109 protein-coding genes, 1 tRNA gene, 2 pseudogenes and 1 other annotated feature (1 of these 113 only partly in view) are annotated in these 113,625 nt (G+C 57.5%); of the genes and pseudogenes, 48 read left to right on the top strand and 64 right to left on the bottom strand.

Annotation, left to right across the window (positions count from 1 at the left end; all coding sequences use genetic code 11):
* The 3 genes from coaBC to slmA all read left to right on the top strand — a co-directional run.
* Positions 1–737: the 3' portion of a bifunctional phosphopantothenoylcysteine decarboxylase/phosphopantothenate--cysteine ligase CoaBC gene (coaBC, locus tag ENTCL_RS00550; RefSeq protein WP_157865571.1), read on the top strand. The gene continues 475 nt to the left of window position 1, outside the view; 737 of the gene's 1,212 nt are visible here — the last part of the coding sequence; the start codon falls outside the window, past its left edge; its stop codon occupies positions 735–737.
* Positions 715–1,173, top strand: coding sequence for a dUTP diphosphatase (gene dut / locus ENTCL_RS00545; RefSeq protein ID WP_013364167.1), 459 nt, complete (start codon positions 715–717; stop codon positions 1,171–1,173). The genes coaBC and dut overlap by 23 nt, the downstream gene beginning before the upstream one ends.
* A gap of 112 nt (positions 1,174–1,285) precedes the next feature.
* The gene (gene slmA, locus ENTCL_RS00540; protein WP_013364166.1) at positions 1,286–1,882 is read left to right on the top strand and encodes a nucleoid occlusion factor SlmA; all 597 of its coding nucleotides are present in this window, start codon (positions 1,286–1,288) and stop codon (positions 1,880–1,882) included.
* Between the two features lie 83 nt (positions 1,883–1,965).
* Here slmA and pyrE read toward each other — a convergent pair whose 3' ends face one another.
* Both pyrE and rph read right to left on the bottom strand, forming a co-directional pair.
* The gene (gene pyrE / locus ENTCL_RS00535; RefSeq protein ID WP_013364165.1) at positions 1,966–2,607 is read right to left on the bottom strand and encodes an orotate phosphoribosyltransferase; all 642 of its coding nucleotides are present in this window, start codon (positions 2,605–2,607) and stop codon (positions 1,966–1,968) included.
* 65 nt (positions 2,608–2,672) lie between these two features.
* Positions 2,673–3,389: a ribonuclease PH gene (rph, locus tag ENTCL_RS00530; protein WP_013364164.1), complete on the bottom strand. Its 717-nt coding sequence runs from the start codon at positions 3,387–3,389 to the stop codon at positions 2,673–2,675.
* Between the two features lie 125 nt (positions 3,390–3,514).
* On the opposite strand from rph, the gene ENTCL_RS00525 reads away from it, so the two are divergent.
* Together ENTCL_RS00525 and ENTCL_RS00520 are read left to right on the top strand one after the other, a co-directional pair.
* The gene (locus ENTCL_RS00525) at positions 3,515–4,378 is read left to right on the top strand and encodes a YicC/YloC family endoribonuclease (protein WP_013364163.1); all 864 of its coding nucleotides are present in this window, start codon (positions 3,515–3,517) and stop codon (positions 4,376–4,378) included.
* Positions 4,379–4,659: 281 nt separating this feature from the next.
* Positions 4,660–5,277 (top strand): trimeric intracellular cation channel family protein, encoded by a 618-nt coding sequence (locus ENTCL_RS00520; RefSeq protein ID WP_013364162.1) that lies wholly within the window; start codon positions 4,660–4,662, stop codon positions 5,275–5,277.
* Positions 5,278–5,279: 2 nt separating this feature from the next.
* Here ENTCL_RS00520 and ligB read toward each other — a convergent pair whose 3' ends face one another.
* Positions 5,280–6,950: an NAD-dependent DNA ligase LigB gene (gene ligB / locus ENTCL_RS00515; protein WP_013364161.1), complete on the bottom strand. Its 1,671-nt coding sequence runs from the start codon at positions 6,948–6,950 to the stop codon at positions 5,280–5,282.
* A gap of 252 nt (positions 6,951–7,202) precedes the next feature.
* Here ligB and gmk point away from each other — a divergent pair, with 252 nt between their 5' ends.
* The 7 genes from gmk (at position 7,203) to fpr (ending at position 14,971) form a co-directional block, all read left to right on the top strand.
* A complete protein-coding gene (gmk, locus tag ENTCL_RS00510) occupies positions 7,203–7,826 on the top strand; it encodes a guanylate kinase (protein WP_013364160.1) in 624 nt (207 codons plus the stop codon).
* A 54-nt stretch (positions 7,827–7,880) separates the two neighbouring features.
* Positions 7,881–8,156, top strand: coding sequence for a DNA-directed RNA polymerase subunit omega (rpoZ, locus tag ENTCL_RS00505; RefSeq protein ID WP_000135058.1), 276 nt, complete (start codon positions 7,881–7,883; stop codon positions 8,154–8,156).
* 19 nt (positions 8,157–8,175) lie between these two features.
* A complete protein-coding gene (gene spoT / locus ENTCL_RS00500; RefSeq protein ID WP_013364159.1) occupies positions 8,176–10,287 on the top strand; it encodes a bifunctional GTP diphosphokinase/guanosine-3',5'-bis pyrophosphate 3'-pyrophosphohydrolase in 2,112 nt (703 codons plus the stop codon).
* A 4-nt stretch (positions 10,288–10,291) separates the two neighbouring features.
* On the top strand, positions 10,292–10,981 hold the full coding sequence (trmH, locus tag ENTCL_RS23870) for a tRNA (guanosine(18)-2'-O)-methyltransferase TrmH (protein WP_013364158.1): 690 nt from the start codon (positions 10,292–10,294) through the stop codon (positions 10,979–10,981).
* A 3-nt stretch (positions 10,982–10,984) separates the two neighbouring features.
* The gene (recG, locus tag ENTCL_RS00490) at positions 10,985–13,066 is read left to right on the top strand and encodes an ATP-dependent DNA helicase RecG (RefSeq protein ID WP_013364157.1); all 2,082 of its coding nucleotides are present in this window, start codon (positions 10,985–10,987) and stop codon (positions 13,064–13,066) included.
* A 44-nt stretch (positions 13,067–13,110) separates the two neighbouring features.
* A complete protein-coding gene (gene glpX / locus ENTCL_RS00485) occupies positions 13,111–14,121 on the top strand; it encodes a class II fructose-bisphosphatase (protein WP_013364156.1) in 1,011 nt (336 codons plus the stop codon).
* A 103-nt stretch (positions 14,122–14,224) separates the two neighbouring features.
* On the top strand, positions 14,225–14,971 hold the full coding sequence (fpr, locus tag ENTCL_RS00480) for a ferredoxin--NADP(+) reductase (RefSeq protein ID WP_013364155.1): 747 nt from the start codon (positions 14,225–14,227) through the stop codon (positions 14,969–14,971).
* Here fpr and ENTCL_RS00475 read toward each other — a convergent pair whose 3' ends face one another.
* On the bottom strand, positions 14,972–15,391 hold the full coding sequence (locus ENTCL_RS00475) for a DUF805 domain-containing protein (RefSeq protein ID WP_013364154.1): 420 nt from the start codon (positions 15,389–15,391) through the stop codon (positions 14,972–14,974).
* A 114-nt stretch (positions 15,392–15,505) separates the two neighbouring features.
* On the opposite strand from ENTCL_RS00475, the gene ENTCL_RS00470 reads away from it, so the two are divergent.
* Together ENTCL_RS00470 and tpiA are read left to right on the top strand one after the other, a co-directional pair.
* Complete coding sequence (locus ENTCL_RS00470; protein WP_013364153.1) at positions 15,506–16,105, top strand: DUF1454 family protein; 600 nt, start codon at positions 15,506–15,508, stop codon at positions 16,103–16,105.
* Between the two features lie 110 nt (positions 16,106–16,215).
* Positions 16,216–16,983: a triose-phosphate isomerase gene (gene tpiA / locus ENTCL_RS00465; protein ID WP_013364152.1), complete on the top strand. Its 768-nt coding sequence runs from the start codon at positions 16,216–16,218 to the stop codon at positions 16,981–16,983.
* Positions 16,984–17,041: 58 nt separating this feature from the next.
* Here the strand turns inward: tpiA and ENTCL_RS00460 are convergent, their stop codons facing one another.
* From ENTCL_RS00460 to zapB, 5 genes are all read right to left on the bottom strand, one after another.
* Positions 17,042–18,346 carry an SLC13 family permease gene (locus ENTCL_RS00460; RefSeq protein ID WP_013364151.1) on the bottom strand — a complete coding sequence of 435 codons (1,305 nt, stop codon included), beginning with the start codon at positions 18,344–18,346 and terminating at the stop codon, positions 17,042–17,044.
* Positions 18,347–18,419: 73 nt separating this feature from the next.
* Positions 18,420–19,175, bottom strand: a complete 756-nt coding sequence (locus ENTCL_RS00455; protein WP_013364150.1) for a CDP-diacylglycerol diphosphatase — start codon at positions 19,173–19,175, stop codon at positions 18,420–18,422.
* 68 nt (positions 19,176–19,243) lie between these two features.
* The gene (locus ENTCL_RS00450; RefSeq protein WP_013364149.1) at positions 19,244–20,716 is read right to left on the bottom strand and encodes a DASS family sodium-coupled anion symporter; all 1,473 of its coding nucleotides are present in this window, start codon (positions 20,714–20,716) and stop codon (positions 19,244–19,246) included.
* Between the two features lie 153 nt (positions 20,717–20,869).
* The gene (locus ENTCL_RS00445) at positions 20,870–21,859 is read right to left on the bottom strand and encodes a sulfate ABC transporter substrate-binding protein (protein WP_013364148.1); all 990 of its coding nucleotides are present in this window, start codon (positions 21,857–21,859) and stop codon (positions 20,870–20,872) included.
* 147 nt (positions 21,860–22,006) lie between these two features.
* Complete coding sequence (gene zapB / locus ENTCL_RS00440) at positions 22,007–22,252, bottom strand: septal ring assembly protein ZapB (protein WP_125452050.1); 246 nt, start codon at positions 22,250–22,252, stop codon at positions 22,007–22,009.
* 461 nt (positions 22,253–22,713) lie between these two features.
* Between zapB and ENTCL_RS00435 the strand changes: the two genes are divergently transcribed.
* Entirely contained in the window at positions 22,714–23,559 is an 846-nt protein-coding gene (locus tag ENTCL_RS00435; protein WP_013364146.1) for an MIP/aquaporin family protein, read from the top strand.
* Positions 23,560–23,581: 22 nt separating this feature from the next.
* Complete coding sequence (gene glpK, locus ENTCL_RS00430) at positions 23,582–25,090, top strand: glycerol kinase GlpK (RefSeq protein WP_013364145.1); 1,509 nt, start codon at positions 23,582–23,584, stop codon at positions 25,088–25,090.
* A gap of 78 nt (positions 25,091–25,168) precedes the next feature.
* On the opposite strand, the gene gltS is transcribed toward glpK, so the two are convergent.
* Entirely contained in the window at positions 25,169–26,371 is a 1,203-nt protein-coding gene (gltS, locus tag ENTCL_RS00425; protein ID WP_013364144.1) for a sodium/glutamate symporter, read from the bottom strand.
* A gap of 278 nt (positions 26,372–26,649) precedes the next feature.
* On the opposite strand from gltS, the gene xanP reads away from it, so the two are divergent.
* Both xanP and ENTCL_RS00415 read left to right on the top strand, forming a co-directional pair.
* Positions 26,650–28,041 (top strand): xanthine/proton symporter XanP, encoded by a 1,392-nt coding sequence (gene xanP / locus ENTCL_RS00420; protein WP_013364143.1) that lies wholly within the window; start codon positions 26,650–26,652, stop codon positions 28,039–28,041.
* Between the two features lie 119 nt (positions 28,042–28,160).
* A complete protein-coding gene (locus ENTCL_RS00415; protein WP_013364142.1) occupies positions 28,161–29,885 on the top strand; it encodes an AsmA family protein in 1,725 nt (574 codons plus the stop codon).
* A 14-nt stretch (positions 29,886–29,899) separates the two neighbouring features.
* On the opposite strand, the gene yicI is transcribed toward ENTCL_RS00415, so the two are convergent.
* Entirely contained in the window at positions 29,900–32,218 is a 2,319-nt protein-coding gene (gene yicI / locus ENTCL_RS00410) for an alpha-xylosidase (RefSeq protein ID WP_013364141.1), read from the bottom strand.
* A gap of 12 nt (positions 32,219–32,230) precedes the next feature.
* A complete protein-coding gene (locus ENTCL_RS00405; RefSeq protein ID WP_013364140.1) occupies positions 32,231–33,625 on the bottom strand; it encodes a glycoside-pentoside-hexuronide family transporter in 1,395 nt (464 codons plus the stop codon).
* Positions 33,626–33,910: 285 nt separating this feature from the next.
* On the opposite strand from ENTCL_RS00405, the gene ENTCL_RS00400 reads away from it, so the two are divergent.
* Positions 33,911–34,005: transfer RNA gene (locus ENTCL_RS00400), tRNA-Sec, on the top strand.
* A 209-nt stretch (positions 34,006–34,214) separates the two neighbouring features.
* Here ENTCL_RS00400 and ENTCL_RS00395 read toward each other — a convergent pair.
* The 8 genes from ENTCL_RS00395 to ENTCL_RS00360 form a co-directional block, all read right to left on the bottom strand.
* Positions 34,215–35,504, bottom strand: a complete 1,290-nt coding sequence (locus ENTCL_RS00395) for a cytosine permease (protein ID WP_013364139.1) — start codon at positions 35,502–35,504, stop codon at positions 34,215–34,217.
* Between the two features lie 246 nt (positions 35,505–35,750).
* Entirely contained in the window at positions 35,751–36,206 is a 456-nt protein-coding gene (locus ENTCL_RS00390; protein ID WP_013364138.1) for a nucleoside deaminase, read from the bottom strand.
* A 45-nt stretch (positions 36,207–36,251) separates the two neighbouring features.
* Positions 36,252–37,817: a xanthine permease gene (locus ENTCL_RS00385; RefSeq protein ID WP_157865570.1), complete on the bottom strand. Its 1,566-nt coding sequence runs from the start codon at positions 37,815–37,817 to the stop codon at positions 36,252–36,254.
* A gap of 69 nt (positions 37,818–37,886) precedes the next feature.
* Positions 37,887–38,837, bottom strand: coding sequence for a carbamate kinase family protein (locus ENTCL_RS00380; RefSeq protein ID WP_013364136.1), 951 nt, complete (start codon positions 38,835–38,837; stop codon positions 37,887–37,889).
* Between the two features lie 71 nt (positions 38,838–38,908).
* Complete coding sequence (locus ENTCL_RS00375; RefSeq protein ID WP_013364135.1) at positions 38,909–40,321, bottom strand: YlbE family protein; 1,413 nt, start codon at positions 40,319–40,321, stop codon at positions 38,909–38,911.
* On the bottom strand, positions 40,318–41,868 hold the full coding sequence (gene fdrA, locus ENTCL_RS00370) for an acyl-CoA synthetase FdrA (RefSeq protein ID WP_013364134.1): 1,551 nt from the start codon (positions 41,866–41,868) through the stop codon (positions 40,318–40,320). Before fdrA ends, ENTCL_RS00375 begins: the two co-directional genes overlap by 4 nt.
* Positions 41,846–42,685 (bottom strand): oxamate carbamoyltransferase subunit AllH family protein, encoded by an 840-nt coding sequence (locus tag ENTCL_RS00365; protein WP_013364133.1) that lies wholly within the window; start codon positions 42,683–42,685, stop codon positions 41,846–41,848. The genes fdrA and ENTCL_RS00365 overlap by 23 nt, the downstream gene beginning before the upstream one ends.
* A gap of 99 nt (positions 42,686–42,784) precedes the next feature.
* Entirely contained in the window at positions 42,785–43,390 is a 606-nt protein-coding gene (locus ENTCL_RS00360; RefSeq protein WP_013364132.1) for an ankyrin repeat domain-containing protein, read from the bottom strand.
* 426 nt (positions 43,391–43,816) lie between these two features.
* On the opposite strand from ENTCL_RS00360, the gene ENTCL_RS00355 reads away from it, so the two are divergent.
* The 8 genes from ENTCL_RS00355 to ENTCL_RS00320 all read left to right on the top strand — a co-directional run bounded on the left by ENTCL_RS00355 (position 43,817) and on the right by ENTCL_RS00320 (position 49,246).
* Positions 43,817–44,746 (top strand): LysR family transcriptional regulator, encoded by a 930-nt coding sequence (locus ENTCL_RS00355; protein WP_013364131.1) that lies wholly within the window; start codon positions 43,817–43,819, stop codon positions 44,744–44,746.
* 137 nt (positions 44,747–44,883) lie between these two features.
* A complete protein-coding gene (locus tag ENTCL_RS00350) occupies positions 44,884–45,834 on the top strand; it encodes an MBL fold metallo-hydrolase (RefSeq protein ID WP_013364130.1) in 951 nt (316 codons plus the stop codon).
* Positions 45,835–45,837: 3 nt separating this feature from the next.
* Entirely contained in the window at positions 45,838–46,158 is a 321-nt protein-coding gene (locus ENTCL_RS00345) for a hypothetical protein (RefSeq protein ID WP_013364129.1), read from the top strand.
* A complete protein-coding gene (locus ENTCL_RS00340; RefSeq protein WP_013364128.1) occupies positions 46,131–46,961 on the top strand; it encodes an MbnB/TglH/ChrH family RiPP precursor modification enzyme in 831 nt (276 codons plus the stop codon). The genes ENTCL_RS00345 and ENTCL_RS00340 overlap by 28 nt, the downstream gene beginning before the upstream one ends.
* A gap of 12 nt (positions 46,962–46,973) precedes the next feature.
* Positions 46,974–47,711 (top strand): HvfC/BufC family peptide modification chaperone, encoded by a 738-nt coding sequence (locus ENTCL_RS22360; RefSeq protein WP_013364127.1) that lies wholly within the window; start codon positions 46,974–46,976, stop codon positions 47,709–47,711.
* Between the two features lie 4 nt (positions 47,712–47,715).
* Positions 47,716–48,312, top strand: coding sequence for an HvfX family Cu-binding RiPP maturation protein (locus tag ENTCL_RS00330; RefSeq protein ID WP_013364126.1), 597 nt, complete (start codon positions 47,716–47,718; stop codon positions 48,310–48,312).
* Positions 48,313–48,651: 339 nt separating this feature from the next.
* Complete coding sequence (locus tag ENTCL_RS00325; protein WP_013364125.1) at positions 48,652–48,879, top strand: hypothetical protein; 228 nt, start codon at positions 48,652–48,654, stop codon at positions 48,877–48,879.
* Between the two features lie 139 nt (positions 48,880–49,018).
* Complete coding sequence (locus ENTCL_RS00320) at positions 49,019–49,246, top strand: hypothetical protein (RefSeq protein WP_013364124.1); 228 nt, start codon at positions 49,019–49,021, stop codon at positions 49,244–49,246.
* Positions 49,247–49,302: 56 nt separating this feature from the next.
* On the opposite strand, the gene ENTCL_RS00315 is transcribed toward ENTCL_RS00320, so the two are convergent.
* The gene (locus tag ENTCL_RS00315; protein ID WP_013364123.1) at positions 49,303–50,226 is read right to left on the bottom strand and encodes a cation diffusion facilitator family transporter; all 924 of its coding nucleotides are present in this window, start codon (positions 50,224–50,226) and stop codon (positions 49,303–49,305) included.
* 243 nt (positions 50,227–50,469) lie between these two features.
* Between ENTCL_RS00315 and ENTCL_RS00310 the strand changes: the two genes are divergently transcribed.
* From ENTCL_RS00310 to ENTCL_RS00295, 4 genes are all read left to right on the top strand, one after another.
* Positions 50,470–51,012 (top strand): cytochrome b, encoded by a 543-nt coding sequence (locus ENTCL_RS00310; protein WP_013364122.1) that lies wholly within the window; start codon positions 50,470–50,472, stop codon positions 51,010–51,012.
* 205 nt (positions 51,013–51,217) lie between these two features.
* The gene (locus ENTCL_RS00305; protein ID WP_013364121.1) at positions 51,218–52,003 is read left to right on the top strand and encodes a COG4705 family protein; all 786 of its coding nucleotides are present in this window, start codon (positions 51,218–51,220) and stop codon (positions 52,001–52,003) included.
* A gap of 54 nt (positions 52,004–52,057) precedes the next feature.
* Positions 52,058–52,726, top strand: coding sequence for a response regulator transcription factor (locus ENTCL_RS00300; protein WP_013364120.1), 669 nt, complete (start codon positions 52,058–52,060; stop codon positions 52,724–52,726).
* On the top strand, positions 52,702–54,072 hold the full coding sequence (locus ENTCL_RS00295; protein WP_013364119.1) for a sensor histidine kinase: 1,371 nt from the start codon (positions 52,702–52,704) through the stop codon (positions 54,070–54,072). The genes ENTCL_RS00300 and ENTCL_RS00295 overlap by 25 nt, the downstream gene beginning before the upstream one ends.
* An 8-nt stretch (positions 54,073–54,080) precedes the next feature.
* Here the strand turns inward: ENTCL_RS00295 and nlpA are convergent, their stop codons facing one another.
* Together nlpA and ENTCL_RS00285 are read right to left on the bottom strand one after the other, a co-directional pair.
* On the bottom strand, positions 54,081–54,899 hold the full coding sequence (nlpA, locus tag ENTCL_RS00290) for a lipoprotein NlpA (RefSeq protein ID WP_013364118.1): 819 nt from the start codon (positions 54,897–54,899) through the stop codon (positions 54,081–54,083).
* 117 nt (positions 54,900–55,016) lie between these two features.
* Positions 55,017–55,919 carry an AraC family transcriptional regulator gene (locus ENTCL_RS00285; protein ID WP_013364117.1) on the bottom strand — a complete coding sequence of 301 codons (903 nt, stop codon included), beginning with the start codon at positions 55,917–55,919 and terminating at the stop codon, positions 55,017–55,019.
* Between the two features lie 116 nt (positions 55,920–56,035).
* Here ENTCL_RS00285 and ENTCL_RS00280 point away from each other — a divergent pair, with 116 nt between their 5' ends.
* Positions 56,036–56,572 (top strand): carboxymuconolactone decarboxylase family protein, encoded by a 537-nt coding sequence (locus ENTCL_RS00280; protein WP_013364116.1) that lies wholly within the window; start codon positions 56,036–56,038, stop codon positions 56,570–56,572.
* Positions 56,573–56,588: 16 nt separating this feature from the next.
* On the opposite strand, the gene ENTCL_RS00275 is transcribed toward ENTCL_RS00280, so the two are convergent.
* Positions 56,589–58,091: an MDR family MFS transporter gene (locus tag ENTCL_RS00275; protein ID WP_013364115.1), complete on the bottom strand. Its 1,503-nt coding sequence runs from the start codon at positions 58,089–58,091 to the stop codon at positions 56,589–56,591.
* Positions 58,092–58,170: 79 nt separating this feature from the next.
* Here ENTCL_RS00275 and ENTCL_RS00270 point away from each other — a divergent pair, with 79 nt between their 5' ends.
* A complete protein-coding gene (locus tag ENTCL_RS00270; RefSeq protein ID WP_013364114.1) occupies positions 58,171–58,821 on the top strand; it encodes a TetR/AcrR family transcriptional regulator in 651 nt (216 codons plus the stop codon).
* On the opposite strand, the gene ENTCL_RS00265 is transcribed toward ENTCL_RS00270, so the two are convergent.
* Entirely contained in the window at positions 58,818–59,234 is a 417-nt protein-coding gene (locus ENTCL_RS00265) for a GNAT family N-acetyltransferase (RefSeq protein ID WP_013364113.1), read from the bottom strand. The genes ENTCL_RS00270 and ENTCL_RS00265 overlap by 4 nt on opposite strands.
* A gap of 197 nt (positions 59,235–59,431) precedes the next feature.
* On the opposite strand from ENTCL_RS00265, the gene murQ reads away from it, so the two are divergent.
* The 4 genes from murQ to ENTCL_RS00245 all read left to right on the top strand — a co-directional run bounded on the left by murQ (position 59,432) and on the right by ENTCL_RS00245 (position 63,141).
* Positions 59,432–60,334, top strand: a complete 903-nt coding sequence (gene murQ / locus ENTCL_RS00260) for an N-acetylmuramic acid 6-phosphate etherase (protein ID WP_013364112.1) — start codon at positions 59,432–59,434, stop codon at positions 60,332–60,334.
* Between the two features lie 25 nt (positions 60,335–60,359).
* Positions 60,360–61,805: a PTS N-acetylmuramic acid transporter subunit IIBC gene (gene murP, locus ENTCL_RS00255; RefSeq protein ID WP_013364111.1), complete on the top strand. Its 1,446-nt coding sequence runs from the start codon at positions 60,360–60,362 to the stop codon at positions 61,803–61,805.
* 107 nt (positions 61,806–61,912) lie between these two features.
* Positions 61,913–62,818, top strand: a complete 906-nt coding sequence (locus ENTCL_RS00250) for a DMT family transporter (protein ID WP_013364110.1) — start codon at positions 61,913–61,915, stop codon at positions 62,816–62,818.
* Positions 62,819–62,850: 32 nt separating this feature from the next.
* Positions 62,851–63,141: a YicS family protein gene (locus ENTCL_RS00245; RefSeq protein WP_013364109.1), complete on the top strand. Its 291-nt coding sequence runs from the start codon at positions 62,851–62,853 to the stop codon at positions 63,139–63,141.
* Positions 63,142–63,158: 17 nt separating this feature from the next.
* Here ENTCL_RS00245 and phnV read toward each other — a convergent pair whose 3' ends face one another.
* The 5 genes from phnV to phnR form a co-directional block, all read right to left on the bottom strand.
* A complete protein-coding gene (gene phnV, locus ENTCL_RS00240) occupies positions 63,159–63,956 on the bottom strand; it encodes a 2-aminoethylphosphonate ABC transport system, membrane component PhnV (protein WP_013364108.1) in 798 nt (265 codons plus the stop codon).
* Positions 63,956–64,819 carry a 2-aminoethylphosphonate ABC transporter permease subunit gene (gene phnU, locus ENTCL_RS00235; protein WP_013364107.1) on the bottom strand — a complete coding sequence of 288 codons (864 nt, stop codon included), beginning with the start codon at positions 64,817–64,819 and terminating at the stop codon, positions 63,956–63,958. The genes phnV and phnU overlap by 1 nt, the downstream gene beginning before the upstream one ends.
* A gap of 1 nt (position 64,820) precedes the next feature.
* Entirely contained in the window at positions 64,821–65,930 is a 1,110-nt protein-coding gene (phnT, locus tag ENTCL_RS00230) for a 2-aminoethylphosphonate ABC transport system ATP-binding subunit PhnT (protein WP_013364106.1), read from the bottom strand.
* Between the two features lie 5 nt (positions 65,931–65,935).
* Positions 65,936–66,949 carry a 2-aminoethylphosphonate ABC transporter substrate-binding protein gene (phnS, locus tag ENTCL_RS00225; RefSeq protein WP_013364105.1) on the bottom strand — a complete coding sequence of 338 codons (1,014 nt, stop codon included), beginning with the start codon at positions 66,947–66,949 and terminating at the stop codon, positions 65,936–65,938.
* A 164-nt stretch (positions 66,950–67,113) separates the two neighbouring features.
* The gene (phnR, locus tag ENTCL_RS00220) at positions 67,114–67,833 is read right to left on the bottom strand and encodes a phosphonate utilization transcriptional regulator PhnR (protein WP_013364104.1); all 720 of its coding nucleotides are present in this window, start codon (positions 67,831–67,833) and stop codon (positions 67,114–67,116) included.
* A 142-nt stretch (positions 67,834–67,975) separates the two neighbouring features.
* On the opposite strand from phnR, the gene phnW reads away from it, so the two are divergent.
* Entirely contained in the window at positions 67,976–69,079 is a 1,104-nt protein-coding gene (phnW, locus tag ENTCL_RS00215; RefSeq protein WP_013364103.1) for a 2-aminoethylphosphonate--pyruvate transaminase, read from the top strand.
* 9 nt (positions 69,080–69,088) lie between these two features.
* A complete protein-coding gene (phnX, locus tag ENTCL_RS00210) occupies positions 69,089–69,898 on the top strand; it encodes a phosphonoacetaldehyde hydrolase (protein WP_013364102.1) in 810 nt (269 codons plus the stop codon).
* A gap of 33 nt (positions 69,899–69,931) precedes the next feature.
* Here the strand turns inward: phnX and nepI are convergent, their stop codons facing one another.
* Positions 69,932–71,113, bottom strand: coding sequence for a purine ribonucleoside efflux pump NepI (gene nepI / locus ENTCL_RS00205; RefSeq protein WP_013364101.1), 1,182 nt, complete (start codon positions 71,111–71,113; stop codon positions 69,932–69,934).
* A gap of 209 nt (positions 71,114–71,322) precedes the next feature.
* Here nepI and ENTCL_RS00200 point away from each other — a divergent pair.
* Positions 71,323–71,681: pseudogene (locus ENTCL_RS00200) on the top strand (type II toxin-antitoxin system RelE/ParE family toxin).
* Positions 71,665–71,988 carry a helix-turn-helix domain-containing protein gene (locus ENTCL_RS00195; protein ID WP_013364100.1) on the top strand — a complete coding sequence of 108 codons (324 nt, stop codon included), beginning with the start codon at positions 71,665–71,667 and terminating at the stop codon, positions 71,986–71,988. Before ENTCL_RS00200 ends, ENTCL_RS00195 begins: the two are co-directional and overlap by 17 nt.
* A gap of 13 nt (positions 71,989–72,001) precedes the next feature.
* Here the strand turns inward: ENTCL_RS00195 and ENTCL_RS00190 are convergent, their stop codons facing one another.
* The 8 genes from ENTCL_RS00190 to rbsK all read right to left on the bottom strand — a co-directional run bounded on the left by ENTCL_RS00190 (position 72,002) and on the right by rbsK (position 80,865).
* Positions 72,002–72,454 carry a DUF1198 domain-containing protein gene (locus ENTCL_RS00190; RefSeq protein WP_013364099.1) on the bottom strand — a complete coding sequence of 151 codons (453 nt, stop codon included), beginning with the start codon at positions 72,452–72,454 and terminating at the stop codon, positions 72,002–72,004.
* Positions 72,455–72,561: 107 nt separating this feature from the next.
* Positions 72,562–73,953, bottom strand: coding sequence for a hexose-6-phosphate:phosphate antiporter (gene uhpT, locus ENTCL_RS00185; RefSeq protein WP_013364098.1), 1,392 nt, complete (start codon positions 73,951–73,953; stop codon positions 72,562–72,564).
* A gap of 142 nt (positions 73,954–74,095) precedes the next feature.
* Positions 74,096–75,415 (bottom strand): MFS transporter, encoded by a 1,320-nt coding sequence (gene uhpC / locus ENTCL_RS00180; protein WP_013364097.1) that lies wholly within the window; start codon positions 75,413–75,415, stop codon positions 74,096–74,098.
* Positions 75,408–76,913, bottom strand: a complete 1,506-nt coding sequence (uhpB, locus tag ENTCL_RS00175; protein WP_013364096.1) for a signal transduction histidine-protein kinase/phosphatase UhpB — start codon at positions 76,911–76,913, stop codon at positions 75,408–75,410. Before uhpB ends, uhpC begins: the two co-directional genes overlap by 8 nt.
* On the bottom strand, positions 76,910–77,503 hold the full coding sequence (gene uhpA, locus ENTCL_RS00170; protein WP_013364095.1) for a response regulator transcription factor UhpA: 594 nt from the start codon (positions 77,501–77,503) through the stop codon (positions 76,910–76,912). Before uhpA ends, uhpB begins: the two co-directional genes overlap by 4 nt.
* 72 nt (positions 77,504–77,575) lie before the next feature.
* The gene (locus ENTCL_RS00165; protein WP_013364094.1) at positions 77,576–78,589 is read right to left on the bottom strand and encodes an aldose 1-epimerase family protein; all 1,014 of its coding nucleotides are present in this window, start codon (positions 78,587–78,589) and stop codon (positions 77,576–77,578) included.
* Positions 78,590–78,600: 11 nt separating this feature from the next.
* Positions 78,601–79,917, bottom strand: coding sequence for an L-fucose:H+ symporter permease (gene fucP, locus ENTCL_RS00160; protein WP_013364093.1), 1,317 nt, complete (start codon positions 79,915–79,917; stop codon positions 78,601–78,603).
* Positions 79,918–79,944: 27 nt separating this feature from the next.
* Positions 79,945–80,865 carry a ribokinase gene (rbsK, locus tag ENTCL_RS00155; protein ID WP_013364092.1) on the bottom strand — a complete coding sequence of 307 codons (921 nt, stop codon included), beginning with the start codon at positions 80,863–80,865 and terminating at the stop codon, positions 79,945–79,947.
* Between the two features lie 326 nt (positions 80,866–81,191).
* Here rbsK and ENTCL_RS00150 point away from each other — a divergent pair, with 326 nt between their 5' ends.
* Positions 81,192–81,977, top strand: coding sequence for a DeoR family transcriptional regulator (locus ENTCL_RS00150; RefSeq protein ID WP_013364091.1), 786 nt, complete (start codon positions 81,192–81,194; stop codon positions 81,975–81,977).
* A 1-nt stretch (position 81,978) separates the two neighbouring features.
* On the opposite strand, the gene ilvN is transcribed toward ENTCL_RS00150, so the two are convergent.
* The 5 genes from ilvN to ENTCL_RS00130 form a co-directional block, all read right to left on the bottom strand.
* On the bottom strand, positions 81,979–82,266 hold the full coding sequence (ilvN, locus tag ENTCL_RS00145; protein WP_013364090.1) for an acetolactate synthase small subunit: 288 nt from the start codon (positions 82,264–82,266) through the stop codon (positions 81,979–81,981).
* A gap of 3 nt (positions 82,267–82,269) precedes the next feature.
* Positions 82,270–83,958: an acetolactate synthase large subunit gene (gene ilvB, locus ENTCL_RS00140; protein ID WP_013364089.1), complete on the bottom strand. Its 1,689-nt coding sequence runs from the start codon at positions 83,956–83,958 to the stop codon at positions 82,270–82,272.
* A 104-nt stretch (positions 83,959–84,062) separates the two neighbouring features.
* Positions 84,063–84,164 carry an ilvB operon leader peptide IvbL gene (ivbL, locus tag ENTCL_RS23545; protein ID WP_125452054.1) on the bottom strand — a complete coding sequence of 34 codons (102 nt, stop codon included), beginning with the start codon at positions 84,162–84,164 and terminating at the stop codon, positions 84,063–84,065.
* Between the two features lie 147 nt (positions 84,165–84,311).
* Positions 84,312–84,731 carry a helix-turn-helix domain-containing protein gene (locus ENTCL_RS00135; protein WP_013364088.1) on the bottom strand — a complete coding sequence of 140 codons (420 nt, stop codon included), beginning with the start codon at positions 84,729–84,731 and terminating at the stop codon, positions 84,312–84,314.
* Positions 84,728–85,042: a type II toxin-antitoxin system HigB family toxin gene (locus ENTCL_RS00130; RefSeq protein WP_013364087.1), complete on the bottom strand. Its 315-nt coding sequence runs from the start codon at positions 85,040–85,042 to the stop codon at positions 84,728–84,730. Before ENTCL_RS00130 ends, ENTCL_RS00135 begins: the two co-directional genes overlap by 4 nt.
* Before the next feature lie 299 nt (positions 85,043–85,341).
* Between ENTCL_RS00130 and emrD the strand changes: the two genes are divergently transcribed.
* On the top strand, positions 85,342–86,526 hold the full coding sequence (gene emrD, locus ENTCL_RS00125; protein ID WP_013364086.1) for a multidrug efflux MFS transporter EmrD: 1,185 nt from the start codon (positions 85,342–85,344) through the stop codon (positions 86,524–86,526).
* On the opposite strand, the gene dsdC is transcribed toward emrD, so the two are convergent.
* The gene (gene dsdC, locus ENTCL_RS00120) at positions 86,501–87,454 is read right to left on the bottom strand and encodes a DNA-binding transcriptional regulator DsdC (protein WP_013364085.1); all 954 of its coding nucleotides are present in this window, start codon (positions 87,452–87,454) and stop codon (positions 86,501–86,503) included. The genes emrD and dsdC overlap by 26 nt on opposite strands.
* 227 nt (positions 87,455–87,681) lie before the next feature.
* On the opposite strand from dsdC, the gene dsdX reads away from it, so the two are divergent.
* Together dsdX and dsdA are read left to right on the top strand one after the other, a co-directional pair.
* Positions 87,682–89,019, top strand: coding sequence for a D-serine transporter DsdX (gene dsdX / locus ENTCL_RS00115; RefSeq protein ID WP_013364084.1), 1,338 nt, complete (start codon positions 87,682–87,684; stop codon positions 89,017–89,019).
* Positions 89,020–89,036: 17 nt separating this feature from the next.
* Complete coding sequence (dsdA, locus tag ENTCL_RS00110) at positions 89,037–90,341, top strand: D-serine ammonia-lyase (RefSeq protein ID WP_013364083.1); 1,305 nt, start codon at positions 89,037–89,039, stop codon at positions 90,339–90,341.
* On the opposite strand, the gene ENTCL_RS00105 is transcribed toward dsdA, so the two are convergent.
* From ENTCL_RS00105 to ENTCL_RS00085, 5 genes are read right to left on the bottom strand one after another with little or no spacing between them, the layout of a single operon-like run.
* Positions 90,338–91,444, bottom strand: coding sequence for an anaerobic sulfatase maturase (locus tag ENTCL_RS00105; protein ID WP_044611857.1), 1,107 nt, complete (start codon positions 91,442–91,444; stop codon positions 90,338–90,340). The genes dsdA and ENTCL_RS00105 overlap by 4 nt on opposite strands.
* A 14-nt stretch (positions 91,445–91,458) precedes the next feature.
* The gene (locus tag ENTCL_RS00100) at positions 91,459–91,821 is read right to left on the bottom strand and encodes a DUF202 domain-containing protein (protein ID WP_013364081.1); all 363 of its coding nucleotides are present in this window, start codon (positions 91,819–91,821) and stop codon (positions 91,459–91,461) included.
* Entirely contained in the window at positions 91,811–92,158 is a 348-nt protein-coding gene (locus tag ENTCL_RS00095) for a YidH family protein (RefSeq protein ID WP_013364080.1), read from the bottom strand. The genes ENTCL_RS00100 and ENTCL_RS00095 overlap by 11 nt, the downstream gene beginning before the upstream one ends.
* Positions 92,159–92,178: 20 nt before the next feature.
* Positions 92,179–93,672, bottom strand: coding sequence for a sulfatase-like hydrolase/transferase (locus tag ENTCL_RS00090; RefSeq protein WP_013364079.1), 1,494 nt, complete (start codon positions 93,670–93,672; stop codon positions 92,179–92,181).
* The gene (locus ENTCL_RS00085; protein WP_013364078.1) at positions 93,669–95,384 is read right to left on the bottom strand and encodes a solute:sodium symporter family transporter; all 1,716 of its coding nucleotides are present in this window, start codon (positions 95,382–95,384) and stop codon (positions 93,669–93,671) included. Before ENTCL_RS00085 ends, ENTCL_RS00090 begins: the two co-directional genes overlap by 4 nt.
* Positions 95,385–95,453: 69 nt before the next feature.
* Here ENTCL_RS00085 and ENTCL_RS00080 point away from each other — a divergent pair, with 69 nt between their 5' ends.
* Complete coding sequence (locus ENTCL_RS00080; RefSeq protein WP_013364077.1) at positions 95,454–96,332, top strand: AraC family transcriptional regulator; 879 nt, start codon at positions 95,454–95,456, stop codon at positions 96,330–96,332.
* Here the strand turns inward: ENTCL_RS00080 and ENTCL_RS00075 are convergent.
* From ENTCL_RS00075 to ibpA, 3 genes are all read right to left on the bottom strand, one after another.
* Entirely contained in the window at positions 96,329–97,990 is a 1,662-nt protein-coding gene (locus ENTCL_RS00075) for a putative transporter (protein ID WP_013364076.1), read from the bottom strand. The genes ENTCL_RS00080 and ENTCL_RS00075 overlap by 4 nt on opposite strands.
* 120 nt (positions 97,991–98,110) lie before the next feature.
* Positions 98,111–98,539, bottom strand: coding sequence for a small heat shock chaperone IbpB (ibpB, locus tag ENTCL_RS00070; RefSeq protein ID WP_013364075.1), 429 nt, complete (start codon positions 98,537–98,539; stop codon positions 98,111–98,113).
* 112 nt (positions 98,540–98,651) lie between these two features.
* Positions 98,652–99,065 (bottom strand): small heat shock chaperone IbpA, encoded by a 414-nt coding sequence (gene ibpA, locus ENTCL_RS00065; protein ID WP_013364074.1) that lies wholly within the window; start codon positions 99,063–99,065, stop codon positions 98,652–98,654.
* Positions 99,059–99,133: a sequence feature (ROSE (Repression Of Heat Shock gene Expression) occurs in the 5'-region of heat shock genes and acts as an RNA thermometer to modulate expression.), on the bottom strand. Its footprint overlaps the gene before it by 7 nt.
* Positions 99,134–99,373: 240 nt before the next feature.
* Between ibpA and ENTCL_RS00060 the strand changes: the two genes are divergently transcribed.
* Positions 99,374–99,703, top strand: a complete 330-nt coding sequence (locus ENTCL_RS00060) for a YceK/YidQ family lipoprotein (protein ID WP_013364073.1) — start codon at positions 99,374–99,376, stop codon at positions 99,701–99,703.
* Position 99,704: 1 nt separating this feature from the next.
* Here ENTCL_RS00060 and ENTCL_RS00055 read toward each other — a convergent pair whose 3' ends face one another.
* From ENTCL_RS00055 to dnaA, 11 genes and pseudogenes are all read right to left on the bottom strand, one after another.
* The gene (locus ENTCL_RS00055; protein ID WP_013364072.1) at positions 99,705–100,928 is read right to left on the bottom strand and encodes a YidR family protein; all 1,224 of its coding nucleotides are present in this window, start codon (positions 100,926–100,928) and stop codon (positions 99,705–99,707) included.
* A 51-nt stretch (positions 100,929–100,979) separates the two neighbouring features.
* Positions 100,980–102,316, bottom strand: a pseudogene (locus ENTCL_RS00050) (MFS transporter).
* Between the two features lie 72 nt (positions 102,317–102,388).
* Positions 102,389–103,537, bottom strand: coding sequence for a galactonate dehydratase (gene dgoD / locus ENTCL_RS00045; protein ID WP_013364070.1), 1,149 nt, complete (start codon positions 103,535–103,537; stop codon positions 102,389–102,391).
* Positions 103,534–104,151: a 2-dehydro-3-deoxy-6-phosphogalactonate aldolase gene (locus ENTCL_RS00040; RefSeq protein ID WP_013364069.1), complete on the bottom strand. Its 618-nt coding sequence runs from the start codon at positions 104,149–104,151 to the stop codon at positions 103,534–103,536. Before ENTCL_RS00040 ends, dgoD begins: the two co-directional genes overlap by 4 nt.
* A complete protein-coding gene (locus ENTCL_RS00035; protein ID WP_013364068.1) occupies positions 104,135–105,013 on the bottom strand; it encodes a 2-dehydro-3-deoxygalactonokinase in 879 nt (292 codons plus the stop codon). Before ENTCL_RS00035 ends, ENTCL_RS00040 begins: the two co-directional genes overlap by 17 nt.
* A complete protein-coding gene (gene dgoR / locus ENTCL_RS00030; protein ID WP_013364067.1) occupies positions 105,010–105,699 on the bottom strand; it encodes a D-galactonate utilization transcriptional regulator DgoR in 690 nt (229 codons plus the stop codon). Before dgoR ends, ENTCL_RS00035 begins: the two co-directional genes overlap by 4 nt.
* 245 nt (positions 105,700–105,944) lie before the next feature.
* Entirely contained in the window at positions 105,945–106,757 is an 813-nt protein-coding gene (gene yidA / locus ENTCL_RS00025) for a sugar-phosphatase (protein WP_013364066.1), read from the bottom strand.
* Between the two features lie 218 nt (positions 106,758–106,975).
* Entirely contained in the window at positions 106,976–109,390 is a 2,415-nt protein-coding gene (gyrB, locus tag ENTCL_RS00020; RefSeq protein ID WP_013364065.1) for a DNA topoisomerase (ATP-hydrolyzing) subunit B, read from the bottom strand.
* A 28-nt stretch (positions 109,391–109,418) separates the two neighbouring features.
* Positions 109,419–110,492, bottom strand: coding sequence for a DNA replication/repair protein RecF (gene recF / locus ENTCL_RS00015; RefSeq protein WP_013364064.1), 1,074 nt, complete (start codon positions 110,490–110,492; stop codon positions 109,419–109,421).
* Entirely contained in the window at positions 110,492–111,592 is a 1,101-nt protein-coding gene (gene dnaN, locus ENTCL_RS00010; protein WP_013364063.1) for a DNA polymerase III subunit beta, read from the bottom strand. Before dnaN ends, recF begins: the two co-directional genes overlap by 1 nt.
* Before the next feature lie 4 nt (positions 111,593–111,596).
* Positions 111,597–112,994, bottom strand: a complete 1,398-nt coding sequence (gene dnaA / locus ENTCL_RS00005) for a chromosomal replication initiator protein DnaA (protein WP_013364062.1) — start codon at positions 112,992–112,994, stop codon at positions 111,597–111,599.
* 345 nt (positions 112,995–113,339) lie between these two features.
* Here dnaA and ENTCL_RS24085 point away from each other — a divergent pair, with 345 nt between their 5' ends.
* Positions 113,340–113,420 carry a hypothetical protein gene (locus ENTCL_RS24085; protein WP_420805096.1) on the top strand — a complete coding sequence of 27 codons (81 nt, stop codon included), beginning with the start codon at positions 113,340–113,342 and terminating at the stop codon, positions 113,418–113,420.
* Positions 113,421–113,625 lie beyond the last annotated feature (205 nt).

Below are 113,625 nucleotides of genomic sequence, written 5' to 3'. Positions count from 1 at the left end.
GCGATATTGGTCCGGGGCGCATGCTGGATCCCCTGACTATCGTCGACATGGCCGCGACGCACTTTTCGCCTGTCAACGATCTGCAACATCTCAATATCATGATTACCGCGGGTCCGACCCGCGAGCCGCTGGACCCGGTGCGCTACATCACCAACCACAGCTCCGGCAAAATGGGCTTTGCGATTGCCGCCGCCGCCGCGCGTCGCGGCGCGAATGTGATGCTGGTCAGCGGCCCGGTGTCGCTGCCGACGCCGGCGTTCGTCCAGCGCGTGGACGTCACCACCGCCCTGGAAATGGAGGCGGCCGTGCAGGCGCATGCCCGGCAGCAGCATATTTTCATCGGCTGCGCCGCGGTGGCGGACTACCGCGCCGCCAGCATCGCGGATGAAAAAATCAAAAAGCAAGGCGATGAATTAACACTAAAAATGGTGAAAAATCCGGATATCGTCGCCGGCGTTGCGGCGCTGAAAACCCATCGTCCGTTTGTCGTAGGGTTTGCCGCAGAAACGAATAATGTGGAAGAATATGCGCGGCAAAAACGTGCCCGCAAGAACCTTGACCTGATCTGTGCAAACGACGTATCTCAGGATAATCAAGGCTTTAACAGCGATAACAATGCACTGCATCTTTTCTGGCAGGATGGAGATAAAGTCTTACCGCTTGCGCGAAAGGAACTCCTGGGCCAACTACTTTTGGACGAGATCGTTACCCGCTATGATGAAAAAAATCGACGTTAAGATTCTGGACCCGCGCGTCGGCGAGCAATTCCCGCTGCCGACTTACGCCACCTCCGGCTCCGCCGGACTTGACCTGCGAGCCTGTCTTGATGACGCCGTAGAGCTGGCGCCGGGCGCAACCACCCTGCTGCCTACCGGCCTGGCGATTCACATCGCCGATCCGTCGCTGGCGGCGGTGATTCTTCCGCGCTCCGGCCTTGGCCATAAGCACGGCGTGGTGCTGGGCAACCTGGTCGGCCTTATCGACTCCGATTACCAGGGACAGCTGATGGTCTCCGTCTGGAACCGCGGTCAGCAAAGCTTCACCATCGAACCGGGCGAACGCATTGCGCAAATGGTGTTCGTTCCCGTCGTTCAGGCAGAATTTAATCTGGTGGCGGATTTCGACGTTACCGACCGTGGCGAAGGCGGCTTCGGCCACTCCGGGCGTCAGTAACACCACGCATCCCACTACGCACAAATGCAATAACATCACCGCAAACCCCGGTTTGCGGTCGTAATGTGGATGCTCGCCTGACGAGCGTTTATTTTCAGGGGTATTTTAGAACATGGCAGAAAAACAAACGGCGAGAAGGAACCGTCGCGAAGAAATACTTCAGTCTCTGGCGCTGATGCTTGAATCCAGCGATGGCAGTCAACGCATCACCACCGCGAAGCTGGCGGCCTCTGTCGGCGTCTCTGAAGCGGCGCTGTACCGCCATTTTCCGAGCAAAACCCGGATGTTCGATAGCCTCATTGAGTTTATCGAGGACAGCCTGATTACCCGCATTAACCTGATTCTGAAAGATGAGAAAGACACCAGCGCGCGCCTGCGCCTGATTGTGCTGCTGATCCTCGGTTTCGGCGAACGCAACCCTGGCCTCACGCGTATCCTCACCGGTCATGCGCTGATGTTCGAACAGGACCGGCTGCAGGGACGTATCAACCAGCTTTTTGAGCGCATTGAAGCGCAGCTGCGCCAGGTGCTGCGCGAAAAGAAGATGCGTGAAGGCGAAGGCTACAGCGTTGATGAAACGCTGCTGGCAAGCCAGCTTCTGGCGTTTTGCGAAGGGATGCTGTCGCGCTTTGTGCGCAGCGAATTCAAATACCGCCCGACGGACGATTTCGACGCCCGCTGGCCGCTGGTATACGCCCAGCTACAGTAATGCTCCTGCCGGATGGCGGCTTCGCGTTATCCGGCCTGCAGAGTACGCAGGCCCGGTAAGCGCAGCGCCACCGGGCAAATCGCTTAAACGCCGAACGCTTCCCGATAGGCACGCACCGCGGCCAGATGTTCCGCCATCTCCGGCTTCTCTTCCAGATATGCAATCAGCTCTTTCAGCGTCACAATCGAGATAACCTTACAGCCGTAGTCGCGCTCCACTTCCTGAATCGCGGAGATTTCGCCGCGGCCGCGCTCCTGCCTGTCGAGCGAAATCAACACCCCGGCAAGCGTTGCGCCGTTGGCCTGAATGATTTCCATCGATTCGCGAATCGCGGTACCCGCCGTGATAACGTCATCCACCAGCATCACGCGGCCTTCCAGCGCGCTACCGACCAGGTTGCCGCCTTCGCCGTGGGTTTTCGCTTCTTTGCGGTTAAAGCAGTACGGCACATCGCGATCGTGATGCTCCGCCAGCGCCACCGCGGTGGTGGTGGCAATCGGAATCCCTTTATACGCCGGGCCAAACAGCAGATCGAAATCAATGCCGGAATCCACCAGCGCTTCGGCGTAGAAACGGCCTAACAGTGCCAGATCGCGCCCGGTATTAAACAGCCCGGCGTTGAAGAAATAGGGGCTCTTGCGCCCGGATTTCAGCGTAAACTCGCCAAACTTAAGTACCTGCTTGTTAAGCGCAAACTCAATAAACTGGCGCTGATACGGTTTCATGGATTCGCTCCTCATCTTACTTTTCTACGGACAAAAAAAAGGCGACTAACGAGTCGCCTTTAAAATCAATTTTCTAACGCCGCTTTCTGCGTCGCTACAATGGATTCGATTCCCCCTCGGGCTAGCGCCAGCAAGGTGAGAAGCTCTTCGTGGGTGAACGGCTCGCCCTCCGCCGTCCCCTGTACTTCAATGATGCGGCCGTCTTCGGTCATCACCACGTTCATGTCGGTTTCCGCGGCAGAGTCTTCAACGTACTCCAGGTCGCACAGCGCTTCGCCGTCGACAATACCGACGGAGACCGCCGCGACCATACCCTTCATCGGGTTGGTTTTGAGCTTGCCGGCCGCCACCAGGTTATTCAGCGCATCGGCCAGCGCAACGCAGGCGCCGGTAATGGATGCGGTGCGGGTGCCGCCATCGGCCTGAATGACGTCGCAGTCCAGGGTAATGGTGAACTCGCCGAGGGTTTTCAGATCCACGGCAGCGCGCAGCGCGCGGGCGATCAGACGCTGGATTTCCATAGTGCGCCCGCCCTGCTTGCCCTTCGCCGCTTCGCGAGCGTTACGGGTATGGGTCGCGCGCGGTAGCATGCCGTACTCTGCGGTGATCCAGCCCTGCCCCTGGCCTTTAAGGAAGCGCGGTACGCCCTCTTCGATAGAGGCGGTGCACAGCACTTTGGTGTCGCCAAATTCAACAAGCACGGAGCCTTCAGCGTGTTTTGTGTAGTTACGGGTCAGGGTTACGGGACGCACCTGATGAGCGCTACGGCCTGCTGGACGCATGATAATTTCTCCGGCTTGAAACGAATGTGGCTGCGCATTATACGGATAAAGGCCGCTTATTCCTATCCTGAGAAGCCCTTGAAAGCTATAATCCCCCCATCTCTCTTTTAAAAACAGGAACGTCTATGATCCGCAGTATGACCGCCTACGCCCGGCGTGAAATCAAGGGTGAATGGGGCAGTGCCGCGTGGGAGCTGCGCTCGGTAAACCAGCGATATCTCGAAACCTATTTTCGCATGCCGGAGCAGTTCCGTAGTCTGGAGCCTGTCGTACGCGAGCGCCTGCGCACGCGCCTTACCCGCGGAAAAGTGGAATGCACCCTGCGCTTTGAGCAGGACCCGGGTTCGCAGGGCGAGCTCATCCTCAATGAAAAGCTGGCCAAACAGCTGGTGAATGCCGCCAACTGGGTCAAAATGCAGAGCGACGAAGGGGAAATCGACCCGGTCGATATCCTGCGCTGGCCGGGCGTGATGGCGGCGCAAGAGCAGGATCTTGATGCGATTACCGCCGAAATCCTGACCGCGCTGGACGGCGCGCTGGATGATTTCATCGTCGCGCGCGAAACCGAAGGCCAGGCGCTGAAGGCGCTTATCGAGCAGCGCCTCGACGGCGTCAGCGAAGAGGTGCGTAAAGTCCGCGCGCACATGCCGGAAATTCTGCAATGGCAGCGCGACCGCCTGGTGGCGAAGCTCGAAGAAGCGCAGGTTCAGCTGGAAAATAACCGTCTTGAGCAGGAGCTGGTGATGATGGCTCAGCGCATTGACGTCGCTGAAGAGCTGGACCGTCTGGAAGCGCACGTGAAGGAAACCTGGAATATCCTGAAGAAGAAAGAGGCCGTCGGCCGCCGTCTCGACTTTATGATGCAGGAATTCAACCGCGAGTCGAACACCCTGGCGTCCAAATCCATCAATACCGAAGTGACCAATTCCGCCATCGAGCTGAAGGTGTTGATTGAGCAGATGCGCGAGCAGATTCAGAATATCGAGTAACGTCCCCGGAGCCCGCCACGGCGGGCTTTATTCATGATGCACCCCCCACCTTAATAAGATTACCCCCGCAACGCCGTTCAGCATGAAAATTACTAAGTTAAAATTGCAAAACTCGCGAATAGCATTACGCGCGACATCCGCTGACAATGGCTGATAAAACGAATAAAAAGTCACACATAACACATTAGAATTAATTATCTGAAAAGGCTCACGTGAGAAAATCTCAATCGTGATCTATCGCACAAATCGCTAATCTGCCGCCATCATTCCTGGGGGCAATTATGCTGCTACATATTCTCTATCTGATTGGTATCACCGCCGAGGCGATGACGGGCGCACTGGCCGCCGGACGTCGCCGGATGGATACCTTTGGCGTCATTATTATCGCTACCGCCACGGCGCTTGGCGGCGGCTCCGTGCGCGATATCCTGCTCGGGCACTATCCGCTGGGCTGGGTCAAAAACCCCGAATACGTCATCATCGTAGCGACCGCCGCCGTGCTGACGACCATCGTCGCCCCCGTCATGCCGCACCTGCGTCGTCTGTTTCTGGCTCTCGACGCGCTGGGGCTGATCGTTTTCTCTATCATCGGCGCGCAAATTGCGCTGGATATGGGCGAAGGCCCGGTCATTGCGACCATTGCCGCCGTAGTCACCGGCGTCTTCGGCGGCGTCCTGCGCGATATGTTCTGCAAACGTATTCCGCTGGTGTTCCAGAAAGAGCTCTACGCCGGGATTTCCTTCGCTGCGGCGGTGCTCTATATCGCGCTCCAGCACTATGTATCCAGCCACGACGTAGTGGTTATCTCCACGCTGCTGTTTGGCTTTACTGCGCGCATGCTGGCGCTGCGCCTGAAGCTTGGCCTGCCGGTATTTCACTACAAACACAGCGCGCACTGATCTTAAAACCCGGGGATGCGCAGCCCGGCTAACCACCCGGCCAGCGCCTCCACCTGCGGATGGTGGAGCCAACTTACGATTTGCCGCGCCTTCTCCTCCCCCATCCCTGGCAGCGTCCGCCAGTCAGCCTCGCTGCGCTGGCGCATCGCCTGCCATGAGCGATCCCCGGCGGCCTTTAATGCCGCCTGCGCCAGCGGCGCGCCCATCGCCACTATCCAGCGTATGAACGGCTGCTCCCGCGCCAGGTTGAAACGGTGCCATAAGGTTAACCCGCGCGCGGGAGACAGCCCCGGCGTCGCCTGTAACTGCGCCGGCGTTAGCTGCAGCCATGAAAAAAGGTGTTCGAAATGGTGCGCCTGATACAAAATCTGCCAGCCCGCATTGCCTACACCTTCGATATCCAGCGCCTGCCTTGAGCTTAGCCAGACAAGACGGGCGATGAATTGCGCCATGCATTCAGGAGAGGCGTACAGGCAGGTCAGCGCGTTGTAACGGGGAACCGGCGGCGACGGTTTCTGTCTGTCCACCCCGCGCCACACCACGCCGTCGACCCTCGGGATGCCCTGTCCCGCAAGGCTTACCAGAATTTGATCGCCCGGCGCGATATCCAGCGCCCGCCAGCGCGCAACGCTCCCGAGGCTCACGCGCTGTACCCGCTTATCGTCGAGCACGACGGGTTCAAGCGCCGCGATAACCGCCACCTTCCCCGTACGCCCAACGGCGAAGCGGATGGTTTTCACTTGCGCCACCTGGCTTGCCGGGGCGTATTTCCACGCCACTACCCAGCCGCCCTCGCCGGGCAGCCACCGCTCGCCCGCCGGTTCCTGCGCCGCGCGAATGATAATACCGTCCGTCGCAAACGGCAGCGGCGCGCTAAACCACGCGGCCCGACGTTGCTCGACATCGCCGATTGTGTTCACCGGCAGCGTCCAGTCGGCCGTTAAGCGAAAACCTGCCGCCGCTAGCGCGGCAAGGCGTTCCGGCATCGTCTGCGGCCCGTCCGGCCATTCCCAGATAAAGAGGCCGAGATGCGCCAGCGCGTCGCCATCGCTCTGACGCATCATCGCCCCCGCCGCCTTAGCGCGGGCATTCATGCCGCCCATACGCTGCTGGATATGGTTGTCCTGCCGCCAGAAAATCTCACCCTGCAGCACGCTGTTCGCCAGCGGCCCCTGCGTCTGCTGCGGTATCGCGGCAATGACCCGCGCTTTTGCCGTCCAGTCTTCGCCCTTCAGCCCATCGCCGCGGCTGATGGCCCGCACCAGGCGGCCCTGCCGATAGACGAGCGTGACCGCCACGCCGTCCACTTTAGGCTGAACCCACAGCCCCTGACGCGTACGCATCCATTGCTCAAGCGCCGCTTTGCTCGCCATCTTACGTACGCCGGTATGGGCAACCGGGTGTTTCACGGCGCCGCCGATGGCGGGCGCCTCCTCCGCAGTCCGCTCCTGGCTAAAGCAGCGCTGCCACTGCTTCAGGCGCGCGCTGAGCTGGTCATACACCTCGTCGCTCACCGCGCTGGCCCCCTCGCGCCAGTACGCCTCGCTCCAGCGCGTCAGCTGCGCGTTCAGCGCCGCCATCTCCTGCTCCGCTTTCGCGGGTGCCCAGACGGGGCACACCGCCAGCGCGTAACCGCACCACATCATCATTAACCCACAAGTCCATCGCCACATCGCCGCCCCTCCCTGTTTTACCGCAGGTATACCCTGGCGCGCGCCAGCGGCGCGAACGGTAATCTCACGGTTCACGAGGCAGCTTCAGAACATTGTTTTTGTTGCAGCAACTCGCCGGTAAATCGGGAAAACAGTACGCAAAACCCAACAATCCGGCGGAAAAAGTGTGACAAAGGCTACGTCACAGTGCGGCGACGTGTATAATAGGCTCGTATGTAGACTTTCCTTCGAACTCACATACACAAGACTCTCATGGCTCAAGGCACGCTTTATATTGTTTCTGCCCCAAGTGGCGCGGGTAAATCCAGCCTTATTCAGGCACTGTTGAAAACCCAACCGTTGTACGATACGCAGGTTTCTGTTTCACACACCACGCGGGCGCCGCGTCCTGGTGAAGTGCACGGTGAACACTATTTCTTTGTTAATCATGACGAATTCAGAACGATGATTGGCAGAGACGCTTTCCTTGAGCATGCGGAAGTTTTTGGCAATTTCTACGGCACTTCTCGTGAAACTATCGAGCAGGTGCTGAAAACCGGCGTCGACGTGTTTCTCGACATCGACTGGCAGGGCGCACAGCAAATCCGGGAAAAAATGCCGGACGCGCGCAGCATCTTTATTCTGCCGCCGTCGAAAGACGAACTGGATCGCCGCCTGCGCGGCCGCGGCCAGGACAGCGAAGACGTTATCGCCAAACGCATGGCGCAGGCGGTTGCAGAAATGAGCCACTACGCCGAATATGATTACCTGATTGTGAATGATGATTTTGATACCGCCCTGGGCGATTTGAAAACCATCATCCGCGCTGAACGTCTGCGCATGAGCCGCCAAAAGCAGCGACATGACGCTTTAATCAGCAAACTATTGGCAGACTGAACCCACATTCAGTATCATGCCCAGTCATTTCTTCACCTGTGGAGCTTTTTAATTATGGCACGCGTAACTGTTCAGGACGCTGTAGAGAAAATTGGTAACCGTTTTGACCTGGTACTGGTCGCCGCGCGTCGCGCTCGTCAGATGCAGGTAGGCGGCAAGGATCCGCTGGTACCGGAAGAAAACGATAAAACCACCGTTATCGCGCTGCGCGAAATCGAAGAAGGTCTGATCAACAACCAGATCCTCGACGTACGCGAGCGCCAGGAGCAGCAAGAGCAGGAAGCCGCAGAACTGCAGGCCGTAACCGCCATTGCTGAAGGTCGTCGTTAATTAACCCTGCGGGTCGCCCTTGTATCTGTTTGAAAGCCTGAATCAGCTGATTCAAACCTACCTGCCGCCAGACCAGATCAAGCGTCTGCAGCAGGCGTATCTCGTTGCACGTGACGCTCACGAGGGGCAAACACGTTCAAGCGGTGAACCCTATATCACGCATCCGGTAGCGGTGGCCTGTATTCTGGCCGAGATGAAGCTCGACTATGAAACGCTGATGGCCGCGCTGCTGCATGACGTGATTGAAGATACCCCCGCCACCTACCAGGACATGGAACAGCTGTTTGGCAAAAGCGTTGCCGAACTGGTGGAAGGGGTATCCAAACTTGATAAGCTCAAGTTCCGCGATAAGAAAGAGGCGCAGGCCGAAAACTTTCGCAAGATGATTATGGCGATGGTGCAGGATATCCGCGTCATTCTCATCAAACTCGCCGACCGCACCCACAATATGCGCACGCTGGGCTCATTACGCCCGGATAAGCGCCGCCGCATCGCCCGCGAAACGCTGGAAATTTACAGCCCGCTGGCGCACCGCTTAGGTATTCACCACATTAAAACCGAGCTCGAAGAGCTGGGCTTTGAAGCGCTGTATCCTAACCGCTACCGCGTCATCAAAGAGGTGGTTAAAGCGGCCCGCGGCAACCGTAAAGAGATGATTCAAAAGATCCTCTCCGAAATCGAGGGGCGTTTGCAGGAAGCGGGAATTCCGTGCCGCGTCAGCGGTCGCGAAAAGCATCTGTACTCGATCTACTGCAAAATGGTGCTTAAAGAGCAGCGTTTTCACTCGATCATGGATATTTACGCCTTTCGCGTGATCGTCCACGACGTCGATACCTGCTATCGCGTGCTCGGCCAGATGCACAGCCTGTACAAGCCGCGTCCCGGCCGCGTCAAAGACTACATCGCCATTCCGAAAGCGAACGGCTACCAGTCGCTGCACACCTCAATGATTGGTCCGCACGGCGTGCCGGTAGAAGTCCAGATCCGGACCGAAGACATGGACATGATGGCGGAGATGGGCGTTGCCGCCCACTGGGCCTACAAGCAGAACGGCGAAAGCAGCACTACCGCGCAAATCCGCGCGCAGCGCTGGATGCAAAGCCTGCTGGAGCTGCAGCAGAGCGCCGGCAGCTCGTTCGAATTTATCGAGAGCGTTAAATCCGATCTTTTCCCGGATGAGATTTACGTTTTCACCCCAGAAGGCCGCATCGTCGAACTGCCTGCTGGCGCCACGCCGGTGGATTTCGCCTATGCGGTACATACCGATATCGGCCATGCCTGCGTCGGCGCCCGCGTCGACCGCCAGCCGTATCCGCTGTCGCAGTCGCTTTCCAGCGGCCAGACGGTAGAAATTATTACCGCGCCGGGCGCCCGCCCGAACGCCGCCTGGCTGAACTTTGTCGTGAGCTCCAAAGCGCGCGCCCGAATTCGCCAGATGCTGAAAAACCTCAAGCGTGACGATTCGGTCAGCCTTGGCCGTCGCCTGCTGAACCACGCGCTCGGCGGCAGCCGTAAGCTTGCCGAGATCCCGCCGGAAAACATCCAGCGTGAGCTTGAGCGGATGAAGCTCGCCGCCCTTGACGACCTGCTGGCCGAAATCGGGCTTGGCAACGCCATGAGCGTGGTGGTCGCGAAAAACCTGCAGCAGGGCGAGACTACCGCGCCGTCAACCAACGCGACGAGCCATGGGCATTTGCCTATCAAGGGCGCCGACGGCGTGCTCATCACCTTCGCGAAGTGCTGCCGCCCGATTCCTGGCGATCCGATCATCGCTCACGTCAGCCCCGGCAAAGGGCTGGTTATCCACCACGAGTCCTGTCGCAACATTCGCGGCTACCAGAAAGAGCCGGAAAAATTCATGGCCGTGGAGTGGGATAAAGAGACGGAGCAGGAATTTATCACCGAGATCAAGGTGGATATGTTCAACCACCAGGGGGCGCTGGCGAACCTTACCGCTGCGATCAATACCGCCTCTTCCAACATTCAGAGTCTGAATACGGAAGAGAAAGATGGCCGCGTGTACAGCGCCTTTATTCGTCTGACCGCCCGCGACCGTGTGCATCTGGCGAACATCATGCGCAAAATTCGCGTCATGCCGGATGTGATTAAAGTCACCCGTAACCGAAATTAGTTTTATGAATTCACAGCGTTATGCGCGTATCCGTGAGATGCTCGCCAGGCGTCAGCCTGACCTGACGGTCTGCATGGAGCAGGTCCATAAACCCCATAACGTCTCGGCGATCGTACGTACCGCCGATGCCGTCGGCGTCCACGAAGTGCACGCCGTGTGGCCGGGCAACCGCATGCGCACGATGGCCTCTACCGCCGCGGGCAGCAACAGCTGGGTGTCGGTGAAAACCCACCGCACCATCGGCGACGCCGTAGCACAGCTGAAAGGCCGCGGCATGCAGATCCTCGCCACGCATCTTTCTGACAGCGCCGTCGATTTTCGCGAGATAGACTACACCCGCCCGACCTGCATCCTGATGGGGCAGGAGAAAACCGGTATCACCGAAGAAGCGCTGGCGCTGGCTGACCAGGACATCATCATCCCGATGATCGGCATGGTGCAGTCGCTGAACGTCTCCGTCGCCTCCGCGCTTATCCTCTACGAGGCGCAGCGCCAGCGGCAAAATGCCGGCATGTACCTGCGCGAAAACAGCACGCTGCCGCAGGAAGAGCAGCAGCGTTTGCTGTTTGAAGGCGGCTATCCGGTGCTGGCGAAAGTGGCGAAACGCAAAGGCCTTCCCTACCCGCACGTCAACGACAGCGGCGAAATCGACGCTGATGCCGCGTGGTGGGCGACCATGCAGGCGGCAGGTTAAGCCATGCAGGGGCGCTTACTGGATGCCGTGCCATTAAGTGCATTAACCGGCGTTGGCGCGGCGCAAACCAATAAACTCGCAAAAATCGGTCTGCACAACGTGCAGGATCTGCTGCTGCACCTGCCGTTACGCTACGAAGACCGCACCCATCTCTATACCATCAATGACCTGCTGCCGGGCGTTTACGCCACGGTAGAAGGCGAAGTGCTCAACTGCAATATCACCTTTGGCGGCCGCCGGATGATGACCTGCCAGATTAGCGACGGCACCGGCATCCTCACCATGCGCTTTTTCAACTTCAACGCGGCGATGAAAAACAGCCTCGCCGCGGGAAAACGCGTGCTTGCTTACGGCGAAGCCAGACGCGGCAAATACGGCGCGGAGATGATCCACCCGGAATACCGCGTGCAGGGCGACCTCAGCACGCCGGCGCTACAGGAAACGTTGACCCCGGTCTACCCCACGACCGAGGGCGTACGGCAGGCCACCCTGCGCAAGCTCACCGACCAGGCGCTGGACCTGCTGGAAACCTGCGCCATCGCCGAACTACTGCCGCCCGAACTGGCGCAGGGAATGATGAGCCTGCCCGAAGCGCTGCGCACGCTACACCGCCCGCCACCGTCGCTACAGCTGAGCGACCTCGAAAGCGGGCAGCACCCTGCGCAGCGTCGTCTGATTATGGAAGAGCTGCTGGCGCATAACCTGAGCATGCTGGCGCTGCGCGCCGGGGCTCAGCGCTATCATGCCCAGCCGCTGTCGCCGCGGGATAACCTCAAGCAGGCGCTGCTCGATGCGCTGCCGTTCAGGCCAACGGGCGCGCAGGCGCGGGTGGTGGGCGAAATTGAGCATGATATGGCGCAGGATGTTCCGATGATGCGCCTGGTGCAGGGCGACGTCGGCTCAGGAAAAACGCTGGTCGCCGCGCTGGCCGCGCTGCGGGCGATTGCCCACGGCAACCAGGTGGCGCTGATGGCGCCCACCGAACTGCTTGCCGAGCAACATGCAAACAACTTTCGCGCCTGGTTCGCGCCGCTCGGCGTCGAAGTGGGCTGGCTGGCGGGTAAGCAAAAGGGCAAGGCGCGTCTCGCTCAGCAGGAGGCTATCGCCAGCGGTCAGGTGCAGATGATTGTCGGTACCCACGCCATCTTCCAGGAGCAGGTGCAGTTCAACGGCCTGGCGCTGGTGATTATCGACGAACAGCACCGCTTTGGCGTGCATCAGCGGCTGGCGCTGTGGGAAAAAGGCCAGCAGCAGGGCTTTCACCCGCACCAGCTGATCATGACCGCCACCCCCATTCCGCGCACTCTGGCGATGACCGCCTACGCCGATCTCGACACCTCCGTTATCGACGAACTACCGCCGGGCCGCACGCCGGTCACCACCGTCGCCATTGCCGACACCCGCCGCAGCGATATTATCGACCGGGTACGCCACGCCTGCACCGCCGAGGGCCGTCAGGCCTACTGGGTGTGTACGCTGATTGAAGAGTCAGAGCTGCTGGAAGCCCAGGCGGCGGAGGCTACCTGGGAGGAGCTAAAATTAGCCCTGCCGGAACTGAATATCGGGTTGGTTCACGGGCGCATGAAGCCTGCCGAGAAGCAGGCGGTGATGCAGGGATTCAAGCAGGGCGAGCTGCATCTGCTGATCGCCACCACCGTGATTGAGGTCGGGGTGGATGTGCCGAACGCCAGCCTGATGATCATCGAAAACCCGGAGCGCCTGGGACTGGCCCAGCTGCACCAGCTCAGAGGCCGCGTCGGGCGCGGCGCGGTCGCCTCACACTGCGTGCTGCTCTATAAATCGCCGCTGTCGAAAACCGCGCAGATGCGTCTGCAGGTGCTGCGCGACAGCAACGACGGTTTCGTGATTGCGCAAAAAGATCTGGAGATCCGCGGCCCTGGCGAACTGCTCGGCACCCGCCAGACCGGCAACGCCGAATTTAAAGTCGCCGACCTGCTGCGCGATCAGGCCATTATTCCTGACGTTCAGCGCATTGCGCGCCATATTCACGAAAAATACCCGCAGCAGGCGCTGGCGCTTATTGAGCGCTGGATGCCGGAAACCGAACGATATTCCAACGCGTAGAGCGCCGCTCTGCGTGAAATTTTAGCCTCCACAATGAGTTTGCTATGAGACGAGAACTTGCCATCGAATTTTCACGCGTTACCGAAGCGGCGGCGCTTGCGGGCTACAAATGGCTAGGGCGCGGCGATAAAAACGCGGCCGACGGCGCGGCGGTACACGCCATGCGCATCATGCTTAACCAGGTCAATATCGATGGCACCATCGTTATCGGCGAAGGGGAGATCGACGAGGCGCCGATGCTCTATATCGGCGAACAGGTCGGGACCGGCAACGGCGACGCGGTGGATATCGCCGTCGACCCTATCGAAGGCACGCGCATGACGGCGATGGGCCAGGCCAACGCGCTGGCGGTACTGGCGGTCGGCGATAAGGGCTGTTTCCTGAACGCGCCGGACATGTACATGGAAAAACTGATTGTCGGCCCGGGCGCCAAAGGGGTTATCGACCTCAGTCTGCCGCTGGCGGACAACCTGCGCAACATCGCAGCGGCGCTTGGCAAACCGCTCGACGAGCTGACCGTCACTATTCTGGCGAAACCGCGTCATGACGCGGTTATCGATGAACTCCAGCAGCTCGGCGTGCGCGTATTCGCCATTCCGGACGGCGACGTTGCCGCCTCTATCCTCACCTGCATGCCAGACAGCGAAGTCGACGTCCTGTACGGTATCGGCGGCGCGCCGGAAGGCGTTGTCTCCGCGGCGGTGATCCGCGCGCTGGACGGCGACATGCAGGGCCGTCTGCTGGCCCGCCACGAGGTGAAAGGCGACAGCGACGAAAATCGCCGTATCGGCGAGAGCGAACTTGCCCGCTGCGCGGCGATGGGCATTGAGGCCGGCAAGGTGCTGCGTCTGGACGATATGGCGCGCAGCGATAACGTGATTTTCTCCGCCACCGGCATCACCAAAGGCGATCTGCTGGAGGGCATCAGCCGTAAAGGCAACATGGCCACCACTGAAACGCTGCTGATCCGCGGCAAATCCCGCACCATCCGCCGTATTCAGTCCATCCACTATCTCGACCGCAAAGACCCGGACGTACAGCGCCATATCCTTTGATTTCCGACGATATTTGATCAATTGAGCTTTCCGGCCCCGTTGGGCTGGAAATCTCCTCCTCAAGTGACGAAGATAGAAATATTCACGCACAGAGGAGAGCGTCATGGCGGACTGGGTCACAGGAAAAGTCACCAACATTGAGTTCTGGACAGACACCTTGTTCAGCCTCACCGTACATGCCCCCGTACATCCCTTCACGGCCGGACAGTTCACCAAGCTTGGGCTGGAGATCGACGGCGAGCGCGTACAGCGCGCCTATTCCTACGTCAACGCGCCGGGAAACCCCGAGCTGGAGTTTTATCTGGTCACGGTGCCGGACGGTAAGCTGAGTCCGCGCCTGGCGGCGCTGAAGCCCGGCGATGAGGTTCAGGTGGTGAGCGAGGCGGCGGGCTTCTTTGTACTGGAGGAGGTTCCGGCCTGCGATAACCTGTGGATGCTGGCGACCGGCACGGCGCTGGGCCCTTACCTCTCAATCCTGCAGGAAGGCCGCGATCTCGACCGCTTCAATAACCTGGTGCTGGTGCATGCGGTGCGCTATGCCGCGGATTTAAGCTATCTGCCGCTGATGCGCGAGCTGGAGCAGCGCTATGGCGGCAAACTGCTTATTCAAACCGTGGTGAGCCGGGAAAGCGTCGCCGGTTCGCTGACCGGGCGCGTCCCGGCGCTTATCGACAGCGGCGCGCTGGAATCGGCCGTCGGCCTGACGATGACCGCTGAAAACAGCCATGTGATGCTGTGCGGCAACCCACAGATGGTGCGCGACACCCAGCAGCTGCTGAAAGAGACCCGACAGATGACCAAACACCTGCGCCGTCGGCCGGGCCACATGACCGCCGAGCACTACTGGTAATCAGCGATACTTCACGTCCTGAGTATCCTTGCCGTACTTGTTCTCGCCCTGGGTGCCGACAAACGCGCCAAGGTCAATCAGCATCATGACGATGATAAGCGTTGGGATAAACCGCCCGACGCCCCACTGCCAGACGCCCGGCAGCATCGCCCAGTTCCCTGCCAGCAGCATCCAGGCCAGAATCATCAGCAGCGCCCAGATACCGGATTTCCCGCGGTCGTGCAGCCGTTTGACGGTCACCGCCGCCGTCGGCCACAGCAGGCACACCAGCGCGAACGCCGCGGTCTGCAGGCTCAGCCAGCCGCTGCCGGCAAGCGTGAAGAGCACAATCATGGCCAGCACCCAAATGCCGATCCACACCCAGAAGTCACGGCGTCCAATACGGCCGTTGATTGAAAATAACCACTGCTGCAGGGTCATCAGGCGTTCCTTATTCTCAGAGTGGCGCGTAGTTTACCCTGGAGTTGTGACTTTTTGACAAGCGGGGCGTTTTCCCGTTTTAATCATCGGCATGAAATTTCTTAGGTAACGTGCATGAATAAGTGGCTGACTCTGTGTTTCATCGGGCTTGTGGGGCTGACGGCGGGCCAACGCGCCCTGTCTGCGGACGAGTCCGGGACAACGGCGGCCCCGTATCTGCTCTCCGGCGCGCCGACGTTCGATCTCTCCATCAGCCAGTTTCGGGAGAAATTCAACGCCGACAACCCTTCCCTGCAACTCAATGAGTTTCGCGCCATCGCCACCAGCCGCGACCCGCAGAACCTGACCCGCGCGGCGAGCAAAATCAATGAGAACCTGTACGCCTCGACCGCCCTTGAGCCCGGGACGATGAAGATTAAGTCGATGCAAATCACCTGGCTGCCGATTCAGGGGCCAGAGCAGAAAGCCGCCAAAGCGAAAGCGCTGGAGTATATGGCCGCGGTGCTGCGCCTCTTCACCCCGGCGATGACCAGGCCGCAAAGCCTGCAAAAACTGCAAAAGCTGCTGACCTCCGGGAAGAACAAACACTATTACGCCAGCATCGAAGGCGCGATTCGCTATGTGGTGGCAGATAACGGCGAAAAGGGGCTGACCTTCGCTGTTGAACCGATTAAGCTGGCGCTATCTGAAACGCTGCAAGGCGAGAATAAATGACAAAAAGCAAAGCCTTTCCAGTGCGGGATCTCTATACTGTTTCTCAGACCATGCTGCCCTGACGGGGCGGCCATCTTCCTTAATTCGCTTATTTAGCGTGGAGACTTACAATGCGACATCCTTTAGTGATGGGTAACTGGAAACTGAACGGCAGCCGCCACATGGTAAACGAGCTGGTTGCTAACCTGCGTAAAGAGCTGGCTGGCGTGACCGGCTGTGCGGTCGCTATCGCGCCGCCGGACATGTACCTGGATCTGGCTAAACATGCCGCAGACGGCAGCCACATCGTACTGGGTGCGCAGAACGTTGACGTTAACCTGTCCGGCGCGTTCACCGGTGAAACCTCCGCTGAAATGCTGAAAGATATCGGTGCGAAATACATCATCATCGGTCACTCTGAGCGTCGTACTTACCACAAAGAATCCGACGAATTCATCGCTAAAAAATTCGCCGTGCTGAAAGAGCAGGGTCTGATTCCGGTTCTGTGCATCGGTGAAACCGAAGCAGAAAACGAAGCGGGCAAAACCGAAGAAGTGTGCGCACGCCAGATTGACGCGGTCCTGAAAACTCAGGGCGCGGCGGCGTTCGTTGGCGCGGTTATCGCTTACGAGCCAGTATGGGCTATCGGCACCGGCAAATCAGCAACGCCTGCGCAGGCACAGGCGGTTCACAAATTCATCCGTGACCACATTGCCAAAGCTGACGCCAGCGTCGCTGAGCAGGTCATCATCCAGTACGGCGGTTCCGTAAACGCGGCTAACGCTGCTGAGCTGTTCACCCAGCCGGACATCGACGGCGCGCTGGTTGGCGGCGCATCCCTGAAAGCGGACGCTTTCGCCGTTATCGTTAAAGCAGCAGAAGCGGCTAAACAGGCGTAATTCACCTTCGCCGATGAAAACCCAGGCCCGGTGAGCGCTAGCGCCACCGGGCTTTTTTTTACAGCCGGCCCAGCACGCTAAACCACAGATAATCCAGCGGTAGCAGCAGCAGATACGTCGCCAGCGCCAGCGCCAGGCACAGCTTCATTCCGGCCTTTGCCGGCACCTTGCCCAGCCCCATCGCCACCACGATAGGCGACGCCTGATACGGCAGCAGCGGCGTGGAATAGCCTAATACCTGCACCATAATCACGCTCAGCAGTGGGAAGCCCGTCGCATCGGCGAAGCTCTGGGCAAAGGTGGTGTACAGCGCCGGTACGCCGTTGGCGGTCATGATAAAGTTGAGCACGGTGGTTATCCCGCTCAGCGCGAGGAAGCTGGTAAACGGGCGCTCAGGGTCCAGCGGCATCACGCGCAGCAGCGCCTGCCCGACGGCGTCGCCGATGCCGGTTTGCGTCACGGTAATCGCCAGCCCCAGAATACCGGCGACGTACAGGCAGGTACGGAAATTGACCCCGCTGGCGAACTCTTCGCCGCTGATAAAACCGACCCGCGGCAGCAGGGTCACGCAGGCGGCGGCAAGCCCCGTCCACGCCGGACCAATTCCGTGCCAGCTCTCGGTCACCCACAGCGTCAACACCACGGCCAGCAGCCATGCCAGCCGCTTTTCGTCGGCGCTCATGGGCGCCAAGGGCGCAAGCGCCTTCGGCGGCGTCGGCTTTCCGGGAAACAGCCAGCAGATAAGCCCCACCAGCAGCGCCCCCTTCAGCCAGCCCAGCACCGGCGTATGCAGCAGCAGATAGGGCAAATAGTTCAGATGAATGCCGTACGAGCCTTCCGCGGCGCCGCTCATCACAAGGTTGGGCACGTTGGCCGGTAAAATGGTGGCGGAGAGCTGAAACGTACCGAACCCCACCGCCAGCGCCAGGCCATACCAGGCGCGGGTGCCCTCGTGGATCCCGGCGCGCGCCGCCATCGCCGCGACAATCGGCATCAGCAGCGCGATGCGACCCATATTGGACGGCATCACGAACGCCAGCGCATAGCTCAGCAGCACCACGCTCGCCACCATCTGCGGCCAGGAGTCGGTAAGCCTGACGGAAAGCGCCCGGGCGGCGCGATCCGCCAGCCCCGTTTTACGGATGGCGACCCCCAGCACGAAGCCGCTGAACACCAGCCAGAACGCCGAGGAGGCAAAGCCGCCAAAGATAACGTCCGGCGGGGCGATTTTCGCCATCATCGCTGCGGTAAAAAACAGCAGCGCAGCAATAAACTCCGGCAGCAGCGACGTGGCCCAGAGCAGGACAGTCAGGCCGACAATCAGTGAAGGGATGAACAGAGGGTGAGAAAACCAGAGCGACATTCCTGTCTCCTGTCGTTTTTTTCAGCAAGTCTACGACGACAGGAGAAGCAGGTAAACGCCAGAACCAGGGGGATTACTTCAAAATATCGCACTGATGATCCTGAATTTCCTCGGCGGACGCGCGGTTAAGCGTCAGCAGATTGCGTTCGGTCGCCAGCAGCACGAATGAATCGTCGTTTTGCGGCACCACCGCCAGCGCAAAGCGCCCCATATGCTCCCGCGCCTCGGGGACCTCTTCGGCCAGCATCAGGAACGGACTTTTTTGCGCAAACTCCGCCTCCGTCACCCGCCGCGCGAGATAGACATGGCCCATCAGGTTGCCGGGCAGCGGCAGCCAGCGGGTGCCTATCGCCGTCATATCGTTATTGAGCTGCTGACGCACGTCCGGGCGCAGGCATGAGATATGAATATGGAAATGGTTTTGCGTGCGCCCCGATCGTGAGTTGATGGTCAACGACACCGCCTCATCCGGCACCGGCGAGCCGCGGCGCTCGCTCATCACCTGACGGTTTTGCCAGGCCTGCCAGAAGAAGTTTGGCGTGTGAGGGTTGAGCAGCAGCGGGCTTTCGGTGCCGTTGATTCGGTAGGTCGGCATCAGCAGGTACTGCAGCGGCCCGTTACGGTCCTTAAACAGCACGTAGCCGTTTTCCAGGTTCACCTCAGCGCACGGCGCAGGCAACTGGCGCTGCTGCTCGTTCGGAACGCACTGCTGCGTGACTATCTCCCGCAGCGCGTTGGCATTACCGGAAAAAAAGAAATGCCATACGCCCACGGCCGCCAGCAGCAGCACGATCGCCATACCCAGGATGATGCGGCTTGCCGATTTCATATTCCACCCTCAATGAATACGTAAACAGCAAGCATACCGTAACTTTATGAATTTTCATCGCTGCGCGGTTACCAGTATCCCAGCCAGCGCCACCATACGGCGCCCGTCGCCCCCCAGATAAGCAGGTTTACCACGCTCATCACCAGCCCGGTTTTCCACCATTCGGCAAGCGTGACGTAGCCTGAGCCGAAGATAATCGGCGCCGTACCGGTGCCGTAGTGGGTCAGCGACATCATCAGCGATGAGGAAAAGCCGAGCATCAGGCCGAGCAGCGCAGGCGGCGCGCCCAGCGCCAGCCCCGCCGCGAAAAAGGCGGCGAACATCGCCGTGATATGCGCCGTGGTGCTGGCAAAAAAGTAGTGCGAATAGACGTAGAGCAGGATCAGCAGCAGAGTCGCGACGCTCCAGTGCAGCCCCAGGTGATCGATGGTATTGCCGACGCTAGTCGCCAGCCAGCTTACCAGTCCAAGCTTGCTGAGAAACTCCGCCATCATCACCAGCGCCGCAAACCAGACGATGGTATCCCAGGCGCCTCGGCATTTCAGGATGTCATCCCAGTGCAGCACCCCGGTAAGGAGCAGAATCGACAGGCCGATCAGCGCCGCGCTGGTCGGGTTGACCGCCCAGCCGCCGCCCATCACGAACGCCGGAACCCCCGCCCACAGGCACAGCAGCAGCGCAAACACGCCGAGGGTGATTTTTTCGGCCAGCGACAGCGGCCCCAGCTCATCGAGTTTGCCTCTGGCGAACTGCGGCGCGTTCGGCGTTTCGACGATTGCCGGGGGATACAGCCACCAGATAACCACCGGCATCACCACCAGCGATACCGCGGCCGGCAGCAGCGCGGCGATAGCCCACATCCCCCACGTCATCTCCAGCACGCCGTTGGTGCCTTTGAGCAAAAAGCTCACTATCAGCGGGTTCGGCGCGGTCGCAGTAATAAACATCGCCGAACTTATCGGGTTGATGTTGTAGTTCACCAGCGCCAGATAGCGCCCGGTAGAGCCGTTTTCGCTGTTGCCGGGCTGCGAGCCCAGGCTGTCGGCAATGGCGCGCATCACCGGATGAATGATCCCGCCGCCGCGCGCGGTATTGCTCGGCGTGACGGGGGCGATCAGCGTTTCGGCAAGCGTCAACGCCCAGGCGATCCCCAGCGTTTTCTTACCGAACAGCGCGATAAACCCGTAGCCGATGCGCGCGCCAAGGCCGGTTTTGAGCAGGCTTTGCGACAGCATGATCGACAGCCCGATAAGCCAGATGAGCGAATTCGAAAATCCGCTCAGGGCGTCGTTCAACGCCGCGGCGGGTTTACCAGGGTTGGTGACGCCGGTCATAGCCACCAGCATGATGGCGACGATCGCTATCGCGCCAATCGGCATTGCCTTGCCGATAATGGCGGCGATGGTGCCGATAAACAGCGCCAGCAGGTGCCAGGCTTCAGGGGTAACGCCAGCGGGGGTGGGAACGGCAAACCAGATGATAAGCGTGATGGCGACGGCCAGTAGCGCAGGCCACGGGCGAACCGGAGTTAATCTGTCCATGCGTCATTCCTTGAGTATCCTCAGCGCGGTTGCGCTATCCGTTTATTAACCGGTATTTCTGCTGAAAAAACAGTCAGGAAACTCACAAAATCGGCGTAATGACAATGACATAAAAAAACCGGCGGGGAGACCGCCGGATAACAGGAAGGGAGATTAGCGCTGGCTTATCTGGTCGAAGGTGCCGCCGTTGGCGAAGTGGTCTTTCTGCGCTTTCGTCCAGCCGCCGAACGCGTCGTCGATAGTAAACAGCTTCAGTTTCGGGAACTCGCTGTCATATTTCTTCGCGACCGCCGGGTCACGCGGGCGATAAAAGTTCTTTGCCGCAATCTCCTGACCTTCCGGCGAGTAGAGATACTTGAGGTACGCCTCGGCAACGGCGCGGGTGCCTTTCTTGTCGACCACTTTGTCGACGACCGATACCGTCGGCTCCGCAAGGATAGACTCGCTCGGTGTGACGATTTCAAACTTGTCTTTCCCCAGCTCGTTTGTCGCCAGCAGCGCTTCGTTTTCCCAGGCGATCAGCACATCGCCGATGCCGCGCTCAACGAAGGTGTTGGTGGAACCGCGCGCGCCGGAATCCAGCACTTCAACGTTCTTATACAGCGCCTTGACGAACTCCTGGGCTTTGGCCTGGTCACCGTTGTTGTGATGCAGGGCGTAACCCCAGGCCGCCAGGTAGTTCCAGCGCGCGCCGCCGGAGCTTTTCGGGTTCGGAGTAATAACGGACACACCGGGCTTAATCAGGTCGTTCCAGTCGTGAATCTGTTTCGGGTTGCCTTTGCGCACCAGGAAAACGATGGTCGAGGTATAGGGTGCGGAGTTGTCCGGCAGGCGCGTAGTCCAGCTTTTATCGATACGGCCGCGCCCGGCGATAGCGTCGACGTCGTAGGCCAGCGCCAGCGTCACCACGTCGGCGTCGATACCGTTGATCACCGAGGTCGCCTGCTTACCGGAACCGCCGTGCGACTGGCGAATCACCACGTTGTCGCCGGTCTGCTGTTTCCAGTGCGCGCTAAACGCTTTGTTGTACTGCTCGTACAGTTCGCGCGTCGGATCGTACGACACGTTTAATAACTGGATGTCCTTTGCCAGAACGCTGGCGGAAGCCAGCAAAAGAGTTAACCCCACGCCCCACTTGTTCATCGACCGCTCTCTTCATGTTGTGTAGTGATGAACGTAGCCTGCCAGAAAGGAAACTGATGATTAAAGAATAAAAAAAGATTGGTTATAACGTGAGGGTATAAAGAAAGGAAAACAAAAGCCCTCTCGCAGGGGAGAGGGCCTCGGGAATCAGACTTCTTCCATGCGGCCCAGCAGCGCCTGCAGGCGTTCCTGCCAGCCGTGCTGCTGCTCGCGCAGCTGGCTGTTTTCGTGCTCCAGCGCTTCGCGGCCCTGCTGCGCGTTCTGAACTTCCTGCGACAGCGAGTTGTTCTTTTCTTTCAGCTCTTCAATTTCCATCTGCAGCAACGTGATGGTATCAATCGCCTGCTGTACTTTTGCTTCCAGTTTCTCAAACACTTCTAATGACATCGTCATACCTCTCCTGAATATGCAAGGCGTTGATAGCAAACCTCAATCGGTTTATCGACTCTCGTCCCGAACCTTCGGCGACGCCTTAACGAAAATAAGCGCACTACAATGATTCCGATTGTATGAAGCCACGCAGCGCCTGTCCAGCGCCGGGGCGCGCAGATTGCGGTTTGCAACACTTTTCAGTCAAGACCTGGAGTTTTCGCTCCCGTTACCGATAAATTGTTAATGGTTCGGTTAATGAAATGATTCAGCTCTCATTTTAACGAAACGGCAAAACGCGCCTCTCCGCGCGAAAACGCTCATTTTATTGACGGAACCCACAGATTTTGATTTCGATATTTCTCGTTTTTGCTCGTTAACGATAAATTAACACCATGCCTACACGGCAACATGGTCGTCTTCGACCTCCATGCACACAAGGCTGTACTCCAGCCTAATAATTAATAAGTCTTCAGGATCCGATTATGAGTCAAACATCAACCTTAAAAGGCCAGTGCATTGCCGAGTTCCTTGGTACCGGGTTGTTGATCTTTTTTGGCGTGGGATGCGTTGCGGCGCTCAAAGTAGCGGGCGCCATTTTCGGTCAGTGGGAAATCAGTATTATCTGGGGTCTGGGCGTGGCGATGGCCATCTACCTGACCGCAGGGGTTTCCGGCGCGCATCTTAACCCAGCGGTGACCATCGCTCTGTGGCTGTTTGCCTGTTTCGACGGGCGTAAAGTTGTTCCCTACATCATTTCTCAATTTGCCGGCGCTTTTTGCGCGGCAGCGTTAGTTTACGGGCTTTATTACAATCTTTTTATCGATTTCGAGCATACCCATAATATTGTGCGCGGTAGCGTCGACAGCCTGTCGTTAGCCGGTACATTCTCTACTTATCCGAATCCGCATATCAATTTTGTGCAGGCTTTCGCGGTAGAAATGGTGATAACCGCTATCCTGATGGGCGTTATCCTGGCGCTGACCGACGATGGCAACGGTATTCCGCGCGGCCCACTGGCGCCGCTGCTGATCGGTCTGCTGATCGCGGTCATCGGCGCATCCATGGGCCCGCTGACCGGCTTTGCGATGAACCCCGCGCGTGACATCGGCCCGAAAGCCTTCGCATGGCTGGCAGGCTGGGGCAACATTGCCTTCACCGGCGGTAGAGATATCCCTTACTTCCTGGTGCCGCTGTTCGCCCCGGTTGTGGGCGCCGCGCTCGGCGCATTCGGCTATCGCAAACTGATTGGCCGCAACCTGCCTTGCGACGTCTGCGTGGTGGAGGAAAAGGACACCACCAGCTCTACGCAACACAACGCTTCGCTGTAATCTGACTACGGGACTTCACATTATGACCGAGAAAAAATATATCGTTGCGCTGGACCAGGGGACTACCAGCTCCCGCGCCGTCGTTATGGACCATGACGCCAATATCGTCAGCGTTTCACAGCGTGAATTCGCACAAATTTATCCTAAGCCAGGCTGGGTTGAGCACGACCCGATGGAGATCTGGGCATCGCAAAGCTCGACGCTTATCGAAGCGCTGGCGAAAGCCGACATCAGCTCCGATCAGGTGGCGGCTATCGGTATTACCAACCAGCGTGAAACCGCCATCGTCTGGGATAAAGAAACCGGCAAACCCATTTACAACGCCATCGTCTGGCAGTGCCGCCGTACGGCGGACATCTGCGAGCAGCTCAAGCGCGACGGTATGGAAGAGTATATCCGCACCGCCACGGGTCTGGTGGTGGACCCGTACTTCTCCGGCACCAAGGTGAAATGGATTCTGGACCACGTGGAAGGCTCCCGCGAGCGCGCTAAGCGCGGCGAGCTGCTGTTCGGGACCGTGGACACCTGGCTTATCTGGCGTATGACCCAGGGCCGCGTGCACGTAACCGACTACACCAACGCCTCCCGTACTATGCTGTTCAACATCCACGACCTCGACTGGGACGATAAAATGCTCCAGGCGCTGGATATCCCGCGTGCGATGCTGCCGGAAGTGCGTAAATCGTCCGAAGTGTATGGGCAGACCAACATCGGCGGTAAAGGCGGCACCCGTATTCCTATCTCCGGCATCGCCGGCGACCAGCAGGCGGCGCTGTTCGGCCAGCTGTGCGTCAAGGAAGGGATGGCGAAGAACACCTACGGCACCGGCTGCTTTATGCTGATGAACACCGGCGAGAAGGCCGTGAAGTCCGAAAACGGGCTTTTGACCACCATCGCCTGCGGCCCGAAAGGGGAAGTGAACTACGCGCTGGAAGGCGCCGTGTTCATGGCGGGCGCGTCTATTCAGTGGCTGCGTGACGAGATGAAGCTCATCAACGACGCATTCGATTCCGAGTACTTCGCCACCAAGGTCAAAGATACCAACGGCGTGTACGTCGTTCCGGCCTTTACCGGTCTTGGCGCGCCGTACTGGGACCCGTATGCCCGCGGCGCCATTTTCGGCCTCACCCGCGGCGTAAATGCCAACCACATCATTCGCGCGACGCTTGAGTCCATCGCCTACCAGACCCGCGACGTGCTGGAAGCGATGCAGGCCGATTCCGGCATTCGCCTGCACGCCCTGCGCGTGGACGGCGGCGCGGTGGCGAACAACTTCCTGATGCAGTTCCAGGCCGATATCCTCGGCACCCGCGTCGAGCGTCCGGAAGTACGTGAAGTGACGGCGCTGGGCGCAGCTTACCTGGCCGGTCTGGCCGTCGGCTTCTGGCAGAATCTGGACGAGCTGCAGGAGAAAGCGGTGATTGAGCGCGAGTTCCGCCCGGGTATCGAAACCACCGAGCGCAACGTACGCTACAGCGGCTGGAAAAAAGCGGTACACCGCGCGCTGGCGTGGGAAGATCGCGACGAGTAATACCAAACCGCACGCCCGGCGAGCCGCCGGGCTGGGGGAAAAGCCGGGACGCGCAGTGCGTGCCCCGGCTTTTTTACGTTAGCCGAACAGAGGCAGCATCAGGTACAGCTTGATCACCAGCGCGTTGACGATATCGATAAAGAACGCGCCGACCATCGGCACCACCAGGAACGCCATGTGCGACGGGCCAAAACGCTCGGTAATGGCCTGCATGTTGGCGATAGCGGTCGGCGTCGCCCCAAGGCCAAACCCGCAGTGCCCCGCCGCCAGTACCGCCGCATCGTAGTTTTTCCCCATCATGCGCCAGGTGACGAAGATAGCGTAGAACGCCATCGCCAGCGTTTGTACCGCCAGGATCGCCAGCATCGGCAGCGCCAGAGACGCCAGCTCCCACAGCTTCAGGCTCATCAGCGCCATCGCGAGGAACAGCGACAGCGACACGTTGCCCAGCACCGACACCGCGCGTTCAAATACGCGGTAGAAGCCGAGCAGCGCCAGGCCATTGCTCAGGATAACGCCGACAAACAGCACGCAGACGAACGTCGGCAGCTCAAGGGCGGTTCCGACCAGCAGTTGCGCAACCACCTTACCGGTGGTCAGGCAGATGGCGATAAGCGCGATGGTTTCAATCAGCACCAGCGAGGTGATCATGCGCCCGACGTCAGGCTTTTCAAACGCGCTCGGCACCGCCTGGTCCTCCGGCGCGCCGTTCGGCGTCGAGGAGTGTTTAACCAGATAGCGCGCCACCGGCCCGCCGATAAGCCCGCCGAGCACCAGCCCGAAGGTGGCGCAGGCCATCGCCACTTCCGTCGCGTTGGCAAAGCCGTAGCGCTCGACGAACAGCTTGCTCCAGGCCGCGCCGGTGCCGTGGCCGCCGGACAGGGTAATTGACCCGGCAATCAGCCCCATCAGCGGGTCAAGCCCCAGTAATTTCGCCATGCCGACGCCGATGGCGTTCTGCATCACCAGCAGGCCGACCACCACGATCAGAAACGTGCCCAGCACCTTGCCGCCGCGGCGCAGGCTGGCGAGGTTGGCGTTGAGGCCGATCGTGGCGAAAAAGGCCAGCATCAGCGGGTCTTTCAGGCTCATATCAAAATCAATTTCCCAACCCATGCTCTTTTTCAATACCAGCAGCGCCAGCGCCACCAGCAGGCCGCCAGCGACCGGTTCAGGGATGGTGTACTTCTTCAAAAAGGGAACGGAATGGACCAGTTTGCGCCCCAGCAGCAACACCAGCGTTGCCGCAACAAGCGTCGATAACGTATCGAGATGAAACATGAAAAGCTCCTTGTTAACGCATGATCCAGTAGCAGGTGCCATGCTTTCCTGTAGTGGGAAGTTCTTATGTTTAAGAATCAGGAGCCGGTTTTTTAACAAAATGCGTCAAAAAACGACAGAAAAAGTTGTCGATTTTGCTTAAATCTGCGGCAAAACGCGCAATTTCGCTATAAGCATTCTCTTTTTTATTCATTATTAAACTATTTAAAGCAATCGTTTGCTTTTGCCTGGCAGTCCGTTAAAATCCCCCCTTTTCCACCTCGGGATTGCCTCTGAAAATGTCAGTGAACACCATCGAATCTGAAAATGCGCAACCGATTGCGCAGATGCAGAACAGCGAACTCATCTACCGCCTTGAAGACCGCCCGCCGCTGCCGCAGACCCTGTTTGCCGCCTTCCAGCACCTGCTGGCCATGTTTGTCGCGGTCATCACTCCTGCGCTGCTGATTTGCCAGGCGCTGGGCTTACCGGCGGAAGATACCCAGCACATCATCAGCATGTCGCTGTTCGCTTCCGGGGTGGCCTCGATTATTCAGATCAAAGCGTGGGGACCGGTGGGCTCCGGGCTGCTGTCGATTCAGGGCACCAGCTTTAACTTCGTCGCGCCGCTCATTATGGGCGGTACGGCGCTGAAAACCGGCGGAGCGGACGTACCGACGATGATGGCGGCGCTGTTCGGTACGCTGATGCTGGCCAGCTGCACCGAGATGGTTATCTCCCGCGTGCTGCACCTGGCCCGCCGCATCATTACCCCGCTGGTCTCCGGCGTGGTGGTGATGATTATCGGCCTGTCGCTGATTCAGGTCGGCCTGACGTCCATCGGCGGCGGCTATGCGGCGATGAACGACCACACCTTCGGCGCGCCGAAAAACCTGCTGCTGGCGGGCGTCGTGCTGGCGCTGATCATTATCCTCAACCGCCAGCGCAACCCGTACCTGCGTATCGCCTCGCTGGTGATCGCCATGGCGGCGGGCTACCTGCTGGCGTGGTTTATGGGCATGCTGCCGGAGAGCAGCGCGCCGATGAACCAGAGCCTGATCACCGTACCGACGCCGCTGTACTATGGCCTCGGCATCGACTGGAACCTGCTGCTGCCGCTGATGCTGGTGTTTATGATCACTTCGCTGGAAACCATCGGCGACATCACCGCCACCTCTGATGTCTCCGAACAGCCGGTCTCCGGCCCGGTGTACATGAGGCGCCTGAAGGGCGGCGTGCTGGCGAACGGTCTGAACTCGTGCGTCTCCGCCGTGTTCAATACCTTCCCTAACTCCTGCTTCGGCCAGAACAACGGCGTGATCCAGCTGACCGGCGTCGCCAGCCGCTACGTGGGCTTTGTGGTGGCGCTGATGCTGATCCTGCTCGGCCTGTTCCCGGCGGTGAGCGGTTTTGTGCAGCACATTCCCGAGCCGGTGCTCGGCGGCGCGACGCTAGTGATGTTCGGCACCATTGCCGCCTCCGGCGTGCGCATTGTCTCCCGCGAGCCGCTGAACCGCCGCGCAATCCTGATCATCGCGCTGTCGCTGGCCGTGGGCCTTGGCGTCTCCCAGCAGCCGCTGATCCTGCAGTTTGCGCCGGACTGGCTGAAAAACCTGCTCTCCTCCGGTATCGCCGCAGGCGGTATCACGGCGATTGTTCTGAATCTGGTCTTCCCGCCCGAGAAGAACTGATGCCAGACACGGCAGGGGCTGCAACCCTGCCGTGTAACCGAATTACATCATTCCCTCCTTGAGCATTGCGCATAAATCGTGCATAACTCCCTTATGTGCACTTCACGGGACGGAAGACGATGAAATTTCTCGGAAAGCTGATGCTCTGGTTGCTGGTAGCGCTGCTGCTGGTGATTCTCGCTTTCTATATCCTGCTGCAGACGCGCTGGGGCGCGCGCCAGGTCAGCCAGTGGGTTTCCGGCCATACCGGCTACCATCTCGTCTTTGAGGCGATGGACCACCGCTTCTCGTCGCCGTCGCACATCCTGTTGAAAAACGTCACTTTTGGCCGCACCGGCAAGCCTGCGACGCTGGTCGCCAAAAGCGTGGATATCGGCCTCAGCAGCCGCCAGCTGAGCGATTTGCTGCACGTCGACACCATCCTGCTGCGCGACGGCACGCTGAACCTGTCGCCGTCGACCGCGCCGTTCCCGTTTGAAGCCGATACGCTCCAGCTTAGCAACATGGCCTTTAACAGCCCGGAAACCGGCTGGGACCTCAGCGCCCAGCGCGTCACCGGCGGCGTCTCGCCATGGCAGCCCGCAGCCGGCAACGTGCTCGGCAATCAGGCGCAGATCCAGATGAGCGCCGGTTCAATGACCCTCAACGGCCTCCCCGCCACCAATGTGCTGATTCAGGGCAGCATAGATAAAGGCGAAGTGACCCTTGGCACCATCGGCGCGGATATCGCCCGCGGCTCGCTGTCCGGCGCCGCGCGGCGTAACGCCGACGGCAGCTGGCTTATCGACAGCCTGCAGCTGACCGATATCCGGATGCAGAGCGACAAAACCCTGGTGGACTTTTTCGCCCCGCTGACCACCGTCCCCTCACTGCAGATTAACCGTCTGGAGGTGACCGACGCCCGCCTGCAGGGGCCGGACTGGGCGGTGACCGACCTCGATCTCAGCTTGCGCAACCTGACCCTCGGCGGCGGCGGCTGGCAAAGCGATGACGGCAAGCTGTCGATGAACGCCAGCGAATTTATCTACGGCTCGCTGCACTTCCTCGACCCGATTATCAATGCGGAATTCTCGCCGCAGGGCATCGCGCTGCGCCAGTTCACCTCGCGCTGGGAGGGCGGCATGATACGGACCTCCGGCAACTGGTTGCGCAGCGGTCACGCCCTTGTTCTCGACGATGCCGCCATCGCCGGGCTGGAATACACCCTGCCGGTCAACTGGAAACAGCTGTGGATGGACCCGCTGCCGGCCTGGCTGCAGAACGTCACGCTACAGCGCTTTACCGCCAGCCGTAATCTGGTCATTGATATCGACCCGGCGTTCCCGTGGCAAATCACCGCCCTCGACGCCTATGGCGATAACCTGCAACTGGCCAAAGACGGCCGCTGGGGCGTGTGGGCGGGCAATGCCACGCTCAACGGCGCGGCGGCCACCTTTAACCGCGTGGACGTACGCCGTCCGTCGCTGAAGCTGACGGCAAATCCCAACACCATCAGCATCAGCGAGCTGAGCGCCTTTACCGAGAAGGGCATTCTGGAGGCGGCGGCAGCGGTGTCCCAGCAGCCGCAGCGCCAGACGGCGATCAACCTGAACGGTCGCGGCGTACCGTTGAATATCCTCGAGCAGTGGGGATGGCCCGCGCTGCCGGTCTCCGGCGACGGTAATTTCCAGTTATCCGCTAACGGTAGCGTGCAGGCGGACGCGCCGCTGAAGCCGACGGTGAACGGCAGGCTGCATGCGGTGAATATGGATAAACAGGAAGTGACGCAGACGATGACGGGCGGAGTGGTGTCGACGGCGCCAGTACCAGCAGCGCCGCCTGTATCACCTCAGCCCTCTCCCTGAAAGGAACAGGGGAATCAGAGATGGATCACCACCTCATTCCCCTGCGCGTTTACCACCACGCCCCACTCGCTACCCGTCAGTGAGCCGCCCTGCACGCCGCTGACCTGCGGTACGTTACGCAAGCAGACTGACCAGTTCCGCGCCTCGCCCTCACCGTGAATGCATACAGTATCGCCGGTGCGTGTGGCCCTGAGGGTGAAAACGACGGCCCCCTGCGCCGAAGGCACTTCGCTGACGGCCGTGACGCCATCGCTCAGGTTAAACAGCTGATACGACGTCCCCTCATGCCACGCGTAGTCCGGCCTCTGGCTGTTGTTGCCCAGCGCCAGCAGCGTGTTGTCGCGGACATACACCGGCAGACTGCGGAAGTCATGCTGCTGCCTCAGCCAGCGGCCGCCCTGCTGCTCGTCGTTATGCCACAGGTGCGTCCAGCATCCTTCCGGCAGGTAAAACCGCACATCGCCCGCTTGCGAGAAGACCGGTGCCACCAGCACGGCGTCACCCAACATGTACTGGCGGTCGAGATAATCGCACGCTGGGTCGTCCGGGAACTCCAGCATCATCGCCCGCAGCATCGGCGTACCGCACTCATGCGCCAGCGCCGCCTGGCGGTACAGGTACGGCATCATCCGGCATTTCAGCTCGGTAAAATGGCGCACGACGTCGCAGGACTCCTCATCGTACGCCCACGGCACGCGGTAGGATTTGCTGCCGTGCAGGCGGCTGTGGCTCGACAGCAGCCCGAAGGCGCACCAGCGTTTGTAGACATGCGCAGGGGCGGTGTTTTCGAAGCCGCCGATATCGTGACTCCAGAAGCCGAATCCGGACAGGCCAATCGACAGCCCGCCGCGCAGGCTCTCCGCCATCGATTCGTAGTTGGCGTAGCAGTCGCCGCCCCAGTGAACCGGGAACTGCTGCGCGCCAACGGAGGCCGAGCGGGCAAACAGCACCGCCTCCTGCTCGCCGACCGTCTCTTTCAGCACGTTCCACACCAGCGCGTTGTAGATATAGGCATAATGGTTGTGCATCTTCTGCGGATCTGAGCCGTCAAACCACTGCACATCGGTCGGAATACGCTCGCCGAAATCGGTCTTAAAGCAGTCGACGCCGATATCCACCAGGCCCTTCAGCTTGCTGGCGTACCACGCGCAGGCATCCGGGTTGGTAAAGTCGTAAATCGCCAGCCCCGGCTGCCATCTGTCCCACTGCCACACGGCGCCGTCCGGGCGCTTGAGCAGGTAGCCTTTCTCTTTGAGCTCTTTGAATAGCGGTGATTTCTGGCCGATATAGGGGTTTATCCACACGCAGATTTTCAGCCCCCTGGCCTTCAGACGCTGGATCATTCCCGCCGGGTCCGGGAAGGTCACCGGGTCCCACTCGAAGTCGCACCACTGGAAGGCCTTCATCCAGAAGCAGTCGAAATGGAACACATGCAGCGGCAGGTTACGTTCAGCCATACCGTCGATAAAGCGGTTCACCGTCGCTTCATCGTAGTTGGTGGTAAAGGAGGTGGTGAGCCACAGCCCGAAGGACCATGCGGGCGGCAGCGCCGGGCGGCCGGTCAGACGCGTGTAGCGATCAAGCACGGCTTTCGGCGTCGGGCCGTCGATAACGAAATATTCCAGATATTCGCCCTCGACGCTGAACTGTACTTTGGAGACCTTCTCCGAGCCCACTTCAAACGACACGTTTTCCGGATGATTCACCAGCACGCCGTAGCCGCGGTTGGTGAGATAGAACGGGATATTTTTGTAGGACTGCTCGGTGCTGGTGCCGCCGTCGCGGTTCCAGGTATCCACCGTCTGGCCGTTGCGCACCAGCGCGGTAAAGCGCTCGCCCAGGCCATAAACCGCCTCCCCGACGCCGAGATCCAGGCGCTCAAACATATAATTGCGCGCATTATTCGTATTCTGCACGTAGCCGTTATTCTTCGCCTGGCTGCCGGTTATGCGCACGCCATCGCGCAGAAAATCGAGCGCCCAGTTTTCACCTTTGCCGACCCGTACGCTTAAGCTCCCGCTTTTCAGCTCGGCAAAGTCGTCCGTGTTGCGCATCTCTACCGGCACGTCGCGGCGCAGGTTGAGCGGATAGCGCGGGCCGTTCTCGATGCCGCCCTGGAAGTGCGCAATCCGTACGCCGACAATGCCCTCCTGCGGCGAGAAAAAGCGCAGCGTAAACAGCGGCGTATCAAGTTGCCAGGCGCGCTCGCGCACGTCGCGCGGCGCGGCATAGACCACCATCTCGTTACCCTGCTGCTCGACGTCAAACACCTGAATCGGGTGGATAAGGTTCAGACCGGGCCGAATAAGCCAGTTTCCATCACTGATTTTCATCTGTTGATCCTTTTAGTTCGTTAATTCTCTGCTGACCGGCGTCTGGTCAAACTCCTGCTGGTTGCGGCGCGCGCTTTGGGAAAGCTCCGTCATGATCTTTTTCAGGTACGGGGTCTTCAGGGTGTAGTAACGTTTGGCGATGATGGCGCTGAGCAGGTAACAGACGGCGGGTACGAGGGTGAACAGGACGATGATGATGCTGAGCGTGGCGCTGTTTTGGGTTTTTGCCGCAGCGTCATAACCGCCGCCCGCCAGCAGCCAGCCGATCAGCGCGCCGCCGAGCGCCAGGCCAAGCTTGAGCACGAACAGCGTGCCAGCAAAGCTGATGCCGGTCAGGCGCTTGCCGTTACGCCATTCGCCATAGTCGACGGTGTCGGACATCATCACCCACTGGATAGGCGTCACCAGCTGGTGCAGCACGCCAATCACGAAGATAAAGCTGAACATCAGAACGCTGGCGTGCATCGGCACGAAGAACATCGCCACGCTAAGCACGGTGAGCGCAGCGTTGGTCCACCAGAAGACGCTGACCTTGCACTTCCAGTCGGTGAGCGGTTTTGCCAGCGCGGAGCCTATCAGGTTGCCGACGCAATAGGTGGTGAGAAAGGCAGTGAACAGCCCGGCGGAGCCCATTATCCAGGTGGCGTAGTACATCATCGCGCCGCCGCGCACACACACCGCAAGGATGTTGAGGATGGTCAGCACACCGACGATGCGCCACTGGTCGTTGTGCCAGATATCGCGCAGGTCTTCGCGCATAGAGGTGGTGCTCGGCGGTACCTGAATACGCTCTTTGGTGGTGAAGAAGCAAAAAGCGAGCATCAGGAATGCCACCACCGACAGCACGGCGATCCCGCCCTGGAAACCGAATGCTTTGTTTTCACCGCCGATGAGATTCACCAGCGGCATCATCAGCACCGTAGAGAGCATACCGCCCGCCGTCGCCAGCACGAAGCGCCAGGACTGCAGGGAGATGCGTTGGGTCGGGTCGTCGGTAATGACGCCGCCGAGGGCGCAGTAGGGAATGTTCACCACGGTGTAGAGCAGGGTCAGCAGCGTGTAGGTGACCACCGCGTATATCAGCCTGCCGTTATGGCTGAGATCCGGCGAGCTGTAGGCCAGCACGCATACGACGCCAAACGGAACGGCGCCGAAGATGATCCACGGGCGGAACTTGCCCCAGCGGCTGCGGGTGCGGTCGGCAAGCAGGCCCATGCACGGGTCGGATATCGCATCCAGCGCGCGGGCCAGCAGAAACATGGTGCCGACAAACCCGGCGGGAATACCGAAAATATCAGTATAGAAAAACATCATGTACAGCATGACGTTATCGAAGATGATGTGGCTTGCGGCGTCACCCATGCCGTAGCCAATCTTCTCCTTTACAGACAACAGTTCACTTTTCATCGTTCGTTATCCTTAGCGCGCCAGGCGCAGAAACCGGTTACATCGTTTTAAATCAACGTTTCAGACGAAGAAATTCCGATTTCTGGTTAGCGAATTACGATTCTTGCTTTCTGTGATCGCGGTAGGGGGAAACCAAGAGAAAGGGTAACTCTATGATTTTACGAGGGTCTGTTGTTACATCTGGAAATACTGTTTCCGGAACCGTGAAATTTTTACATTTGGGTATGTGGTAAATGCCTGAAAGTAGCTATAATGCGCCCCGCCTCCATGTAGCAATGCAGGCGCGGAAGATCGTCGTCTCCGGTGAGGCGGCTGGACTTCAAATCCAGTTGGGGCCGCCAGCGGTCCCGGGCAGGTTCAACTCCTGTGATCTTCCGCCAAAGTTCAGCTCTTTTTCTGCCATCAATATTGCTAAAACATTCTTAACTAAAATCGCACAAGCCAACTGAAGTAGTGGGTTTTATACGACTCGAATCCCCAGACTCATTTCTGAATCCTTCAACACCACTGCAAACGACGCATTTTAATAGCTCAAATAACAAACTCCATCTAATGCAATGGAGTTTGTTATTTACACAAAAAGACATCACTACTTATTAAAAAGCTTACTCCCTGCAATATAGAATACGGCTCCAGCTACCAACCCAATAACTGCCACGGGTAGATTTGGGGCCTGAAAGTTAATAAACAGAGAAACAATTGCTGCCAGCCCCCATGACGTTATGGCAACCGGGTTCCATGCAGCGGTCTGGGCTGAGTTGCCTCTGTTTAACACGAGGCGGTCTGCAATCATGATGGCGCTAATTGGCGGAATAATTACGCCCAGCAGCACCAGCCAGTTAAAGAAATGGTTGTAAATACCAGATACTGCGGCAAGCACGCCGAGGAAGCCAAGAAAGAGGGTGATGGTTCTCATTTTCTTGCCAGACATGTGCGACCAGCCTACAGCGCCGTTATATAGGCAGTGAGTTGCAACAGAACCTAAATTGATGAAAACGAAAATAACGGATAACACGGTAAGCAGAGTGCCATGCCCTGAAAGCACGGTCATAAAGTCACCTCCCGTTGAGGCTGGATTAGGGATAACACCCGTCGCAACGACGATCCCCCCGACCATTTCAGCGATAAAGTTTCCAATCGGGAAGGCGAAGATTGTAGACAGGAACCCTTCACGACCATTTTTAGCCCAACGCGTAAAGTCAGCGGTCATTGTTCCGGAATCGGCGAATCCTGCAAATACAAGCGTTACTGCGGCACCAAATGACATCGCGCTTGATACATGTGGTTGATAACTTAAAATATCAGAGTTACCTTCCTTCAACGCCATATATACAGCAATCGCAGCAATTAAAAAATAAAATGGCGCAGCAATCCATCCCAGGAATGACAGTGCTTTAATACCTATATAGGTAATAATGACATATAAAAACCCACCAGCCAGAGTCATGACCAGCAGGTTGGAGCCAAACGAATCATGCATTGTCGCTCCGGTTAACCCAATTTGCAGAGCGAACCATCCAATCACCACCGTGGAAAGCAGTCCTGATACCAGATAATATCCCGAGCGGCCAAAGGTTTTTTTTGCGGTAAGAGAGAAATTCAGTCCGGTTCGCCCCGCGTCATAACTCAGTAATCCAACAACAACAAAAAGCAACAAATTGCCAAGGAGCATAGCCAGCGCGCCTGATTTAAATCCTAATTGTGCGGTAATCAAACCGCCAATGACGGCACTGGTGAGCACCATGGGGAATCCAAACCAAACCGCAGATACTGAGGATAATTTTTTTCTGTATTCTAATGGTACGGCCGTGTGCTCAAACTCTGGGTCCAGAAGTTTACTCTCTGCATTCAGGTGTGTTGACTCTTTAATTTTTTCCATTTCTCATATACCTGTTTTTATCTGACGTGATAAAATATTATTTATCGATTGCGTTGATGACTAAGCGTTGGGGATATGAACCCAAGCCTCTCTGTACATGTTTTCAACGCGTTGCTAAGTTCACAGAAAATAGTTACTTAAGAACTTCCAGAGTTTGCGAAGTTTTTTCATGACAGCATTACCATTAATGCTGTCATGATGAACATCAATTTACTGAACATTAACCTTAGTTAATCGATTTAAAAATCACTTTCCAGACTGGATCTCATGAAAATAGCTGAACAGGCGATCGCAGTCTTCTCTTTTCGCAACATTAATCATGTCCAGGCAGCTCGTATCTTTACCTGAAAAATAATCACGAAGGTGTTGATCAGAAAATCCATGGGTATGCGCATCATGATGCGTACTGCAATAGTATACTTTCTTAATACCCGTCCAAATAATTACCGCAACACACATCGGGCATGGTTCACAAGTTGCATAAATCTCACAGTCGGACAGATCAAACGTTCCTCGTTTTTTACACGCTTCGCGAATCGCCACGAGTTCAGCATGTGCTGAAGGGTCAGTATCTCTGGTCATCGTGTTGCTTATCGCAACAACCACTTCGCCATTTCTTACAATGGTCGCGCCAAATGGCCCACCAATATTATTTTCCATTCCGTGGATAGTTGCATCAACGGCTAACTTCATATAATCCATGGCTAATTTCCCTCTATAAAACAATGAATACAAGCTATCTACATTTTATTCGGTAACAGGAGCAATATTATCTCTCTTATTGATATATAGCTTCATTGCCAGGAATGCGACAATAAGCAAATATCCAAAAACGAAAGGCATGGCAGTTGTCTGAGCCCACCCAACGGTACTTGTATGAATGACACCGGCAAAAGTCAATGCAGAGGCTAAGATAGCCGCAGCTATTCCACCTACAGGCGTATTACGGATAGTAAAGATAAGGATGCAACCCCAGATAATGCTCGTGATCGGCGCCCCATTACCTAACGCAACCAAACCATCGTAGAACAGGCCAGCGTTGTGTAGCGCTGCAGAGGATACCTGGCCGGCATCATTTCCAACCGAAATACCGGCAGCCGACAGGGCATTGTTAACCTGGACCGTAGCCCAGTTGGCAACCCAGGGGAAAAAACAGACAAAAATTGCTGGCACTTCAAATTTTGGCGCTTCTTTAACCGCCTGAAACCCTGTAACAATCGCAATAAACACGAGCATCGGAACAATGGCTTCAATAGGCACCACTGCGAGCACCAGTCCCATCAGACTGAAAATGGATAATAAGAATATGGCTGTAGAACTGGCAATAGAATACCCAATCCCTGCGCCGACCTCTTTCCAGCCCGCATGTCCCACATACACCGTTACGGGGAACGGGTTGCCGCAAAATGCGCCTACCGCAGAACAGATACCGTTGGTCAGCATTACGTCTCTGGTTTTATATTCATCGCCGCACACTGCCGCAGCTTCAACGTTTTCCAGATTAAAAATATAGTTTGATAATCCCAAAGGCACCGCGGCTAATAAATACGGGAAGGCTGCATCAATATGATCGAAAAGACCATGCAAATGTAGCGTTGGCGGATTAAAGCCAAATGACTTCAACGATTTAGCAACCGCCGCAGGATCTTGATATCCCATAACCCAGGCAATGATAGTGCCAATTATTATCAGCAATAACCCCGTCGGTATCTTCTTCATTATCGGATGCTTACTTAACCAGTTCATGAAGATGATAATAATTGCAACAAATGCGACAACCGGTTTCTCAAAAGATTGCAGCATCGGGTTCATACCCAAAAAGACAAATGACAGTCCTGCTAATGCTGCCAACAATACTGTTCTTGGTACAAACCTTCTGACAATATCACCAAAGAAGGCGCCGACAAAAAGCATTGAAGCTTCAAATAAACACCAAATCACCCCAACCGTTGTTGTGAATGCAGCATCCTTTGTTTGATGGTACAGAGGTAACATAATCATAAAAATGATTAGAAAAATACCCGGGGAGCTGGAACCGGACGGAAGTGCGGTAACATCACTTCTGCCTGTTTTAACCGCTAATTTATAGGCAAAATAGGCGAAAATGAGGCCTGACAACAGCACCGCGCTGCCAAACCCGGGCACAATTTGTTTATAAACAAAATCCTGTGGCATACCCACGACATAAATGAGCAGTGAGATCATCACAAGGAAGTCTGTCAGAACGTTAATAAATAAACCAAAAGATGCCGCGAAATCCCCTTTTTTCCATAAAGAAATACGTTGTGTCTGACAAGAGGAGTTGGCCACCATTGCATTATCGCCGTCATTCAAATATTCACGGTCACTTTTTCCTGAGCTGTTCATAAACTACTCCCGCACTTAAATGCTAACGATGTGAGTCCCGGTTTCTCCACGCAGGGCTTCGGGCAGTTTTTCAGGCGTGGTAATAATGACCCGCTTGCCGCCCTGCCGTAGAAACGCGAGACTGGCGGTGATTTTTGGCAGCATACTTCCCGGCGGGAAATGCCCTTCTTCGCTGTAGCGAGCCATTTCTTCAACGGTGACTTCACCCAGCGCGCGCTGCTCTGGTTTACCGAAATGAATGCACACCTTCTCTACACCCGTCGTGATGACGAGAATGTCTGCACTGATTTCACGGGCGAGAAGCGCGGTGGAAAGATCTTTGTCAATGACAGCATCAACGCTCTGATAATCGCCACTTGCGGTGCGGATAACTGGAATCCCGCCTCCACCTGCCCCGATGACCACGAATCCCTGGTTGATCAACGCCCGAATGGCCTCAGCTTCAACGATGCGCTTTGGCTCTGGCGAGGCGACCACTCGACGATAGCCACGCCCGGAATCCTCAACAAAATGCCAGTCAGGGTGGGCGGCTTTGAGCTCCTCACACTGCGTGGCGCTAAAAAACGCGCCAATGGGCTTCGCCGGGTGAATGAAGTTTGGATCGTTTTTATCCACCTCCACCTGGGTGATGACCGTTACCGCCGTTTTCTCCCCGCTGCGGCTCAGGCAATTATTGAGCGCCTGCTGGATCAGATAACCGATGCCGCCCTGTGTGTCCGCCACGCAGTTAGCGAGGGGGGTTAGCGGCAGGCCTTCCTGCTCATGAGCAATCTCCGCACGGCGTAAATCCAGCCCCACCTGAGGACCATTTCCGTGAGTGAGCACAATGTCAAAATCCGAACTGAGCATAGCCAGCACCGACTTTGCCACTTCTTTCACGGCGGTCTCTTGATGCATGACCGACTGGCTGCCGTTATCTTTGATGATGCTATTGCCGCCAATAGCCACTACCACGAGTTGTTTCATTTTCTTTCCCCTGCCTTCCCTGCACTCCCCCGTTCCTGGCAGGAAGGGGGGAATGCGGATGGTGTTAACGATCAGTCGCAATAGCGTTGGCTAAACGAGAGCAGAGCCTTCTCAAAGCATTCAAATGGCGGATGGACAATGCCCGCGCCAATCATGCCGATACCCGCGTCTTTGTGTGCAATGGCCGTGTTGATTACCGGCAGAATGCCAGTGTCACCCACGCGGGTAATATCAATCGCCGAAGGAATGCCCATAAACGACAGCAATGGGATGGTGACGTTGGGGTTTTCGCCTAGCGTTATCTCGCGCATCTTGCGGGAAAAATCGACGGCTTCGTCTACCGTACCGCCCACCAACGCGACAATCGCCGGCGCCGTCGCCATGGCGAAACCACCGATGCCGTAGGTTTCTGTTATCGCGCTATCGCCGATATCCAGCCCGGAGTCTTCCGGCTTATAGCCAGCAAACATCGGGCCAATCACCTGCTGAGCCGGACCGGTGAACCAGTGGCCTGGCAAGCCGCTCACGCGCAGACCAAACTCCACGCCGTTACGCGCCATCGTCGTGACGACCGTGCTGTATTCAATACCGTGCGCAGCGTCCATGGCGGCTTTACACATTGCCATCCATGTCGGACCGGAGAAGTAGTCGCTGCTGGCGACAAAATCGAACACCTCTTTTTGCTGCGCAACGCTATAGCCCGTCTGGATAATCCACGGCGTCAGCGCCTGGATAAGCAGCGTGGTGCCCGCGTTGTTACGGTTGTGGCATTCGTCGCCCATGTGCAATGCCTGGGCAAGCATCAGGCGCAAATCAATTTCGCCCGCCAGCTTCATGGCATCGCGCAGCATTGGGCCCAGCACGTCGCGCATCCAGATCAGACGGTCAATGACGCTCTGGTCATTGGCGCCCATGCGCAGGATCTTCGCCATCTGCTCGCTCAGATTGGTGTAAGCGCGATTACCGTAGGTTTTGTTCTCGACGATGTGCATGAACATGGAGGCAGACGTCACGCCCGCCATCGAGCCGACGCAGTCGTGTTCGTGGCAAGGTGAGAAGATAATCTCGCCGGATGCGGCCAGCTCAGCGGCCTCTTCCAGCGTCGCGGCCAGCCCTTCAAATACCAGCGCGCCGGTAACGGCGCCTTTCATCGCACCGCACATTTTTTCCCAGGTCACAGGCGGTCCGGCATGCAGAATCGTGTTACGCGTCATGCCCGGAACGACGTTGATCGCCTGGTCATAGCCGATCAGCACGGGATGGGACTGGAGAATACGCTCCAGCGCGAGCTTGTTGGCCGCCGCGACTTTCTCCGCCACTTCCGGCGCGGCAATGTTGTCGAGACATTTCACCACGGCCATATTGCCAAGGCCCGGTGGCGTCCAGTCGAGCTGCGTGACCGGGACATGCTGCTTTTTCAAATCATCGCTGAACATCGCGAGACCGACGTTAATGACATTCAGCGGCTGGGTGAACAGACTCATTGCGCTTCCTCCTTGCAGACAAACTCACGTGCCAATAAACCGGTGTTGGTACTACTGCTGGCCCAAATAACGCCTGCGTCAGTGAGCATCTGGCACTGCTGTCCGAGCGAAGGAGTGTCCAGGTCTGTACCCAGCACGTAACCCAGAATGACCAGATGACGTCCATCGCGAGCCGCGATGGCTTTTGCTTCTTTGATGGCATCAAGCATCACGCCCACCGGGTCTTCATGCGAGCCATAGCCCAGCACGAAATCCATCACAATCACGCCCACTTCCGGGTCGCGCGCTTCTTGCAACAGGCGGTTGATGCGGTTGGTTGGGTCAATCATCGGGTGAGGCTTGCCGTTGGTGAAATCGTCATCGCCAAAATCAAGGAAGGTGTGGGCGATACTGACGTTGACGTCTTTCAGGCGATATTCCTGATTTGGCTGGATATTGCTGTACACGTTCGGATATTTTTCCAGCGCAGCAAACATGGCCTCGTCGCACAGGGTGCCGCCGCAAAACAGCGCACGAATATACTTCTGTTCAGGCTTCAGGAGTGCGCGTACTTCTTCGATAAGCGGCCAGTTGAGCGGATGAAGATCCAGCGATTCCTTCTTCACGCCGGTCAGCAAGACGGCTTTGAGCGCCGCTTCTTTGGTACCGCGAGCAAACTGCAATCCTTCTTCATCGGCCTGCGGTTCACCGCGGCCAAGGAAGCACACCACCACCGGTTTACGACAAGACTTCGCGCGCTCCAGCACTTTGCGAGCCACCGCCGGAGCTGGCGGTTTGGAAATCAGCGCAATCACTTCTGTTTGCGCGTCCTCTTCCAGCATCTGAAGTGCGTCGAGCATCATGATGCCGCCGATTTTCTCGCTCAGGTCGCGTCCACCGGTTCCAATCAGCTGGGAAATACCGCCGCCAAACTCGTGGATACGAACGCTCAGCTCCTGGCTGCCCGTACCGCTTGCGCCAATGATGCCAATGGACCCGCGGCGCACTTCGTTAGCAAAGCAAAGCCCTGCGCCATTAATGATGGCGGTACCGCAATCTGGCCCCATCATTAGCAGCCCTTTTTGGTGGGCGAGCTGTTTGAGCGCCAGCTCATCCTCAAGGGAGACGTTATCGGAGAACAGCATCACGTTGAGGTCATTTTCCAGCGCCTGGCGCGCTTCGCGGGCGGCAAACGCGCCGTTGACGGAAATCACGGCCAGATTGCTTTCTGGAATATGGGTATGGGCGCTGGAAAGCGTCGCGTAGCGGGATTCGTGGCGTGAGCCCGCACTGTCTTTACGGACAAACAGCGCTTCAATAGCTTCAAGCGTGGCGGTATTCGCGTCATCGCTGGCCCCTTTGATGACGATCATCAGGTCGCCGCTTGCAGCCTGCTCGAGCTCATCAGTCATCAGCCCGAGGTTTTTCAGCACGCCTTTGTTCATTTCTGTCGCCATCGCGACAAACGCCTGCTCCACACCGTCAAGCTGGTTGGCTTTAGTGGACACCGACATCAGCGAAACCGAGTCAAAATACGTGTTCTTTTTAATCACAATCCTGGTTGACATTCTTTCCTCCAAAATACGCGGTCAAAGCAAGGGCGTCCGCCATGCCGTACAGCATGTCGCAGCCTGAACTTGAGCCGATTCGTTTAATTTCGTTAATAACCTGTTGAATATTCTGGCTATCATTCTGGTTTATCTGGAAAATAAACCGGTGAATAACCTCGCGATAGCGCTGTGAAATAGCCTCTCGCAGCGTTATTGCGCTCAACAGCGTGGTTTTTTCTTTTCCTGACTCCTGAATATCAATAAATACGTCGAGGTACCGTCGCCCCGGGCTATCGGGAATAAATAAAATAGCGCTAAGTCCGGTAAGATAATCATCACCCGTCGGGGTAAGCCCAATACCTAGCCCTATTAAATTTATCCCCGCCGTTGTAATGGCCGTATCATCCCCGATTTTCAACGACTGCAAGAGATCGCCGCGATATACTTGCAGTAGTCTTGCTATTTCCTGGTAAAAGGCATTCGGTCCTTGATAATAAAATAACGAAGCGCTGTCTTTGATACTTTCATTTATTAAATCAGCAATACTTTGCCAGCACCGCGAATCTTTAAAACAGAGCGCGTCGGGCAACCAGGGCTTACAGCGCGAAAAATCGATAAATTTGTCGTGACCTACCGTAATACCGCGTTTGTAAAAGATGACCTGTTCACCGGGCCGAAAAAATTTGTCGCAGTGTTCAAGCGCTATCCGACAGCTATTTGGAGCATTATCGCAAGAAGGGCTAAGCAGGGTATAAAGTGTATTCTGTTCGGGAATAAACAGATTCACTGCCCGGGAAAAAACCTGCTCAACGGTACCTCTAACTTCACCGTCCACTTCTGCCTGTAATCCGGGGCGGAGAGCCGCCCCATCTGCCGTAAGCGCGAGGATGCACTGCCGCTCAACACGTGATGCGATAGTACGCCTCCGGGTTTATCAGGCTCCTGACTGGATCAGCAGTTCAGCAATTTCGTGGTACCCCTTCTCACGGGCCAGCGCCAGCGGCGTTTTACCGTACTTATCCGTCATGTGCGGATTCGCGCCGTGCTCCAATAACAGCCTGACGATTTCCTGCTGTTTGACGCCGCCGTCGTTAAGTACGATGGCCTCCAGCAAGGGCGTCCAGCCGACGAAATTGGTGTGGTTAACGTTTATTTCTGTGCGGGTCAGTAATTCACGCACAATTTCTACATGCCCCTTTTCGCTTGCCGGCGTAATACCGACGCCGCCAAATCGCGATAAACAGTTCAGATCGGGGTTAGCGGGCAATACCAGACGCAGTAAGGTTAAATCGTTATTCAGGCAGCTTAATAAAAAAGGGTTGAAACAGGTTTCATCTTGTTTATTAATATCCGCACCGGCAGAAATAAGATACTCAACACACGCATACTGCTTATGTAGGCTGGCGAGGGTAATTGCTGTACGTCCCTGGCGATTAGTAACATTAATATCTACGCCGCTGGCGAGACAGCTTTTTAGTACGTCTGGCTGGCCTTGTACTGCTGCATTTAGAAACTCTGCAATAAGTTCGTTCTGAGACATATAATAATTACTCCCGTACTTCGTTATGCCCTATGAATTGAGAATAGCAACACTCAACCCGGTTTAAAATCCGTTTAAGAATCATTCATCGTTAAAGACCCTATTATTGAAATATTTTCAACAATGTGTGTAAGATGTGCGTTAGCGCAATATTTTACATGCGCTAAACCGCGCTTTCCGGGTTTTTGGAACTTACAACACCGGGTCTCACGAAGCCTGACGGGCAGCGGTAAGAACGAGTTTTCAGAAGTGTGATGCTCTTCAAATGAGTTGTAATGGCGGTGTTAAATGTGGTTCAGAACGAAAGCCCAGAACAACGGGATTTCAAATACATTCAACAATATGGTATTGCGCCGTCAGCGCGGCATGTCGAGCCTTATCATAGGTTGATCGTGCTATTAACTATCTGCACAGAGGATTTGCGTAATGAACTCTATTTTTACGGAAGAAAATCTTCTGACGTTTGTCACCGCCGCTCGCTACGCCAGCTTTAGCAAAGCGGCAGCAGAGCTGGATCTGACAACATCCGCCGTCAGCTACACCATCAAAAGAATAGAAACCTACCTTGATGTCGTACTGTTTGTGCGCAGCACGCGCAGTATTGAACTCACCGAATCAGGCCACTATTTCTATCGCAAGGCGACCGACCTGCTTAACGACTTCCACGCCATCAAACGGGGTGTCGACACTATCTCGCAAGGGATTGAGGTGAAGCTGCGCATCTGCATCAATCAGCTGCTTTACACCCCTCGCCACACCGCAAAGCTGCTACAAATTCTGAAGAAACAGTTCCCCACCTGCCTGATTACCATCACCACTGAGGTCTACAACGGCGTATGGGAATCGATAATTAACAACCACGCCAACATCGCCATCGGCGCGCCAGGCACGCTGCCCGACGGCGGCGGCATCGACTATACCGAAATTGGCGCGATCCGCTGGGAATTCGCCATCGCTCCCACTCACCCGCTGGCTTTTATGCCGGAACCCATTTCAGAGAGCCAGCTACGCCTGTACCCCAATATCATGGTGGAAGATACCGCGCTCACGCTCAATAAAAAGGTCGGTTGGCTGCTGCACGGCCAGGAGGCCATTCTGGTACCTGATTTTAATACCAAATGCTATTGCCAGATTCTGGGCGAGGGGGTGGGTTTTTTACCCGATTACCTGGTGCGCGACGCTAAAGAAAGCGGCCTGCTGGTAACCCGGCAGATAAATAATCCGCGTCAGGACTCACTCATGATGCTCGCCGCGCAGCATACCGCTACAGGACAGGTCACACAGTGGATTAAAAAGCAGTTTGCAGAAGGAGGGGTGTTGACCGAGATTTATCAGGACCTGCTGCACCAGAATTAAATTACCAGTAAAAGTGGTAGAAGCTACATAAATTATCTGTTTTGATGTGTTATTTTAGTGTTGTAGTCTTTTTTCCTTAATGTTAAACGCCGTAGGGCAGAAGAGCCCTCGCTTTAATTTTCAGGAAAATCATTCTTATGAAAATGCGCTTCAATAGGGCAATGCTGCTGTCATTTTCACTGGTTTTTTCGGCCAGTACACTGGCTGACGGCCTCCAGTGCAAAAACAAAGAGTTCACCCTGCAAACCCTCGGTACCGGTGGACCTATCACCGATGACCAGCGGGCATCCTCCGGAGAGGTCATCTGGCTGAATGGCAAATCCGCCATTCTGATTGATGCCGGCGGCGGAATTTTCCTGCGCTTTGGCCAGTCTGGCGCCCGGCTGGAAAATCTCAAACTCATCGGCATTACCCACTTCCACACCGATCATGTCTCTGACCTGGCCGCAATCCTTAAAGGCGGTTATTTTCTGCAGCAGAAAGAGGTGATTGACCTTGCCGGACCGATGGGCGGCGGCGCATTCCCGTCCATGACGCAATATTTCCATGACCTGTTTAAAAAAGAAGGCGGCGCATATTCCTATCTGAATGGTCTGTATAACGCCACCGATGGGTTACAGCTGGAAAGCCGCGTTAAGGATATTGATTACACCGCCAAAGAACCGCAGTTGGTTTATCAGGATCCGGAAATGAAGGTCACCGCATTAGGGATCCCGCACGGAGATGTCCCTTGCCTTGCGTTTCGTATCGAAACCGCTAAGGGTACGATGGTGATCTCCGCTGACCAAAATGGCAGCAATGAAGCCTTCGTCAATTTTGCGAAAGGCGCTGACATTCTGGTAATGCCATTAGCGATTGATGAACACGCCGATACCGCATCGAAATTCCTGCACGCCGAACCTGAAGCGGTGGGAAAAATTGCTGCCGAAATCAATCCGAAGGTACTGGTGCTGAACCACTTCATGGGCAAAGGTCTGCGTCTGAAAGACCAGTCCGTCAATATCGTCAAGCAGTACTACCACGGGAAGGTCTATTCCAGCCGTGACCTCTCCTGTTTCCCGATTTCATTAGCCAGTGAGCAGGAATAATCAATGAAAAATAAAATTGTATTATCGATCACGGTGGGCTCAATGCTGATTGCAGGGATGGTTGCGCCGGTTTCTGCTGAGGGTACCTCCTACGAAGCGAGCAAAACAGGCAACAAAGCTCCCACCAGCAGCGGTAAGTGCGCCAGCGGTAAATGCGGTACGGAAAAGATATACGGCCAGGCCAGTCTGAACCATGACCCACAGTACCAGCTTGTGCGCGCCCGCGATGGAAAATGCGGCCTGACCGGTGAAGGTATCAATCAACAGGTATCCCCTCAACAGGTAGAGGACGGGAAATGCACCAGCGGCGTGTGCGGGAAATAGCCCAGGATAGTGCCGGTATCGGGCTGCGTAATGAACATATCCCGCGACTGTTACAGCAACCAAAACGTCAGGATATCGATTTTCTCGAGCTGGCTCCCGATAACTGGATGAATATAGGGGGCGCCAAAAAGGAATATTTAGCGGACATAAGAAAAAAGTATCCTTTAATTTGCCACAGCCTGAGTTTGTCAATCGGTGATGTGTGCCCGTTAAACGAAACGTACATTAATGATATCCGTCGTTTTCTGGATGAGTACCGTATCGATATTTACAGCGATCATCTCTGCTTTTCCCGGGACCCGCAGGGATATTTTTACGATTTACTGCCAATACCGACGTTTGCCGATGCGCTGCCCTATCTGACGCAGAGGATCGATCGCGTGCAGAACCTGCTGGGCCGTCAGCTGGTTCTGGAAAATATTTCCTCTTATCACCGCTATACGGGTGAGATACCGGAGGCGGAATTCTGGGGTGAACTATTGCAGCGTAGCGGCTGCGGCATGTTACTGGATATTAATAATGTCTACGTAAATGCCTTTAATCACAATTTTGATGCGCTTGATTATATTCGCAGCATTCCAGGTAACTCGATTGTGTATTACCACATCGCCGGTCATTTAGAAGATGAGGAGTTCCGGCTTGATACACACGGTATGCCAGTGCTGGAAGATGTGATGAAACTTGCAAAGCAGACGTTTTACCTTCACGGCGCCAGGCCGCTACTGCTGGAGCGTGATAACAACGTGCCGCCTCTGGATGACCTCTGTGAGGAACTGGCCGGCATCCGGGCATCTATTGCGTAAAAAGGAGGATATGTGAGTCTATCACCTGCAGTCCCTGCGTCACTGGCCGCCGCACAGGCCGAGTTTTCAGCCCGGCTTCGTGCCAGTGGCGCTGCGGATAAATCCTGTACCCGCGGCATGACGCTGTACCGAAACATCATCAGGGAAAATATCAGCGACGTATTGCAGAATGTTTTCCCGCTGTTTTGCTGCAAACGGGATAGGTCCGCCGTTTATCAACTGGTCGACCGGTTTGTGAATCAGCATCACTCCACTCAGCCTGAGTTTCATCAGATAGCGACGGAGCTGTTACTTTTCGTGCGTGAGAAAGAGCCGTTATCCCCGTATGACCTGGCATTGGTAGAATATGAGTGGCTTCTCTACGCGGTTGAAATTGATGATAGTGAGGTTCCTTTTCCACAGCCAATAAGACAAAAACCCGCTCGTTTGCATAATGTCGATGTGATACCTAACCCGACGCTGAGGATAATCGCCTTACCATTCTGGCTAAAAGAAGGAGAACCCTGTGATGAGGAGATACCGCTTCACAATTATTATGCGGTCTACCGTAAGCACAATAATGAAATTTATCAGAAAAGACTCCATCTGACCGATGTTCATTTGCTATCGGGGTTGAATAATCAGACGACGGCGGTAAGCCTGGAACAATTGCAGACGCAGGTGGCATGCAGTTTCTCCACATTACCTTTGCATGTATGGCTGGAAGCCAACAATAACGATGAGCTGTTGTCATTAAAGTACAGGGGATAATATTATGCTGACCAAATTGATCTCACGTTACACGCTGGTGATATCCAGCGTTATGAAAGCAGATTTCATTGCATTATTACTTATTCGTCTCTATTTAATTCCTGTTATTTTCGCAGGGGCGCATGCAAAGGTGCTGGGATTCAGTGGTACCGTCGCCTGGTTTGCACAACCTACCGCCGAAGGCGGCCTCGGCCTGCCGTTTCCCTGGCTGTTGGCATTTCTGGCCACGTCAACTGAAGTGCTGGGCCTGATCTGTATCACGCTGGGTCTATTTACCCGCATTATAGCAATCCCGATGATTGTCGTAATGAGCGTCGCCAGTCTGATGGTTCACTGGTCCCATGGCTGGCTGGCCATTGCCAGCAACACCATGGAATCCAGCCAGCGTATGACGGCCTTCCTGCAGTGGCTGATTGAAAATTTCCCGGGTCGTTACAATTACATCACCCAGCTGGGCGACCCGGTTATTTTGAACAATGGCATCGAATTCTCAGCCACCTATTTCATCATGTTGTTGGTTCTGCTGGTTTACGGTGGAGGACGATATGTCAGCGCGGACTACTGGCTAAAAAAGATAACGCCAGCGTGGCGAAGCCAATAACGCTTGACCGGTCTTAACGGTACTGCTGCTGAGCGCATTCACCGGCGAGCGAACCGCATATGGGCTGAGCAACAGCGCCGCGAGAAGGATGGCGCGTTGCTTCTTCGCCTGCACACTCTCGACGGAGGTTGACCCAACGGAAATGCCGATACGTCGGGCAGGCAAAATGCCATAATTGCGCCCACTTATTAAATCTGCTTAACCCGTTGTTATTCGATATAAAAACATCTAATTATCTCGTTGTCACCGCCCACAAAAATGTGATGCGCATCACATTCTATGATCACATTCGTATAGTACTTTCTTTAGGCTATGCGCTGCAAAAAAGGAAAGTTGATAGTGGAACAATATGCCAACCTCAACGGTCATTCCGGGGTGATGAGGTACGAAATTTCTGAAGATGCGATTGAAATCATTTTCAACGATCGCTCCACCTATCTGTATAACGCGGAAAAACCCGGCGTGAAGGCCGTTGCTGAAATGCAGCGACTTGCCCGTATTGGCATGGGGTTAGAGACCTATATTCAACGGCACGTCAGATCCGATTATTTTAGAAAGATACGGTAACCCGCACGCCAGGCAGTGGTTCGGTTGACCCGAGCCGCTGCCGCCTCCCGTCCCGGTATCGCTACGCCGATCACAGCATTATTGTTGCTTCGCTAGTATTTTTCTTATGTCGCGTAATACACATAAGGGAAACGCAACAATGGAAATATATGCAAATAAAAAGGGTACCTCTGGTGTGAAAGCCTACGAAATAGAGCAGGACTCTATCACGGTATACTTTAAAAATAGTTCGGTGTATTTATATAACGCCTCCCATCCGGGCAGTGCGGTCGTTGCTGAGATGCAAAAACTCGCCCGCCGCGGCGAGGGGCTAAATGATTATATTAACCAGCATGTAAAAGCGGATTGCTTTGTCTTAAAACGCTAGCACGAAAAAGAAGGGTGTCATCTCAGCCACCCTTCTTTATATAACATCTTGCACGCTCAGCAAACGGGCATACCTGTCCCCTGATACGGATCGATGTGGGTCATCACGTCCAGCACGTTTTTATTTTCCATTACCGCCTCGCGCACCGCTACGGCAATATCATGCCCTTCGCGCACGGAAAGCTCGCCGTCGACCTCGATATGTACATCCACCAGGATCAGGTCACCCGTTTTGCGGGTTTTCAGGTCGTGCAGCCCGGCGACGCCGGGGATGGCGAGGATGGTGGTTTTGATCGCCGCTTCCACGTCGGCATCGGCCGAGCGGTCCATCAGGTCATGGAGCGCATCGGCGGAAAAGTGATAGCCCATACGGGCGATGAGCACGCCGACCACCAGCGCCGCCACCGGGTCGAGCCACGGGTAGCCGAGCAGGTTGCCGAAAATCCCGATGGCCACCACGACCGACGACGCCGCATCCGAACGCGCGTGCCAGGCATTGGCAATCAGCAGCGACGACTGAATACGTCTCGCCACCGCCAGCATGTAGCGGAACAGCAGCTCTTTCGCCGTCAGCGCAAGCAGCGCCACCCACAGCGCGATGATGTGCACGTTCGCAATCGTCTCGGGGTGCAGAAGCTTGCCGCCGGCGGACCAAATCATACCCGCCCCGACCAGGAACAGTATCGCGCCAATAATTAACGATGCCCCGTTCTCATAGCGTCCGTGACCATAGTGGTGGTCGTCATCAGACGGTTTGCGGCTTTTTTTATTGGCGGTCAGCACGACAAAATCAGCTACTAAATCGGAAAACGAATGCATACCATCGGCTATGAGCCCCTGCGAGCCGGAAAATATCCCCAACAGAACCTGAAAACAGGACAGAAATATATTCACTACCACGCTCACCAGCGTGCTTTTTCTCGCAGCCAATGAACGATTATGATATTCGTTCTCATTGTGCTTATTTTCATTATGAATCATACTAACCCCAGAAATATGCCCTGCCGTACGACAATGCGCGTAATATAATTCAAGATAGCGAAAATGTGCTCGTTTTTATTAAATATATTTAGCTCAGGTTTAAATAAGACTCACTTTCAAAAAGAACAGGTTACCCGACATACCTCCACCAGGAATAAATCAGCTTTTATTTCCCAAAATGTTAATGTCGGCTTAAGCTTTTGCTTATATAACGTAAATACTGCGTTTTTTGAGGATTGACTGATGAACAACACGTTTACGCGTGGCCAAATCTGCTTTCACTGGCTGGTATTTCTGCTGGTCGTGGTGACCTACGCCGCCATGGAGCTAAAAGGTTTTGCCGCCAAAGGTACGCCAGCCCGGGAGACCATGGCGTTAATCCACTATACGGCAGGCCTGAGCGTTCTGGTTTTGATGGTGATTCGCATCGGCCTTAAGATAGCTAACCGCGACCCGGATATCATCCCGACGCCGCCGCGCTGGCAAATCGTGGCGTCGAAAGCGCTGCACGGCGTGCTGTATCTGATGTTCCTCGCGCTGCCGGTGCTTGGCGTGCTGACGCTTTATTTCGGTCAGGTGCAGTGGTCCTTCTTTTCCCTGCCGATGCCCGTCGACCCGGTAGGCCATCCTGAACTGAAGCAAAACATGAAGGATATCCACGAGCTTATTGCTAACGCGGGCTATTTTATTGTCGGCGCACATGCCGCCGCCGCGCTGTTCCACCACTACGTGATGCGCGATAACACACTATTCCGTATGCTGCCGTGGAAAAAACTGCAGAAATAATACCGCAACGGGTCGGAGCGTATTTTACGCATCCGGCCCGTTATCATTCTTTTATTTTCCCTCTCGCTGCCGCTCGCTTACGGGAAAAATAAAATCCCTCCTAAGTCCCCCCTAAGTTTCTCCAGGTAAATTTTGCGTACTCAACAACGTATCCCGCGTTACCGACGCAGCATTTACCGGCACGACGATGCCAGAGGAAGGAAACATGCTTTCGACAGTAAAAACCCCCTCGACCTTTTCGCTGAACAAGGTGCCCGAAGTCACGCTCCTGTTCTGGTTGATTAAAATGATGTCCACCACCGTGGGCGAAACCGCCGCCGACTTCCTGAACATGAATATGGGTTGGGGGCTGACCAACACCTCGCTGTTTACCGGGCTGCTGTTCGTGGTGGTGCTGTTCTTCCAGATGCGCTCCGACCGCTATATTCCGGTGCTGTACTGGTCAACGGTGCTGCTCATCAGCGTTTTCGGCACCCTGGTCACCGATAACCTGACGGACCATTTCGGCGTGCCGCTGGCGCTCTCCACCAGCGTCTTCGCGGTGCTGCTGATGATTGTTTTCGGCGTCTGGTATTCGAAAGAGGGAACGCTATCTATCCATAGCATCATCACTCCGAAACGCGAGGGGTTTTACTGGCTCGCGATTCTTATCACCTTCTCGCTGGGTACGGCGGCGGGCGACTGGGCGGCAGAGGGGCTGGATCTCGGCTATCTCAACGCCGCAACGATGTTCGGTACCATGATTCTGATGACGACGATCAGCTACTATGCGCTGCGCGCCGACGGCGTGCTGTGCTTCTGGATAGTGTATATCCTGACCCGTCCGTTTGGCGCCTCCTGCGGCGATCTGCTGTCGCAACCTTCGGCCAACGGCGGTATGGGGCTTGGCACCACCGGCACCAGCGTGCTGTTCCTGCTGGCGATCGTCAGTCTGATTGGCTACCTCACCTATCGGGTAAAAATCGAGGCGCTGGAAGCAGAATCCCGTTGACCCGGGGCCTTTACAAAGGCATCGTCGCAGGGTGACATAACGGACTATCAGGCGATGAGAATACTGCTGGTTGAAGACGATCCGATGGTCGGCGAGGTGCTGGAAAGCTCGCTGAAAGATGCCTCCTATGCCGTAGACTGGGTGAAAAACGGCGACGACGCCCTTGCCGGGTTCGCCGCGCAGCCTTACGACGTGGTGCTGCTCGACCTCGGTTTACCGGGCAAGGACGGGTTTACGGTGCTCGACGGGCTGCGGCGAAAAGACGCCGCAGTACCGGTACTGATTCTGACCGCCCGCGACGCCCTCGCCGACCGTCTTAAAGGGCTCGACGGCGGGGCGGATGATTACATCCTCAAACCCTTTGAAATGAGCGAGCTGCTGGCCCGTATCCGGGCGGTAACCCGCCGCAGCAGCGGCAGCAGGACGCCGGTGATGAACAACGGCATCATGACCCTGGATCCGGCGACGCATGAAGTTTGCCTGCTTGCCAGCGGAGAGCGGTTTTTACTCTCCAACCGGGAATACGCCCTGCTCGCCGCGCTGATGCTGCGCCCGGGCGGGATCCTCTCCCGCCGCGATCTGGAAGACAGCATCTACGGCTGGGGCGAAGAGGTGGAGAGCAACGCCATCGAGTTTCTGATCCATGCCCTGCGTAAAAAACTTGGCCGCGAGGCGATTAAAAACATCAGGGGAGTCGGATGGCAGGTCTCAAAAAGCGGATAACCAACTCGGTACAGCTGCGCTTATCGGCGGTGCTGTGTATCGCCATTTTCGCCACCGCGCTGGCCAGCGGCGGGTTCGCCTTCTATTTTGCCCTTGATGAAGCCCACGAGCTACAGGACAACACCCTCGATCAGGTGGCCTGGGTAATCAAATACACCCCCGGCACCGACGCCGAACGCAACAAAATGGGCCAGCGTCTGGAAGGCGATAACGACGCCCAAATCTTCGTCGAGTACATCACCGCTGACGGCAAACATACCGGTGATTCCAACATTGCCTTTCATCTGCGTCCGCCGCTGCGGGAAGGTTTTCAGGATATCGTCACCCCCGGGGGCGCGTACCGCGTGCTTGTTCATCCGCTGACGCCGCAGATGTGGGTGGCTATCGGTCAGCCGACGGACGTGCGCAATGAAATCGCCTTTGACAGCGCCATCCGCACGCTGATCCCGTTCGCCCTGCTGCTGCCCATCCTGCTGCTGGTCACCACCGACCTGATTAAAAAAGCCTTTCGCCCGGTGATTCGCCTCGCCGACGACGTGCATCGCCGCGACGAGCAGGATTTAACGCCGCTGGCGGAGCACACCGTGCCGGATGAGATTCGCCCGTTCGTGAACGGCATCAATAAGCTGCTTAGCAAAGTGGACGGCGCGATGCAGACCCAGCAGCGCTTTATCGCCGATGCGGCCCACGAGCTGCGCACGCCGCTTACCGCGCTGTCGCTGCAGGCAGAGCGGCTGGCCGGGTCGGAGATGTCCCCTGAAGCGCAGTCGCGGCTGGACGCGCTGCGTCAGGGCCTAAAACGCGCGCACCACCTGCTGGAGCAGTTGCTGGCGCTCGCCCGGGAGCAGCAGACGCCGTCCGGACAGGTCAGAGAAACGGTGGCGGTCGATGCGGTATTCAGGCAGGTGATTGAAACCCTGCTGCCGCTGGCGATGGATAAAAACATTGATATCGGCGTCGCTGAGCCGCTACCGGCCAACGCGCAGATCGTGACCGACAAAAACACCCTCTATACGGCGCTGAAAAACCTGGTGGAAAACGCCATCCGCTACGTACCGGAAAATGGCCAGGTCGACCTGCGGCTGACGTTGAGCGGGCGCTGTGCGGTCATTGAGGTTGAAGATAATGGTCCGGGAATCGACGAAAACAAGCGCGAGCGGGTGTTTGACGCGTTTTACCGGCTGGAAGGCGCCACCCAGCCCGGCTCAGGGCTCGGGTTATCCATCGTGAAGACCTGCGTGCACCGCCTCGGCGGCACCATCACCCTGCATCAGGCGGCGCATTTCGCTACCGGGCTACAGGCAAGGATTACCCTGCCTGTGGCGCCCGGGGAACGGTTAACATAAGCCGGACATCACCATCCCGGCACCGCTCCGCCGTTAAACAGCGTTTCCGCCGCTTTTGCGACTTCAGGCGACTGATACGACTGGATAAACGCCTTCACGTTTTCCGCGTCTTTGTTGTTTTCGCGGGTCACGATGATGTTCACGTACGGCGAGTTTTTGTCTTCAATAAACACGCTGTCATGCACCGGCGACAGGCCAATCTGCTGGATATAGGTGGTGCTGATGATCGCCACATCGACCTTCGGGTCGTCCAGCACGCGGGGCAGCTGCGCGCCCTCCATCTCCATGATGTTCAGCTTGTGCGGGTTGTCGCTGATATCCAGCGACGTCGGCAGCAGCCCTTTCCCCGGCTTAAGGGTAATCAGCTTCTCTTTTTGCAGCAGCAGCAGCGCGCGTCCGAGGTTGGTCGGGTCGTTGGGAATGGCGATGGTCGCGCCGTCTTTCAGCTCCGACACCGCTTTAATCTTGCGGGAGTAGCCGGCCATCGGGAAGACAAAGGTGTTGCCGACCGCGACCAGCTGATAGTTGTGCGCTTTGTTATCCTGCTCCAGAAACGGGCGATGCTGGAATACGTTGGCGTCCAGCTCGCCGGCGTTGGTCGCGTCGTTCGGCAGCAGGGAGCCGCTAAAACCCACCAGTTCGACGTCGAGACCGTACTTCTCTTTCGCCACCTTCTTCGCCACCTCGGCCACATCCTGCTCGGCGCCGTTAATCACGCCCACCTTGATGTGTTTACTGTCGCTGCTCTGCGGGTCGCACCCCGCCAGAAGCAGGCCTGCCAGCAGCAGCGCCGCCGCGGGACGAAAACGCGCTATCATCTTGTTCATTGTGCTTTCCCTGTGTCGATGTGTTTGATTCGGTACAGGAAAGACTATAGCGGCTCGGGCGAGGCAGGTTAAAAAATGAAAAGGAATAGATAAGACGTAAACGCTATTTAGCAATGCCTACCGCAGTCGCCACTCCCCCGGCGTCACGCCATACGCTTTCTTAAACGCCCGCGAAAATGAGGCCAGCGACCGAAAGCCGCATTCCGCAGCCACCTCTTCGATGTTGCGCTGCCGGTGCGCCACCAGCAGACGAGCCGCCATCGCCATCCGCAGCCGGGTAAGCCAGGTCTGCGGCGTCAGGTGGTAACTGCTGGCGAAATGACGGGCAAAGGTGGCGCGGGAAAGAAAGCTGCGGGCCGCCATACTTTCCAGCGTCCATGACTGCTGAGGATTTTCCAGCACCGCCATCACGGCGGCGGTCAGACGGCTATCGGTCATCAGGCGCAACAGCCCGGCAGGCGGCGTCCGGCTGCTCATCAGAATACGCATCAGCAGCGCCAGGAACGTGGTGGCCAGGCTTTGCACAATGGCGGCACTTCCGTTATGTCCGGCCAGGCTCTCGCGCACCAGCATATTCAGCAGCGTTTCCAGCTCCGGGCAATCGTGGCGATCGTGGGTATGCAGGTGAATCAGCGGTTGGGAGTCGGCGAACAGCCAGCCGATGTGCGGGCCGAAATAGAACTCGCCGCACAGCATCTCTACCGGCTCGCCGCCGTCGGTACGCAGTTCGGTCACGGTGCCGTTGAAACGCTGGGCGACCGGCAGCACCTGCCCCCAGTCCACCAGGCTCTCAATCATATGCGGCGAACCGTACGGTAGCAGTACGACGTCCCCCTGCTGCACCCGGAAGGTCTGTCCCCCCATCACCAGCCGCCCTTCGCCCTGCAAAATGACGTGCCACGGCACCACCCCGGCGGTGAGCTGATCGTGCCCCGCCTGCCAGCGGCCGCCAAACCGGCAGTGCAGGTTAACCTCGCAGCGCGGCGACAGCAGCGCCAACAGATGACTGAGCGTATCCATAGATCCAGTTGAGACGATAAGACAAAAAAATGAGACGACAAGGGTCAGTCTAGCACAGCAAAAGCCCGTATTCTCTGCTCATCGCCGCAAGGCGCCCGCTACCTAAGGAGAAAACCATGAGCCGCTTAGCTGATATTCGTGAACAAGACGCTACGGGAAAAACCGCCGACCTGTTTGCCGCCATGAGGAAAATGATGGGTAAAGTGCCGAATACCTATCTCGCCATCGGCGGTCATGCGCCGGAAGTCATGGCCCAGGCGTTACAGCACAACGCCATGCTGCATAAAAGCAGCCTGAGTAAACGTGAGCAGGAAGCAATTAACCTGGCGGTCAGCGAAGCGACCGGCTGCGACTACTGCCTGGCCGCGCACACCATGATGGCGAAAATGGCCGGCTACACGCCGGAGCAGGTGAAAGCCCTGCGCCGCGGCGACTACCCGGAAGATGCGCACCTGGACGCGCTGGTGAAATTCGTGCAGAAGGTGGTGAGCACGCGCAATACCCTGCCGGAAGCCGACGTCAGCGCGTTTCGCAACGCCGGGTTTAACGACCAGCAGGTAATTGAGACCCTGAGCGCGGTCAGCGCTATTCTGTTTACCAATATGGTAAATCGCGTCATTGACCCGGTCATTGATTTCCCGAAAGCAGAGTAACCCGCCCGCGCCGTATTCAATGATGCGCCTTCTTCAGCGGCGCTTCGCGCAGGAACCACGACAGCGCGAAGGCCAGCACCATAATGCAGGCGGCCATCAGGAATGCGGCGTGGATAGCCGCGCCGAAAGCATCCAGATAGTCACCGCGCAGGGCGTCCGGCAGGTGGTGAATCGCCACCGGGTTCATCCCGTGCGGGATCTCGGCGCCTTCCGGCAGCAGGCGCGTCAGGTTTGACTGCAGCACATGGGTGAACACCGCGCCAAACAGCGCCACGCCGATCGAGCCGCCAATCGAGCGGAACAGCGTAACCCCGGAGGTCGCCACCCCGTACATGTTCGCTGCCACCGAGTTCTGTACCGCCAGCACCAGCACCTGCATCACCAGGCCGAGCCCCATCCCCAGCACGCCGGTGAACAGGTACAGCTGCCAGGTCGGCGAGCTAATCGTAATCCGCGTCAGCAGCACCATCCCGACCACGCCCAGCAGCGTCCCGGCGATGGGAAACAGGCGATACTTCCCGGTATGGCTGATAATGCGTCCGCTGATAATCGAGGTCAGCAGCAGACCGCCCATCAGCGGGATCAGCTGCAGCCCCGCCTCGGTCGGCGTCGCCCCTTTCACCACCTGCAGATACAGCGGCAGGAAGGTGACCGAGCCAAACAGCGACATGCCGATAATCAGCCCAATCAGGCTGCACAGCAGAAAGCTGCGGTTGCGAAACAGCGACAGCGGAATAATAGGCTCCCACGCCAGCCGCTCTTCATAGATAAACCCGGCAATCCCCACCAGGCCAAACGCCAGGATGCACCACAGCTGAGGGTCGTTCCACGGGCGCAGCGTACCGCCTTCGGTAGTAAAGAGGATGATGCACAGCAGCGCCATGCTCAGGTAGACCGCGCCCAGCCAGTCAATCTCATGCTGGCGGCGGGCGTTGCTGTTGTGAAACACCACGCCGATCACCAGCAGCGCAAACACGCCAAGCGGCAGGTTGATATAAAAAATCCAGCGCCAGGAGGCATGCTGCACGATAAAGCCGCCAATCAGCGGGCCAATCACCGTCGCAAGGCCAAAAACGCCGCCAAACAGCCCCTGATAGCGACCGCGATCGGCGGGTGGAATGACGTCCGCCACCGCCGCCATGCTGATCACCATCAGGCCGCCGCCGCCCAGCCCCTGCAGGGCGCGCATCAGCACCAGCTGCGTCATGTTCTGCGCCATCCCGCACAGGGCGGAGCCGACAAGAAACAGCACGATGGCAATCTGCAGCACCCGCTTGCGGCCGAACAGATCGCCAAACTTACCGTACAGCGGCACCACGATAGTTGAGGTCAGAATATAGGCCGTCACCACCCAGGAGAGCTGGTCCAGCCCGCCCAGTTCGCCGACAATCGTCGGCAGCGCCGTCGAGACAATGGTCTGATCGAGCGCCGACAGCAGCATCACCAGCAGCAGCGCGCTGAACAGCAAACGGACCGAACGAACGCTCGTCAGCGGCTGCGTCATTGTGTGCGATTCCATACCAGGCTCACTTGAAATTAATTAATTGCATAATTAATATTTGAGTAAATCAGGATTCAGGTCAAGAGACAGTCAGCCGATGACAGCACGAAACGACAATAACGCCGCCCCCCGTCGTCCGGGGCGCCCGCGCGGTAAAGCCGCCGGTACCGCCAACCGCGAACAGCTGATGGACATCGCCCTGCAGCTGTTCGCCCGCCACGGTATCGCCCATATCTCATTGAATGCGATAGCTAAAGAGGCCGGTGTGACGCCCGCCATGCTGCACTACTACTTCACCAGCCGCGACGCGCTGGTCGACCGGCTGCTGGAGGAACGCTTCATGCCGCTGCGCAACCGCATCAGCACGGTGTTTAGCCGGCACCCGGACGACCCGGTCACCGCCTTTACCCTGATGGTGCAGGTGCTGGCGGAGCTGGCGGAACAGCACGCATGGTTCGCGCCGCTGTGGATGCAGGAGATGATTGGCGAGATGCCGGTGCTGCGCCAGCACATGCACGCCCGCTTCGGCGACGAGAAATATCACCAGATGCTGAGCACAGTGGCGCGCTGGCAGCAGGCGGGCAAACTGAACCCCGGGCTGGCACCGGAGCTGCTCATCACGACGCTGATAAGCCTGGTGCTGGTGCCTTTCTCCCGGATACGCAGCGATGAACGGCTGCACGCGGTGGCGCCGGAGACTATCGTGCGCCACGCCCTGGCGCTGATGCGCCAGGGTCTTGCCGGTTAAATGCTCTTGATCAGATAGTGGCGCTGCATGCCTTCCTGGGGGAAATCATCAAGCGTGGTTTTGAGCGTAAAGCCGTACTTCTCGTAGAACGGTCTGGCCTGAAAGCTGATGGTGTCCACCAGCGCGTGGCGGCAGCCGTAGGTACGGGCATTTTCCTCGGCGGCGCGAATCAGCTGGCTGCCAAGCCCCTTGCCGCGCGCCTGCGTACTGACCCATAAATAGCTGATGCACAGCCAGTCGCCTTTACGGTCGGCAATTAACCCGCCGGTCATTTTTCCCTGCCCATCGCGGGCATACACCGCCAGGTTCCCCCAGCCGGAAGTATCAATAAACTGGCGGTTATAGGCTCTTAACCCCTCCAGCAGCTCGTGTTGATCCTCAGCGGTAATCGTATCCGTCACGTTAATCTGCATCGGCCTGGCTCCTTTCTTATTGTGCGCGTCGTGGTGTTCTACACTATTGCACATCTTTTTCGTCGTTCATGTAATAATAAAAAATTCCTCAACATTGCAGTAATGACGGTGAAGCCGTAATCTTATCGTGATTATCTTCACATCAATGGAATAATTTATTCCTTATACTGATGGCATCTGATGAATACGAGGCAAGTATGAGTATCGACCTGAGTAAACTGCTGACCGAGCGTCGCAACGCCAACAGCACCCACATTGACACCCTGTCCACCGAAGAGATGCTGGCGGTGATCAACCGTGAAGACCAGCAGGTGCCTCACGCCATCACCCCCTATCTGCCGCAGATTGCGCAGGTGGTTGATAAGGTCGCCGCCGCGCTGCAAAACGGCGGCCGTCTGATCTATATCGGCGCAGGCACCTCCGGGCGCCTGGGCATTCTTGACGCCAGCGAATGTCCGCCCACCTTCGGCACCCGCCCTGAACAGGTCGTCGGGCTGATTGCCGGGGGACACAAGGCTATCTTAAGCGCCGTTGAGCGCGTGGAAGACAACAAAACGCAGGGCGCGGACGATCTTAAAGCCATCAGCTTCAGCGCCCAGGACGTGCTGGTCGGCCTGGCGGCCAGCGGCCGCACGCCGTACGTGATCGGCGCCATGGAGTACGCCAAAAGCCTGAACGCCTGCGTGGCGATTGTCAGCTGCAACCCGCACGGCGAGATGGCGCAGCTGGCGGATATCGCCATCACGCCGGCGGTAGGCCCGGAAGTGGTCACCGGCTCTACCCGTCTGAAGGCGGGCACCGCGCAGAAGCTGGTGCTGAATATGATAACCACCGGCGCGATGATCCGCATCGGCAAGGTGTACAGCAACCTGATGGTGGATGTCGAAGCCACCAACGCCAAGCTGATTGAGCGCCAGGTCTCCATCGTCATGGAAGCCACCGACTGCGACCGCCCGACAGCGCAGGCCGCGCTGGACGCCTGCAGCCGCCACTGCAAAACGGCGATCGTCATGGTGATGGCGGGGCTGAGCGCCGACGATGCGAAACGCCTGCTTTCGCAACATCATGGATTTATTCGTCAGGCGCTGCAGCAGGCCTGATCTCTATACGTACGGGTAACGCTGAATGGCCAAAATAACGAAAGAGATGATAGCCCGGATCCTGTCCCACGTGGGCGGCGCCGGAAACGTAGCCCAGGTCGGAAACTGCATGACCCGCCTGCGCCTGACGTTACGTAATGATGCGCTCACTGACGTTGCCGCTATCCGCCAGATTGACGGCGTGATGGGCGTTATCGTCAGCGACGATCAGTTCCAGGTGGTGCTCGGCCCCGGTAAAGCGCAGACCGCCGCGGAAATGATGAACCAGATGATGGAGAACGAACCGGCCCTCGGGGCGGCGTCAGGCCAGTCGCTGGCGGACGTGGCGGCGGCGAAAAAGCAGGAGCTGAAAGGCAAGCAGACCAGCAGCTTACAAAAGTTTCTGGCGAAATTCGCGACCATCTTCACCCCGCTGATTCCCGGATTTATCGCCGTCGGTCTGCTGCTGGGCTTCGCCACGCTGGCAGAGCAGGCGTTCGTGCTGGAGAATGCCCATCCGAATGCGGTTCTGGTCGAAATTATCGGCTACATGAAGGTGTTCAGTAAGGGAATGTTCACCTTCCTGAGTATTCTGATTGGCTATAACGCGCAGAAGGCGTTCGGCGGCTCCGGCGTCAACGGGGCGATCATCGCCGCGCTGTTCGTGCTGGGCTATAACCCGGACGCCACGGTCGGCTTCTACTCCGGTATTTCGAACTTCTTCGGCCATGGGATCGATCCGCGCGGCAACATCATCGGCGTACTGATAGCATCTATCATCGGCGCCTGGGTCGAGCGCCGCGTGCGCAGCATCATGCCCGCGAACCTCGACATGATCCTCACCTCCGCCGTCACGCTGCTTATCATGGGCGCCGTTACCTTTATTGTGATTATGCCGATAGGCGGGTATCTGTTCACCGGCATGTCGTGGCTGTTCCTGCACCTTAACGGCAACCCGTTCGGTTCGGCGGTGCTGGCGGGTCTGTTCCTGCTGGCGGTGATGTTCGGCGTGCACCAGGGATTTGTGCCGGTCTATTTCGCGCTGATGGATGCCCAGGGCTTCAACTCGCTGTTTACCATCCTGGCGATGGCGGGCGCGGGGCAGGTCGGCGCGGCGCTGGCGCTCTACTTCCGCGCCAAAAAAGACGCGCTGCTGCGTACGCAGATTAAAGGCGCGATTATCCCGGGCCTGCTCGGCGTCGGCGAACCGCTGATTTACGGCGTTACGCTGCCGCGCATGAAGCCGTTTATCACCGCCTGCCTCGGCGGCGCCTGCGGCGGGTTCTTTATCGGCCTGGTCGCCTGGATGGGGCTGCCGGTGGGGCTTAATACCGTGTTTGGCCCGTCCGGTCTGGTGGCGCTGCCGCTGATGACCTCCGGCCACGGCATCTACGCCGGGATGGCGGTTTACGCCGCTGGCCTGTGCGTCGCCTATCTTTGCGGCTTTGTGCTGACCTGGCTGTTTGGCAGTAAAAATGTCGATTTAAGCTGATTCCCCCATCAGCCTTGCGGTACTCCTTGATTTCTGGAGGCTTCGGCCTCCTTTTTTTTCGCCTGTGCTATGATGCCCTCACACCAAAAAACGCTGACGAGGATAAGATGAGCTCCACCAGAAAAGGGATGCTTAACGTACTGATCGCCGCCGTATTGTGGGGCAGTTCAGGGGTTTGCGCGCAGTACATTATGGCGCAAAGCCAGATGTCATCGCCGTTTCTGACCATGGTGCGCCTGCTGTTCGCCGGGTTCATCCTGCTCACCCTCGCTTTCGTTCATGGCGACAAAATTTTCCGTATTCTGAAAAACCGTAAAGACGCCTTCAGCCTGCTGGTATTTTCGCTGGTCGGCGCGCTGACCGTGCAGCTGACCTTTCTGCTGACGATTGAAAAATCCAACGCCGCCACCGCGACGGTGCTGCAGTTTTTATCGCCGACCATTATCGTGGCGTGGTTTGCGCTGGTGAAAAAAGCGCGCCCCGGGCCGCTGGTCTTCGCCGCGATTTTCACCTCGCTTATCGGCACCTTTCTGCTGGTGACCCACGGCAACCCGACGTCGCTTTCGGTATCGCCTGCCGCGGTATTCTGGGGTATCGCCTCCGCCTTTGCCGCCGCGTTTTACACCACTTACCCTTCCACGCTTATCGCCCGCTACGGCACGCTGACGATCGTCGGCTGGAGCATGCTGCTGGGCGGCGCGTTTCTGCTGCCGTTTTATGCGGACAGGAGCCAGACGTTTGTGGTGAACGGCAGCCTGGTGCTGGCGTTTTTCTACCTGGTGGTGATTGGCACCTCGCTCACCTTCAGCCTGTATCTGAAGGGCGCGCAGATGATTGGCGGCCCGAAGGCCAGCATTCTGAGCTGTGCCGAACCGCTCAGCAGCGCCCTGCTGTCTGTGATATTACTGGGGGTGAGTTTTGCGCTGCCGGACTGGCTGGGCACGCTGCTTATTCTGTCGTCCGTGGTGCTGATTTCACTGGATTCGCGCAAAAGGACGAAGCCCACGTTATAGTTGAATCATTACATCTGACGGGAGGTCATCCGATGAAATTCGCATCTTTACTGTGCGCCGCCGCCTTGCTGAGCGCCCCGGCCGTGGTTGCCAGCTCTCCGCTGGAAGGCCTGAAGTTTGAGCAACAAAAGCAGCAGGTAATAAAAGATATCAAAGCCGCCTGCAAGCCGAAGACCACCCTCAGCGACAATGATTTCGCGAATAAAGTGCTGGCCTCCGAGGACAATAAACTCAACGTCCGCAACGCCACGCTGGAGCTGGAGCGCAATAACAAGCAGGGCTACAAAGAGGCGATCGGTAAAGTGAAATGCCCGGCGCTGTAGCCGGGCACGGCAGCGGTTTAGCGCTGGCCTAACCGTCGGGCGATACGCTCAAGCTTCATCATCAAAAGCAGCGTGATCGCCACCAGCACGATGGTCAGCGCCGCGCCGTCGGCGATATTGCCGCGGTCGGTCAGGCTGAAAATCGCCACCGGCAGCGTCGTCCAGCCCGGCGGGTAAATCATGACCGTGGCCCCCAGCTCTCCCATCGACAGCGACAGGCTGAGCGCCAGCGCGGAGAGCATCCACGGCATCAGCAGCGGCAGCGTGATGTGGCGCAGCTTGTACCACGGCGAGGCGCCGAGGCTCGACGCGACGTTTTCAATATCGGCAGAAATGCGCGCCAGCCCCGTCGACACATTGCTGAAGGTGAAGGCGGAAATCAGCACAAAGTGCGCCGCCAGCACAATCCCGAACGTCCCGTTCATCTGCAGCGGCCCCTGGCTGAAGGCCACCAGAATCCCCAGCCCGACCGATACCGACGGGATCGCGCTCGGCAGGTAAAACGCCATCCCCAGATATTTTTGCACCCGGCCGCTGTACTGACGCAGCGCCACCGCCGCCCAGACGCCGCACAGCAGCGCGAACAGGCTGGCGCAAAAACCGATCGTCAGACTGGAGAACAGCGCATCCCAGGCCGCGCCGCGAAACGCGTTCACAAAGTGCGCCAGCGTAAACCCGGACGGCAGCACACCGTTCCACTGCTGGCTCAGGCTGGACATCAAAATCACCGCCAACGGCAGAAAGAAGAAAACGGCGAACAGCGTTACCGCCAGCGCGCCCGCGGCGATACGCCCTTTCGAGGACCAGATTAACATCATGCGCTCCTTATGCCGGTACGGGAGGCCGCCACGCGGTAGAGCAGGAATAGCCCCAGCGACAGCAGGATATTGAGCAACGCTACCATGCAGGCCACGCCGTAGTCAGACTCGAGAATCGCCTTGCTGTAGACCATCATCGGCAGCGTGTTGACGCCCTTGGCGCCGATAAACAGCACAATGCCGAACTCATTGGTGGTCAGCAGCAGGCACAGGCTTCCGCCCGCCAGCAGCGCGGGCAGCGCCGCCGGAAAAATAACCTGCGCCATCACCCGCCACGGATGCGCGCCGAGAATGCTGGCGGCCTCCAGCTGGCTTTTATCGATTTGCCGCAGCGCCGCCATCAGCGGGCGCATCACCAGCGGCGTAAACACGGTGATTTCGGCGAGGATTACGCCCTGTATGGAGTACAGAAAATCCACCGGCGGCAGCGCGAAGCCGAACCCGGCCATCAGCGAGCCGTTAAGCAGCCCCGCCGACCCGTAGATAAAGGTGAAAGCGAGGGTGATTAAAAAAGTCGGCAGGGCGATGAAGGTATCGATCACCCGCCCCATCAGGGCGCTGCCGGGAAAAGGGATAAACACCAGAATCAGCGCCAGTACGCTGCCGAGCACCAGGCAGCCCAGCGTCGCGAACACCGCAATCTGCAGGGTATTGAGCAGCGCGCCGCTAAAACGGCGGGACTCCACCACCTGCCAGAAGGTATCAAGGCTCCAGTGGCCGCTGGTATCGCGCAGCGCCTGTTCGACAATCAGCAGCAGCGGATAGAAAAACAGCGTCGCCAGCACCAGCAGCGGCAGCACCACCCACAGACCGCGACGCGCCTGCGCGGCCGAGCGTTCCAGCGTCATCAATATCGACATATCACACCTCGATCAGTACGGCGTCGCCAGGTTCAAAGTAGAGCGCCAGCCGGTCGCCCGCGCGCGGCAGTGGGTTAACCTGCGTGAGCACGATACGCACCATTTCACCGGCGACATCGCACAGCAGATGGGTTAAATCCCCCTGCCAGTGCACCGACGTCAGCACCGCGTTGAGGCGGTTGCTTTGCACCGAACGCGGCGTCAGGCTCATGTGCTGGGGGCGAATGCACAGCAGCTTGTTATGGCCGTGGTGCATCCCCTGGCTCCAGGCGTTTACCAGCGTTCCGCCGCAGCTGACGTTAACCATCCCCGCCGCCGGCGAGGCGTTCAGCGCGGTCGCGGCGAGAATGTTGGCGCGCCCCAGGAACTCGGCGGCGAAACGGTTAGGCGGATGGTGATAGAGCGCATGCGTTTCGCCATGGGCAATCAGCGAACCGTCCTTCATGATGCCTATTTTATCGGCCAGGGTCAGGGCTTCGGTCTGATCGTGGGTGACATAGAGAATGGTCAGTTCGGGCAGCTCGCGGTGCAGGCGGGCAATCTCCTCGACCATCGAATGGCGGATTTGCGCATCCAGCGCCGACAGCGGCTCATCAAGCAGCAGCACCCGCGGACGGACGGCGATGGCGCGGGCGATGGCCACGCGCTGCTGCTGGCCGCCGGAGAGCTGATGCGGGTAGCGGGTTGCGTAATCCGACATGCCGACGATTTTCAGCGCCTCGGCAACCCGCCCGGCAATCAGCGCGTTGGGCTGCTTTTGCGCCCGCAGGCCGAAGGCGACGTTATCCTCTACCTTCATGTGCGGGAACAGGGCGTAGTTTTGCACCACCATGCCCAGGCCGCGCCTGTAGGGCGGCAGGCGGGTGACGTCCGTGTCGCCAATCAAAATACGTCCGCCAGCCGGTTGCACAAACCCCGCAATGGCGCGCAGCACCGTGGTTTTCCCCGAGCCGGAGGGGCCGATCAGCGCCAGCACTTCACCGGGTTCGATGGTCAATGACAGCGGCTTGAGCACCACGTTGCCGTGGTAGGAGACGCGCAGCGAATCCAGGGTTATCCCGGAGGTTCCCGCGCACACGCCAGGCTGGAAGGTCGTATTTTTCATCAACATCACGCTTACTCGCTGTCGGTCACTTTATGCCAGCGGGCAATATCTGCCTGCAGAGAAACCGCAACGTCATCCCAGTTCGGCGCCCAGCTTTTCACGCCGTCCAGCGCGGCTTTTGCGGCCTGGTAATTGGCATCCGTCGGCGTCACGTCGTTGCGCACCGGCATCCCCCAGGAGAGGGCGCTGACGCTGCTCTGCGCCTCTTTCGTCAGCAGGAAGTTAATGAGTTTCTTACCGTTTTCGCTTTGCGGTCCGCCCTGGACCAGACCAATTACATACGGCAGCGCCAGCGCGCTGCGTTCGCCTTTGGCGTCTGCGGGCCAGAAAATTTTCACGTTCGGGTTGCGGGCCATCTGCGACAGGTTCATCTGCAGATCGCCGTTGGCGACGTACAGTTCGCCTTTGTTGACCAGCGCCGTCAGCTTGCCGGTGGAGGCGGAAGGCCCGACGTTGTTGGCCTGCAGCTTGCCGAGATAGTCAAAACCGGCGTCTTTGCCGCCAAAGCTGTGGAACGTCTGCAGCATCACCGCCGTACCGTCTCCGGCCTGCCCCGGCGTGGAGTACTGCAGCTTGTTCTTAAAGCGGCCGTCGAGCAGCTCCTGCCAGGTCGCCGGAGCTGCCTTCAGCGCCTTGTCGTTGTAGATGAAGCTCAGGTAGTTGTTCACCAGCGGCGCGTAGCGATCGGTAGCGCCCGCAATCTGCGCGGCGGACTCGGGTTTAAACTCGGCCAGCAGCTTTTCCGCCGCCGCGCGCTGAATGAACGGCGGTACCGTCACCAGCACGTCGGCCTGCGGGTTGCTGCGCTCTTTGGCCAGCCGCTCGACGATCGCGCCGGAGCCGCCCTCAACGTACTGCACCTTAATGCCCGTGGCTTTGGTAAAGGCGTCGAACTGATTCTGATACCAGCTGTTGTCGCCGTCGTGCAGACCGTCGGCGGAGTATACCGTCACTACGCCATCCGCCCAGACGGGGCTGCTTAGGAGGGCGAGCGTGGACAACAGAGCAAGTCGGGTGAGTTTCATCGTGTTAGCCTCGTGGAGTTGATAAGTATTCTGGTCTACACCAGATTTGTTTTTCACGCTAACCGGAGTTTGTGACAGAAAGATGAAAGAAAAACGTCAGTACCGTTTTTCGCGGCGAACAGGGAAATAGCAGCCCGGCGAGGATGCCGGGCAGAGGCGGGTATTCAGTGGGTATCGACTTCGATGCGCAGGCTGTCGTGGCGCCAGTATTCGATATCAAAATCGAGAATGCGCCCGTGCTGATCGTAGTTGAGGCGGCGCAGCAGCAGCGCCGGACGCCCCTCCATGACCCCCAGCGCTTCTGCGGCCTGCGGCGGCATCGAAGTGGGGTAGAACGTCAGGTGCATGCTGGTATAGATCAGGCCGTAATGGGTCTGATAAATCTCCGTCAGGCTGCCGTTGAGATCGTGGCGCAGCAGCTCCGGCACGCGGGCGGGCAGGCAGTGGTTTTCGCAGTAGCACACCGCGCGGCCGTCGGCGTAACGCAGGCGGGTCAGCAGGTAGATTTGGTCAAAGGGCTGCAGCGCCAGCGGAGCCATCACGTCCAGCGGTACGGTGGTTACGCGCCCGTCGAGCAGCGCCGTTTTCGGCTCGCGCCCCTGCTCCAGGCACAGCCGGTGGAAGTTGGTGTTCTGGGTCGGATCCAGCCACAGCCGCGCCGGCGTCACGAACCAGCCGCGGCGGTCGGCGCGGTAGATAGCGCCGCTGGACTCCAGCATCGCCAGGCTCTCGCGCACGGTCACGCGGGTGGTGTTGAAAATAGCGCACAGCTCGCGCTCAGACGGCAGCTTATCGCCGCTTTTCAGCGCGCCGTTCTGAATGCGCGCCTGCAGCTGCGCCTTGATCAACAGATACTGCGGTAACTCGCCAGCGGGTGATTTCATGGTGTTTCGCTATGGTTTTTGTTGCCGGTCATTATACACGGGCAGATGAATTTTTTGTTGCAGCCGCAGATTCCCTTTGACCTTCATGCGCCCTTTTCTTCATGATAATCGCAAATCTGGTATAGACCAAAGGTGAAACCTCATGACTTCGCGTAATTACCTGCTTCTGACCCCCGGCCCGCTTACCACCTCCCGCACGGTGAAAGAGGCCATGCTGTTCGACAGCTGCACCTGGGATGACGACTACAATCTCGGCGTGGTGCAGACCATCCGCCAGCAGCTGGTTGCGCTCGCCACGCCGCTGCCCGGCTATACCTCGGTGCTGCTGCAGGGCAGCGGCAGCTACGCGGTGGAGGCGGTGCTCGGCTCCGTCGTCGGCCATCAGGGCAAGGTGCTGATCGTCAGCAACGGCGCCTACGGCGCGCGGATGATTGAAATGGCCGCGCTGATGGGTGTGGCGCATCACGCGTATGACTGCGGCGAGGTGGCGCGCCCGGACGTGCAGGCGATCGAGGCTATCCTCCGCCAGGACAGCGCCATTACCCACATTGCGATGGTGCACTGCGAAACCACCACCGGCATGCTTAACCCCATCGCCGATGTCGCCGAACTGGCCCGCCGCTACCAGAAGCAGTACATCGTGGATGCGATGAGCAGCTTTGGCGGCATTCCGCTGGACGTCGCGGCGCTGAATATCGATTTCCTGATTAGCTCCGCCAACAAATGCATTCAGGGGGTGCCGGGGTTTGCCTTCGTGATCGCCCGCCAGTCGGCGCTGGAAGCCTGCAAAGGCCGCTCGCGCTCCCTGTCGCTCGACCTGTACGCCCAGTGGCGCTGCATGGAGGATAATCACGGCAAATGGCGCTTTACCTCGCCCACGCATACCGTGCTGGCCTTCGCCCAGGCGCTGAAAGAGTTGGCCGATGAGGGCGGTGTGGCGGCGCGCTATCAGCGCTACAGCGCCAACCAGCGTCGCCTGGTGGCGGGCATGCGCGCGCTTGGCTTCCAGCCGCTGCTCGACGATGCGCTGCATTCGCCGATCATCACCGCGTTCTTTTCGCCGCAGGCGCCGCAGTACCGCTTTAAGGCGTTCTATCAGCAGCTGAAAGATCAGGGGTTTGTTATCTATCCAGGGAAAGTATCGCAAAGCGACTGCTTCCGCATCGGTAATATCGGTGAGGTGTACGACGCCGACATCACCGCCCTGCTCGCCGCCATTGAACACGCCATGTACTGGAAACAGTAAGGAACTACGATGAACCGTATCACCGCCGTCATTCTCGACTGGGCTGGCACCACCGTTGATTTTGGCTCTTTCGCGCCAACGCAGATTTTCGTTGAGGCCTTCCGTCAGGCCTTTGATATTGAGATTACGCTGGCGGAAGCCCGCGTCCCGATGGGGCTTGGCAAATGGCAGCATATCGAAGCGCTGGGTAAACTGCCGTCCGTGGACGCCCGCTGGCAGGCCCGATTCGGCCGCGGGATGACGTCTGCGGATATCGACGCCATCTACGCGGCCTTTATGCCGCTGCAGATTGCCAAAGTCGTCGACTTTGCCGCGCCGATTGCCGGTGTTGTCGACACGATTTCCGCACTTCGCGCCGATGGGCTGAAAATCGGCTCCTGCTCCGGCTACCCGCGTCCGGTAATGGAGAAACTGGTACCCGCCGCCAGCGCGCTGGGCTATGCGCCGGACTACTGGGTGGCAACCGACGACCTGACCGCCGGAGGCCGCCCCGGCCCGTGGATGGCGCTGCAGAACGTCATTGCGCTCGGTATTGATGCGGTTGCGCACTGCGTGAAGGTCGACGATGCGGCGCCGGGCATTGAGGAAGGGCTGCGCGCCGGGATGTGGAGCGTGGGGCTGGCGGTCTCCGGCAACGAATTCGGCGCGACCTGGGAGGAGTACCAGGCGATGTCGCCTCAGGAGGTCGCCGCCCGCCGCGAGCATGCGGCTGAGAAGCTGTATGCCGCCGGCGCGCACTATGTGATTGATTCTCTGGCGAATCTGCCGGAGGTGATTGCCCGGATTAACGCCCGACTGGCGCAGGGCGAAAGGCCGTAACCGGTAACCCCGGCGGCGTAACGATCGCCGGGACTACGCGATCCTCACCTTCGTCGCCGTCAGCAGCGCCGTCAGCAGCATCAGCGTACCGGACAGCACCAGCGGCGACAGCAGCCCAAAATGGTCAAGCGCCAGCCCGCCGACCGCCGCGCCGCAGGTGTTCGCCAGCTGGATAACCGCCACCTGAATGGAGCCCGCCTTTTCGGCCTGGTCGGCAAGCGTCCGGGTGATCCACGTCGACCAGCCCACCGGCACCAGCGCGAAGGCAAAGCCCCAGATAACCGCCACCGTGGCCGCCACAATTTTCTCGCTGCCCCACAGCACCAGCACCGCCGCGCTCACCGCCAGCACCAGCGGCGCGCAGGCCAGCGCCCGCTTGACCGAGCGTTTGAGCACCGCTGATGACACCGAGGTGCCGACAAAGCTGGCGATACCGAAGCTCAGTAGCACCAGCGTCAGGCCGTCGACGTCGAACCCGGCGAGGGTCATAAACACCGGGCGAATATAGGTAAAGAAGGCGAACTGTCCGGCAAAGGCCATGAAAATCGCCGTCATCCCCGCCATCACGCCCGGACGCTTGAGCAGGCCGAACATGTTCTGCTGCTGCTCGGTTTCCCCCGGCAGCGGCGGCAGCGCCTTCCAGACCCAGACCACGCACAGGACGCCCATCAGCGCCGCGCCGTTAAACACGTTGCGCCAGCCGATGATGCCGCCCAAAAAGCTGCCGAGGGGGGCGGCAATCACCAGCGCGATAGAGACCGCGCCAAAAATCACCGACAGCGCTTTCGGCACGACAAGGGTCGGCACCAGGCGCATCGTCAGCGAGGCCGACATCGCCCAGAAGCCGCCGAGCGCCAGCCCGAGACAGGCGCGCCCCATCAGCAGCAGCGCAAAGCTGTCGGCGAACGACACCAGCAGGCAGGAGAGTGTCAGCAGCACCGAGAACAGGATAACGATGTAGCGACGGTCGGTACGGCCAATCGCATGGGTGACGAACAGGCTGGCGAACATCGCCACAAACGCGGTGGTCGTAACCGACTGCCCGGCCACGCCTTCCGTGATGCCCAGATCCTGCGCCATCGGCGTCAGCAGACTCACCGGCAGGAACTCCACGGTAATCAGGCAGGCGACACAAAACGCCACCGCAAAAACGGCCGACCAGTTCGGGTGCACAGCGATGTCAGCGCGCTTTTTTTCTGCAATGTGTTCGCTCATTTCGTTACCTGCATCATGTTTTTGCGAAAATGTAACGTAGTGTAACATTTTAACCGTGACATGATTAACATTTTAGCAGCTACCTCATGCGCACGTTACGAGGTGAATCGCAGAGCATCAAATTCCCCCGAGTTATGACCTTTAACACCATCACGAAAGACATAATATATGACCAGGTGCTATACTTTTGATCACAGGATACTGACCCAATGCGAGTCTTTAAAACAAAGTGGTTTCACAAGGAAGCGAGGGCGCATGCCATCAGAGATGATGAGTTATGCAAGGCTGTCGAAGCCGTCATGCAGGGAAAAGCAGACGATCTCGGCGGGGTGTATACAAAAAGCGCCTTAATCAGAATCGCGACCGCGCCATCATCCTGGCAAAAGGTGGCGAGCACTGGTTTTACACTTTCCTGTATGCCAAACAGAACATATCCAATATCGACGCTCGCGAGTTAGCCGGGTTTCGGGAGCTGGCAAAGCATTATGCCAGTCTCAGCATGGATAAAATTACGGCTTTAACAGCGAGTAAAGAACTGGTGGAGGTTTCCTATGACTGCAAAAAATAAATTCAAAAGTCCGGCCTTCGAAGCAATACACAGCGCAGCCTCCGGGTTATTGAGTGTTGATGCCATTCCACAGGAAACGATGCGCAGCTTTGATAAAGCTTGCCTGAGCAGTGTGAAAGATCTTCAGCCCATTGAAATCAAAGCGCTACGTGAAGACTTAAATATTAGCCAGCCGGTATTCGCCCACTACCTGAATACCAGTGTATCGACGGTTCAAAAGTGGGAGAGCGGCGCTAAACGTCCCAGCGGAATGTCATTGAAACTGCTTAGTGTCGTTCAAAAACACGGTTTAAAAGTGCTGTTGTAACGATGTCGCGATATCAGTGCAGATAAAACACGCCGTCTTCCGGCATAAAGAGCTGGTTGTAGCGCAGCTGGAAGGCGTTAAGCTCCTGCCGCTCCGGCTCCAGTTCACGCATAAAACCCAGCGCCAGGCGAATCTGCGCATCGGTAATCGGCGTCGCGAGACGGGCTTTGCGCAGCAGGCGATACCAGGCCTGCAGGTTCTCCTCGCTGCTATCGACGATGCACACCTGCCAGATCAGCAGCACCTGCGCCGCGTTTTGCAGATGCGCCTCTTCAGGGCGCTCAAGATAGCGGATAAACTCGCTGCCCGCCGTTTTCCCAAACTGGTCGATCATTGATTCCACCGGCATCGCGGTGATGCCAAGACGCTCGCTCAGACGACGAATGGCGCGACGGGAATCGGACGTCAGGATACGAAATCCGACAACAAAAACCACGGCAAGCGTTGCCAGCATTATCCAGACCATGCGTTCTCCTAAATTCAGGTGCCTCATGATATCGGGAAACGCGGTATTGTCGACAGCGGACATAAAAAAGCCCGGCATCACACCGGGCAAAACGGTTACCAGAACCCTCAGGCCGTTCGCAGCTGCTGTACGCGTTTTTCACGGCGAATTTTGCGCTCTTCCAGCACGGCGACCATCGCCATCAGGACGATACAGCCGATGGCGGCGGCATCCAGCGCGGCGAAGGTGCCCGCCCAGCCGGTCAGGCCGAAAACCGGCGTGCCGTCGGCGATCATCCCCAGACCCAGCTTGGCGAAGCTGTCGCCGATAAGATAAGCGAAGGTGCCCTTAATCCCGTCGGCGGCGCCGATCGCTTTTTTCGGCACGAAGCCCACTGCCGCCACGCCTATCAGCAGCTGCGGGCCAAACACCAGGAAGCCGAGCGCAAACAGGGAGGCGAGATAAACGTACTGGTTGCTGGCGTGCTGATAGACGCCCAACGTGGCGATAATCAGCGCCAGCGCCACGCAGGCCACCAGCGCGCGACGGCCGTTGGCGAGGTCGGAGAGCCAGCCCCACAGCAGCGTGCCGACCAGCGCGCCCACTTCAAACAGGGTAAAGCCCTGAATCGCCACCTCTTTGGAGAGCTTCAGCTCCTGGAAGGCATACACCGTCGACCACTGGTCGATACCGATGCGCACCACGTACAGGAAAATGTTGGAGAAGCACAGCAGCCAGATCACTTTGTTTTTCAGCACGTACTCAACAAAGATCTGCCATTTGGTCATCGCGTTTTCTTCGGTCTCTTTATCCTCTTCGCTGACCTCCTCGCCAAACAGCTCTTCGGCGTTACCGAGGCCATAGGATTCCGGGGAGTCGCTGCCAAAGCGCAGGCCGATAAAGCCGACAATCAGGGCGATAATCGACGGGAAGATAAACATGCCGATCACGTGGCCGTCGAACAGGACGTTGGCGCCAAACAGCGCCACCCCTGCCGCGCCCGCGCCGCCGAGGTTGTGGGAGATATTCCACATGCCGAGGTACGATCCGCGCTTACGGCGCGGGGTCCATTTGGTGATGGTGGAGTAGCTGCACGAACCGCCGGTGCTCTGGAAGAAGCCGCTCATGGCGTAGAAGGCGATCATCAGAAACAGGCTAACCGAGCCCGCGCCCATGCTGGCGCTGAAGCCGAGCATACAGATAGCGGAGAGGATCAGCATAAACGGCAGGAACTGCTTGGTATTTTTGCCGTCCGCATAATAGGAAACCAGCGTTTTGCCCACGCCGTAGGTAATGGAAAAGCCCAGGCCAATCATCCCCAGCTGCGTCATGCTCAGCCCGTAGGTGGAGATCATGTCGTTCTGCGCGATGTTAAAGTTCTTGCGGATCAGATACATGGTCAGGTAGCCGATAAAGACCACCAGATAAGACTGCATGAACGGTTTGAACCACATCTTGCGCCGCACGTCGAGCGGCAGATCCAGGGTCGGTTTGCGCACCTGGTTTAAGAAGGCCAGCATGGTTTACTCCTGAGCTGATTTTTATACCTGCGAATGGCAGGCATTGTAAAAATCAGCCGGGAGACGCGCCTGAGACAGTGTCCAGGTGCAACCGGGAATATTTCTTAGTTTTGCGCTACTCGCGGCGAAAAGGTGAGGCGCATCACGCTTCGTTAGCCTCTCGCGGCGACTGGGCGTTCAAAAACGGCAGCAGCAGCAGCGCAGAAATCCCCGCGGCGGTCGCGATCACCGCAAAGAAACCGCTCCAGTGCCAGATGTCGATAACCCTTGCCAGCGGCCAGCCGGAGAGCGACGCGCCAAGATAGGCGAACAGGCCAACAAAACCCGTCGCCGCGCCCGCCGCCTCTTTGTGCGAGCACTCCGCCGCCGCCATGCCGATCAGCATCTGCGGGCCAAAGACGAAGAAGCCGGTGGTGAAAAAGCACGCCGCCTGCATCACGTAGCTGGCGAACGGCATCAGCCACAGGGAGCCGACGGAGAGCAAAATCCCGGCGGCGAAGATCAGGTTCATTGGCCCGCGGTTGCCGTTAAACAGCTTATCCGAGCCCCAGCCCGCCACCAGCGCGCCGATAAACCCGCCCAGCTCGAACATCGTCACCGCCGAGTTGGCGGTCACCAGATCCACGCCGAGGGTCTCCGACATGTAGAGATTGCCCCAGTCGTTGATCGCCGCGCGCACCACGTAAACCAGCACGTAGCACAGCGACAGCAGCCAGATATAGGGGTTCAGCAGTACGTATTTGGTGAGGATCTCCCTGCGGCTCAGCCCTGCCCCTTCCTGCTGCTGGGCGATTTCCAGCTCGTCGTGGCGCCAGTCGCCCACCGGCGGCAGGCCGACGGTCTGCGGGCGGTCGCGCAGACGCCAGCAGAGAAACAGCCCGGCGATAATCGCTAAGCCCCCGGCGATCATCATCCCCACGCGCCAGCCGTAGTGCAGAGCCGCTGCGCCGACCACCATCGGAATCAGCGCCCCGCCGACGTTGTGCGCCGTGTTCCACACCGCCCACCAGCCGCCGCGCTCGTTGCGCGAGTACCAGGCCGTCAGCAGGCGGGCGCAGACCGGCGCGCCCCAGCCCTGGAAAAAGGCGTTCAGCGCCCACAGCAGCGCAAAGGCCCACAGCGAGGTGGAGAAACCAAACAGGATATTCACCACGCCCGTCGCCATCAGCCCGACGCCCATAAAGTAGCGGGCGTTGGAGCGGTCGCTGACGATACCGGAGAAAAACTTCGACAGGCCGTAGCTGATGTAAAACAGCGTCGCCAGCAGGCCGATATCGGTGCGCGTCATCACCCCGCTGGCGAGGATTTCCGGCGCGGCGGCGTTAAAGCTTTTGCGGGTAAAGTAAAACAGCGCGTAGCCAAGCCAGATAGTCAGCAGAATATGGCGGCGCCAGTAGCGGTAGCGGGCGTCGATTTCGGTTTTATCGCTAATCGGGGCTACGCCGGCAGGCATGTTAAACATGATGCGTCCTTAGCGGTAAACTGACGTTAACGCGGGTGCCGTGCGTGCAGGAAATCGTCAGCGTACCGCCGAGCGCCGTGACGCGTTCGCGCATCCCCGCCAGGCCAAAACCCTGCTGGCCGGAGCCGGGCGGCAGACCGCAGCCGTCGTCTTCGATCACCAGCATCAGCCGCTCGTCCTGCTGCCAGCCCTGCAGCGTCACCGCGCTGGCGTCGGCGTGCTTCACAATGTTGTTAATCCCCTCCTGACAGACGCGAAACAGCGTGACGCGCAGGCCTTCGCCGAGCGGCGCCTCGTCGATGCGCCAGTCGAGATGGCTGACGATGCCGCGGCTCTCCAGCTCCATTTCACGCATCATCGAGCGTACCGCCTGCTCAAGGGAGAGATCGTCCAGCTGACGCGGCCGCAGTCTTCCGAGCAGGCGGCGCACCGCGTCATACACGCCAAGCGATAGCTGTTCGATATGCGCGCCGCTCTGCTTCACGCCGGGGTTTTCCGGCGCCAGGCGCTGCACAATCCCCGCCTGGGTGCGAATGGCGGTGATGGTCTGGCCGATATCGTCGTGCAGCTCGCGCGCCACGTCGCGCCGCACGCTCTCCTCGGTTTCCAGCAGGCGCTCCGCCAGACGGCGGTTGCGCGCCAGCTCGGTTTGCAGCGACTGGTTCAGCTCGCGCAGACGCTGAATACCGGCGCCGAGCAGCAGCCCGGTCAGGCTCTGCGCCAGCAGCGAGAGCAGTAAATCCACCGGATGATCGTGCCAGGTCTGGCTGGCGATCAGCGCGATGGCGTTCATCAATGTCGCGATCAGCGCCCCCTGCCAGCCGTAGTGCCAGGCGAGCGCGATAATCGGCAGCGCCAGGCAAAACGGGGTAAAGCGGGAGAGCTCGGCGGGCAGCCCCAGCTGTAGCCACAGGCTCACCACAAACAGCAGCAGATACCAGATAAGATGCCGGGCGCGCCAGTTTACCGGCTGGGAGACCAGCGCCGGGCCCAGCGGCTGCCAGACGGTGCTGGTGAGGTAGTGCCAGATAACCAGACAGGTCGGCGCCAGCGTCAGCCCGCCGGTGAGCGTCAGCAGCAGGGCGTTCAGCGTCTCCTTCTGCCCCAGCCACGGCAATGACTGCAGCAGCGCAGCGGCGATCAGCGCCGCCCCCTGGTGCAGCAGCGTACGCCAGTCGCGCTGATGGCGATAGCGGGAGGTGAGCGCCACCGGCAGCAGGGTGAGCGCGCCGCCGGCCATCAGCAGCGGCAGATGCGCCAGCGCCACCTCCTGCGCCAGCCAGACCAGCAGCAGCCATTCCGCCCCCAGCAGCACCGGCCAGTAGCCGCGCGGGCATTGCAGCATTAATCCCAGACGCAGCCCGAACGGGAACAGCAGCACCGCCAGCTCCGGGCGTTCGACCAGATGCAGGCTGATGCTCCACAGGCAAAACCAGGCGGCAGAGAAGATAAAAAAGCTGGCGACAACGGCGATCAGCCGGGAAAGGAAGGGCGTCATTGCCAGTTATCGAACATGCGGCGCGCCAGCTCGACGTCGTTGCTGACGCCGAGTTTTTCCATCAGGTTGGCGCGGTGAACGTGCACCGTTTTCGGCGACAGCCCCAGCACGGCGGCGATTTCTTTCACCGCCATCCCCTGGGCGAGCTTTTCCGCCACCTGACGCTCGCGGCGGGTCAGCGGGTCCTGGCGCCCTGCCGCCAGCTTGCTGGCGATATCCGGCGTCAGGTAGCAGCCGCCGGTCGCGACAGCGCGCACGGCGGCGATCAGCTCATCCGGGCTGCAGCGTTTAGAGAGAAATCCGCGCGCTCCGGCGTTCAGCGCCTGCTCCACCAGCGCCGGGCTGTCGTGGACCGACAGCATAATCGTCGCCATTCCTTTCGGCAGCTGGTTTAACAGCTCCAGCCCGGAGAGATCCGGCATTGAGATATCGCAGATACAGACCTGCACCCCGCGCCCTGGCAGCCCGGCGAGTGCCTCGTGGCCGGAACCGAACTCGCCCACCACCTGAAAATCAGGCTCCAGGCTCAGCAGCTGGGCAAATCCGGAGCGGACGATAAGGTGGTCGTCGATAAGGGCGATAGTGGTCATGGCGCGTTCCTGGCGGGTTAAAAAACGCGCTTACCATAACGGTAAGCGCGTGGGTGTTCAACCCTTGAGCCGTCAGGCAATACCCGTGGTGACGCTAAATGCCCGGGTTTGCAGCGGTTCCACCTGCAGCAACGCGCCATTTCGCTGCGCCGCAAGGAACCCTTCGGGTCGACAGGTTGCGGGCAGAGCGAAGGCCGCCACCTGCTGATCGCCGTTATAGAGGATCCAGCGGGTCACATAATTGAGCTCAGAGCTGGCGAAACGGGTGACGAACGTGGTGCCATTCGGCGCGATCATGCGAAACTCTGGCCTGTCCGTATATCTGTCCAGCCTGTCGGCAAAGAAGACGATCTCCGGATCGTAACATCCCGGCTCATTGAGCGTCGCCAGCGAGGCTTCCCCCTGCAGGATCCGCTGATTAAACGCCAGCCATTGCTCAGTGGGTTTGACATGCGCCGGAACGGATTCGCGCAGCTTCAGCGCCTCATCAGGGATATTCTGGCTAAAGGTCGCTTCCGGTACATACGCGTAGTTCATGTGGCACATGTACTGCAGCGGCATGGCGACTGACGCCAGATTGGTGACCGCCATCTGAATATCAAACAGCGCGCTCGCGCTACGCATCACCACCGCAGGCTGCGCCTGATAATGATGTCCGAAACCCATCACATATTCGTAGCGCCCGGTCACGCGCAGGCTATCGCCGTCCAGCTCCAGCCAGGCTTCGTCCATCGCGGCGCAGGCCATTTCGCCGTGCAACGGATGAGCATCTTCCGGCGACGGGCAGCCATTCGCCAGCAAACCGGAATGGAAGGCAAAACAGCCGTACGTCGCCACCACTTCCGTCGCGGGTTTCGGCTGGCGAAACATGTTGCGCATGGTCAGATCGCGGCCGTCGAACTGCGCATCCCAGATCATCTGCCCCAGCCAGGGCAGGATGACCAGGTAGCCGCGACGGTTCTGAACCTTTAACCCCTCAACGCCGCTGGCGTAGCGAAACGCCGTGACCGTGAAGCTACCGTTTTCCAGCAGGGTGCGCGGGTGCTCAGCAAAGAGTTCGCGCCACAAGGTAATACGTGTCGTCATGATTGTTCTCCTCAGGAAGCCGTCGCTTCAGTCAGGCCATCGCGCGCTTTACTTTCGCGCCAGAAGTAGATGCCGACGTAAACGAAGCACAGCATGGAGACGAGGAACGACACCTGCAGCGAGTGGAACATATCCGCCACGTAGCCCTGAATCGCCGGAACCACCGCCGCGCCGACAATCGCCATGACAATCACCGCCCCAGCCATTTCGGTATGCTCATTATCCACCGTATCCAGCGTACCGGCATAGATAGTCGCCCAGCAGGGGCCAAACAGCACGCTCACCAGCACCGCGACGTACACAGCGCTAAAGCTCGGCGCCAGCGCAACATAGGCAAGGAACAGCGCCCCAATGATGGCGTAGAGGATCAGTACTTTTTCCGGGTTGAAGCGCGTCATCAGGATGTTGGCGATAAATTTGCCGATAAAGAAGCAGGCAAAGCTGTAGATCATGAAGTTAGAGGCATCGCGCTCGTTGATATTTCCCAGCTCCAGCGCCAGACGGATGGTGAATGACCACACCGCCACCTGCATACCCACATAAAGAAACTGCGCCACGATTCCGCGACGAAAGCGCGCGTTGCCGGCCAGATAGCGCAGCGTGTCTATTGCTGACGGACGCTTATGGTGCGCAGTTTGCGCCACTTTGCAGGTCGGAAAACGGGTGAGCAGAAACAGCGCCATCACCACCACCAGAACCATGATCATGTACCTGTATGGCTCAAGGGTATTTTCCAGCATCAGCAGCTTAAAGTTATGAATCTGCTCAGCGTTCATCCCCGCCATCTGCTTTTGCAGGCTCTCGCCTTCGGAAAAGACCAGATATTTACCCAGCAGAATGCCGGACGCGGCGCCGATCGGGTAAAAGGTCTGGCTGATGTTCAGACGCAGCGTAGCGTAAGCTTTCGGACCAATCATAGAGCTATAAGTATTTGCCGCCGTTTCCAGGAAGCTCAGGCCAATTGCAATCGCGAAAATCGCCGCGAGGAACATGGTGTAGGTTGCCATGTGCGATGCCGGGAAAAAGAGCGTACAGCCAACGATATACAGCGTCAGGCCGGTTAATATCGCTACTTTATAGCTGGTCTTCTTAATGACCAGAGAGGCCGGAATCGCAATTAAAAAATAACCGCCATAAAACGCGCTCTGCACTAATGCCGAAGCAAAGTTACTGAGTGAGAACACGCTTTTAAATTGCGTAATCAGAATATCATTTAATGCGGCTGCGCATCCCCATAGCGGGAATAAACAGGATAACAAAATAAACTGGAACAGAGGGGTCTTATTCAGATACCCATCGGGCATCTGAATGATGTTTTTATCGTTCATAGTGCTACCTTTTACAGTGCAGGAGTGTTATTCGTTTAAGGTAAGAAACTCATTAAATTGTTCAATGCTCGGATAAGAAGATTGGGTGCCTTTTCCGGTAACGCTGAAAGCGGCGAAAAGGACGGCTTTTTTCATGGCTGTTTCCACATCGCCGCTCTGGACGTAATAGTGGGCGAAGCAGCCGATGAAGGCATCGCCTGCGCCGCTGGTATCAACAGCGTTTACGTTAAACGCCGGGACATGTACTTCCTGGTCTCGCGTCATCCACAGTGCGCCCTTTTCGCCCATGGTGACGATAATATTATTCAGCCCTTTATCCACAAGGGTACGAGCGGCAGCGCGAATACGATCGTAAGTATCCACCGGCATGCCGGTTAATATTTCCAGCTCGGTTTCATTGGGTACAAAGAAGTCGCATTTACAGGCATATGACATATCTAATTCCCGTAATGCTGGCGCCGGATTTAATAACACCTCAATGCCATGCTTTTTACCAAATTCAATGGCGTGGTAAACCGTCTCCAGCTGCACTTCCAGTTGCAGAACGATCAGCTGACATTTTTTCAAATCTTCCGCCGCGCGATCGATATCCTCCGGAGAGAGAAACTTGTTCGCGCCTTTAATGATCAGAATGCTGTTACTGGAGTTGGCATTGACGAAAATTGGCGCCACGCCGCTGCTGGTGCAGGGGACTTTTTCCACATAGGTGGTGTTAATCCCCCATGACTCGAGGTTGCGGATGGTGTTATCCGCAAAAATATCGTCGCCGACTTTGGTCAGCATCAGCACTTTGGAATTAAGCTTAGCGGCCGCAACCGCCTGGTTCGCCCCTTTACCGCCACAGCCGATTTTGAACGCCGGCGCTTCCAGGGTCTCCCCTTCTTTGGGCATCTGGTTGGTGTAAGTGATGAGATCCACCATATTGGAGCCGATAACCGCGATATCCATTTTACTACCTCTCTAAAACAATCTCACAACAATGATATTAAAATAACATTATCATGTTACTTTTGTATCATTTGTGACTAGGATCGCGATTGTAAGAACCTTTTATTGTTTATTTATTACGCAAAATACTGCGTTACCGGCACACCACAAACCACTAACAAATTCACAATTCACTGAAACCAAAAAGATTACAGTCAAAAAGACGTGAAAAAACACGCTTTTATTTCCCCGTAGTCAGACGTATAGTAATGAAGCAAAGTGATGTTCCAGCAGACACAAAAATGTTACTCAAGGAACATTCACCCGATGATCCACGGAGAAAGCGCATGGAAACCAAGCAAAAAGAACGTATTCGACGCCTGATGGAGCTGCTGAAGAAAACCGACCGAATCCATCTGAAAGACGCGGCGCGGATGCTGGAGGTTTCCGTGATGACCATTCGCCGGGACCTGAGCCAGGACGACGAACCATTACCGCTGACGCTGCTCGGCGGCTATATTGTGATGGTGAATAAACCCGCCGCGTCAGCTCAGGCGCCGCAGCCGGTCAAACGGACCCATCATCGCGACGATTTACCCGTTGCTATCCTGGCCGCCGGGCTGGTAAGTGAAAACGACCTGGTCTTTTTTGATAATGGCGCGGAAATGCCGTTGGTTATCAGCATGATCCCGGATGATATTACCTTTACCGGCATTTGCTACTCGCACCGCGTGTTTATGGCGCTCAATGAAAAGCCTAACGCCACGGCTATCCTCTGCGGCGGAACCTACCGGGCGAAAAGCGATGCCTTTTACGATGCCAATAACCCTACGGCGCTTGACTCGCTCAACCCACGGAAAGTGTTTATCTCCGCCAGCGGCGTGCATGAGCATTTCGGCGTCAGCTGGTTTAATCCCGATGACCTGGCCACCAAACGCAAAGCCATGGAGCGCGGATTACGAAAAATTTTGCTGACGCGCCATGCCCTGTTTGATGAGGTCGCCCCCGCCAGCATCGGCCCGCTCTCGACCTTTGATGTCCTGATAAGCGATCGTCCGTTACCGGCAGATTATGCCGCCCACTGCCGGAACGGTTCCGTCAAAGTGATCACCCCGGAATCAGAGGGCGATTAACCTACTCAAAAAACACCGCGATTTTGTTAAACATCGTCGGGTCGGACTGGTTGCGCGCCACCCGGGTGACATCTTCCAGTTTGTCTATCTGCGCCATCATCTGCTCCAGGCGCTGATCGTCGTTCACCAGTAGCCAGATACGGCTTTGGTCGCTGCCCTGAATCGGCAAACAGAGAATGCCCTCCACGTTAAAGGCACGACGGGCGAAGAGCCCACAGACGTGGGTCATCACGCCGGGGTGGTTGCGGACGGTGAGTTCCAGAATGACGTTATCATGTTGTTTTTGCATGGCTTATTCCCCAACCATCTCAGTATTGGCCGCACCCGGCGGCACCATCGGGTACACTTTTTGTTCTGGGTCGATGCGCACGTGGATCAGCGCCGGGCCCGGGCGGGCGATCGCCGCCTGCAGCGCGGCATGAGCATCCTCTTCGGCGTTCAGGTCGCAGGTATGCAGGCCAAAACCGGCGGCAATCTGCATAAAGTTGATGGTCCCAGGATAGGTCGCGGCAAACACGCCCTGCTTGTAGAACAGGCTCTGCTGCTGGTGTACCAGCCCCAGCGCTTCGTTGTTCATCAGGATGATTTTTACGTCTAACTGGTTTTCGGCCGCCGTCGCCATTTCCTGAATGTTCATCATCAGGCTGCCGTCGCCGGAGAAGCAGATGATTTTGCGATCCGGATTGGCCAGCGCCGCGCCGATAGCGGCGGGCAGACCAAAACCCATGGTGCCGAGGCCGCCGGAGGTCAGCCACTGGCGCGGACGGTTCAGCGGATAGGCCTGCGCGGTCCACATCTGATGCTGGCCGACGTCCGTCGTGATAATCGCGCTGTCGTCCACGCAGGCCGCCACCGCGTTAATCAGCCCGTAGTGGCTGAGCGGGTCGCCTTCGGTCGGGATAGCGCCCGGAAACTCTTTTTGCAGGTCGGCCACCAGCTGACGCCAGTCGGCGCGATCGACCGCCTCCGTTTGCGGGATCAGCTGCGCCAGCACCTCGGCGACATCGCCCTGAATCGCCACGTGCGGCTGCTTAATTTTACCGAGCTCCGCGCGGTCGATATCCACGTGAATGATGCTGGCGTTCGGGCAGAACTGCTCGGTTTTGCCAATCGCCCGGTCATCAAAACGCGCGCCAAGAACAATCAGTAAATCAGCCTCTTGCAGAATGTAGTTGGTGCTGCGCGCGCCGTGCATTCCCAGCATGCCCAGGGACAGCGGGTGCGCTTTCGGCAGCATGCCCAGCGCCATCAGGGTCATAGTGGTAGGCAGGCTGGCTTTCTCCGCAAACGTGCGTATCGCCTCTGCGGCGTTAATCGCCCCGCCGCCCAGATAGAGCACCGGACGCCTGGCGGCGTTGATCATCGCCGCCGCGTCACGCACGCTATCGGCGCTGAACTCGGGCGCGGGCGCGCGGGCGCCAGGCTCCGGCAGCACGTCGATATCGATTTCTGCGGTCTGGACATCCTTAGGAATGTCTATCCACACCGGGCCCGGGCGGCCGGACTGCGCAATGCGAAACGCATCGCTAATCACCTGCGGCAGCTCGGCGATATCGCGCACTAAGTAATTGTGTTTGGTGATGGGGATAGAGATGCCGTAGGTGTCCACTTCCTGAAACGCATCGGTGCCGATCATCGAGGCGGGGACCTGGCCGGTGATGCACACCAGCGGGATGGAGTCGAGCCTCGCGTCGGCGATGGCGGTCACCAGGTTGGTGGCGCCGGGGCCGCTGCAGGCCATGCAAACCGCCGGTTTGCCCTGCGTACGCGCCATCCCCTGGGCGATAAAACCGGCGCCCTGCTCATGACGGGCCAGCACGTGGCGAATATGTTTGCTTTGGCTCAGCGCATCGTAGAGCGGCAGCACGGTGCCGCCGGGAATACCGGTCACGGTGGTGATCCCCTGGCGCTCCAGTAAGTGAACGATTAACTGCGCGCCGGTAAAACGCGTCTTTGCGGATGTTGTGCCCGAACTTGCCATGCTCCAGTCCTTCTTCTGAGCCGACTTTCCGGGAGGCGCTTTAAACGAAAAACCCCGCCCGGTTTGCGCCGGCGGGGTTTTGGAATCGTGTGTTGTTCCGGACCCTACGGCGCATTGCCGACGACCACCACCACACGCACGACGACGACCACCGCGGCGGGTTGCGCGGTAGCTAGTAGGTTCGTGGCGTTCAGGATGGTGTTCATTAGGGACCATTGGTTGATTTATTGACTGAATTTATACAAACACAGCTTTTGTACCGGCGGCAACTGCTTTATACGCACTCGCACAAAAATGCGTTACCGATCACATTCTTTTTGTTGAGTGATGAAAATGGCCGATCCACTTTTATGTCATTCTATGAAAAGCGCAGGCGACACGCCAAAACGGATCGCCAGCTTTTTAATATGATTTAAGGTAAGCTGACGCTGACCATTAAGCACCCTGGAAACCATTGATTTACTGCCAATTTCATCCTGAAAATCAGAAATAGTCAGTTTGTGCTGATCCATAAGGGTTCTTAAAACCGCAATACCGACAGGAACAGACTCCATCTCCTGCCTTAAGGCCACTATTTCGGGTTGATTCGCTTCATAGCGGCTGATTTTGGCACATACGATATCCAGCAAAGCGCTGCGTGGCTCGTTCATGAGCAAATACTCAACCAGCTCAAGGGCTTCCTCATAATCTTTGTCGTTCGGATGTTCGCCCAGTAAGGGAACAGCCGCAACAAGAGCCTGGGTAGCTTTAATTGCATCAGCGACGATCATCATTTCTTCCCCTTAGCGCGATGTTTATCCGTAAAACGGTCATATTCCTTATGAGTAAAAACATGGCGCACATAAAACTTTTGGCTTTCAAAGAAGATGAGAGCCACCACCCTAAGATTATTATTTGCAATATCAATAATATAATGTTTATCCAGATACTTGAAGTTATCCAGCGTTGGATAGAGCTTTTTCAGTGCAGCAGGCGTCGGGCAATTTCCCTTTTCGATCACTCTCCCCAGAAGGAGTAGCTCTTCCTTGTGGTGCGGAAACGTATTTACCGCATCCAAAATAGCCTTCATTGAGATTAAATGCATATTGCATGCCTGCCGCATCCGTTGCCAATATGGCAACGATAACAGGTATTGCCAATTAGTCAACAGATAGCGCTGAATTAAGAGCGTGGCGGCGTCCCCTCTGATTACACGTTCGTCGTCGCGAAGTTTATCGATTAAAACTGGCAACAATTGTTGCCGAGATTTGTTTACAAATTAACTCAATGAATCACTGCCTGAGAGTTGTTCTGTCATTTTACTGTGGTAGATTCCACTCGCGTTTACGGCATGTGCCAGTCACATATTCTTCAATTTAAACTGCTCACAAATTATTCATCGACATGAAAAGGCATAAGAACATCAATTTGTTGTTGATGCTGGTATTGCTGGTGGCCGTCGGTCAGATGGCGCAAACCATTTATATTCCGGCAATTGCCGATATGGCGCAGGAGCTGAACGTGCGTGAAGGCGCGGTGCAGAGCGTCATGGCGGCCTACCTGCTGACCTACGGCGTCTCACAGCTGTTTTACGGCCCGCTGTCGGACCGCATCGGCCGTCGCCCGGTGATTCTGGCCGGCATGACGATTTTTATGCTGGCGACGCTTATCGCCATTACCACCCACAGCCTGACGGTGCTGATTGCCGCCAGCGCCATGCAGGGGATGGGCACCGGCGTCGGCGGCGTGATGGCGCGGACGCTGCCGCGCGATCTCTATCAGGGGACGCAGCTGCGCCACGCCAACAGCCTGCTTAATATGGGGATTCTGGTCAGCCCGCTGCTGGCGCCGCTAATCGGCGGCATGCTGGATACGCTGTGGAGCTGGCGCGCCTGCTACGCCTTCCTGCTGGTGCTGTGTGCGATAGTCACCTTCAGCATGGCGCGCTGGATGCCGGAAACCCGCCCCAGCGAGGCGCCGCGCACGCGGCTAATCACCAGCTACAAAACGCTGTTCGGCACCGGCGCGTTCAACTGCTATCTGCTGATGCTGGTTGGCGGCCTGGCGGGGATTGCGGTGTTTGAAGCCTGCTCCGGAGTGCTGATGGGCGCGGTGCTCGGCCTTAACAGTATGACGGTCAGTATCCTGTTTATTCTGCCGATCCCGGCGGCGTTTTTAGGCGCATGGGTCGCCGGACGACCGAACAAAGCCTTCCCGACCCTGATGTGGCAGTCGGTCGTCAGCTGCGTAGCGGCCGGGTTGATGATGTGGATCCCCGGACTGCTCGGCGTGATGACCGTCTGGACGCTGCTGATCCCGGCCGCGCTGTTCTTCTTCGGCGCCGGGATGCTGTTTCCGCTGGCGACCAGCGGCGCAATGGAGCCGTTCCCGTTCCTCGCCGGCACCGCCGGGGCGCTGGTGGGCGGCCTGCAGAACATCGGCTCCGGCGTGCTCGCCTGGCTCTCCGCGATGCTGCCGCAGACCGGACAGGCCAGCTTAGGCCTGCTGATGACCCTGATGGGGCTGCTGATCCTGCTGTGCTGGCTGCCGCTGGCGTCGCGCTTTAGCCAGAAGCAGCAGACGATTTAGTCGGGTTCGCCAGCCCCTGAAGCCAGCTGATAAAAGCGTCTATCTTCGGCCACTGCCGCCCCGGCAGGGTCGAAATGTAGTAATACTGGTGGCACTTGAGCGTCAGCTCGCCGAAGGGCGCCACCAGCTCTCCGCTGTCGAGGCGTTTTTGTACCAGCCGCTGGCGTCCCATCGCCACGCCGACGTGGTTAATCGCCGCAATCACCGCTAAATCCGAACGATCGAAACCGATGCCTGCCGATTGCGGCAGCGCTATTCCCGCATGCTGGGCCCAGCTGCTCCACTCGTCGGTACCCGAGTCGTGGCTCCAGGCCTGCCGGTCGTGCAGCAGTGTGCAGTGGCGGAGATTATCCGGGTGGCGCAGCAGCTCGTAGGTACGGGCATACTGCGGGCTGCAAACCGGCAGGATGGCCTCATCCATCAGAAAATGGTGGTTCAGATGCGACGAAGGGGTATCGTCAAAGTAGAGCGCCAGATCGATGCCGCTGCGCTGTAAATTGACGTCATCGTTCCCGGTCAGCATGGTCAGCGATATCGCCGGATAACGGCGGGTAAAATCCCCCAGCGCGGGCACCAGCCAGCACTGCGCGATGGACGGGCGACAGTAAACCGTCAGCGTGCCGGACAGCTCCTGATTTTTGATATCCAGCACCTCCTGGTTCAGCGCATCCAGCGACGCCTTCACCGCCCAGAACACCCGCTTTCCCTCTCGCGTCAGCTCCACCTTACGGTGGGAACGCACAAAGAGCTGTATGCCCAGCTCATCTTCCAGCTGATTGATGCGGTGGCTGATGGCGCCTGGCGTCAGCGACAGCTCATCCGCCGCCAGCGCAAAAGACTCGTGCCGCGCAGCCACCTCGAAGGTATAGAGTTTCGACAGCTGCCAGCCGTTCAGCAGGCGGTTTCTGACATCAGTGGCCACATCCATAACGCTCTCCCCAGCGGTTTTTTTCTGCGGTGATTGTAAAAAAGGCAGGCCAAATACGCAGCAAAAAGATGAAAAATATTGAGGCAAAGCAAAAATACACCGCGATTTTAGAGCCGCATCACCATTTTGATTCAACTTAATTCACCTGAGTGACGAATTTCATCGTTTGTCAGCTGACGTCGTTTTTCTGTCCAATAGGGGCAGACTACACACAGGCAAGGTGGGATATGGAATCGCAAATTTGGGTTGTGAGCACTCTGCTTATCAGCATCGTGTTGATTGTATTGACCATTGTAAAATTTAAATTACACCCGTTTCTGGCGCTGCTGCTGGCGAGCTTCTTCGTTGGCGCAATGATGGGCATGAGCCCGATTGCGATGGTCAACGCCATCGAGGAGGGGATCGGCGGCACGCTGGGCTTCCTCGCGGCGGTGATCGGCCTGGGAACGATTCTCGGTAAAATGATGGAAGTGTCCGGCGCGGCGGAGCGCATCGGCCTGACGCTACAGCGCTGCCGCTGGCTGTCGGCAGACGTCATTATGGTGCTGGTGGGGCTTATCTGCGGCATCACGCTGTTCGTCGAAGTGGGCGTGGTGCTGCTGATCCCGCTGGCGTTTTCTATCGCCAAAAAGACCCATACCTCGCTGCTGAAGCTGGCTATTCCGCTGTGCACCGCGCTGATGGCCGTTCACTGCGTCGTGCCGCCGCACCCGGCGGCGCTGTATGTCACCAACAAGCTCGGCGCGGACATTGGCACCGTTATCGTCTACGGTCTGCTGGTCGGCCTGATGGCGTCGCTGGTCGGCGGGCCGCTGTATCTGAAGCTGCTCGGCAACCGTCTGCCGTTTAAAACGGTCCCTGCGGAGTTTGCTAACCTTGAAGTGCGCGAGGAGTCCTCGCTGCCGTCGCTGGGCGCAACGCTGTTTACCGTCCTGCTGCCGATCGGCCTGATGCTGGTGAAAACCATCGCCGAGCTGAACATGGCGAAAGGCGGCTCGCTGTATATGCTGCTGCAGTTTATCGGTAACCCGATAACCGCAATGTTTATCGCCGTCTTCGTGGCCTACTACATTCTGGGGCTGCGGCAGAAAATGGGCATGAGCATCCTGCTCAAGCATACCGAGAACGGCTTTGGCGCTATCGCCAATATCCTGCTGATCATCGGCGCAGGCGGCGCGTTCAACGCCATTCTCAAGGGCAGCGGCCTGGCGGATACGCTGGCGGTGATTTTGTCCGGTATGCATATGCACCCGATTTTGCTCGCCTGGCTGGTGGCGCTTATCCTGCACGCCGCGGTAGGCTCCGCGACGGTCGCCATGATGGGCGCCACGGCTATTGTCGCGCCGATGCTGCCGCTGTATCCGAACGTCAGCCCGGAGATCATTACCATCGCCATCGGCTCTGGCGCCATTGGCTGCACCATCGTAACGGATTCCCTGTTCTGGCTGGTGAAGCAATATTGCGGGGCAACCCTCAATGAGACCTTCAAGTACTATACGACGGCAACCTTTATTGCCTCGATACTGGCGCTGGCCGCAACATTCCTGCTTTCTTTCATCATCTGAGCGCAAAGAGACGTATTATGAACAACGCTGAAATGACTACCTTACTGGCTAACTATCCTCTGGTGGAGGATCTGGTCGCCCTGAAGGAGACCACCTGGATTAACCCCCGCGCCACGACGCTTGTCGAAGGGCTGCCCGCCGTGGGGTTAACCGAAGCGGACGTCCAGGACGCGCATGCCAGGCTGGAACGTTTTGCGCCTTACCTGGCGCAGGCGTTTCCCGAAACCGCGGCGACAAACGGTATTATCGAATCTGAGCTGGTGGCCATTCCGGCCATGCAGCGCAGGCTGGAAAAAGAGTATGGCGCCCCGCTTCCCGGCACGCTGCTGCTGAAAAAAGACAGCCATCTGCCGATCTCCGGCTCCATCAAAGCGCGCGGCGGGATTTATGAAGTGCTGGCGCACGCCGAAAAGCTGGCGCTGGAAGCAGGCCTGCTCAACGTTGAGGACGACTACAGCATCCTGCTGGAGCCGCGCTTCAAAGACTTCTTCAACCAGTACAGCATCGCAGTAGGCTCGACAGGCAACCTGGGGATGTCCATCGGCATTATGAGCGCCCGTATCGGCTTTAAGGTGACGGTGCATATGTCGGCTGACGCCCGCGAATGGAAAAAAGCCAAACTGCGCAGCCACGGCGTCACGGTGGTGGAATACGAGCAGGATTACGGCGTCGCGGTTGAGCAGGGGCGCAAAGCGGCGGAGTCCGACCCGAACTGCTTCTTTATCGACGACGAAAACTCCCGCACGCTGTTCCTCGGCTATGCGGTGGCCGGGCAGCGCCTGAAGGCGCAGTTTGCGCAGCAGGGGCGCGTTGTTGATAGCGAGCACCCGCTGTTTGTCTACCTGCCCTGCGGCGTCGGCGGCGGACCTGGCGGCGTGGCCTTCGGCCTGAAGCTGGCGTTTGGCGATGACGTGCATTGCCTGTTTGCCGAGCCGACGCACTCGCCGTGCATGCTGCTGGGCGTCTATACCGGGCTGCATGACGGTATCGCGGTTCAGGATTTAGGCATTGATAACCAGACGGCGGCCGATGGTCTGGCGGTGGGACGCGCCTCCGGGTTTGTCGGCCGGGCGATGGAGAAACTGCTCGACGGCTTCTACACCCTGGACGATCAGACGATGTACGACATGCTCGGCTGGCTGGCGCAAGAAGAGGGCATTCGCCTTGAGCCTTCGGCGCTGGCGGGTATGGCGGGCCCGCAGCGGGCAGGCACAGGGCTGGCGGGCGCGCATGCGCCGCAGGCGACGCACCTGGTCTGGGCCACCGGCGGCGGTATGGTGCCGGAAGACGAGATGGCGCGCTATCTGTCCCGCGGCCGCTAAATCGGCTGTTGGCGCAGCATCACCATCAGCTCCACCGGTGAGCGATGCTGCGCCAAAAGATCACGCATAACGCGCATATAGGGCGCGCTCCAGGTGAAAAAATCCTGATAGCCTTCACAGAGCGCGCTGCGCCCGTTCGCCAGCCGGTGTTTAGGGCAATCGCCGTTACACAGCCTGAGCGCCGGACAGCGCTGGCACACTTCTGGAAGCGTGCTTTTTTTCATCTCGCCAAAGGTGATAGCATCAGGGCTGCAGTTTAGATCGGTTAGCGTCGTCTGATGCAGATTGCCCAACCGGTGTTCAGGCGTTACGTAGTGATCACACTGGTAAACATCGCCATTGGCCTCCAGCGCAAACGCATGGCCACAGGTTTCGCCAAGGGAACACATCTGCGCGGGATAGCCACTCCACACGCCGAGCGTAGAGTCAAAAAGCTGTACGTAAACGCGGCCGACGTCCTCCCTTACCCAAACCGTAAACACCGCCCGCAGAAAATCCCCCCACCCTTTAGCCGTAACCGATAGCGCATCGGGCTGCTGTTCCGCATCCAGCTCAAGCAGCGGAATAAACTGAATAAACGGCGTGCCGAGCTGGCGCAAATAGCGGTACAGGCGCTGAGGCTGCTGGCTATTGTGGCGGTTGATGACCGTCAGCAGGTTGAACGCCACGCCGTGGCGGCGAAGCCGCTCGATTGCCGCCATCACCTGATGGTGTGTCGGCCTGCCGCTACGGCTCTGGCGATAACGGTCGTGCAGCTCGGGTGGGCCATCGAGGGAGATACCCACCAGCCAGTCATGCTCTTTGAGAAAACGGCACCACGCGTCGTTAAGCAAAATACCGTTAGTCTGCAGCGCGTTATGAATACGCTTGCCATGGCCGTACTGCTGCTGCAGTTCGACAACCCGGTGAAAAAAGTCGAGGCCGCACAGCGTCGGCTCGCCGCCCTGCCAGGCAAACTGAACGTCCTCGCCCGGCTGCGCGGCAATCTGCTGGCGAATGAACAGCGTCAGCGTGGCGTCATCCATCATCGCGTATTGCGGTTTATCGAGATAAAAACAGTAGCGGCAGCGGAGGTTACAGCGTGAACCTGCCGGTTTGGCCATAACGTGACATCCTGTCATGCGAGTCCTTGTACAAATAAAATGAGTTGCCGGAGATGTGTTACAGAAAACAGTAATGCGAGGGAAAGCACTGCGAGGGAGATCAAAAATTTATCACGCACTGCGCGAGGCTGGGCGAAATCGCTGCGCGTGACGTCCATCAGGTTGCGGTGGCGGGTGTAGCGCCAGAGGATCAGCGCGACCACCGCCAGCACCCCGAGCGATAGCCAGAACGGCAGCCCCGCCCGGTGCCAGCTGTGTTTTATCGCCAGCGCCATCAGCGCGCCATAGCCCAGCAGCGTGCGAAACCAGGCAAGCGAGGTGCGTTCAGGCTGAAGGCCGGGGTCGCTCTCCCGCCGCGCCTTCCGGTTAGCCGCCATACAGCACCAGCGCCATCACCACCGCCGCCACGATCAGCAAAGTAACGCTAATCACCAGCAGGCCGCGGGTATAGGGCAGATCCTCCTTCAGACGCATCGCCTTTTCGTTGTTCAGCCAGCGCAGATAGCCGTAGACGGCCAGGGCGCCGGCAAACAGGCACAGGAGTAGCGCCAGCACTTCGCGAATCAGCGGCGTGGCGAAATCAGGCGCCAGCTGATCGAGGCCGACGCCTGCCGCCAGAAAGCCGAGAGCGGTGCGGATCCACGCGAGAAACGTGCGTTCATTGGCCAGCGAAAAGCGGTAGTCCGGCGCTTCGCCGAGGCGAGAAATGTTCATTTGCGCTTCCTGTCGGTCACTCAAAATTTCTGCGTTTTGTCCTCTACCTTAACACCCCGCGTCGGCAGCCCGGTATCGTAATCGCGTACCACTGGCGAATAGCCGTCCTCGGGTCGCGGTCGAAAGGCCCCCATCCAGCGGGGGGCGGCGTCGGTACGCCATGGCCGCATGCTCCATTGATAGGTCCGAAACGGATCGCGGATAACGTCCATATAGTCCAGCAGGCTGTCGTGAAGCTGATTACGCACTGAGGCCACGCGCTCGTCGTCGATAAGGTTAGTGAGTTCGTCCGGGTCGTGCCACCTGTCGTACAGCTCATCGCTGGTAAACAGGTTCAGCACCAGCTTCCAGCGATCGGTGACCCAGCACCGCACCGGAATAAAGCCGCCGAAGCTGTCGTGTTCGATTTCATAGCGGTTAAATTCGACCATCACCCCACGATCCGCCCTCGCCTGCAGGATATTCTCGCCCGGCAAAATGTCCGGCTGATGAATACCCGCCAGCGCCATCAGCGTCGGCAGCAGGTCAATATGGCTGACCGGTGTCTCCACTTCGGCCGGTTGCCCAAGAGGCGGACGCATAATCAGCGGGATGCGGGTGATATCGTCATACATCGCCGCGCCTTTACTGATAAGCCTGTGGGCGCCCATCATTTCACCGTGGTCAGAGGTATAGATAATCCACGTGTTTTCCCGCTGTTCCAGCGTCAGCGCGTTCACAACGCGGCCTATCTGGTCATCGACAAAATCGTTGCAGGCAAAATACATCGGATGATGGTAGAGGGCGTCTTCGCCGACCGGAGATGGCATTGCCTGCGCCCACAGGCGGTGATGCTGCGGTTTATCGCGCAGATCGTCCCGCCCTTTGTCGCCAAGATCGTAATAAAAGTCCTGATATTTTTGCAGATACTCTGCCGGACAGGTGAAAGGGTGATGCGGTTCATCGTAGGAAACAACCAGCAGAAATGGCTCGTCAGCACGTTCAGAGCGGGCGAGATAGTCCACGGCCCGGTTGCTGATGCGGTGTGCCCAGGTAAAGGTGTCATCGATATGATGACGCTCAAGATCCTCCAGGCAGTTCAGTCCGTTACGCCAGAGGCTAATCTGTTCCTCGCTCAGCTCGGCGAGGTAGTTCGCGCCGTCATACCAGAACTCTGCGTCCCACTCCGGCGGACAGACGCCGGTACCGAAATAATCATGCCCGTCGAGGTGCCATTTACCGATATAGCAGGTGCGGTAACCCGCATCCTTAAAATAGCGCCCCATGGTGGAGATATTGCGCCCAGGCGCCACGTTATTGGTCCACGGTCCTGACTGGTTCGCGTAGATGCCGGTAAACAGCCCGGCGCGAGCGGGCGTACACACCGGCGAACAGGTAAAGGCGGAGTTAAAGCGGATCCCCTCCGCCGCCAGCTTATCAATATGATTAGTGTTCAACGGCTTACCGCTGTAGCACCCCACCATATTAGTAGCCTGGGTGTCGGTCATGATAAAGAGAAAATTGGGACGTTTCATAGCGGGTCCTTAGCATTAGCAACACAGGTCGCCGATGGGTCATAGCGGTGCCGCCAGCTATCAATAAGCAGATAGATGACCACCAGGGCCGTGATGCTGTAGCTGAAAATGGCCAGCCAGCGCGTGCTATAGCCGCCAAACTGCGCCAGACCGGAATAAACGCCAACCATCGCGAACAGGACGCCAATTGACGCGATTTTGACGTTTTTCCACGGTTTCATGTCCACCGCAAAAGCATCATGGAACTTAAATGGCGTTGCGCGTGGCTTCACTGCTCCAATAACCAGCATCACCACTACATTGATGCAGAAGGTGCAGGCCAGTACGTACAGAAAATGGATATCAAACTTCACCAGATAATTAATGGTGATATAGCTAACGATACCGAGCCCCATCGCCACCTTCGCCGCCAGCGCGGGGATGCGCGGAAAGAAGAAACCCATGATGATGATGGTTACCAGCGGAACGTTGTAGATACCGTTTAGCTGTTTCATCCAGCTGTACAGCCCCTGCGGGGCATTCGCTATCCATGGAGCGACCAGAACCGAGACAGCCGCAACCACAAATCCGAAACGGCGACCGACGGTTACCAGCTGCGCGGGCGTTGCCTGCTCATTGATCACGCGGCGATAAATACCCATGCTGAACAGCGTCGACGCGCTGTTGAGAAAACCGCAAAATGCGCTAATGATGGCGCCGAATAATACCGCGCTAAAGAAACCGACCAATGGCAACGGCATCACCCGGTTCACCAGCGCCGGATAGGCCATATCAGCCCTGGGTAAGTCCTGAAACAGGTGGAAGGCGATAACCCCGGGCAGTACCAGAATCAGCGGGTCGAGCATTTTGAGCACGGCGGTCAATAGCGCGCCTTTTTGTCCTTCCGCCAGGCTTTTCGACGCCAGAGTACGCTGCACAATGCCCTGATTCGTACACCAGTAAAAGGTGTTCACCAGGATAAGTCCGGTAAACGCCGCGCCGATGGGCAGCGGGTCCGAGTGGCTACCGACAGAGTTGAGCAGCTGGCTGTGATCGCGGGTCAGCTTGCTTATCCCGCTGGAAAAGCTGCCGTTTCCCATGGCCAGCAGGCCAAAGAACGGTACCAGCAATCCGCCTATCGTCAACCCAATGCCGTTAATCACATCGGCCACAGCAATTGCGCGCATGCCGCCAACCACGGCGTACAAAATGCCGCATCCCCCTAAAACCATAACCATGATCCAGATAGCCGCCCCCTGCGAAACACTAAACGTCTCAGTCACATGGAACATGCTGTTAAACGCCAGCGCGCCGGAATAGAGAATAATCGGCAGAAAGCAGACGCCTGTGGCAATCAGGAAACAGAAATCGATGAAGATGCGGGTAGTTTTGTCATAGCGTTCTTCCAGAAAGTCGGGAATGGTGGCAATACCGCGCCGCAAATAGCGCGGCAAAAAAATCAGCGCCAGGAAAATCAGCGTGACGGCGGAAGTGACTTCCCAGCCCATCACTGACATACCGCTTTTGTATGCCTGTCCGGACAAACCGACCAACTGCTCGGTGGACAGATTGGTGAGCATCAGCGATGCCGCAATCACCGGCGCTTTTAACGATCGTCCCGCCAGAAAATACCCCTGTTGGGAAGCGGTATCCTGTTTTCGTACTTTCCACCAGGTAATGACGGCGACCAGCAATGTAAATGCTATAAAGCTCACAATTTGTTGAATGTTCATCTTGCAGCCCTTAATGATTTATTATGATGGATACGGCTTGCGAAGATAATTAGTCACCGGAGAATTAAAATGAATGGAAAAAGTGATATTTCGCATGTAAAAAACGAAACCACCTATAACATTCCCTTAGTTCTTGATGAAAATGTGATCTCTAGCGGTATTTCTCTTATATCTTTGTGGCATACGCTGGCCGACGAAAGTTATAACGTGATCTGGCCACGGGATAAGAAAAAACCACTCATTCCGAACTCCTGGGTTGCGGTCTACACCCTGCAAGGGTGCGGCAGGCTGTACCTGCGGGATGGTCGTGATATAACGCTTAATGGAAACTGTATTATCTTCCTGAAACCCATGGATATTCTTTCTTATCACTGCGCAGGACTACTCTGGGAGCAATACTGGATGGAATTTACCCCCACCAGCGTCATGGAAATTCCGCTATTGCAGACAGGTATAATATATAATGGTGATGTATTTAATCAGGAATTAATGGATGTCACTGCGCTAATCGCCAGTAAAATTCCGCTAAAAAATAATCTGGCAGTCGCTTTCCTCACTAAAATGATATATCAATGGATTTGTCTTATTTCAGAAAATGCCCAGAAAGACAGCCAGATTATTCGCATGGAAAAATTACTCTCGGTATTACACGGCGATCTGCAAAAAAACTGGAGCGTCAGTGAGATGGCGCTGCATATGCAGTGCAGCGAACAGTATTTACGCCGCCTCTTTTTGCGCTACACCGGTAAAACGCCAAAGGAGTACTATCTTGACGCCAGACTGGATCTGGCGCATTCCCTGCTGCGCCAGGAGGGCATGACGGTGGGTAAGACGGCGGATATGCTGAACTTCTTTGACCCTTTTCACTTTAGCAAAGCATTTAAACGCCGATTCGGCAGGGCGCCCTCCGACCTTCTGAAGGCGCCTGGCCGCGAATCAATCCCTTAGCCCATCCCCCAGAACACCACCGCCAGCAGCTGCGGGGTGATGATGCGCAGAAACATCACCAGCGGGTACACCGTGGCGTAAGAGAGCGCGGCCGCGCCGCTGGTGGCGTGCAGGTTATTGGCGAACGCCAGCGCCGGTGGGTCGGTCATGGACCCGGCCAGCATGCCGCACAGCGTCAGATAGTTCATCTTCGCGAATATTCGCGCCAGAATCCCTACCGTTAGCAGCGGAATCGCCGTAATAAAGATACCGTAACCGACCCAGCTCAGACCGTCGCCCTGGGTCAGCGTAGCGATAAAGTCTCCGCCGGATTTAAGGCCGACCACCGACAGAAACAGCACAATGCCCAGCTCGCGCAGCGCGAGGTTAGCGCTCGGCGGCATAAACCAGTACAGCTTACCGATGCTGCCGATACGCCCAAGGATCAGCGCCATAATCAGCGGCCCGCCCGCCAGCCCGAGCTTCAGCGCCACCGGGAAGCCGGGAATAAACAGCGGCACCGAACCCAGCAGCACGCCGAGGCCGATACCGATAAACACCGGCAGCATCTGCACCTGCTGCAGCTTTTGCTGGGCGTTGCCTACCTCTGCCGCTACCGCGTCGATAGACGCCGGGCGTCCCACCAGATTGAGGATATCGCCAAACTGCAGGCTGGCTTCGCTGCTGGCCACCAGTTCGACGCCCGCGCGGTTAAGCCGGGAAATCACCACGTCATAGCGCTGCTTGAAGTGCAGATCGCGGATTTTTTTCCCCAGCACCTTCTCGTTGGTCACCACCACGCGCTCGACGCGTAAATCCGTGCCCCGCGTGGACAGCGAGGTATCCACCTCTTTGCCGATCACCAGCTGCGCGTTATGTAAATCAGCCGGCTGCCCCACCAGGTGCAGCAGGTCGCCGGTCTGGATCAGGGTTACGGGCGACGGCACCATCAGCGTGTCATCGCGTTTGAGCCGCGAGCAGATGATTTTATCGCTATTGAGGACCGGCACATCCTGAATGGCGAGGTTATTGAGGTTCGGATTCTCGACGCGGATGTTGATAGTCTGCAGGTGCGCATGCCCGTTGCCCGCATGCTCGTCAAACTGCTGCGCCTCTTTTTCGACGTTGATGCGAAAAAACAGGCGTACCAGCCACATGGTCAGCAGAATGCCGCAGATGCCGAACGGATAGGCCATGGCGTAGCTCATACCCATCTGGTCGACCACCGCGAACGGCTGGCCGAGATCGCGCAGAATCTGCTGCCCGGCGCCCAACGCCGGCGTGTTAGTGACCGCCCCGGAGAAGATACCCAGTACAACGGGAAGCGGGATTGCAAAAAGCTTATGCAGCACCGCCGTGACCAGCCCGCCAAGAATGACGATCAGAATGGCGAAGAGGTTGAGCCGCAGTCCGGAGACCCGCAGAGAGGCAAAAAACCCCGGTCCCACCTGAATGCCTATCGTGTAGACGAACAGGATCAGGCCGAACTCCTGGATGAAGTGCAGCATCGGGCTGCTGAGGGCTATCCCGGCCTGCTCAACAAAATGCCCGACAATGATGCCGCCAAACAGCACCCCGCCAATGCCAAACCCCACGCCGCGAATCTTAACATTGCCAATCCACAGCCCGACCACCGCGACCAGCGCCAGCACGCTGACGGTCAATGCTATATCACTCATACTATTTTCCCTGTGAATAACATTATTGTTATCGAGGATTCTGGCAGAACGCGTTAACGATGTATGGATCGCGGCGCACAAAAAAGCCCCGCCGAAGCGGGGCTTGATCATGATTGCTCGTTAGCTGTGCAGCGCCGGGCGCTCGCTAATGGCGATCCGTTGCGGAGCGATGGCCTCAGGCTCGTTGCGGGTCAGGTCGATATGCAGCAGACCGTTAGTGAAGGTCGCGCCCGTGACTTCCATATGCTCAGCCAGCGTAAAGCTCAGGCTGAACGGCTGGGTGACCAGCCCCTGGTGCAGCCATTTTGGCTCGGCTTCCGGTTTTACCGGCGAACCATTGATCGTCAGGCGGGTGCCTTCGAGCTGGACGTCTAAATCTTCCTGGCGGAATCCGGCCAAAGCCAGCGTGATGCGGTAGTGGTTATCGTCGCTTTTTTCGATGTTGTACGGCGGGAAACCCTGGGCCTCACCGGTATTCAGCATGGCGTTCGCCAGTTTGTCGAAGCCAATCCACTGACGCAGCATGGGGGATAAATCGTAGTTACGCATGATGTTTCTCCTTCTGAGAAGCGAGTAGTGTCCTGCAAGCCTCGCGGCTCGCATATGCTCCCTTACGGCAAGCATGTGGTGTCAGGGCGGCGGCACCGCCACCCAACGGGAATCAGTTAATTTCGATGCGGCGCGGCTTGTTCGCTTCCGGAATGACGCGCTGCAAATCGACATACAGCAGGCCGTTGACCAGGTTAGCGCCCTTCACGTGGATGTTTTCCGCTAACTGGAATTTGCGCTCAAAGTTGCGCTCGGCAATGCCCTGGTAAAGATAAGTACGCTCTTTTTGCTCGGCGGCATGGGCGCCTTTTACCACCAGCAGGTTGTCCTGGGCGGTAATTTCCAGCTCGCTTTCGGCGAAGCCGGCCACCGCAATAGCGATGCGGTAATGGTTTTCGTCCACCAGCTCAACGTTGTACGGAGGGTAGCCGCCATTACTCTGGCTCTGGTTGTTTTCCAGCAGGTTAAACAGGCGGTCAAAACCAATCGCAGAACGGTACAGCGGGGAAAGATCGAAGTTACGCATAATAAAAAGCTCCTGAAATCAGCGAGAATTTACTGACCTTCCACAATGGACAGGTCGAAAGCGCCCGGAACACCCATCTGGCGAGTTCCTCTGGTGGGCCACATTACTAAAGTGGGTTTACCGGAACGTTTTTCAAGGGAATCGGTCTTACTTTTTTTGCACTTTCTGGCGTAACGCTTAGACTGGTATGCAGCACGAAAGGCCAAACTGCGACAGCAGCCACAGTGCAGCGATTCAGGGCTATTTATTTTTGTAGCGGGCCGCTATAACCCGATGGATGGGCAAACAGCAACAATGATAACAACGCGATGAAAAACGATCTGTTAAAGCTGACGGTCTTCTCCGGCATGGTGATGCTGGGAGGATGTTCAAGCGTGATGTCACATACTGGCGGAAAAGAAGGAACGTATCCGGGCATGCGCGCCAGCGCGACGATGCTGGGCGATGACGACACCAACTGGGGCACCAAATCGCTGGTGGCGCTGGATATGCCGTTTACAGCGGTGCTGGATACGCTGCTGCTGCCCTGGGATATGTTCCGTACCGATACCTCGGTAAGATCGCGCGTGGAAAAGAGCGAACGCGATACGATGGCGACCAACGCGGTGATCCCGCCAGCCGCAGGGCCGGTGCAATAAGCTAGCGCTGTGTCGGCGCGACCCACAGCTGCCGATAGCCGTCGACGTCCTCCATCCACGCGATAAGCGCCCCGTCAGGCGAAAAGACTACCGCATCCGCTGAAGGCGGATTTTCGCGATCGGTCGTCAAAAAGGTTATCTCTCCCGTTTCCACGTCGCACAGCGCGAGGCGATTTTCCAGCACAAACCCCAGCCATTTCCCCGACGGATGCCAGTTAAACGCGGACTGTACGCCGCTCGCTGTCGTCACCTGACGAAGATTTTCGCCCTGCGGTGAAATGCACCACAGCTGCGCCACGCCGTTATCGTCGCGCATTAAAAAGGCCAGCGTATCACCCTGCGGGTTGCTCCGGACCCAGTGACGGGGCTGGCTCACCAGCCCCGGATATCGGTTCTGATGGGTAAAGGTTAAACGACGCTGCATCACGCCCGCAGGCGGCGCTGGCATCGTCTGTGGCGTTCCCTGCAGCGGCGTAGCGCCTGCGCATTTCCAGCCCGGCTCATCCTTCGGCAAATCAACAATAAACAGCTCAGGCACTTTTTCGCCCCGGGCAGAGAGGGTATCGCCGATAAACGCCAGCCGGTCGTTGCCCACCCAGCCCTCTTCATAGGCGCGGTTGATGTCATCGCTGCCCGGCGCAGGCGTCGGCGTAGTGCGGCTGACCAGCACGCACCATCGGCTACCGCCGTAGTTTCGCGGATGGGCCCCCGCCGGAGAAACCGGGCCATACGGCACGGCGACGCCGACATTGCGTAAATCCAGCGCCGGGTCGCGCTCGTGCAGCACATGATCGTTATAGGTAAAGCTTACCCGCCGCCCGTCAGGGCTGAACACGTGAACATGGCTGCCGCCGCGCAGCGCGCCGGGCGTGTAGGGCGCGGTGATATCCATCGCATCGAGATTGCTCGTCTGGCCATTGTGCGCAATCACCCCCTGACGATGGTGAAAATCGTACTGCCAGTCAGCATCAGGGTTTTCAGGGCCGCGGATAAAAACGTATTGCTCTTCCGCAGGATGAACGGTCACCACGCCGACATGCGCGCCGTTGATGGCGCGATAAATAACCTCAACCTCGCCCGTAGTGACATTTACTCGCTCAATGGTTTCGCCGGTAAATGAGGCTCCGGAGGGGCGGACGTCATAAACCAGCCACTGGCCGTCTGGCGTCCAGGTGTTGATATTGGTGAGCTGATGATGGCGGGGAGCAAAGGTGACTTGTTGCATGGCGATACCCTGATGCGCAGTTATCGCATCAGGGTAAAACATCGCGGGGATTTAGCCTACACGTTTCACGTCGCCCACCAGCAAGATGTAGGAGAGCGCGCCGATCAGCGCGACCGCGGAGATGTAGACGAGCGCCGGGCCGAAGCCATAATCCTGCGCCAGGTAGCCAATTACCAGCGGCACGGTGATACCGCCCAGGCCGCCGACGAAGTTGAACACGCCGCCGGTCAGGCCAATCAACCGCATCGGTGCCAGAGACGACACCAGCGACCAGGTGATGGAAGCGAAGCCGTTACCGAAGAACGCCACCGCCATCAGGGTCATAATCCATACCGGATCGTTGGTGTAGTTGGCGCCCATGATGCAGGTGGAGATCAGCAGGCCGCAGATAATCGGCGTTTTACGCGCTACACCCAGCGAGACGCCTTTTTTCACCAGCTTATCGGCCAGCCAGCCGGAAAGCAGAACGCCGAAGAACGCCGCGAGGAATGGCACGGTGGTCATAAAGCCCGCCTTCAGCGCGGTAATGCCCTTTTCCTGGGTCAGATAGTTCGGGAACCAGGTCAGGAAGAACCACAGAGTCGAGGTGACGGCAAACTGCCCGAGATAAACACCCACCAGTTTACGGTGGAAGACCAGCTTCCAGTCCGCTTTGGTCAGCGGCTGGCGCGCCTCTTTTTTCACTGGCGCATCGCCATCCACCAGGCCACCACCGTCACGGATGTAGTCCAGTTCAGCTTTAGTGATGCTTTTAGTCAGACGCGGCGGCTGGTAAACCTTGAACCAGATAAACGACCAGATAATGCCTATCCCACCAGTGACGATAAACACCCAGTGCCAGCTCAGCAGCTCCTGGATCCAGATCAGCAGCGGCGTCAGGAACGCCAGTCCGACAAACTGCCCGGAAGTGTAGAAACCAACGGCAGAGGCACGCTCATGCTCCGGGAACCAACTGGTCACCATACGGTTGTTGGTCGGGAACGCTGGCGCTTCGAAAATTCCGGTAATGGCGCGCAGGCCAATTAGCGACATCAGCCCGGTAGCAAAGCCCTGGCACAGGGTGGCCACGGACCAGCCTAAAATGGCGATGAAATAGGTCAGGCGCGAACCCACGCGGTCAAGGAACCAACCGCCGGGGATCTGACACAGCGTATAAAGCCAGGCAAACGCCGAAAAGACGTAGCCCATTTCCGCTTTGGTAATACCAAACTCTTCCTGAATATGAGCCGATGCCACGGCCAGGTTGGCGCGGTCGACATAACAAATAACCACGGTGATAAAGATCATAATCAGCGTCAGATAACGGCGACGCCCGGTTTTTGTAGCGGTAACTGGAATATCCATGCAATCTGTCTCCAGATTTTGGGCATAGCGAAGCCGCTCACCATGCCCTGTAATTTACAGAGGGTTATATTTTTGTAGGTAAGGTTTTTTCCGGTGGCGCAGTATTTACCGGCGAGTTACCACTCGGCTACAGATCCATCTTCATGACGCCATAACGGGTTACGCCAGTCCGGCGCATTTTTACTCAGCTCAATGACTTTGGCTTCGTCAATATCCACGCCAAGGCCCGGCTTCATTAACGGTTTAAAGAAACCGCCTTCCATGCTGAAGTCTTCTTTGTTTTTCACAAAATCGAGCAGTTCCGCGCCCTTGTTATAGTGAATGCCCATGCTCTGTTCCTGGAACACGGCATTACGGGAGACAAAGTCCACGTGCAGGCAGGCGGCCAGCGCGATCGGCCCAAGCGGACAATGCGGCGCCAGCGCCACATCGTAAGCTTCCGCCATTCCGGCAATTTTGTAGCATTCGGTGATACCGCCTGCGTGGGAGAGATCCGGTTGCAGAATGGCAATGCCGCCCGCTTCCAGCACACGTTTGAACTCGAAGCGCGAGAACATACGTTCACCCGCCGCGATTGGAATATGGGTCTGTTCAGCCAGTTTCGGATAGTATTCCGCCTGCTCTGCCAGCACCGGCTCTTCGATAAACAGCGGACGATAAGGTTCAAGCTCTTTAATCAGTACCTTGGCCATCGGCGCGCTGACGCGGCCGTGGAAATCCAGGCCAAACTCAATCTCATTGCCAAAAGCCTCGCGGATTTGCGCCACGGTGTTCACCGCACGGTCTACCGCGCGTGAGTTGTCGATGATGCCCATCTCTTCGCAGCCGTTCAGCTTGAAAGTATCGAAACCGATGCCGCACAGCTGCTTAATACCGTCGATCACTTCCGCGGGACGGTCGCCGCCCACCCAGCTGTAGGCTTTGATTTTATCGCGCACCAGGCCGCCCATCAGCTGCCAAACCGGCGCATTCAGCACTTTACCTTTGATATCCCACAGCGCCTGGTCGATACCGGCGATGGCGCTCATCAGGATCGGGCCACCACGGTAGAAGCCCGCGCGGTACATCACCTGCCACAGGTCGTTAATACGCGCCGGATCCTGGCCAATCAGGTATTCGCCCAGTTCATGCACAGCCGCTTCAACGGTGCGCGCACGCCCTTCAATCACCGGCTCGCCCCAGCCAACAACGCCTTCGTCGGTTTCGATTTTCAGGAACATCCAGCGTGGGGGTAAACGGTACGTGGTGAGTTTGATAATTTTCATTTCACTGCCTCTCGATACGCTTTCACAAATGCTGTCGCCTGCTGCGCGGTTTGTTCAACTGACTGCCCGGCGCGATAGAGATCGCTGCCCAGCCCCGCCCCCACACAACCGGCTTTCATCCACTGCGCCAGGTTTTCTGGCGTAACACCGCCCACGGCAAAGACCGGCACGCTGGCGGGTAATACCGCTTTCAGCGCTTTGATGTAGTCCGGGCCAAAGGCCGATGAGGGAAAAATTTTGAGCGCCTGCGCGCCCGCATCGAGGGCAGTAAAGGCTTCCGTAGCTGTCGCACATCCCGGACAGACGGTCATGCCGTAGCTCACCGCGCGGCGGATCACCTCAGGATTAATATTGGGCGTGACGATAAGCTTGCAGCCCATTTTCGCCAGCTCATCCACCTGCTCCGGCTGTAACACGGTTCCCGCGCCGATCAGCGCTTTATCGCCAAACGCCTCCACGACGGCCAGGATGCTTTTTTCCCATTGCGGGGAGTTGAGCGGGATTTCCACCGCGTCGAATCCGGCGTCGATCGCCGCGCCGACATGCGCTAACGCCTCATCGGGCGTGATACCGCGCAAAATCGCGATAAGGGGAAGATCAGTTTGCCACTGCATGAGCGATGCTCCTTATTCCTGCCTGAAATGCCGTATCGCCGGAGATCGTCGCCACATCGCGCCCAATAGCGTGAAATGCCTGCTGATAGCGCGACGTTAACGCGCTTCCGGCAACAATCGTGATAGCCTGCCCCTGCGCGACAAAATCGCGCATGCTGGCGACTTCTGCGCCAATCAGCAGACCGGACAGAAATTCGTTGACCTGCTCGCGCGGGAGATTTCCCAGCACATGCGAAGCGCGAACTTCGAAGAGTTTCGGCAGAACATCAGGTGACGCGATACCACGTTCAAGCCCGGCGGTAAATGCTGCGGGCGACGCCTCTTGCGCTGGCAACCCCGCACCCACCAGCGAATGCGTCAGCAGCAGGTGGTGCAGCTCGCCGGTCATCACGGTGCGAAAATCATGGATTTGCTCAGCATCGGCCTGCACCCACTTGCAGTGCGTACCGGGCATGACGTAAACAGAAGAAGGAGAAAGCGTGCGCGCGCCAAGCAGCTGCGTCTCTTCGCCGCGCATCACGTTGTGGTTATCGTCGCGAGAGACGCACAAGCCGGGAATAATCCAGACATTGTCATCAACGGACGTTAACTGCTCGCCAATGGCAGAGAAATGCGCAGGAACCGGCAAGTACGGGGCAATTTTCCAGCCCACGTTGCTGCCGACCATGCCCGCCATTACCACCGGCGTGGCGCCATCGCGCCAGTTTTGTGTCACCTCTGCTAACACCGCCTCGGGGGATTTACCGTTCAGGCGAGTGATGCCTGCTTCTGATTGCCTGCTCTCCAGGCACTGCTCATCCTGGTAAAGCCAGGCGCGCAGATTGGTCGATCCCCAGTCAATTGCGATGTAGCGAGATGTCATGTGATTTCCTTCAACCTTCGTGTCGAGCTGGCGATCATGGTGAGCGCCGCCTGCTCTGCCGCATCGCCGTCCTGATGCCGTATCGCATCGAACAGCGCTTTATGTTCCTGGAGCGTTTTCGGCATGTTGGCCTCATCACCCATCCAGGTTCGTTCAAATACAGCCCGCTGCAGCGAACTAATCGCTACGCTAAGCTGCTGTAAAACCGGGTTATGTACCGACTGTAGCACCGCTTCGTGATAGCGGATGTCCGCCTCGTTAAACGCATCCCGGTCCTGGTTATTCGCAATCATGTCGTTGAGAGCTGACTCAATCTGCGCAAGGTCGCCTGACGTCGCCCGTTCCGCCGCCCAGCGCGCAATCGCGGGTTCCACTAAATTTCGCACCTCGCTCATTGCGCTAATAAGCCGTGGGTCATAGTCGTGCTCCAGCACCCACTGCAGGACATCGGTATCGAGGTAGTTCCACTGGTTGCGAGCTGCGACAAAGGCGCCGCGATAACGCTTCATTTCAATCAGCCGCTTCGCCATCAGCGAGCGGAATACTTCGCGGATGATGTTGCGCGAAGTTTCAAATTCGTCGCACAACTCTGCCTCCGCAGGCAATGGCGAGCCTGGTACGTACTTGCCGCCGACAATCTGCTTGCCCAGCGAGATAACAATGCGATCGGTTTTGTTGAGGGTCATGGAGAGTCCTTATGCTCTGTATGAACCCACCTACTTTACCGCCGCTGCTGAATTTCGCCTCAATTTTGTAGTACCGGTGTGATGTCATTCCTCATCACTACGCCCACAATGTAGTACAATTTAATTGTGTTGTACTACAATTTAGATCACAAAAACGACGACTAGTAATAAAGATGTTATGAAGAGGAAATGGCAGGCATAAAAAAACCCGCGATCAACGCGGGCTGTAGGCAAGAGGAAAAACGCTAGTTCAGCACAAATTTATCAATGGCCCAGGCAACGCCATCTTCAAGGTTCGATTTGGTGACAAAATTCGCCATTTCTTTGACCGATGGAATCGCGTTGTCCATGGCCACGCCGACGCCGGCATACTCAATCATGGCGATGTCGTTCTCCTGATCGCCAATCGCCATTACCTCATCCTGTTTGATGCCGAGCGTCTCGGCCAGCGCCTGCACGCCGGTCCCTTTGTTCACGCGCTTATCGAGGATTTCCAGGAAGTACGGCGCGCTCTTCAGCACGGTGTATTTCTCTTTCACCTCAGCCGGAATACGGGCAATGGCCTTATCCAGGACAGCCGGCTCATCAATCATCATCACTTTCAGGAACTGCGTGGCCGGATCCATCTTCTCCGCTTCACAGAACACCAGCGGGATAGTGGCGACAAAGGACTCATGTACGGTGTAGTAGCTGATATCGCGGTTGGCGGTATACAGCGTATTGCGATCCAGCGCGTGGAAGTGAGAACCCACCTCGCGGGAGAGCTTTTCCAGATACCGGTAGTCATCATAGCTCAGCGCGGTTTGCGCCACCGTGCTGCCGTCAGCGGCCTTCTGTACCAGCGCGCCGTTGTAGGTAATGCAGTAATCGCCCGGTTGATTCATGTGCAGCTCTTTCAGATAGCTGTGCACGCCCGCATACGGGCGTCCGGTCGTCAGCACCACGTTGACGCCGCGTTCGCGGGCGGCGGCAATCGCGTTTTTAACGGCGGGAGAGATGGTGTGGTCCGGCAGCAGCAACGTTCCGTCCATGTCGATTGCGATGAGTTTGATAGCCATGAGATCCCCGAGGTCAATGAGTCAACGCTCATGCTAACGCGATTTAGCTCAAAAAACAGCAAAAGAGTCGGAGGAAAAGGGGGATGGGATGCGAGGAAGAGATTCCTCTTTTGTGCAGGATTATCTCCCCCTCACCCCGCCCCTCTCCCACAGGGCGAGGGAGAAAAGACAACACCCTCTCCACGATGGGGAGAGGGTCAGAGTGAGGGGAAAACGGTTTAGATGTCGATATTCGCCGCTTTCAGCGCGTTCTCTTCGATGAAGGCGCGACGCGGTTCAACGGCGTCGCCCATCAGCGTGGTGAACAGCTGGTCGGCAGCGATCGCGTCTTTTACGGTCACGCGCAGCATGCGACGGCTTTCCGGGTCCATCGTGGTTTCCCACAGCTGATCCGGGTTCATCTCGCCCAGGCCTTTATAGCGCTGAATCGAGAGACCACGACGGGACTCTTTCACCAGCCAGTCCAGCGCCTGCTCGAAGCTGGCGACCGGCTGACGGCGTTCGCCGCGTTCAATAAAGGCGTCGTCTTCAATCAGGCCGCGCAGCTTCTCGCCGAGCGTGCAGATGCGACGGTACTCGCCGCCGGTCACGAACTCGTGATCGAACAGATAGTCGGTATCCACGCCGTGGGTACGTACGCGAATAACCGGCTCAAACTGCTGCTGTTCGGCGTTTTCACGAATATCGAATTTCCACTGGCTGCCGTGCTGTTCGTTTTCGTTCAGCTCGCTCACCAGCTGGTTAACCCAGCGGGTTGCCGTCTGCTCGCTGCCCAGATCGCTTTCCGTCAGCGTCGGCTGGTAAATCAGCGCGTTCAGCAGCGCGCGCGGGTAGCGGCGCTCCATACGGCCGATCATTTTCTGCGTGGCGTTGAACTCGGAGACCAGACGCTCCAGCGGCTCGCCGGCCAGCGCTGGCGCATTCGCGTTGCAGTGCAGGGTGGCGCCATCAAGGGCGATAGCGATTTGGTACTGATCCATCGCTTCATCGTCTTTAATGTACTGTTCCTGCTTGCCTTTTTTCACCTTGTACAGCGGCGGCTGCGCGATATACACGTGGCCGCGCTCAACGATTTCCGGCATCTGACGGTAGAAGAAGGTCAGCAGCAGCGTACGGATGTGCGAGCCGTCGACGTCCGCATCGGTCATGATGATGATGCTGTGGTAGCGCAGCTTGTCCGGATTGTACTCGTCGCGGCCGATGCCACAGCCGAGCGCGGTGATAAGCGTCGCCACTTCCTGAGAGGAGAGCATCTTGTCGAAGCGGGCTTTCTCGACGTTGAGGATTTTACCCTTCAGCGGCAGAATCGCCTGGTTCTTACGGTTACGGCCCTGCTTTGCAGAACCGCCCGCGGAGTCCCCTTCCACGAGGTACAGTTCGGACAGCGCCGGGTCGCGCTCCTGGCAGTCGGCCAGCTTGCCCGGCAGACCGGCGAGGTCCAGCGCGCCTTTACGGCGGGTCATTTCACGGGCTTTACGCGCGGCTTCACGGGCGCGCGCCGCATCGATAATCTTGCCGACGACGATTTTCGCGTCAGACGGGTTTTCCAGCAGGTATTCGCTCAGCAGTTCGTTCATCTGCTGTTCCACCGCCGATTTCACCTCAGAGGAGACCAGCTTGTCCTTGGTCTGAGAGGAGAATTTCGGGTCCGGCACCTTCACGGAAACCACCGCAATCAGGCCTTCACGGGCATCGTCGCCGGTGGCGCTGACTTTGGCTTTTTTGCTGTAACCTTCTTTATCCATGTAGGCGTTCAGGGTACGGGTCATCGCCGCGCGGAAGCCCGCGAGGTGGGTACCGCCGTCACGCTGCGGAATGTTGTTGGTAAAGCAGTAGATGTTTTCCTGGAAACCATCGTTCCACTGCAGCGCAACTTCAACGCCGATACCGTCTTTTTCGGTGGAGAAGTAGAAGATATTCGGGTGAATCGGCGTTTTGTTCTTGTTGAGATACTCAACGAACGCCTTGATGCCGCCTTCGTAGTGGAAATGGTCTTCTTTGTTGTCGCGCTTGTCTTTCAGGCGGATAGAAACGCCGGAGTTCAGGAACGACAGCTCGCGCAGGCGCTTGGCCAGGATGTCATATTCGAATTCGGTGACGTTGGTGAAGGTTTCGTGGCTTGGCCAGAAACGCACCATAGTACCGGTTTTATCGGTATCGCCCGTCACCGCCAGCGGCGCCTGCGGCACGCCGTGGGTATAAAGCTGGCGGTGAATTTTTCCTTCGCGCTGGATAACCAGCTCCAGCTTCTGCGACAGGGCGTTAACCACGGACACGCCTACGCCGTGCAGACCGCCGGAAACTTTGTAGGAGTTATCATCGAACTTACCGCCTGCGTGCAGAACGGTCATGATAACTTCGGCAGCAGACACGCCCTCTTCCGGGTGAATACCGGTTGGGATGCCACGACCATCATCGGTGACGGAGACGGAGTTGTCCGCATGGATCGTGACCACGATGTCTTTACAGTGACCCGCGAGCGCTTCGTCGATAGCGTTATCTACCACCTCGAATACCATGTGGTGCAGACCGGTGCCGTCATCCGTATCGCCGATATACATACCCGGGCGCTTACGCACCGCATCCAGCCCTTTCAGGACTTTGATACTGGAGGAGTCATAAGAATTCGACATCAACGTTTCTCGCTCATTTAATCTTGGGTTAATCCGTTATTTTACCCTTTTCCACGGTAAACATCTTCGAATTTTCGTCCGACATGTCTATAACGTGTTCAGCGCTAATGGCGCTGACGAAAACCTGCGACTGCGTGGCTTTTAAGCGGCTGGCAAGCAGCCCGCGCCGGGCATCGTCAAGCTCCGAGGCAAAATCATCTATCAGGTACAGGCAGCGCCGCCCGCTCTCGCGGGTGAGAAACTCCCCCTGCGCCAGGCGCAGGGCGCACATCAGCAGCTTCAGCTGCCCGCGCGATAAGGTGTCCTCCACCGGCGCGCCGTCGGCGCGAATGCGGAAATCCGCCTTGTGCGGGCCGTGCGCGGTGTAGGTCAGCATGCGGTCGCGCTCGAAGTTTCGCTCCAGCACCTCAGCATAGTCCGTCTCTTTCTCCCAGCCGCGCTGGAAGGAGAAGGTCAGAGAAAACTCGGGTAAAAACTGCCGGCAGGTATCCGCCATATCGTCGGCAATACCTGCGCTGTATTCGGCGCGCCAGGCGCTGATTTGCTCCGCCAGCGGGATAAGCTCCCGGTCCCACGGACGCAGCTGCTCATAGCGGGTGACCTGGCGCAGCGCGGCGTTGCGCTGCTTGAGCAGCCGCTTGAGGTTGCTCCAGGCGTTAAAAAAGCCCGCTTCGTTGTGAAAGCATCCCCAGTCGAGGAAGGCTCTTCTGTATTTGGGGCCGCCGTTGAGCAAAGTAAACCCCTCGGGCGTGATGAGCTGCATCGGCATCAGCAGCGCCAGCTCAGCCACTTTGTGGCCGTCGGTGCCGTCGATGCGCACCTTGCTGTCGCCCAGCTTGTCTTTAGTCAGACCGATAGCGGTTTCCCGCGTCTCCCCCTGCAGGCGCCCGTGCAGCACAAACGACTCCTGCTCGTGGCGGATAACGCGGCCGATTTGCAGACTGCGAAACGCCCGGCCATGGCCGAGCGTATAGATGGCTTCCAGCACGCTGGTCTTGCCGCTGCCGTTGGCGCCAACCAGAAAGTTAAAGCCGGGGGATAACGCGAGATCCGCGCTTTCGATATTGCGAAAGTCGCGGATCAACAGGCGGGTGAGCGACATTACAGTCTCATTGGCATAACAACGTAGGCAGCCGACTGTGATGCGGCATCTTCAATTTGTACGCTTGATACGGAATCGGTCAGCAGAATACGCACGTTTTCGCACTTGAGCGCATTCAGCACATCCAGCACGTAGCTGACGTTAAAGCCGATTTCCATCTCCGCGCCGGCGTAGGTGACGTCCAGAATCTCTTCGGCTTCTTCCTGCTCCGGGTTGTTGGCGGTGATCTTGAGCTGATTTTCGCTGACATACAGACGCACGCCGCGGAACTTCTCGTTAGAGAGAATCGCCGCGCGGGCAAACGCCTGCTTAAGCAGGTCGCAGCCGGCGTCGAGGTGTTTATCCGGGTTTTTCGGCAATACGCGACGATAATCCGGGAAACGGCCGTCAACCAGCTTCGATGTGAAGATAAAATCGCCGACGTGCGCACGAATGTTGTTGCTGCCGATCTGCACGCGCAGCGGCGTATCGCCGCCGTCGAGCATGCGCATCAGCTCAATAACGCCTTTACGCGGCACGATCACCGAATGGTTCGGCAGCGTCTCGCCAATCGGCATCGCGCAGACCGCCAGGCGGTGGCCGTCGGTCGCCACGGTACGCAGCTCTTCGCCTTCGGTTTCAAACAGCATACCGTTTAAGTAGTAACGAACGTCCTGATGCGCCATCGAAAACTGCGTGGCCTCAATCAGGCGCTTCATCGTCGCCTGCGCTACGGTGAATTCCACTTCGCTCTGCCAGTCGTCGAGGTTCGGGAAATCCGCCGCCGGCAGCGTGGAGAGCGAAAAACGGCTGCGGCCGGAGCGCACCAGCATACGGTCGCCCTCCAGCTGAACGGCGATTTCCGCCCCTTCCGGCAGACCGCGGCAGATGTCGAAGAATTTACGCGCCGGGACGGTCGTCGCCCCCGCGTTGTGCGGCTGCGTCAGCGCCACGCGGGCGACCATTTCCATTTCAAGATCGGTACCGGTCAGCGACAGCGCGCCATCGGCCACCTGCAGCAGCAGGTTGCCAAGGATAGGCAGCGTCGGACGGCCGCCTAACGGACCACTCACCTGCTGCAGCGGTTTTAATAAATGTTCACGTTCAACGGTAAATTTCATAGGATCACGACGACAATGTTCTGATTAAGTTGGAAAAATCTTCTTTGATATCGTGGCTTTCTTCACGCAGCTGCTCAATCTTGCGGCAGGCGTGCAGCACGGTCGTGTGGTCGCGGCCACCAAACGCATCGCCGATTTCCGGCAGGCTGTGGTTGGTGAGTTCCTTGGCCAGCGCCATCGCCATCTGACGCGGACGCGCGACAGAACGGGAACGACGCTTGGAAAGCAGATCCGCCACTTTGATCTTGTAGTATTCCGCCACCGTCTTTTGAATGTTGTCGATGGTGACCAGTTTTTCCTGCAGCGCCAGCAAATCCCTGAGCGCTTCACGCACGAAATCGATGGTGATGGCGCGGCCGGTAAAGTTGGCGTTGGCAATGACGCGGTTCAGCGCCCCTTCCAGCTCACGCACGTTGGAACGCAGGCGTTTGGCGATAAAAAACGCCACTTCGCCCGGCAGGCGGATGTCGTTTTCGTCGGCCTTTTTCATCAGGATCGCCACGCGGGTTTCCAGCTCCGGCGGCTCGATCGCCACGGTTAATCCCCAGCCAAAGCGGGATTTCAGACGATCTTCCACACCGTTAATCTCTTTCGGATAGCGATCCGACGTCAGGATGATCTGCTGATTGCCTTCCAGCAGGGCATTAAAGGTGTGGAAAAACTCTTCCTGGGATCGTTCTTTGTTAGCAAAAAACTGAATGTCATCGATCAGCAGCGCGTCGACGGAGCGGTAGTAGCGCTTGAACTCTTCAATGGCGTTGTTCTGCAGCGCTTTTACCATGTCCTGCACGAAGCGCTCGGAGTGCATGTACACCACTTTGGCGTTGGGTTTGCGGGCGATAATGCCGTTGCCGACCGCGTGCAGCAGGTGGGTTTTACCCAGACCGGTGCCGCCATAAAGGAACAGCGGGTTATAGGCGCCGCCGGGGTTATCCGCCACCTGACGTGCCGCCGCGCGCGCCAGCTGGTTCGATTTACCCTCAACGAAGTTATCAAAGGTGTGTTTGACGTTAACGTTGGAGCGGTATGACGGCTCCGCAGGCGCGGGAACGTTGTCCCAGCCAGGGCGGGCTGCCGGCGCGGCGCGCGGCATCTGCATCTGCGCCGCCTGGGCAGGCGCAGCGACGTGCGCAGGCTCTCTTACCGCCTGGGTCACCGGTTTTGTGCCGACTTCAAAACGCAGCTGTGGAACGTCCGTACCACAGAAATCATTGAGCAATCCGTTGATATTATTAAGGTATTTATCCCTTACCCAATCGAGCACAAAGCGGTTTGGCGCGTACAGGGCCAGCGTGTTATCGCTCAGTTCCGCCTGCAAAGGGCGTATCCACATGCTGAATTCTGTGGCTGGTAACTCATCCTGCAATCGGGCAAGACACTGCTGCCAAAGCGAAAGTGACACGGCGGACTCCACTCGAACAAAATCGATTAAAAGGCTAAAACTGAAGTTAATGATTGTTGGCACACGTCGATTAGACCCAATGCACAAGGGTTGACGTGCGAACCGCTATCTGCGGTTTTTCACGCGATCGATCGGGCGTCATGTTGCCTGAGGAACGTCGTGTATATGCCCGTTCAGGATCCGGGATCGCTATCGGGACCGCGGATCATAGCCTAAACTGAGCCAGAGATCTTCTGTTTCTCACAGATTCTTCCCGATTTATCCACAGGAAGGATCGAGACCGGCTAAGTGTAATCGATCCTGGGAAAAGTGAGGGGCGATTTCTCCCGCATATTGGAAAAATTAATGAGGGTCGACAATTTTTTGCATAATCGATCTAATAAAGATCCCGGACGATCCTTGCGCTTTAAACGGCAGGACGTATAATCCCCCACCCGGTGCGTTATGCCCACTTTGTGGCGTCGTATGCTGTGTGAACTTTGCGCAAAAAGGCGTAAATTCCCGCGGGAAATAAGGAAAGAGAATTGACTCTGGAGTGTACAATTATTACAATCCGGCCTCTTTAATCACCCTTGGCTTCGGCGTCCGTCATACGAATCTCGTTTGGGTATACGCAAAAGTCAGTGAATTT

The organism is [Enterobacter] lignolyticus SCF1 (assembly GCF_000164865.1).
Classification (GTDB): Bacteria; Pseudomonadota; Gammaproteobacteria; order Enterobacterales; family Enterobacteriaceae; genus Enterobacter_B; species Enterobacter_B lignolyticus.
The sequence above is the reverse complement of the archived record's forward strand: the minus strand, read 5'-3'. Positions and strand labels throughout refer to the sequence as shown.

Bases quoted from the DNA above. Each gene is read 5' to 3' on its own strand.
- dnaN (WP_013364063.1), bottom strand. From the start codon at position 111,592: ATGAAATTTACCGTTGAACGTGAACATTTATTAAAACCGCTGCAGCAG.
- ENTCL_RS00085 (WP_013364078.1), bottom strand. From the start codon at position 95,384: ATGAACATTCAACAAATTGTGAGCTTTATAGCATTTACATTGCTGGTC.
- ENTCL_RS00315 (WP_013364123.1), bottom strand. From the start codon at position 50,226: ATGATTCATAATGAAAATAAGCACAATGAGAACGAATATCATAATCGT.
- ENTCL_RS00035 (WP_013364068.1), bottom strand. From the start codon at position 105,013: ATGACATCTCGCTACATCGCAATTGACTGGGGATCGACCAATCTGCGC.
- ENTCL_RS00275 (WP_013364115.1), bottom strand. From the start codon at position 58,091: ATGGAATCGCACACAATGACGCAGCCGCTGACGAGCGTTCGTTCGGTC.
- ENTCL_RS00395 (WP_013364139.1), bottom strand. From the start codon at position 35,504: ATGGAAAAAATTAAAGAGTCAACACACCTGAATGCAGAGAGTAAACTT.
- phnR (WP_013364104.1), bottom strand. From the start codon at position 67,833: ATGAAATCACCCGCTGGCGAGTTACCGCAGTATCTGTTGATCAAGGCG.
- emrD (WP_013364086.1), top strand. From the start codon at position 85,342: ATGAAAAGGCATAAGAACATCAATTTGTTGTTGATGCTGGTATTGCTG.
- ENTCL_RS00470 (WP_013364153.1), top strand. From the start codon at position 15,506: ATGAATAAGTGGCTGACTCTGTGTTTCATCGGGCTTGTGGGGCTGACG.
- ENTCL_RS00355 (WP_013364131.1), top strand. From the start codon at position 43,817: ATGAACTCTATTTTTACGGAAGAAAATCTTCTGACGTTTGTCACCGCC.
- uhpA (WP_013364095.1), bottom strand. From the start codon at position 77,503: ATGACCACTATCGCCCTTATCGACGACCACCTTATCGTCCGCTCCGGA.
- ivbL (WP_125452054.1), bottom strand. From the start codon at position 84,164: ATGAACACCATCCTGAACGCCACGAACCTACTAGCTACCGCGCAACCC.
- zapB (WP_125452050.1), bottom strand. From the start codon at position 22,252: ATGACGATGTCATTAGAAGTGTTTGAGAAACTGGAAGCAAAAGTACAG.
- ENTCL_RS00445 (WP_013364148.1), bottom strand. From the start codon at position 21,859: ATGAACAAGTGGGGCGTGGGGTTAACTCTTTTGCTGGCTTCCGCCAGC.
- ENTCL_RS00075 (WP_013364076.1), bottom strand. From the start codon at position 97,990: ATGAGTGATATAGCATTGACCGTCAGCGTGCTGGCGCTGGTCGCGGTG.
- ENTCL_RS00285 (WP_013364117.1), bottom strand. From the start codon at position 55,919: ATGGATACGCTCAGTCATCTGTTGGCGCTGCTGTCGCCGCGCTGCGAG.
- ENTCL_RS00095 (WP_013364080.1), bottom strand. From the start codon at position 92,158: ATGAACATTTCTCGCCTCGGCGAAGCGCCGGACTACCGCTTTTCGCTG.
- glpK (WP_013364145.1), top strand. From the start codon at position 23,582: ATGACCGAGAAAAAATATATCGTTGCGCTGGACCAGGGGACTACCAGC.
- ENTCL_RS00340 (WP_013364128.1), top strand. From the start codon at position 46,131: ATGCACCAGCGGCGTGTGCGGGAAATAGCCCAGGATAGTGCCGGTATC.
- rph (WP_013364164.1), bottom strand. From the start codon at position 3,389: ATGCGTCCAGCAGGCCGTAGCGCTCATCAGGTGCGTCCCGTAACCCTG.
- ENTCL_RS00450 (WP_013364149.1), bottom strand. From the start codon at position 20,716: ATGGACAGATTAACTCCGGTTCGCCCGTGGCCTGCGCTACTGGCCGTC.
- dgoR (WP_013364067.1), bottom strand. From the start codon at position 105,699: ATGACCCTCAACAAAACCGATCGCATTGTTATCTCGCTGGGCAAGCAG.
- ENTCL_RS00295 (WP_013364119.1), top strand. From the start codon at position 52,702: ATGGCAGGTCTCAAAAAGCGGATAACCAACTCGGTACAGCTGCGCTTA.
- ibpB (WP_013364075.1), bottom strand. From the start codon at position 98,539: ATGCGTAACTACGATTTATCCCCCATGCTGCGTCAGTGGATTGGCTTC.
- ENTCL_RS00405 (WP_013364140.1), bottom strand. From the start codon at position 33,625: ATGAAAAGTGAACTGTTGTCTGTAAAGGAGAAGATTGGCTACGGCATG.
- ENTCL_RS00130 (WP_013364087.1), bottom strand. From the start codon at position 85,042: ATGCATTTAATCTCAATGAAGGCTATTTTGGATGCGGTAAATACGTTT.
- dsdA (WP_013364083.1), top strand. From the start codon at position 89,037: ATGAACAACGCTGAAATGACTACCTTACTGGCTAACTATCCTCTGGTG.
- ENTCL_RS00280 (WP_013364116.1), top strand. From the start codon at position 56,036: ATGAGCCGCTTAGCTGATATTCGTGAACAAGACGCTACGGGAAAAACC.
- ENTCL_RS00310 (WP_013364122.1), top strand. From the start codon at position 50,470: ATGAACAACACGTTTACGCGTGGCCAAATCTGCTTTCACTGGCTGGTA.
- ENTCL_RS00385 (WP_157865570.1), bottom strand. From the start codon at position 37,817: ATGGTGGCCAACTCCTCTTGTCAGACACAACGTATTTCTTTATGGAAA.
- yicI (WP_013364141.1), bottom strand. From the start codon at position 32,218: ATGAAAATCAGTGATGGAAACTGGCTTATTCGGCCCGGTCTGAACCTT.
- ENTCL_RS00375 (WP_013364135.1), bottom strand. From the start codon at position 40,321: ATGAGTCTGTTCACCCAGCCGCTGAATGTCATTAACGTCGGTCTCGCG.
- uhpB (WP_013364096.1), bottom strand. From the start codon at position 76,913: ATGACGCCCTTCCTTTCCCGGCTGATCGCCGTTGTCGCCAGCTTTTTT.
- fpr (WP_013364155.1), top strand. From the start codon at position 14,225: ATGGCGGACTGGGTCACAGGAAAAGTCACCAACATTGAGTTCTGGACA.
- ENTCL_RS00270 (WP_013364114.1), top strand. From the start codon at position 58,171: ATGACAGCACGAAACGACAATAACGCCGCCCCCCGTCGTCCGGGGCGC.
- ENTCL_RS00300 (WP_013364120.1), top strand. From the start codon at position 52,058: ATGAGAATACTGCTGGTTGAAGACGATCCGATGGTCGGCGAGGTGCTG.
- ENTCL_RS00350 (WP_013364130.1), top strand. From the start codon at position 44,884: ATGAAAATGCGCTTCAATAGGGCAATGCTGCTGTCATTTTCACTGGTT.
- ilvB (WP_013364089.1), bottom strand. From the start codon at position 83,958: ATGGCAAGTTCGGGCACAACATCCGCAAAGACGCGTTTTACCGGCGCG.
- ENTCL_RS00080 (WP_013364077.1), top strand. From the start codon at position 95,454: ATGAATGGAAAAAGTGATATTTCGCATGTAAAAAACGAAACCACCTAT.
- tpiA (WP_013364152.1), top strand. From the start codon at position 16,216: ATGCGACATCCTTTAGTGATGGGTAACTGGAAACTGAACGGCAGCCGC.
- nepI (WP_013364101.1), bottom strand. From the start codon at position 71,113: ATGAGCGAACACATTGCAGAAAAAAAGCGCGCTGACATCGCTGTGCAC.
- ENTCL_RS00135 (WP_013364088.1), bottom strand. From the start codon at position 84,731: ATGATGATCGTCGCTGATGCAATTAAAGCTACCCAGGCTCTTGTTGCG.
- ilvN (WP_013364090.1), bottom strand. From the start codon at position 82,266: ATGCAAAAACAACATGATAACGTCATTCTGGAACTCACCGTCCGCAAC.
- phnU (WP_013364107.1), bottom strand. From the start codon at position 64,819: ATGTCGATATTGATGACGCTGGAACGCTCGGCCGCGCAGGCGCGTCGC.
- xanP (WP_013364143.1), top strand. From the start codon at position 26,650: ATGTCAGTGAACACCATCGAATCTGAAAATGCGCAACCGATTGCGCAG.
- ENTCL_RS00090 (WP_013364079.1), bottom strand. From the start codon at position 93,672: ATGAAACGTCCCAATTTTCTCTTTATCATGACCGACACCCAGGCTACT.
- phnX (WP_013364102.1), top strand. From the start codon at position 69,089: ATGAACCGTATCACCGCCGTCATTCTCGACTGGGCTGGCACCACCGTT.
- recF (WP_013364064.1), bottom strand. From the start codon at position 110,492: ATGTCGCTCACCCGCCTGTTGATCCGCGACTTTCGCAATATCGAAAGC.
- uhpC (WP_013364097.1), bottom strand. From the start codon at position 75,415: ATGTTTAACATGCCTGCCGGCGTAGCCCCGATTAGCGATAAAACCGAA.
- ENTCL_RS00380 (WP_013364136.1), bottom strand. From the start codon at position 38,837: ATGAAACAACTCGTGGTAGTGGCTATTGGCGGCAATAGCATCATCAAA.
- ENTCL_RS00265 (WP_013364113.1), bottom strand. From the start codon at position 59,234: ATGCAGATTAACGTGACGGATACGATTACCGCTGAGGATCAACACGAG.
- gyrB (WP_013364065.1), bottom strand. From the start codon at position 109,390: ATGTCGAATTCTTATGACTCCTCCAGTATCAAAGTCCTGAAAGGGCTG.
- ENTCL_RS00060 (WP_013364073.1), top strand. From the start codon at position 99,374: ATGAAAAACGATCTGTTAAAGCTGACGGTCTTCTCCGGCATGGTGATG.
- ENTCL_RS00460 (WP_013364151.1), bottom strand. From the start codon at position 18,346: ATGTCGCTCTGGTTTTCTCACCCTCTGTTCATCCCTTCACTGATTGTC.
- ENTCL_RS00165 (WP_013364094.1), bottom strand. From the start codon at position 78,589: ATGACGACACGTATTACCTTGTGGCGCGAACTCTTTGCTGAGCACCCG.
- ENTCL_RS00330 (WP_013364126.1), top strand. From the start codon at position 47,716: ATGCTGACCAAATTGATCTCACGTTACACGCTGGTGATATCCAGCGTT.
- nlpA (WP_013364118.1), bottom strand. From the start codon at position 54,899: ATGAACAAGATGATAGCGCGTTTTCGTCCCGCGGCGGCGCTGCTGCTG.
- ENTCL_RS00195 (WP_013364100.1), top strand. From the start codon at position 71,665: ATGACTGCAAAAAATAAATTCAAAAGTCCGGCCTTCGAAGCAATACAC.
- murQ (WP_013364112.1), top strand. From the start codon at position 59,432: ATGAGTATCGACCTGAGTAAACTGCTGACCGAGCGTCGCAACGCCAAC.
- ENTCL_RS00360 (WP_013364132.1), bottom strand. From the start codon at position 43,390: ATGTCTCAGAACGAACTTATTGCAGAGTTTCTAAATGCAGCAGTACAA.
- ENTCL_RS24085 (WP_420805096.1), top strand. From the start codon at position 113,340: ATGAGGGTCGACAATTTTTTGCATAATCGATCTAATAAAGATCCCGGA.
- ligB (WP_013364161.1), bottom strand. From the start codon at position 6,950: ATGTGGCGATGGACTTGTGGGTTAATGATGATGTGGTGCGGTTACGCG.
- ENTCL_RS00245 (WP_013364109.1), top strand. From the start codon at position 62,851: ATGAAATTCGCATCTTTACTGTGCGCCGCCGCCTTGCTGAGCGCCCCG.
- murP (WP_013364111.1), top strand. From the start codon at position 60,360: ATGGCCAAAATAACGAAAGAGATGATAGCCCGGATCCTGTCCCACGTG.
- gltS (WP_013364144.1), bottom strand. From the start codon at position 26,371: ATGTTTCATCTCGATACGTTATCGACGCTTGTTGCGGCAACGCTGGTG.
- phnW (WP_013364103.1), top strand. From the start codon at position 67,976: ATGACTTCGCGTAATTACCTGCTTCTGACCCCCGGCCCGCTTACCACC.
- ENTCL_RS00455 (WP_013364150.1), bottom strand. From the start codon at position 19,175: ATGAAATCGGCAAGCCGCATCATCCTGGGTATGGCGATCGTGCTGCTG.
- ENTCL_RS00250 (WP_013364110.1), top strand. From the start codon at position 61,913: ATGAGCTCCACCAGAAAAGGGATGCTTAACGTACTGATCGCCGCCGTA.
- phnT (WP_013364106.1), bottom strand. From the start codon at position 65,930: ATGTTGATGAAAAATACGACCTTCCAGCCTGGCGTGTGCGCGGGAACC.
- ibpA (WP_013364074.1), bottom strand. From the start codon at position 99,065: ATGCGTAACTTCGATCTTTCCCCGCTGTACCGTTCTGCGATTGGTTTT.
- ENTCL_RS00415 (WP_013364142.1), top strand. From the start codon at position 28,161: ATGAAATTTCTCGGAAAGCTGATGCTCTGGTTGCTGGTAGCGCTGCTG.
- ENTCL_RS00320 (WP_013364124.1), top strand. From the start codon at position 49,019: ATGGAAATATATGCAAATAAAAAGGGTACCTCTGGTGTGAAAGCCTAC.
- glpX (WP_013364156.1), top strand. From the start codon at position 13,111: ATGAGACGAGAACTTGCCATCGAATTTTCACGCGTTACCGAAGCGGCG.
- ENTCL_RS00305 (WP_013364121.1), top strand. From the start codon at position 51,218: ATGCTTTCGACAGTAAAAACCCCCTCGACCTTTTCGCTGAACAAGGTG.
- dsdX (WP_013364084.1), top strand. From the start codon at position 87,682: ATGGAATCGCAAATTTGGGTTGTGAGCACTCTGCTTATCAGCATCGTG.
- ENTCL_RS00390 (WP_013364138.1), bottom strand. From the start codon at position 36,206: ATGGATTATATGAAGTTAGCCGTTGATGCAACTATCCACGGAATGGAA.
- uhpT (WP_013364098.1), bottom strand. From the start codon at position 73,953: ATGCTGGCCTTCTTAAACCAGGTGCGCAAACCGACCCTGGATCTGCCG.
- fdrA (WP_013364134.1), bottom strand. From the start codon at position 41,868: ATGTCAACCAGGATTGTGATTAAAAAGAACACGTATTTTGACTCGGTT.
- ENTCL_RS00040 (WP_013364069.1), bottom strand. From the start codon at position 104,151: ATGCAGTGGCAAACTGATCTTCCCCTTATCGCGATTTTGCGCGGTATC.
- rpoZ (WP_000135058.1), top strand. From the start codon at position 7,881: ATGGCACGCGTAACTGTTCAGGACGCTGTAGAGAAAATTGGTAACCGT.
- dgoD (WP_013364070.1), bottom strand. From the start codon at position 103,537: ATGAAAATTATCAAACTCACCACGTACCGTTTACCCCCACGCTGGATG.
- slmA (WP_013364166.1), top strand. From the start codon at position 1,286: ATGGCAGAAAAACAAACGGCGAGAAGGAACCGTCGCGAAGAAATACTT.
- ENTCL_RS00055 (WP_013364072.1), bottom strand. From the start codon at position 100,928: ATGCAACAAGTCACCTTTGCTCCCCGCCATCATCAGCTCACCAATATC.
- ENTCL_RS00150 (WP_013364091.1), top strand. From the start codon at position 81,192: ATGGAAACCAAGCAAAAAGAACGTATTCGACGCCTGATGGAGCTGCTG.
- yidA (WP_013364066.1), bottom strand. From the start codon at position 106,757: ATGGCTATCAAACTCATCGCAATCGACATGGACGGAACGTTGCTGCTG.
- recG (WP_013364157.1), top strand. From the start codon at position 10,985: ATGCAGGGGCGCTTACTGGATGCCGTGCCATTAAGTGCATTAACCGGC.
- fucP (WP_013364093.1), bottom strand. From the start codon at position 79,917: ATGAACGATAAAAACATCATTCAGATGCCCGATGGGTATCTGAATAAG.
- ENTCL_RS00105 (WP_044611857.1), bottom strand. From the start codon at position 91,444: ATGGCCAAACCGGCAGGTTCACGCTGTAACCTCCGCTGCCGCTACTGT.
- ENTCL_RS00525 (WP_013364163.1), top strand. From the start codon at position 3,515: ATGATCCGCAGTATGACCGCCTACGCCCGGCGTGAAATCAAGGGTGAA.
- phnS (WP_013364105.1), bottom strand. From the start codon at position 66,949: ATGAAACTCACCCGACTTGCTCTGTTGTCCACGCTCGCCCTCCTAAGC.
- ENTCL_RS00475 (WP_013364154.1), bottom strand. From the start codon at position 15,391: ATGACCCTGCAGCAGTGGTTATTTTCAATCAACGGCCGTATTGGACGC.
- dut (WP_013364167.1), top strand. From the start codon at position 715: ATGATGAAAAAAATCGACGTTAAGATTCTGGACCCGCGCGTCGGCGAG.
- ENTCL_RS00190 (WP_013364099.1), bottom strand. From the start codon at position 72,454: ATGGTCTGGATAATGCTGGCAACGCTTGCCGTGGTTTTTGTTGTCGGA.
- ENTCL_RS00435 (WP_013364146.1), top strand. From the start codon at position 22,714: ATGAGTCAAACATCAACCTTAAAAGGCCAGTGCATTGCCGAGTTCCTT.
- ENTCL_RS00100 (WP_013364081.1), bottom strand. From the start codon at position 91,821: ATGGCGGCTAACCGGAAGGCGCGGCGGGAGAGCGACCCCGGCCTTCAG.
- rbsK (WP_013364092.1), bottom strand. From the start codon at position 80,865: ATGGATATCGCGGTTATCGGCTCCAATATGGTGGATCTCATCACTTAC.
- pyrE (WP_013364165.1), bottom strand. From the start codon at position 2,607: ATGAAACCGTATCAGCGCCAGTTTATTGAGTTTGCGCTTAACAAGCAG.
- ENTCL_RS00345 (WP_013364129.1), top strand. From the start codon at position 45,838: ATGAAAAATAAAATTGTATTATCGATCACGGTGGGCTCAATGCTGATT.
- phnV (WP_013364108.1), bottom strand. From the start codon at position 63,956: ATGTTAATCTGGTCCTCGAAAGGGCGTATCGCCGCGGGCGCGCTGGCG.
- gmk (WP_013364160.1), top strand. From the start codon at position 7,203: ATGGCTCAAGGCACGCTTTATATTGTTTCTGCCCCAAGTGGCGCGGGT.
- trmH (WP_013364158.1), top strand. From the start codon at position 10,292: ATGAATTCACAGCGTTATGCGCGTATCCGTGAGATGCTCGCCAGGCGT.
- dsdC (WP_013364085.1), bottom strand. From the start codon at position 87,454: ATGGATGTGGCCACTGATGTCAGAAACCGCCTGCTGAACGGCTGGCAG.
- ENTCL_RS00520 (WP_013364162.1), top strand. From the start codon at position 4,660: ATGCTGCTACATATTCTCTATCTGATTGGTATCACCGCCGAGGCGATG.